The organism is Nostocoides sp. F2B08 (assembly GCF_009184895.1).
GTDB lineage: Bacteria > Actinomycetota > Actinomycetes > Actinomycetales > Dermatophilaceae > F2B08.
The window spans coordinates 284,563-396,074 of sequence record NZ_WESE01000004.1; the positions used below are offsets into that span (position 1 = coordinate 284,563).

106 protein-coding genes and 1 tRNA gene (2 of these 107 only partly in view) are annotated in these 111,512 nt (G+C 70.8%); 48 read left to right on the plus strand and 59 right to left on the minus strand.

The annotated features are described in order from the left end of the window. Positions 1-630 carry the start of an AI-2E family transporter gene (locus GA707_RS11190; protein ID WP_152178512.1) on the minus strand. The gene continues 687 nt to the left of window position 1, outside the view, so 630 of the gene's 1,317 nt are visible here — the first part of the coding sequence; its start codon is at positions 628-630; its stop codon lies beyond the left edge, outside the window. Between the two features lie 177 nt (positions 631-807). Between GA707_RS11190 and GA707_RS21800 the strand changes: the two genes are divergently transcribed. Continuing rightward, a complete protein-coding gene (locus GA707_RS21800; RefSeq protein ID WP_152178513.1) occupies positions 808-2,163 on the plus strand; it encodes a DUF4389 domain-containing protein in 1,356 nt (451 codons plus the stop codon). Positions 2,164-2,220: 57 nt separating this feature from the next. Here GA707_RS21800 and GA707_RS11200 read toward each other — a convergent pair whose 3' ends face one another. Then, positions 2,221-3,657, minus strand: coding sequence for a glycoside-pentoside-hexuronide (GPH):cation symporter (locus tag GA707_RS11200; protein ID WP_152178514.1), 1,437 nt, complete (start codon positions 3,655-3,657; stop codon positions 2,221-2,223). A gap of 229 nt (positions 3,658-3,886) precedes the next feature. Between GA707_RS11200 and GA707_RS11205 the strand changes: the two genes are divergently transcribed. Next, positions 3,887-5,395, plus strand: a complete 1,509-nt coding sequence (locus tag GA707_RS11205) for a M28 family metallopeptidase (protein ID WP_152178515.1) — start codon at positions 3,887-3,889, stop codon at positions 5,393-5,395. A 92-nt stretch (positions 5,396-5,487) separates the two neighbouring features. Continuing rightward, the gene (locus GA707_RS11210) at positions 5,488-6,114 is read left to right on the plus strand and encodes a class I SAM-dependent methyltransferase (RefSeq protein WP_152178516.1); all 627 of its coding nucleotides are present in this window, start codon (positions 5,488-5,490) and stop codon (positions 6,112-6,114) included. 119 nt (positions 6,115-6,233) lie between these two features. On the opposite strand, the gene GA707_RS20845 is transcribed toward GA707_RS11210, so the two are convergent. After that, positions 6,234-6,410, minus strand: coding sequence for a hypothetical protein (locus GA707_RS20845; RefSeq protein WP_193315292.1), 177 nt, complete (start codon positions 6,408-6,410; stop codon positions 6,234-6,236). A gap of 167 nt (positions 6,411-6,577) precedes the next feature. Here GA707_RS20845 and trxA point away from each other — a divergent pair, with 167 nt between their 5' ends. After that, positions 6,578-6,940, plus strand: a complete 363-nt coding sequence (gene trxA / locus GA707_RS11215; RefSeq protein ID WP_152178517.1) for a thioredoxin — start codon at positions 6,578-6,580, stop codon at positions 6,938-6,940. A gap of 214 nt (positions 6,941-7,154) precedes the next feature. On the opposite strand, the gene GA707_RS11220 is transcribed toward trxA, so the two are convergent. The 4 genes from GA707_RS11220 to GA707_RS11235 form a co-directional block, all read right to left on the minus strand. Continuing rightward, entirely contained in the window at positions 7,155-7,718 is a 564-nt protein-coding gene (locus tag GA707_RS11220; protein ID WP_152178518.1) for a DoxX family protein, read from the minus strand. 218 nt (positions 7,719-7,936) lie between these two features. Beyond that, positions 7,937-8,842 carry a DUF2510 domain-containing protein gene (locus GA707_RS21635; RefSeq protein WP_193315293.1) on the minus strand — a complete coding sequence of 302 codons (906 nt, stop codon included), beginning with the start codon at positions 8,840-8,842 and terminating at the stop codon, positions 7,937-7,939. Between the two features lie 4 nt (positions 8,843-8,846). Then, entirely contained in the window at positions 8,847-9,911 is a 1,065-nt protein-coding gene (locus GA707_RS11230) for a DUF808 domain-containing protein (RefSeq protein ID WP_152178520.1), read from the minus strand. Further along, positions 9,908-10,333, minus strand: coding sequence for a hypothetical protein (locus GA707_RS11235; RefSeq protein WP_152178521.1), 426 nt, complete (start codon positions 10,331-10,333; stop codon positions 9,908-9,910). The genes GA707_RS11230 and GA707_RS11235 overlap by 4 nt, the downstream gene beginning before the upstream one ends. Positions 10,334-10,483: 150 nt before the next feature. On the opposite strand from GA707_RS11235, the gene GA707_RS11240 reads away from it, so the two are divergent. Beyond that, positions 10,484-11,683, plus strand: coding sequence for an ATP-binding protein (locus GA707_RS11240; RefSeq protein WP_152178522.1), 1,200 nt, complete (start codon positions 10,484-10,486; stop codon positions 11,681-11,683). Here GA707_RS11240 and GA707_RS21285 read toward each other — a convergent pair. Continuing rightward, entirely contained in the window at positions 11,680-12,384 is a 705-nt protein-coding gene (locus GA707_RS21285; RefSeq protein WP_226963725.1) for a helix-turn-helix domain-containing protein, read from the minus strand. The two genes, GA707_RS11240 and GA707_RS21285, sit on opposite strands and share 4 nt — an antisense overlap. 80 nt (positions 12,385-12,464) lie before the next feature. On the opposite strand from GA707_RS21285, the gene GA707_RS11250 reads away from it, so the two are divergent. Then, entirely contained in the window at positions 12,465-13,823 is a 1,359-nt protein-coding gene (locus GA707_RS11250; RefSeq protein WP_152178523.1) for an MFS transporter, read from the plus strand. A 39-nt stretch (positions 13,824-13,862) separates the two neighbouring features. Here GA707_RS11250 and GA707_RS11255 read toward each other — a convergent pair whose 3' ends face one another. Beyond that, on the minus strand, positions 13,863-15,254 hold the full coding sequence (locus GA707_RS11255) for a glutamate decarboxylase (protein ID WP_152178524.1): 1,392 nt from the start codon (positions 15,252-15,254) through the stop codon (positions 13,863-13,865). A 45-nt stretch (positions 15,255-15,299) separates the two neighbouring features. Next, the gene (locus GA707_RS21290) at positions 15,300-15,647 is read right to left on the minus strand and encodes a hypothetical protein (protein ID WP_226963726.1); all 348 of its coding nucleotides are present in this window, start codon (positions 15,645-15,647) and stop codon (positions 15,300-15,302) included. 212 nt (positions 15,648-15,859) lie between these two features. On the opposite strand from GA707_RS21290, the gene GA707_RS21295 reads away from it, so the two are divergent. Next, entirely contained in the window at positions 15,860-16,048 is a 189-nt protein-coding gene (locus GA707_RS21295; protein ID WP_226963727.1) for a hypothetical protein, read from the plus strand. Positions 16,049-16,132: 84 nt separating this feature from the next. On the opposite strand, the gene GA707_RS11265 is transcribed toward GA707_RS21295, so the two are convergent. Next, positions 16,133-17,491, minus strand: a complete 1,359-nt coding sequence (locus GA707_RS11265; protein ID WP_226963728.1) for a chloride channel protein — start codon at positions 17,489-17,491, stop codon at positions 16,133-16,135. A gap of 216 nt (positions 17,492-17,707) precedes the next feature. Between GA707_RS11265 and GA707_RS11270 the strand changes: the two genes are divergently transcribed. Next, on the plus strand, positions 17,708-18,874 hold the full coding sequence (locus tag GA707_RS11270) for a sialidase family protein (protein ID WP_152178526.1): 1,167 nt from the start codon (positions 17,708-17,710) through the stop codon (positions 18,872-18,874). Between the two features lie 12 nt (positions 18,875-18,886). Here GA707_RS11270 and GA707_RS20850 read toward each other — a convergent pair whose 3' ends face one another. From GA707_RS20850 to GA707_RS11285, 3 genes are all read right to left on the minus strand, one after another. Further along, positions 18,887-19,363 carry a hypothetical protein gene (locus GA707_RS20850; RefSeq protein ID WP_193315294.1) on the minus strand — a complete coding sequence of 159 codons (477 nt, stop codon included), beginning with the start codon at positions 19,361-19,363 and terminating at the stop codon, positions 18,887-18,889. Positions 19,364-19,416: 53 nt separating this feature from the next. Next, positions 19,417-19,746: a hypothetical protein gene (locus GA707_RS11280; protein WP_152178527.1), complete on the minus strand. Its 330-nt coding sequence runs from the start codon at positions 19,744-19,746 to the stop codon at positions 19,417-19,419. A 216-nt stretch (positions 19,747-19,962) separates the two neighbouring features. Then, complete coding sequence (locus GA707_RS11285; RefSeq protein ID WP_152178528.1) at positions 19,963-20,997, minus strand: TerC/Alx family metal homeostasis membrane protein; 1,035 nt, start codon at positions 20,995-20,997, stop codon at positions 19,963-19,965. Between the two features lie 534 nt (positions 20,998-21,531). Here GA707_RS11285 and GA707_RS11290 point away from each other — a divergent pair. After that, complete coding sequence (locus tag GA707_RS11290; protein WP_152178529.1) at positions 21,532-22,392, plus strand: SDR family oxidoreductase; 861 nt, start codon at positions 21,532-21,534, stop codon at positions 22,390-22,392. Positions 22,393-22,668: 276 nt separating this feature from the next. After that, positions 22,669-23,247 carry a protein-L-isoaspartate O-methyltransferase gene (locus GA707_RS11295; protein ID WP_152178530.1) on the plus strand — a complete coding sequence of 193 codons (579 nt, stop codon included), beginning with the start codon at positions 22,669-22,671 and terminating at the stop codon, positions 23,245-23,247. A gap of 145 nt (positions 23,248-23,392) precedes the next feature. Here the strand turns inward: GA707_RS11295 and GA707_RS11300 are convergent, their stop codons facing one another. Further along, on the minus strand, positions 23,393-23,974 hold the full coding sequence (locus tag GA707_RS11300) for a TetR/AcrR family transcriptional regulator (RefSeq protein ID WP_152178531.1): 582 nt from the start codon (positions 23,972-23,974) through the stop codon (positions 23,393-23,395). 101 nt (positions 23,975-24,075) lie between these two features. On the opposite strand from GA707_RS11300, the gene GA707_RS11305 reads away from it, so the two are divergent. Further along, on the plus strand, positions 24,076-25,254 hold the full coding sequence (locus GA707_RS11305) for an acyl-CoA dehydrogenase family protein (RefSeq protein WP_152178532.1): 1,179 nt from the start codon (positions 24,076-24,078) through the stop codon (positions 25,252-25,254). Positions 25,255-25,343: 89 nt separating this feature from the next. Here GA707_RS11305 and GA707_RS11310 read toward each other — a convergent pair whose 3' ends face one another. Next, positions 25,344-27,578 (minus strand): 3-hydroxyacyl-CoA dehydrogenase NAD-binding domain-containing protein, encoded by a 2,235-nt coding sequence (locus tag GA707_RS11310; RefSeq protein WP_152178533.1) that lies wholly within the window; start codon positions 27,576-27,578, stop codon positions 25,344-25,346. Positions 27,579-27,607: 29 nt separating this feature from the next. Continuing rightward, complete coding sequence (locus GA707_RS11315; protein ID WP_152178534.1) at positions 27,608-28,819, minus strand: acetyl-CoA C-acetyltransferase; 1,212 nt, start codon at positions 28,817-28,819, stop codon at positions 27,608-27,610. A 123-nt stretch (positions 28,820-28,942) separates the two neighbouring features. Between GA707_RS11315 and GA707_RS11320 the strand changes: the two genes are divergently transcribed. After that, positions 28,943-30,568 (plus strand): acyl-CoA dehydrogenase family protein, encoded by a 1,626-nt coding sequence (locus GA707_RS11320; protein WP_226963729.1) that lies wholly within the window; start codon positions 28,943-28,945, stop codon positions 30,566-30,568. 103 nt (positions 30,569-30,671) lie between these two features. Then, positions 30,672-31,394 carry a DNA alkylation repair protein gene (locus GA707_RS11325; protein ID WP_152178536.1) on the plus strand — a complete coding sequence of 241 codons (723 nt, stop codon included), beginning with the start codon at positions 30,672-30,674 and terminating at the stop codon, positions 31,392-31,394. On the opposite strand, the gene GA707_RS11330 is transcribed toward GA707_RS11325, so the two are convergent. Next, the gene (locus tag GA707_RS11330) at positions 31,381-32,025 is read right to left on the minus strand and encodes a hypothetical protein (RefSeq protein WP_152178537.1); all 645 of its coding nucleotides are present in this window, start codon (positions 32,023-32,025) and stop codon (positions 31,381-31,383) included. The genes GA707_RS11325 and GA707_RS11330 overlap by 14 nt on opposite strands. 63 nt (positions 32,026-32,088) lie before the next feature. On the opposite strand from GA707_RS11330, the gene GA707_RS11335 reads away from it, so the two are divergent. Continuing rightward, on the plus strand, positions 32,089-32,292 hold the full coding sequence (locus GA707_RS11335) for a hypothetical protein (RefSeq protein ID WP_152178538.1): 204 nt from the start codon (positions 32,089-32,091) through the stop codon (positions 32,290-32,292). A gap of 226 nt (positions 32,293-32,518) precedes the next feature. Here GA707_RS11335 and GA707_RS11340 read toward each other — a convergent pair whose 3' ends face one another. Both GA707_RS11340 and GA707_RS11345 read right to left on the minus strand, forming a co-directional pair. Beyond that, positions 32,519-33,292 (minus strand): hypothetical protein, encoded by a 774-nt coding sequence (locus tag GA707_RS11340; protein WP_152178539.1) that lies wholly within the window; start codon positions 33,290-33,292, stop codon positions 32,519-32,521. A 202-nt stretch (positions 33,293-33,494) separates the two neighbouring features. Next, on the minus strand, positions 33,495-36,170 hold the full coding sequence (locus GA707_RS11345) for an HAD-IC family P-type ATPase (RefSeq protein ID WP_226963730.1): 2,676 nt from the start codon (positions 36,168-36,170) through the stop codon (positions 33,495-33,497). Positions 36,171-36,288: 118 nt separating this feature from the next. Between GA707_RS11345 and GA707_RS11350 the strand changes: the two genes are divergently transcribed. From GA707_RS11350 to GA707_RS11370, 5 genes are read left to right on the plus strand one after another with little or no spacing between them, the layout of a single operon-like run. Beyond that, positions 36,289-37,167, plus strand: coding sequence for an alpha/beta hydrolase (locus tag GA707_RS11350; RefSeq protein WP_152178540.1), 879 nt, complete (start codon positions 36,289-36,291; stop codon positions 37,165-37,167). 39 nt (positions 37,168-37,206) lie between these two features. After that, complete coding sequence (locus tag GA707_RS11355; RefSeq protein ID WP_152178541.1) at positions 37,207-38,424, plus strand: acetyl-CoA carboxylase biotin carboxylase subunit family protein; 1,218 nt, start codon at positions 37,207-37,209, stop codon at positions 38,422-38,424. A gap of 38 nt (positions 38,425-38,462) precedes the next feature. Beyond that, entirely contained in the window at positions 38,463-39,431 is a 969-nt protein-coding gene (locus GA707_RS11360) for a Type 1 glutamine amidotransferase-like domain-containing protein (RefSeq protein WP_152178542.1), read from the plus strand. Then, positions 39,428-40,570 carry an alpha/beta hydrolase-fold protein gene (locus GA707_RS11365; RefSeq protein ID WP_152178543.1) on the plus strand — a complete coding sequence of 381 codons (1,143 nt, stop codon included), beginning with the start codon at positions 39,428-39,430 and terminating at the stop codon, positions 40,568-40,570. The genes GA707_RS11360 and GA707_RS11365 overlap by 4 nt, the downstream gene beginning before the upstream one ends. Positions 40,571-40,588: 18 nt before the next feature. Next, positions 40,589-41,950 carry a dipeptidase gene (locus GA707_RS11370; protein WP_152178544.1) on the plus strand — a complete coding sequence of 454 codons (1,362 nt, stop codon included), beginning with the start codon at positions 40,589-40,591 and terminating at the stop codon, positions 41,948-41,950. Between the two features lie 109 nt (positions 41,951-42,059). On the opposite strand, the gene GA707_RS11375 is transcribed toward GA707_RS11370, so the two are convergent. Both GA707_RS11375 and GA707_RS20855 read right to left on the minus strand, forming a co-directional pair. Beyond that, entirely contained in the window at positions 42,060-43,115 is a 1,056-nt protein-coding gene (locus GA707_RS11375; protein ID WP_152178545.1) for an aminotransferase class V-fold PLP-dependent enzyme, read from the minus strand. A 92-nt stretch (positions 43,116-43,207) separates the two neighbouring features. Then, the gene (locus GA707_RS20855) at positions 43,208-43,378 is read right to left on the minus strand and encodes a hypothetical protein (RefSeq protein WP_193315295.1); all 171 of its coding nucleotides are present in this window, start codon (positions 43,376-43,378) and stop codon (positions 43,208-43,210) included. Between the two features lie 123 nt (positions 43,379-43,501). On the opposite strand from GA707_RS20855, the gene GA707_RS11380 reads away from it, so the two are divergent. Next, the gene (locus GA707_RS11380) at positions 43,502-44,455 is read left to right on the plus strand and encodes a LysR family transcriptional regulator (RefSeq protein ID WP_152178546.1); all 954 of its coding nucleotides are present in this window, start codon (positions 43,502-43,504) and stop codon (positions 44,453-44,455) included. A gap of 24 nt (positions 44,456-44,479) precedes the next feature. Here GA707_RS11380 and GA707_RS11385 read toward each other — a convergent pair whose 3' ends face one another. The 5 genes from GA707_RS11385 to GA707_RS11405 all read right to left on the minus strand — a co-directional run bounded on the left by GA707_RS11385 (position 44,480) and on the right by GA707_RS11405 (position 49,295). Beyond that, entirely contained in the window at positions 44,480-45,928 is a 1,449-nt protein-coding gene (locus GA707_RS11385; RefSeq protein ID WP_152178547.1) for a serine/threonine-protein kinase, read from the minus strand. After that, positions 45,925-46,257, minus strand: coding sequence for a rhodanese-like domain-containing protein (locus GA707_RS11390; RefSeq protein ID WP_226963731.1), 333 nt, complete (start codon positions 46,255-46,257; stop codon positions 45,925-45,927). Before GA707_RS11390 ends, GA707_RS11385 begins: the two co-directional genes overlap by 4 nt. A gap of 31 nt (positions 46,258-46,288) precedes the next feature. Then, positions 46,289-47,149, minus strand: coding sequence for an Fpg/Nei family DNA glycosylase (locus GA707_RS11395; protein ID WP_152178549.1), 861 nt, complete (start codon positions 47,147-47,149; stop codon positions 46,289-46,291). 172 nt (positions 47,150-47,321) lie between these two features. Next, positions 47,322-48,491, minus strand: a complete 1,170-nt coding sequence (locus GA707_RS11400) for an App1 family protein (RefSeq protein WP_152178550.1) — start codon at positions 48,489-48,491, stop codon at positions 47,322-47,324. Positions 48,492-48,509: 18 nt separating this feature from the next. After that, positions 48,510-49,295 (minus strand): GAF and ANTAR domain-containing protein, encoded by a 786-nt coding sequence (locus tag GA707_RS11405; RefSeq protein ID WP_152178551.1) that lies wholly within the window; start codon positions 49,293-49,295, stop codon positions 48,510-48,512. A gap of 264 nt (positions 49,296-49,559) precedes the next feature. Between GA707_RS11405 and GA707_RS11410 the strand changes: the two genes are divergently transcribed. Next, on the plus strand, positions 49,560-51,377 hold the full coding sequence (locus GA707_RS11410) for an alpha-amylase family glycosyl hydrolase (RefSeq protein ID WP_226963732.1): 1,818 nt from the start codon (positions 49,560-49,562) through the stop codon (positions 51,375-51,377). Positions 51,378-51,445: 68 nt separating this feature from the next. Here the strand turns inward: GA707_RS11410 and GA707_RS11415 are convergent, their stop codons facing one another. The 4 genes from GA707_RS11415 to GA707_RS11430 form a co-directional block, all read right to left on the minus strand. Beyond that, a complete protein-coding gene (locus GA707_RS11415; protein WP_152178552.1) occupies positions 51,446-53,470 on the minus strand; it encodes a glycosyl hydrolase in 2,025 nt (674 codons plus the stop codon). Continuing rightward, a complete protein-coding gene (locus GA707_RS11420; RefSeq protein ID WP_152178553.1) occupies positions 53,467-54,198 on the minus strand; it encodes an HlyD family efflux transporter periplasmic adaptor subunit in 732 nt (243 codons plus the stop codon). The genes GA707_RS11415 and GA707_RS11420 overlap by 4 nt, the downstream gene beginning before the upstream one ends. Positions 54,199-54,223: 25 nt before the next feature. Further along, a complete protein-coding gene (locus GA707_RS11425; protein WP_152178554.1) occupies positions 54,224-54,622 on the minus strand; it encodes a hypothetical protein in 399 nt (132 codons plus the stop codon). Between the two features lie 96 nt (positions 54,623-54,718). Further along, on the minus strand, positions 54,719-56,158 hold the full coding sequence (locus GA707_RS11430) for a glycosyltransferase (protein WP_152178555.1): 1,440 nt from the start codon (positions 56,156-56,158) through the stop codon (positions 54,719-54,721). A gap of 214 nt (positions 56,159-56,372) precedes the next feature. Here GA707_RS11430 and GA707_RS11435 point away from each other — a divergent pair, with 214 nt between their 5' ends. Further along, complete coding sequence (locus GA707_RS11435; RefSeq protein WP_152178556.1) at positions 56,373-56,843, plus strand: hypothetical protein; 471 nt, start codon at positions 56,373-56,375, stop codon at positions 56,841-56,843. Positions 56,844-56,939: 96 nt separating this feature from the next. Here the strand turns inward: GA707_RS11435 and GA707_RS11440 are convergent, their stop codons facing one another. Continuing rightward, a complete protein-coding gene (locus GA707_RS11440) occupies positions 56,940-58,616 on the minus strand; it encodes an AarF/ABC1/UbiB kinase family protein (RefSeq protein ID WP_226963733.1) in 1,677 nt (558 codons plus the stop codon). Positions 58,617-58,704: 88 nt separating this feature from the next. Here GA707_RS11440 and GA707_RS11445 point away from each other — a divergent pair, with 88 nt between their 5' ends. After that, positions 58,705-59,907: an aminomethyltransferase family protein gene (locus tag GA707_RS11445; protein ID WP_152178557.1), complete on the plus strand. Its 1,203-nt coding sequence runs from the start codon at positions 58,705-58,707 to the stop codon at positions 59,905-59,907. Further along, on the plus strand, positions 59,904-61,541 hold the full coding sequence (locus GA707_RS11450) for an NAD(P)/FAD-dependent oxidoreductase (protein ID WP_193315296.1): 1,638 nt from the start codon (positions 59,904-59,906) through the stop codon (positions 61,539-61,541). The genes GA707_RS11445 and GA707_RS11450 overlap by 4 nt, the downstream gene beginning before the upstream one ends. A gap of 136 nt (positions 61,542-61,677) precedes the next feature. On the opposite strand, the gene GA707_RS11455 is transcribed toward GA707_RS11450, so the two are convergent. The 3 genes from GA707_RS11455 to GA707_RS11465 form a co-directional block, all read right to left on the minus strand. Next, the gene (locus GA707_RS11455; protein WP_193315297.1) at positions 61,678-62,493 is read right to left on the minus strand and encodes an alpha/beta fold hydrolase; all 816 of its coding nucleotides are present in this window, start codon (positions 62,491-62,493) and stop codon (positions 61,678-61,680) included. 255 nt (positions 62,494-62,748) lie between these two features. Then, complete coding sequence (locus tag GA707_RS11460; RefSeq protein ID WP_152178560.1) at positions 62,749-64,104, minus strand: acyl-CoA desaturase; 1,356 nt, start codon at positions 64,102-64,104, stop codon at positions 62,749-62,751. An 82-nt stretch (positions 64,105-64,186) separates the two neighbouring features. Next, a complete protein-coding gene (locus GA707_RS11465) occupies positions 64,187-65,314 on the minus strand; it encodes a ferredoxin reductase (RefSeq protein WP_226963734.1) in 1,128 nt (375 codons plus the stop codon). A gap of 210 nt (positions 65,315-65,524) precedes the next feature. On the opposite strand from GA707_RS11465, the gene GA707_RS11470 reads away from it, so the two are divergent. Next, positions 65,525-66,391 carry a dimethylarginine dimethylaminohydrolase family protein gene (locus tag GA707_RS11470; RefSeq protein ID WP_152178561.1) on the plus strand — a complete coding sequence of 289 codons (867 nt, stop codon included), beginning with the start codon at positions 65,525-65,527 and terminating at the stop codon, positions 66,389-66,391. A 28-nt stretch (positions 66,392-66,419) separates the two neighbouring features. Here GA707_RS11470 and GA707_RS11475 read toward each other — a convergent pair whose 3' ends face one another. From GA707_RS11475 to GA707_RS11485, 3 genes are read right to left on the minus strand one after another with little or no spacing between them, the layout of a single operon-like run. Next, positions 66,420-67,724 (minus strand): ArgE/DapE family deacylase, encoded by a 1,305-nt coding sequence (locus GA707_RS11475; protein WP_152178562.1) that lies wholly within the window; start codon positions 67,722-67,724, stop codon positions 66,420-66,422. A 9-nt stretch (positions 67,725-67,733) separates the two neighbouring features. Continuing rightward, positions 67,734-68,387: a CE1759 family FMN reductase gene (locus tag GA707_RS11480; protein WP_152178563.1), complete on the minus strand. Its 654-nt coding sequence runs from the start codon at positions 68,385-68,387 to the stop codon at positions 67,734-67,736. Continuing rightward, positions 68,384-69,493, minus strand: coding sequence for an LLM class flavin-dependent oxidoreductase (locus GA707_RS11485; protein WP_152178780.1), 1,110 nt, complete (start codon positions 69,491-69,493; stop codon positions 68,384-68,386). The genes GA707_RS11480 and GA707_RS11485 overlap by 4 nt, the downstream gene beginning before the upstream one ends. 358 nt (positions 69,494-69,851) lie before the next feature. Between GA707_RS11485 and GA707_RS20860 the strand changes: the two genes are divergently transcribed. The 5 genes from GA707_RS20860 (at position 69,852) to GA707_RS11510 (ending at position 75,203) form a co-directional block, all read left to right on the plus strand. After that, positions 69,852-70,280, plus strand: a complete 429-nt coding sequence (locus GA707_RS20860; protein WP_193315298.1) for a tetratricopeptide repeat protein — start codon at positions 69,852-69,854, stop codon at positions 70,278-70,280. Between the two features lie 58 nt (positions 70,281-70,338). Further along, positions 70,339-71,574 carry an NAD(P)/FAD-dependent oxidoreductase gene (locus tag GA707_RS11495; RefSeq protein ID WP_152178564.1) on the plus strand — a complete coding sequence of 412 codons (1,236 nt, stop codon included), beginning with the start codon at positions 70,339-70,341 and terminating at the stop codon, positions 71,572-71,574. A gap of 228 nt (positions 71,575-71,802) precedes the next feature. Further along, on the plus strand, positions 71,803-73,458 hold the full coding sequence (murJ, locus tag GA707_RS11500; protein WP_152178565.1) for a murein biosynthesis integral membrane protein MurJ: 1,656 nt from the start codon (positions 71,803-71,805) through the stop codon (positions 73,456-73,458). A 107-nt stretch (positions 73,459-73,565) separates the two neighbouring features. Continuing rightward, positions 73,566-74,006 carry a hypothetical protein gene (locus GA707_RS11505; RefSeq protein ID WP_152178566.1) on the plus strand — a complete coding sequence of 147 codons (441 nt, stop codon included), beginning with the start codon at positions 73,566-73,568 and terminating at the stop codon, positions 74,004-74,006. Positions 74,007-74,009: 3 nt separating this feature from the next. Beyond that, a complete protein-coding gene (locus GA707_RS11510; RefSeq protein WP_152178567.1) occupies positions 74,010-75,203 on the plus strand; it encodes a sensor histidine kinase in 1,194 nt (397 codons plus the stop codon). Between the two features lie 141 nt (positions 75,204-75,344). Here GA707_RS11510 and GA707_RS11515 read toward each other — a convergent pair whose 3' ends face one another. Continuing rightward, entirely contained in the window at positions 75,345-75,665 is a 321-nt protein-coding gene (locus tag GA707_RS11515; RefSeq protein WP_152178568.1) for a thiamine-binding protein, read from the minus strand. Positions 75,666-76,076: 411 nt separating this feature from the next. Between GA707_RS11515 and GA707_RS11520 the strand changes: the two genes are divergently transcribed. Continuing rightward, on the plus strand, positions 76,077-76,793 hold the full coding sequence (locus GA707_RS11520; protein ID WP_152178569.1) for a M50 family metallopeptidase: 717 nt from the start codon (positions 76,077-76,079) through the stop codon (positions 76,791-76,793). A 71-nt stretch (positions 76,794-76,864) separates the two neighbouring features. After that, positions 76,865-78,607, plus strand: a complete 1,743-nt coding sequence (locus GA707_RS11525; protein ID WP_152178570.1) for an NAD-dependent malic enzyme — start codon at positions 76,865-76,867, stop codon at positions 78,605-78,607. A gap of 99 nt (positions 78,608-78,706) precedes the next feature. Here GA707_RS11525 and GA707_RS11530 read toward each other — a convergent pair whose 3' ends face one another. Both GA707_RS11530 and GA707_RS11535 read right to left on the minus strand, forming a co-directional pair. After that, complete coding sequence (locus GA707_RS11530) at positions 78,707-80,491, minus strand: LVIVD repeat-containing protein (protein WP_226963735.1); 1,785 nt, start codon at positions 80,489-80,491, stop codon at positions 78,707-78,709. A gap of 308 nt (positions 80,492-80,799) precedes the next feature. After that, positions 80,800-82,638 carry a hypothetical protein gene (locus tag GA707_RS11535; RefSeq protein WP_152178571.1) on the minus strand — a complete coding sequence of 613 codons (1,839 nt, stop codon included), beginning with the start codon at positions 82,636-82,638 and terminating at the stop codon, positions 80,800-80,802. A gap of 243 nt (positions 82,639-82,881) precedes the next feature. Here GA707_RS11535 and GA707_RS11540 point away from each other — a divergent pair, with 243 nt between their 5' ends. Beyond that, positions 82,882-83,556 carry a DUF305 domain-containing protein gene (locus tag GA707_RS11540; protein WP_152178572.1) on the plus strand — a complete coding sequence of 225 codons (675 nt, stop codon included), beginning with the start codon at positions 82,882-82,884 and terminating at the stop codon, positions 83,554-83,556. 3 nt (positions 83,557-83,559) lie between these two features. Here GA707_RS11540 and mmuM read toward each other — a convergent pair whose 3' ends face one another. From mmuM to GA707_RS11555, 3 genes are all read right to left on the minus strand, one after another. After that, positions 83,560-84,528, minus strand: a complete 969-nt coding sequence (gene mmuM, locus GA707_RS11545) for a homocysteine S-methyltransferase (RefSeq protein WP_226963736.1) — start codon at positions 84,526-84,528, stop codon at positions 83,560-83,562. Between the two features lie 283 nt (positions 84,529-84,811). After that, complete coding sequence (locus tag GA707_RS11550) at positions 84,812-85,726, minus strand: ABC transporter permease (RefSeq protein WP_152178573.1); 915 nt, start codon at positions 85,724-85,726, stop codon at positions 84,812-84,814. Continuing rightward, positions 85,723-88,614 (minus strand): alpha/beta fold hydrolase, encoded by a 2,892-nt coding sequence (locus GA707_RS11555; protein ID WP_152178574.1) that lies wholly within the window; start codon positions 88,612-88,614, stop codon positions 85,723-85,725. The genes GA707_RS11550 and GA707_RS11555 overlap by 4 nt, the downstream gene beginning before the upstream one ends. 160 nt (positions 88,615-88,774) lie before the next feature. On the opposite strand from GA707_RS11555, the gene GA707_RS11560 reads away from it, so the two are divergent. Further along, positions 88,775-88,857, plus strand: a tRNA-Leu gene (locus tag GA707_RS11560). A gap of 57 nt (positions 88,858-88,914) precedes the next feature. Here GA707_RS11560 and GA707_RS11565 read toward each other — a convergent pair. Next, positions 88,915-89,379, minus strand: a complete 465-nt coding sequence (locus GA707_RS11565) for a MarR family winged helix-turn-helix transcriptional regulator (RefSeq protein ID WP_152178575.1) — start codon at positions 89,377-89,379, stop codon at positions 88,915-88,917. A gap of 37 nt (positions 89,380-89,416) precedes the next feature. On the opposite strand from GA707_RS11565, the gene GA707_RS11570 reads away from it, so the two are divergent. Then, positions 89,417-90,721: a glycosyltransferase gene (locus tag GA707_RS11570; protein WP_152178576.1), complete on the plus strand. Its 1,305-nt coding sequence runs from the start codon at positions 89,417-89,419 to the stop codon at positions 90,719-90,721. Positions 90,722-90,809: 88 nt separating this feature from the next. Continuing rightward, entirely contained in the window at positions 90,810-91,472 is a 663-nt protein-coding gene (locus GA707_RS11575; RefSeq protein ID WP_152178577.1) for a DUF1707 domain-containing protein, read from the plus strand. Positions 91,473-91,637: 165 nt separating this feature from the next. On the opposite strand, the gene GA707_RS11580 is transcribed toward GA707_RS11575, so the two are convergent. Beyond that, the gene (locus GA707_RS11580; RefSeq protein WP_152178578.1) at positions 91,638-92,522 is read right to left on the minus strand and encodes a fructose bisphosphate aldolase; all 885 of its coding nucleotides are present in this window, start codon (positions 92,520-92,522) and stop codon (positions 91,638-91,640) included. A gap of 170 nt (positions 92,523-92,692) precedes the next feature. Here GA707_RS11580 and GA707_RS11585 point away from each other — a divergent pair, with 170 nt between their 5' ends. Then, the gene (locus GA707_RS11585; RefSeq protein ID WP_152178579.1) at positions 92,693-93,004 is read left to right on the plus strand and encodes a DUF1905 domain-containing protein; all 312 of its coding nucleotides are present in this window, start codon (positions 92,693-92,695) and stop codon (positions 93,002-93,004) included. Positions 93,005-93,093: 89 nt separating this feature from the next. Beyond that, complete coding sequence (locus GA707_RS11590) at positions 93,094-93,525, plus strand: VOC family protein (protein WP_152178580.1); 432 nt, start codon at positions 93,094-93,096, stop codon at positions 93,523-93,525. Between the two features lie 26 nt (positions 93,526-93,551). Here GA707_RS11590 and GA707_RS11595 read toward each other — a convergent pair whose 3' ends face one another. From GA707_RS11595 to GA707_RS11605, 3 genes are read right to left on the minus strand one after another with little or no spacing between them, the layout of a single operon-like run. Further along, positions 93,552-93,896 (minus strand): HNH endonuclease, encoded by a 345-nt coding sequence (locus GA707_RS11595; RefSeq protein ID WP_152178581.1) that lies wholly within the window; start codon positions 93,894-93,896, stop codon positions 93,552-93,554. 48 nt (positions 93,897-93,944) lie between these two features. Further along, a complete protein-coding gene (locus tag GA707_RS11600; RefSeq protein WP_152178582.1) occupies positions 93,945-94,367 on the minus strand; it encodes a glutaredoxin domain-containing protein in 423 nt (140 codons plus the stop codon). Positions 94,368-94,372: 5 nt separating this feature from the next. Beyond that, positions 94,373-96,991, minus strand: coding sequence for a non-ribosomal peptide synthetase (locus GA707_RS11605; RefSeq protein WP_152178583.1), 2,619 nt, complete (start codon positions 96,989-96,991; stop codon positions 94,373-94,375). 173 nt (positions 96,992-97,164) lie between these two features. Between GA707_RS11605 and GA707_RS11610 the strand changes: the two genes are divergently transcribed. Both GA707_RS11610 and GA707_RS11615 read left to right on the plus strand, forming a co-directional pair. After that, on the plus strand, positions 97,165-97,737 hold the full coding sequence (locus GA707_RS11610) for a hypothetical protein (protein ID WP_152178584.1): 573 nt from the start codon (positions 97,165-97,167) through the stop codon (positions 97,735-97,737). Next, positions 97,734-98,612 carry a thermonuclease family protein gene (locus GA707_RS11615; RefSeq protein ID WP_226963737.1) on the plus strand — a complete coding sequence of 293 codons (879 nt, stop codon included), beginning with the start codon at positions 97,734-97,736 and terminating at the stop codon, positions 98,610-98,612. The genes GA707_RS11610 and GA707_RS11615 overlap by 4 nt, the downstream gene beginning before the upstream one ends. A 45-nt stretch (positions 98,613-98,657) precedes the next feature. Here GA707_RS11615 and GA707_RS11620 read toward each other — a convergent pair whose 3' ends face one another. From GA707_RS11620 to GA707_RS11645, 6 genes are all read right to left on the minus strand, one after another. Continuing rightward, positions 98,658-99,017, minus strand: a complete 360-nt coding sequence (locus GA707_RS11620; RefSeq protein ID WP_152178585.1) for a nitroreductase/quinone reductase family protein — start codon at positions 99,015-99,017, stop codon at positions 98,658-98,660. Between the two features lie 44 nt (positions 99,018-99,061). Then, a complete protein-coding gene (locus GA707_RS11625) occupies positions 99,062-99,853 on the minus strand; it encodes an ABC transporter permease subunit (protein WP_152178586.1) in 792 nt (263 codons plus the stop codon). Beyond that, positions 99,850-100,782, minus strand: coding sequence for an ABC transporter ATP-binding protein (locus GA707_RS11630; protein WP_152178587.1), 933 nt, complete (start codon positions 100,780-100,782; stop codon positions 99,850-99,852). The genes GA707_RS11625 and GA707_RS11630 overlap by 4 nt, the downstream gene beginning before the upstream one ends. After that, a complete protein-coding gene (locus GA707_RS11635; RefSeq protein ID WP_193315299.1) occupies positions 100,779-101,429 on the minus strand; it encodes a TetR/AcrR family transcriptional regulator in 651 nt (216 codons plus the stop codon). Before GA707_RS11635 ends, GA707_RS11630 begins: the two co-directional genes overlap by 4 nt. Positions 101,430-101,505: 76 nt before the next feature. Further along, positions 101,506-102,006: a DUF427 domain-containing protein gene (locus GA707_RS11640; RefSeq protein ID WP_152178589.1), complete on the minus strand. Its 501-nt coding sequence runs from the start codon at positions 102,004-102,006 to the stop codon at positions 101,506-101,508. A 66-nt stretch (positions 102,007-102,072) separates the two neighbouring features. After that, a complete protein-coding gene (locus GA707_RS11645) occupies positions 102,073-103,443 on the minus strand; it encodes a hypothetical protein (protein ID WP_152178590.1) in 1,371 nt (456 codons plus the stop codon). 178 nt (positions 103,444-103,621) lie between these two features. Here GA707_RS11645 and GA707_RS11650 point away from each other — a divergent pair, with 178 nt between their 5' ends. From GA707_RS11650 to GA707_RS20870, 3 genes are read left to right on the plus strand one after another with little or no spacing between them, the layout of a single operon-like run. Beyond that, positions 103,622-104,017, plus strand: coding sequence for a helix-turn-helix transcriptional regulator (locus tag GA707_RS11650; protein ID WP_152178591.1), 396 nt, complete (start codon positions 103,622-103,624; stop codon positions 104,015-104,017). Further along, complete coding sequence (locus tag GA707_RS20865; RefSeq protein WP_193315300.1) at positions 104,014-104,499, plus strand: SRPBCC family protein; 486 nt, start codon at positions 104,014-104,016, stop codon at positions 104,497-104,499. Before GA707_RS11650 ends, GA707_RS20865 begins: the two co-directional genes overlap by 4 nt. After that, positions 104,496-105,074 (plus strand): TIGR03086 family metal-binding protein, encoded by a 579-nt coding sequence (locus tag GA707_RS20870; protein ID WP_193315301.1) that lies wholly within the window; start codon positions 104,496-104,498, stop codon positions 105,072-105,074. Before GA707_RS20865 ends, GA707_RS20870 begins: the two co-directional genes overlap by 4 nt. A gap of 60 nt (positions 105,075-105,134) precedes the next feature. Here GA707_RS20870 and GA707_RS11660 read toward each other — a convergent pair whose 3' ends face one another. Continuing rightward, entirely contained in the window at positions 105,135-105,542 is a 408-nt protein-coding gene (locus GA707_RS11660; RefSeq protein ID WP_152178592.1) for a hypothetical protein, read from the minus strand. 67 nt (positions 105,543-105,609) lie between these two features. Further along, positions 105,610-106,224, minus strand: coding sequence for a maleylpyruvate isomerase family mycothiol-dependent enzyme (locus GA707_RS11665; RefSeq protein WP_152178593.1), 615 nt, complete (start codon positions 106,222-106,224; stop codon positions 105,610-105,612). Between the two features lie 46 nt (positions 106,225-106,270). On the opposite strand from GA707_RS11665, the gene GA707_RS11670 reads away from it, so the two are divergent. Then, complete coding sequence (locus tag GA707_RS11670; protein WP_226963738.1) at positions 106,271-106,726, plus strand: MarR family winged helix-turn-helix transcriptional regulator; 456 nt, start codon at positions 106,271-106,273, stop codon at positions 106,724-106,726. A 119-nt stretch (positions 106,727-106,845) separates the two neighbouring features. Further along, complete coding sequence (locus tag GA707_RS11675) at positions 106,846-107,727, plus strand: DUF2804 domain-containing protein (RefSeq protein ID WP_255425079.1); 882 nt, start codon at positions 106,846-106,848, stop codon at positions 107,725-107,727. An 89-nt stretch (positions 107,728-107,816) separates the two neighbouring features. On the opposite strand, the gene GA707_RS11680 is transcribed toward GA707_RS11675, so the two are convergent. Next, positions 107,817-108,329 (minus strand): nitroreductase family deazaflavin-dependent oxidoreductase, encoded by a 513-nt coding sequence (locus GA707_RS11680; protein ID WP_152178594.1) that lies wholly within the window; start codon positions 108,327-108,329, stop codon positions 107,817-107,819. 85 nt (positions 108,330-108,414) lie between these two features. Here GA707_RS11680 and GA707_RS11685 point away from each other — a divergent pair, with 85 nt between their 5' ends. After that, positions 108,415-109,410, plus strand: coding sequence for a ketopantoate reductase family protein (locus GA707_RS11685; protein ID WP_152178595.1), 996 nt, complete (start codon positions 108,415-108,417; stop codon positions 109,408-109,410). 55 nt (positions 109,411-109,465) lie between these two features. After that, positions 109,466-110,008, plus strand: coding sequence for a DUF5655 domain-containing protein (locus GA707_RS11690; RefSeq protein WP_152178596.1), 543 nt, complete (start codon positions 109,466-109,468; stop codon positions 110,006-110,008). On the opposite strand, the gene GA707_RS11695 is transcribed toward GA707_RS11690, so the two are convergent. Beyond that, entirely contained in the window at positions 109,993-110,847 is an 855-nt protein-coding gene (locus GA707_RS11695) for an AraC family transcriptional regulator (protein ID WP_193315302.1), read from the minus strand. The genes GA707_RS11690 and GA707_RS11695 overlap by 16 nt on opposite strands. Before the next feature lie 124 nt (positions 110,848-110,971). Between GA707_RS11695 and GA707_RS11700 the strand changes: the two genes are divergently transcribed. Beyond that, positions 110,972-111,512, plus strand: the 5' portion of a protein-coding gene (locus GA707_RS11700; protein WP_152178598.1) for a phage tail sheath subtilisin-like domain-containing protein. Its footprint extends 953 nt past the window's final position; the window shows 541 of its 1,494 coding nt (coding positions 1-541); its start codon is at positions 110,972-110,974; the stop codon falls past the right edge of the window.

Below are 111,512 nucleotides of genomic sequence, written 5' to 3' on the forward strand. Positions count from 1 at the left end.
GGTGCTGAACGCGCGATCGACGCGATCCTCGAGGGCGCTGGGCAGTAGCGAGATGAACCACAGCCAGATCCGGCGGCCGTCGGCGAGGAAGAAGAAGGCGGTCACCAGAGCCAGACCGGCGGCGACGGTGAAGGTGCCGATGCGCGAGCCGGCCGCGAGTGCGCCGGTGACGATGGAGCCGGAGTTGCCCATGACCCAGTCCTGCGCCTGCTGGAAGTAGTCGCTCAGACCCACCTCGCCCGCGTCGAGGGGGCCGTCGCGCAACCACTCCTGAATGGCCTCGAGGGCGGCGAACACGCTCTCGCGCAGCTCGGCGAAGCCTGAGACGAGCTGCGCGCCGGTGACGTACATGAGCCCGATGAGCCCGCCGAGGAAGGTCACCATCGCCAGACCCGCCGCGGCGTAGTCCTGCGGGATCACTCGGGTGAAGGCTCGTTTCAGCGGCAGCAGCAGTCCCGCGAGCAGGACCGCGAAGGCGATGCCTGTGATCGCCGGGCTCACCGGGTTGAGGATGCGCAGGAGCAGATAGCCGGCGATGCTCAGCACGATGAAGCACAGACCGACCAGCGCGGACACGAGGAGGCCGAAGGGAACCGCCGAGACGACCTGGCGTCCGGAGTGATCACTCATGTCCCCCACCCTAAGCGGGCGAGGTGTGCGCCCGGCCGCTCCGCCAGCCGCTCGGGCGGTGTGACCCAGGTCGTGGTCTGCGGGGCTCCTGCCGGACTACCGTGGAAGACGCGCCTGAGCGCCAGGTCGCCGGCAGGAGCCCGACCGCGCGGCGCACACGACAAGAAGGTGATCGCGATGACCGCTGTCGTCGCCCCCGAGCCGACCCGCGCATACCCGGTTCGTCTCACCGCCACCCCCGAGCCGGACGGTCCGTCGCGCGGACTCTGGCTCGTCAAGTGGCTGCTCGTCATCCCCCACGCCATCGTGCTCGCGTTCCTCTGGCTCGCGTTCGGCGTGCTCACGGTCGTCGCGTTCGTCGCGATCCTCGTGACCGGACGCTACCCGCGGGCGATCTTCGACTTCACGGTCGGTGTCCTGCGCTGGAGCTGGCGGGTCAGCTACTACGCCTACGGCAACCTGGGCACGGACCGCTATCCGCCGTTCTCGCTCCGTTCGGACCCCGACTATCCCGCGGATCTGCACGTGGAGTACCCGGAGCGGCTCTCGCGCGGCCTGGTCCTCGTCAAGAGCTGGCTGCTCGCCATCCCGCACTACCTCATCCTCGGCGCCCTCACGAACACCGGCGCCGTCCAGGCCGTCGACGCCGACGGGACGTGGGTATGGCGCGCACCGGGCCTGTTCGCCGTGCTCGCTGTGATCGCCGGTGTCGCGCTGCTGTTCACCGGCCGGCTGCCACAGGGACTCTACGACCTGCTCCTCGGCCTGAACCGCTGGGCCCTGCGGGTCACCGGGTACGCCGCTTTGATGACCGACGCCTACCCGCCGTTCCGCCTCGACCAGGGCGGGCCGGACGGTCCGGCCGCACCACCCCCGCCCACCCCCGCCGGGTCGAGGTGGACAGCGGGTCCGGTCCTCTCGGTGATCGCGGGCGCGGTCGCGCTCGCCGTCGGCCTCGGGATGGCGACCGGAGCGGCTGCGATGCTCGCCGCCCGGGAGGACGGCTTCGTCACCACCCCCACGATGTCCGTCGAGACGGAGGGGTATGCGGTGGTCACCGACGTCCTGCGCCTCGAGGGCGTCGGGCTCGACGAGGGACTCGGCCAGGTGCGGCTGCGCGCCGAGGCCGACGACGGGCGGGAGATCTTCCTCGGCATCGGCGCGGATGACGACGTGCGCGCCTACCTCGCCGGCGTCGAGCGGAGCGTGGTGCGCGGGCCGTGGCTGCCGGAACGCAGCCTCCCCGGCGGGCCTCCGGCGAGCGCTCCGGAGGACGCGACGTGGCTCGCGAGCTCCTCGGGTCCGGGACGGCAGGAGCTCGTCCTCGAGCCGCAGGAGGGGTCGTGGCTCATCGTCGTCATGCCGACCGACCTCAGCACCGGGCTGGCGGCCGAGGTCGACGCCGGAGCGGAGTTCCCCTGGCTCGAACCTGCGGCGGGTGTCCTGCTCGCACTCGGACTCGGGCTGCTCCTCGTCGGCGCCGGCGTCATCGCGCTCGGTGTCCGCGCTGCGAGTGTCCGGGCCGCCGGCTGACGTTGCTCGGGCCGGCTGACACGTCCGACTCCGACGCCCGACGACAGCAGCGCCCGACTACAGCAGCGCCCGGCGGCCGTCCGCGTCGAGGTCGCCGCGTTCCTCGAGCTCGGCGACGATCCGGGCGTGCAGCGTCTCGTCGATGACGTACTTGCGCCGCCAGACGACGTAGCCGATGGCCACGAGGATCGCCGGCAGGATGACCATCGCCAGGCGCAGGGTCAGCTGGCCCTGGTCGGTCATGTCGGCCTTGGACTCCGCCTCGTTCATGCCCGAGACGATCGCCACGACCCCGACGATCGCGGTGTTGGTCGCGCCGGAGACCTTGTTGATGAACGGCTGCAGCGCGAAGGTCACCGCTCCGTTGCGCTGCCCGAGCCGCCACTGGCCGTACTCGATCGTGTCGGCCTGGAACACGAGCATGAGCAGCATGATCACCGACGCGAGGAAGAACATCACGACGGCGATGGCGCCGAGGACGAGCAGGTTGAGCGGCGCGAGCGCGAAGGCGATGAAGGAGACGACGATGACGACGGTCGCGCCGCGGTACAGCCGGCGTCGTCCGAAGCGGCGCACGAGCGCGGGGAAGGACGCCTGACCGAGCACCTGCCCGATGCCGACGAAGATCACGAACACCGAGAACACCGTCTCGTCCCCGTAGGCGTACTTGAAGAAGTAGAGACCGAACGCTCCGGGCAGGCCGTAGCCGACCATGAAGAGCAGGTATGCGGTGGCCGCCCAGATCAGCTGGTCGTTGCGGAACAGCGCGCGGGCCAGCTCCGGGAGTCCGGTGTGCGCGCCCTCGAGGTCGACGTCGGTGCGCTCGCGGACGCCGAAGATCGTGATGCCCATCGTCAGGACCATGGCGAGGGAGCACCCGATGGCCACGAGCTGCCAGGCCCGCTCGGTGCCCCCGACCGACGCGGCGATGCCGGCGGCCACGACCGGGACCCCCGCGACGACGGTGAACTGCCCGAGGCTGGCGAAGACCTTGGCCGTCGCCGCGTTGCGCTCCCGGTCCTGCGGGTTGAGTGAGAGCGCCGGCAGCAGACCCCAGTAGGAGATGTCGTGCGCAGCCCAGCCGATCCCCCACAGCAGGTTGAGCAGGCTGAAGACGACGACGAACTGCGTTCCCGTCAGGCCGAAGTCGGTGAAGAGCAGGATCGTGAAGACCCCCGACACGAGCCCGCCGAGGGCCATCCACGGCTTGAACTGGCCCCACCGGGTCCGCGTCGAGTCGACGAGGGCGCCGATGACCGGGTCGAGGACCGCGTCGACCAGCCGGACCGTCAGGAGCAGCCCGGTGATCCATGCGAGCGTCCGGTTGTCGACGTCGACGACGTCGGTCAGGTAGAAGATCAGGAAGAACGCGACGAGCGTGTAGGTCATGTCCCGGCCGAGCGTCCCCACCCCGTAGAGCAACCGGTTGCGGCGGCTGGTCTGAGGTCGGACGACGTCGGGGACGTGAGCGGCTGCCGCGGTCGGCTCTGACATCTGCGCGGGTCTTTCGGGAGCGGGTATGCGCGGGTCGCCCCCGCGGCTGGCTGCAGTCTGGCACGGGCGGGCCGGAGCGCGGGGCCGGTTCGCGCATCTCGGATCGGGATCGATGCCCGACCCTCGCGGGCGCCCTCCGGGAACAGCATCGGTCGACAGATGTGATCCAGGTCACTAGATTCGACCCGGACGCATCCCGCGCCCGCTCCACCCACTGAAGGAGTACGTCATGGGGATTCGTCGACTTCGGCCGATTGCGGCACTCGCCGCGACGGCCGGCCTCGTCGCCACCGGCGGTATCGCCGCCTCGACCGCCCTCGCCGCACCACCGTCCTGCGACACGAGAGTGAACAACACGATCGCCAAGCTGCTCGACTGCGTCGAGCTCGAGGGGGTCCGCGAGCACCAGGCCGCGTTCCAGGAGATCGCGGACGCCAACAACGGCATCAGAGTGTCGGGCACAGCCGGCTACGACGAGTCGGTCGACTACGTCGTCGAGCGGCTGGACGCGGCGGGGTGGAACACCACGGTCCAGCCGTTCGACTTCCAGACCTTCATCGAGCTCTCGCCGGCTGTCGTCGAGCGAACGGCCCCTCCCCCGGCCGGACCGGTCGCCGCCACCGCGATGGAGTACTCCGGCAGCGGGGACGTCACCGCGCCAGTGACCTCGCTGCCCGCACCTCCGGTCGACGCGACCCCGGGCTGCGAGGCCGCCGACTTCGCCGGCTTCCCCGCGGGCAACATCGCGCTCATCTCCCGCGGCGCATGCGCATTTGCGCTCAAGGCGACCAACGCGGCCGCCGCCGGCGCAGTCGCTGTGATCATCTACAACAACATCCCTGGAGCGCTCAGCGGCACCCTCGGCAACACCTTCACTCTCGATGTCCCTGTCGTGCAGACCACGCAGTCGATCGGGCAGGAGCTCGCCGCCACACCGGGTCTCACCATGCGCGTGAGGACCGACACCTTCCGTGGCATCGCGACGACGTACAACGTGCTCGCCGAGCTACCCGGCAAGAACACGAACAACGTCGTCATGTCCGGCGCACACCTCGACTCCGTCAACGAGGGCCCCGGGATCAACGACAACGGCAGCGGGTCGGCCGCTCTGATCGAGATCGCCGAGCAGATGGGCAAGGTCAGGCCGCAGAACACCGTGCGGTTCGCGTGGTGGGGCGCCGAGGAGTCCGGTCTCGTCGGGTCCACGTACTACGTCAACAACCTTCCTCAGGCCGAGCTCGACAAGATCGCGGTCTACCTCAACTACGACATGATCGGTTCGCCCAACCACGTGTTCTTCATCTACGACGGCGACGACTCCGACGCGGTCGGCGCGGGTCCGGGACCGGAGGGTTCGGCCCAGATCGAGAAGACCTACGAGGCGTTCTTCACGATGCGCGGTGAGCCGTACAAGGGCACCGACTTCTCCGGCCGCTCCGACTACGGTCCCTTCATCGCGGTCGGCATCCCGTCCGGTGGGCTCTTCACCGGCGCCGAGGGCATCAAGACGCCACAGGAAGCGGCCATCTGGGGCGGCACCGCGGGTGAGCAGTACGACCCCTGCTACCACCTCGCGTGCGACACGTTCGCCAACAACAACAACCACGCGTTGGACGTCAACAGCGACGCGGCCGCCTACGCTGCGCTGCAGTACGCGATGAGCACGAAGCTCATCAACGGCGAGAAGGCCAAGGGCAACTTCCGGCCGCACCCGCACGACCACGAGATGGCGAGCTGACCCCACAACTCTCCACATCGACCGCAGCGCCGGGGCCGCCATCGGCTCCGGCGCTGCAGCATTCCGACGGCGCAGCGGGCAGACTATGACCCGTGGGTTTACGCAGCTGGTGGGAGCATCAGGTCCTCCCGCGGATGGTGGACGTCGCGCTGAGCGAGGCGACCTCGCGGCGGTGGCGGGAGATGGTGGCCGGTCGCGCCGAGGGACGGGTCCTCGAGGTGGGCTTCGGGTCGGGGCACAACCTCGAGCACTACCCGCAGGCTGTGACCGAGGTCCTCGCGGTCGAGCCGATCGACCTGGCCTGGCAGCGCGCCGTCCGGCGGGTCGAGGCCTTCGACCGACCGGTGCGCCGGGTCGGCCTCGACGGAGCCGAGCTCCCCGTTGAGAGCGGTTCGGTCGACACGGTCGTGTCGACGTGGACGATGTGCACGATCCCGCACATCGAGGCGGCGGTGCGCGAGATGCACCGGGTGCTCCGGCCGGACGGCAAGGTGCTCTACGTCGAGCACGTCCTCTCACCGCACGACCGGGCTGGGTCGATCCAGCGTGGCGTCCAGCCCGTGTGGGGCGCGGTCGCCGGCGGCTGCCACCTGGACCGCGACATCGACGCGCTGCTCGAGGCAGGCGGCTTCACGATCACCCCCCTGACGCCGCGACCGGGGTCGGATCGGTTCGAGCTCGTGCCGTTCATCGCCGGCGAGGCGACGCCGGTCGGTTGAGCAGCGGTGGGCCGTGGCCGCCGTTATCGGACCGGACGACCCGGACATAGCCGTGCCCGATCCCGGGAGAGGTGGGATCGGGCACAGCGATTCGGGAGCGCACCCGTGGGTGCGGAGGGTCAGCGGCCGAAGAGCCTGCCCAGGAAGCCGCCGCTGGTCTGGTCGGCGGGGGCGTTCGCGTGTCGGCCGTCGCACCACTGGCCTGCGGGGACGGTGGCCTTGACCTGGCTGACGTGGCTGCCGCAGCCGGCCCAGGTGGTCTTTCCGCAGCTCCGGCACTTCGCGGGTCGGCACATGGTGGGGGTCCTCCTCGGAGGTCGGGATCGATGTCGTGACCCACTATATACCCCCCAGGGTATGTTGGAATAGTCGTCTCCTCGACCCTGTTGCACGAAGGACATCAGCGCGCTCCGCCAGATGGTGTGGCGCTACCGATCCCCCCGACCCCCGAGGAGTTCTTCGTATGGCCACCATGAACCTGACCATGACCGAGTTCGAGCAGACCGTGAAGCAGGACGGCATCGTGCTCGTCGACTTCTGGGCCGAGTGGTGCGGCCCGTGCCGCAACTTCGCACCCGTCTTCGAGAAGGCGAGCGAGGAGCACTCCGACATCACCTTCGCCAAAGTCGACACCGAGGCCGAGCGCGACCTCGCCGGCGCGCTGCAGATCACCTCGATCCCGACCCTTATGGCCTTCCGGGACGGCGTTCTCGTCTTCAACCAGCCGGGCGCCCTGCCGTCGTCGGCGCTGGAGCAGGTCATCGAGGCCGTCGAGGGTCTCGACATGAACGAGGTCCGCGAGCAGATCGCCGCCCAGAGCAGCTGACCCGCGAGGCCGGCGGCCGCAGATCTTCGCGCCCCGCCGCAGATCCGCCCGGCCGCCGCAGCAATTGCTCCGCCACGCGCCCCCACGTCCGTCACGTGGGCGTGCCTCCGCCCAGCGGGCGCAACTGCAGCACAACTCGGATGGGAAGTAGACGAACGAAGCCCCCGGCCGTCCGGCCGGGGGCTTCGTCGGGTGTCTGGTGGGACTGTGCGGTCTACCGCAGGATGCCGTTGCCGACCTTGCCGGCCCACCACTTGCCGAGGCCCCAGGTGTCGCCCGCCAGCCCGTAGGCCGCGATCAGCAGGACGGTCGCCTCGATCCAGTGCGAGTCGGTGATCGGGTTCGTGACCATGACATCGGCCGGCTGCCCGAGCGGGAACTGGGCGAGGTACATGAGGAACATGAGGATGGTCCCACCCCAGGCAGCGAGCTTGAGGCCCGCTCCGGCCAGCATCGCGAGCCCGATGGCGAAGAGGCCGGCCATGAAGAGCCAGTCCGCCCAGACCCCTGTGATGGAGGCGAAGAAGTCGGCGAACGGACCGGTCTGGTTGCCCATGAAGCCCTGGGCGGGCGTGCCGCCGTTGATCCACGCACGCTCGCTCGGCGTGGCGAAGCCGAAGCCGAAGAGCTTGTCGAGGAAGGGCCACATGAAGGTCCATCCGATGAGGATGCGTCCGAATGCCAGCAGCTTGCGCAACACCGGCGACGTGACGATGTCCTCCTGGTAGATGACGTCCCCAGTGGTGGGGTTGGTGTGGTGCTGTGTCGCAGTGCTCATCGCGCCTGTCCTTCCGTGTGCCCCGGGGGGGTCTCCCCGCTTGCACTACATACTGTAGTAGTAGAAGGTTTGACGACGCTACGTCGACAGCCGTGATGTGGCCGAAGAGACAGCGTGAGGTGAGGCTTCACTCACTGCGTCACTGCGTCTGCGCGTCTCCGCAGCACAGCATCTCCGCATCACCGGAAAAGCACGATGCGGCGGGGCGACCGCTCGAGTCAGCCGCTTCCGACGCCGGACGCCTCGATCCTGTCGATGCCGTCGGTGAACCCGCGGACCGGCACGCAGGCGACGTCGACCGTCTCGCCGACGGGCTCGAGCGGGACGCTGCACGTCGTGCGGGTGACGTCCGTGTCTCCCTCGAAGAAGACGAGGTCGAAGATGAGCGGCACGGTGCTGCCCTCGGTCGGGACGGCCTGCATGACGACGGACGCGAAGCCGAGCGTGACATCCTCGACGGTCCAGCCGGACTGGATCGTCGCCGGGCCGAGGGTGAACTCCTCACCGAGACCCGCCTCGGCCGTGGCACCCTGCCCGGGAAGACTGGGCAGGTCCGTCGGCAGCCCGGTGGGCAGCTCGGTCGGCAGGTCGGTCGGGAGGCCGGTCGGCAGCTCGGTCGGGAGCTCCGTCGGCACCTCGGTCGGGAGCTCCGTCGGCACCTCGGTCGGGACGCTGGTGCTGATGGACTCGCTCACCGCGTCGTTCGCGGCGCGGAACAACCACACCCCGACCGCGACGAGGATCGCCGCGAGGAGCGCGACGACGAGCAGGGCGATGAGGCAGCCCTTGCCCCACCCGCTCCCGCGCGGCTTGTCCGAGAGCGGACCGCCCTCGCCGTATCCCGGCTGACCGTATCCCGGTTGGCCGTAACCCGGCTGACCCGGACCCGGCTGACCGTATGCGCCGGACGGGGGCGACGCATACCCACCCGGACCCTGGCCCGCCTGCGCGGGGGTGCCGTATGCGCCGGTCCCGGCCGCGGGCATGTCACGGGTCTCGTCGAGCGGGATCTGCTCGGTCGGCGCACTGCCCGGGGTGCGGAACTCGTCCGTCCACCGCTCGCCGTCCCAATACCGCTCACGGCCGTCCGGCTGCAGGTGCCATCCGGGAGGGGCGCTGCTCATCGGGTCACTCCTTGGTCTGGGTGGACTCTGTGGTCGGGGTGGCGTGGGTGGACTCGGCGGCGCTCGGGGTGGATCCAGTGGTGCCATCGGCGGGCCCGGCGGCCTCATCGGCGTGCGGCGTCCCGTCGTGTCCGGACTTCTTGCCGAACGGCAGCACGTGCAGCACGCCGACGACGATGCAGCCGACGATGAGGCCGAGGATGGCCGAGGCGATCGTGTTGATGAGCCAGGCGAGGAAGCCACCGACGCCGGCGACACCGGCAACGCCCTCCTCGAGGCCGTGGACGAGGTCGTACAGACCGTGCCAGCCGAGCTCGTCGACACCGACGAGCAGGATGTGGCCACCGACCCAGAGCATCGCGACGATGCCGACGGTGCTCAGGACCGAGAGGAGCTTCGGCATGCCCTTGACCAGGGCGTGCCCCACCCGCTGGCTCGTGCCCGAGCTGCGCTGGGTGAGGCTCAGACCGATGTCGTCCATCTTGACGATCAGACCGACGACACCGTAGACGAGGGCCGTGATGGCGATCGCGACGACGACCATGATGACCGTCCGCTGCACGAGCGGCTCGTTCGCGACCTCGTTGAGCGCGATGACCATGATCTCCGCGGAGAGGATGAAGTCGGTCCGGACCGCGCCGGAGACCATCTTCTTCTCCTGCTCCGGACCCTGCTCGATGACCGGGACGTCCTGCTCGACGTGGTGCTGGATGACGCCGAGCTTCTCGAGGATCTTCTCGGCGCCCTCGTAGCAGAGATAGGTGCCGCCGATCATGAGTATCGGCGTGAGAGCCCACGGGGCGAACACGCTCAGGATGAGGGCGACCGGCACGATGATGAGGAGCTTGTTGCGCAGCGAGCCGATCGCGATCTTCCGGATGATCGGCAGCTCGCGCTCCGGCTTGAACCCGGTGACGTAGCGCGGCGTGACGGCCGTGTCGTCGACGACGACCCCGGCCGCCTTCGCGCTGGCCCGCCCCGCGGCCGCGCTGACGTCGTCGACCGAGGCCGCGGCCAGCTTGGCGAGTGCGGCGATGTCGTCGAGGAGGGCGGCCAGTCCGCCGCTCATGCGCGAGGCTCCGGGGTCACGGGTGCAGGATACGCCCGCACGTCCTCGGGGAGGGTGTGCCGATACGTCCAGGACGTGAGCGAGGTCGTCAAACCGACGATGAGGATCCCCCAGAAGATGTGCCAGGCGCGGATCTCGAGCTCGCCGAGGGTGAACTGCACCGTGATGGCGACGGCCGAGGCGACCGCCAGGCCGACGTTGACCGGCCCTGCCGAGCGGCGCAGGGCGAGATAGGCGATCGCCGACGCGATCGCCACGACGAGCGTGATCCAGGCCCCGACCTGGTGCTGGCGCAGGTAGTCGCCGGCGCCCCCGAGCATCGCCGAGGCCCAGCCCGCCTGCGCGATGACGGCGCTGAGCAGGACCGTGGCGACGCTGCGCAGGATGATCAGGTGCGGGTGGGGCATGGGCGGCGTCCGCATGACGCAACTCTGACAGAGCCACCCCCGCTTCGCACCCCTCCCACCCCCTCGACCCGCGACCGAGTTGCGCGGACAGGTGGCGGCGACACGCGCATACCGGCTTATTGGGATGTATGCGGTGGAGACTAGAGAGTCCTATAACCTCCGATCGTGGATCCGATCCGTAACCCCTACGCACCTGGCGCCGGCCAGCGTCCCCCCGAGCTCGCGGGTCGCGACGAGCAGCTGGACGCCTTCGACGTCGTCCTCGAACGGGTCGCGCGGGGACGTCCCGAGCGCTCGGTCGTGCTCACCGGCCTGCGGGGAGTCGGCAAGACCGTTCTGTTGGGCGCGCTGCGCTCGGCCGCGGTGCGCGCGGGATGGGGCACCGGAAAGCTCGAGGCGCGACCCGACCAGTCCCTGCGCCGGCCGCTCGCCTCCGCGCTGCACCAGGCGATCCGCGAGCTCGGACCGGCAGGAGGCGCCGGCGAGCACTCGCTCGGCGTGGTCAAGTCGTTCGTCCAGCGCGACGCCGGGGCGGGTGCGAAGCTGAGGGACCGGTGGAGCCCCGGCATCGACGTGCCGGCCGTTCCCGGCCGCGCCGACTCCGGCGACATCGAGATCGACCTCGTCGAGCTGCTCTCCGATGTCGGCGGCATGGCCGGCGACACCGGCCGCGGGATCGCGGTCTTCATCGACGAGATGCAGGACCTCGGACCCTCCGACGTCTCCGCCCTGTGCGCCGCGGTGCACGAGATCTCCCAGTCGCGGCTGCCGTTCATCGTCGTCGGAGCCGGACTGCCGCACTTGCCGGCGGTGCTGTCGGCGTCGAAGTCCTACAGCGAGAGGCTCTTCCGCTACGCCCGCATCGACCGGCTGGACCGGAGCGCCGCCGACCGGGCGCTCGTGGCCCCTGCCGAGGACGAGGGCGCGACGTACACCCCCGAGGCACTCGAGGTGATGTATGCGCTCACCGACGGCTACCCCTACTTCATCCAGGCGTACGGCAAGGCCGCCTGGGACCTGGCGCCGCAGTCACCGATCGGGGTCGACGACGTGCGGGTCGGCGCTGCCGAGGCCGAGGCCGAGCTCGCGGTCGGCTTCTTCGGGTCGCGCTTCGAGCGGGCGACCCCCGGCGAGCGGGAGTACCTGCGGGCGATGGCCGATGTGGCCGCCGCCGGGGGCTTGGACGGCTCCGACCCCGAGTCCGTCCCGACCGCCGAGGTCGCGGCCCAGCTCGGCCGCAAGCCGCAGTCCCTCTCCCCCGCTCGCGATGCGCTGCTGAAGAAGGGCCTGATCTACTCCGGCGAGCGCGGCCGGATCGCGTTCACGGTTCCGCACTTCGGCGCGTACCTGCGCGAGCACGCCTAGGGGACCGGATCGGGCGCCGGCGACTCCCCCGGTCGTGGGAGCGAGTCGTCGGCGAGGATGCCCACCATGCGCCACAGCCGGCGTGACTCCTCCGTCGGCCGTTGCGAGCGCTCGATCGCCTCCCGCATCAGCTCCCCCAAGCGGTCGGACAGCCAGCGCACGTCCTCCTCGGTCAGCTCCAGCAGCCCGGTCTGGATCGTCGCGCGCGGCCGCTTCTCCCGGCCGCTGCTCCAGTCGGGGACCCACGCCGTGACCCGCGCGATGACGTCATGGAGGTCCAGCGCTTCCTGGTCCATGAAGGCGCGCAGCACCAGCTCGTCCTCGGGCTCGACGGGCTCTGCGGGGGTGGGGACCACATAGCCGCTGCCGGCCGCCATCCACACGCGGTCCCGCCGGTCGCGAGCGTGCTCGGGCGCCTCGACGATGAGACCGGCGCGGGCAAGCTGACGCAGGTGGAAGCTCACCGAGTTGGCCGGCGCGTCGACGAGCTCGGCGAGGTCCGCCGCCCTCCTGGGGACGTCCTCGTGCATGAGCTCGAGGATCCGCCTTCGCAACGGATGGGACATGGCCTTGAGCATCGGGGACGAGAGCCGCACGTTGCGGGACTGTGGCCGGTCGTCGGTGCTCGCGTCCTGGGGCGCGCCCCCGCCGGGCGTTCCACCGGTCACCGGGGCCTCATTCTCGGTGTCGGGAGCCGTCATGACGGACAGCATACTTCTCCGCAAGGTAAATTGCGCAATATCTATTGCGCAATATCTATTGCGGGTCTAGTGTCGCTGCCATGACCACGCCGAAGTCCGTCACGCTCGCCGCTCCCGGCGCGCCGATCACCGCCGAGGCACCCGCGCGCCCCCCGGCGGATACGACCACCCAGCCGGCTGTGGATACGGGCACCCACACCGAGCACGACACCCGGACTTCGGGCTCGCTGTGGCGCTCACGGTCCTACTGGGTCTGGCTCGTCAGTGACACCGCACAGGCCGTGGGCTCCACGCTCCAGTTCTTCCTCATCCCCCTTCTCGTCGTCCTGGTCAGCGGGGACGCCGCGCTCGCCGGGACGGTCGCGGCCGTCGGTTTCGCCGGACGGATCGCCACCACCCTCGTCGGCGGGGTCCTGGCCGACCGACACGACCTGCGACGGCTGATGGTGCTCAGCGGTCTCTCCGCGGCGGTGGTCGTGGGCGGGATCCTCGCAGTCATCGAGCTCGAGGTGGGGCTGGTCGCGCTCGCGGCGCTGAACCTCCTCGCGGGTGTGCGCGCCGGTCTGCTGGGCGGGGCTTCCAACGCGGCCCTCAAGCAGGTGGTCCGCCCCGAGGTGCTTCCGACGGCGTCGGCGGCCAACCAGGCCCGTGACGCCGCGGTCTCGATGGGCGGTGCACCGCTCGGCGGGGCGCTGCTCGGCATCGGTGCGGTGCCGGCACTCGTGGTGACGGCTGTCGCCTATCTCGTGAGCGCGGTGAGCGCCCTTGTGCTGAAGGGCGACTTCCGGCCGTTCCTTTCCGAGGAGTCCAGCTCGATCCGGGGCGAGATCGGCGCGGGGCTGCGGTGGCTGTGGGCACGGGCCGAGCTGCGCCGGGTGATGGCGGTCGCGCTCCTGCTCAACCTCGGGCTCAACGGCGCGGTCACCACCCTGCTCTACCACCTGGCCACGACCGGCGAGTCACCCGCCCGGATCGGGCTGGTCTCCACCGCGCTGGGTCTGGGTATGCTGCTCGGCGCGGCGGTCGCGGGACCGGTGGTCCAGCGCGTCCCGTCCGGGTGGGTCGCCATGGTCGGCCTCTCGCTCGCCGGTCTGTCGATGCTCGCGCTGCCCTTCGCACCGGGCTTCTGGTCGACGCTGGCGATCCTGACCCTCGGCATCCTGGGAGCCCCGGCGGCCAATGCGGCGATCATCGGCTACCTCATGCACCAGACGCCCCGGGCCGTCCTCGGGCGCGTCATGAGTGCGGTCGAGCTCGCCGCGGCCGGAGCCATGCCACTGGCGCCACTCCTGGCGGGCTGGGGTCTGGCCGCCTTCGGCCTGCGGCCCACCCTGCTCGCCTGTGCCCTCATCTGCGTGGTGGCTGTCGGCGCCATCCTCACCAGCCGTCCCCTGCGCAGCCTCCCCCGCCCGGAGGCATGGGCGCCGGCTGCGGAGTGACCGTGGCGGTCGCCCGGGCCCCCCACCGGTGTGCGGGTGTCAGTGCCCCGGACCAGTGACCACCTTGCGGCGTTCGGATTCGTGTGCGCCTCCCTTGCGCGACAGGGTCGTGCACGCCTCCTCGATGTCGCGGGCGAGGGTGTCGACGTGCTCCCGGCTCATCGTCTCCTTGACCAGGGCGCGCATGATTGTCACGTCCTGGGCGTTGGGAGGCAGGGTGTACGCGGGCACCATCCAGCCGCGTTCCGCCGACAGCTGCCAGGCGATGTCGAACTCGTCGAAGGACCCACGCTCGGCCAACCGGAAGGCCACGAGGGGAAGCTGCTCCTCGTCCCGGCCGATCACCTCGAACCGACCCATGGCCTCGAGTTTGTCGCCGAGGACCCGGGCGTTCTGCTGCATGTTGCGCATGATGTACGCGTAGCCCGCGCGGCCGTAGCGGACGAGGTTGTAGTACTGCGCGATGACCATCGCCGAGCCCGTCGAGAAGTTCAGGGTGAACGTCGCGTCCGTCTTGCCCAGGTAGTTCTCCTCGAAGACCAGGTCCGGCGCGAGGTCGGCGGTCTCGCGGAAGATCAGCCAGCCGATGCCGGGGTAGACCAGTCCGAACTTGTGTCCCGACACGTTGATCGAACGAACCTGCTCGAGGCGGAAGTCCCACGGCGAGTCCGGGTAGAGGAAGGGCCAGACGAACCCCCCGCTGGCGCCGTCGACGTGCAGAGGAACGTCGAGCCCGCGCTCCTGCTTGATCCGCACCAGCAGGTCGTTGATCCCGACGATGTCGTCCTTGTGACCGGTGAACGTCGTCCCGAGCACTGCGGCGACACCGATCGTGTTCTCGTCGATGTGCGGCTCGACGTCATCGGGGCCGATCGTGTATTTGCCCGGTGCCAGTGGCACGATTCGGGGCTCGACGTCGAAGTAGCGGCAGAACTTCTCCCAGACGACGTGCACATCCCCGCCGAAGACGAGATTGGGGTTGGTGGTCGCCGCACCCTCCGCCCCCCGCCGCGTGCGCCAGTTCCACTTCAGCGACAGCGCGCCGAGCATGATGGCCTCGGAGGAACCCTGGGTGCGCGCTCCGGTCGTCGACCCGGGAGCGTGGAACAGGTCGGCCAGCATCCGGATGCAGCGCTGCTCGATCTCGGCCGTCCGGGGGTACTCGGCGTGGTCGATGAAGTTGCGGTGCAGGTTGGCCGCGATGAGGCGCTGCGCCTCCGGCTCCATCCACGTCGTGACGAACGTGGCCAGGTTGCGAGCCGGATCCCCCTCCAGGGCCAGGTCCTCGGCGACGAGGCGCATCGCGTCGACCGCGGTCATGCCCGATGCCGGGAACTCCCGACTCGGCACCTCCGCTGTGGCGAACCTGTTGCCGAACAGGGCGGCATCGGCCTCGTACTGCGGGGAGTCGTTCTGCGAAGCGGTGGACATGTGCGTTCTCCTTCGTGACTGGGTAAGAATGACTGTCCCCGACGGTTACGGGGACCGGTCGCTGTGGGTGGCCGGCTTCGATCCGACCGCCTGTCGCCAGGCGGGGAACATCAGGGCCGCTCCGACGAGGAAACACACCGCTCCGAGCAGGGTCCCGGCAACCGCGACGCGGGTGTTCACCACCTGGTTCGAGTCGGGGAGGACATAGCTCGAGAGGGCCGAGGCCATGAACAGCACCGAACCGAGCATGTTCAGCCACGCGATGCGCCATGGAAGGCTGCTCCACCGAACCTGGCCGAGACGGCCATCGGACACGGCACGCACCGCGAGAGCACTCGACACGAGAAACAGCACCGAGCCGAAGAAGTCCGGTCGCCACACGTAACGGTCCACCTCGGCGGCGGTCGCGTTGTGGGTGAGCGGGGCCGGCAGTGCTGACGTTGAAGAACAGCGTTCCGGGGAACTGTGTCGCGGCGGCGAGCCAGTTCAGGTCACGCGGCCGCCAACCCCAGAGCGCCAGATGCACGGGCACGTGCTGGGAGCTGTCGTCGACAGTCGTGGCAGCGGGCGTCTGCGCCTGGACGAGTTGGACGAGGGAGGCTGCGGTGAACAGCACCGAGCCCACGACGTACGTCGCCCCGTCCACCGGACCGCCGACGGCGTTGACGAAGGCCGGCACCGACCCCAGGACGAAGCAGGCCGAGCCGAGAACGAACAGCACGGCGATCCCGGCGTTGAGTCGGGCGGGACGCACGGACATCGGACCTCCTCGCGGGCTGCTCTCCCACTCTTGATCGTCGACGCGTGAGCGCGGCTCCCCCGACGAGGGTGATTAGCCGACCCCTATCGGAATGGCGCGACCATGAGGCGGTCGCCGCTCACTCCCTGTCGGCGGGGTGTTCCGGCTCGGCCTCGTCGCTGCGGTCGACCGGTCCGGGGGTCGGCATGGCGGAGGTGACGACGAACGCCACGACGACGGCGATGACCACCTGCGGGGTGACCTGCAGCCCGTCCACACCCATGAGGAGGGTCGCGAGCAACACGGAGGTGAGCGGCAACCGCAGCATCGCGCAGCTCATCGCCCCGATGCCCATTCCGATCGCCGGCGCCAGGTCCATGCCCGGGAGACCGCTGAGCCCGATCCCGAGCACTGCGCCGACGAACATCGCAGGGAAGACCGGGCCACCGCGGAAGGCGCTCAGCGAAAGAGCGTAGGCGAGCGTCTTGAACAGCCCGAGCACCATCAGGACACCGAGGGAGTAGGTGCCCGCATTCGAAACGAGCTCGGGGAGTGCGTCCTGACCGGAGAAGAGGACGTCTGTGAACGCGTTTCCGGTGATGATCTGATAGGCCATCGCGCACCCGCCGATCAGCAGGCCGAGGCCCACCGTGACCGGCACCCGGCCACGGTGGACCAGGGGTCGCAGGCTCACCGCGCCCCAGCGAATGGCCCACCCGAGCAGAGCGGCCACGACACCGACAGGGACTGCCCAGAGCATCGTGGCGATCGTGGGTGACTCGGCGGGGGGTACCGTCGTCAGGGCAAGAGAGAACGTGCCGAGCCCGGTCCACGAGTCGAGGCCGACGAAGACCAGCGCGCCCACTCCGGAGGCCAGCAGGCCCGGAAGGGCGACGAGGGTGAGCGTGGTACCGGCGATGCCCGCCGCCTCCATGATGAGGAAGGCGCCCAGGAGAGGCGACCCCAGCAGGGTGCTCACCGCCGCGAAGCTGCCGGCTGAACCCATGACGGTGGCAGCCATGGGTGGTGCGTCCTTCTTCGCCAGGCGCACGGTGAGGGCGGCCAGCCCACCCCCGATGGCGATCAGCGGCGCCTCCGGGCCGAGCACGGCGCCCAGACTCAGACTGGTGAACGCCGCGAGCACGATGCCGATCAGGTCGCGGCCGGCCGCCGGACCTCCCCCCGTCGTGAAGCCGGGGGCCGGTGAGTGGCCGCCGGTGCCCGGAAGGTAGCGGATGGTCAGCGCGGTGAGCAGGCCGCAGAGGGCGAGCCACGGCACCGGCCACCATGCCGGAGCGGACCCGAACAGATCAGCGGGCAGATCCTCGAAGAGGAATCGCTGGAGGACCGACACGAGTGCAAGGAACCCGTAGGCGACCGCGGAGACGGGAGCACCGATCAGCGCAGCGAGCACGAGCAACGAGAGATAACCCCGCGAGCGGAGCAGCGAGGCCGGGTCGGGCGCGCCTGTGGGAGCGGGGACGGTGGGGCCGGTCACGGATCTGCCTCCTGGGGGGCCTGCGTCCCGCATGCGTGGGACCGGCCCCAACCTAGCGCCGCCGGGTCCGCTCGCATGCGGGTTCGGCGCACTCGGGCATTGGTAGAGGGGTCGCCGGGGCGAGGCGGCATTCCTGTTGCCGCTGTCGGACCGGCTCGCCACACTGGTCGATGCGCCGTCGTCATGGCGGAGGCACTGCGGCCGAGGAGGCGTTCGATGTCCGACGTGTTGGTGAGCCTGCTGGTGGGAACGACGAAGGGTGCCTTCGTCATCGAGGGGGACGCCGAACGTTCCAGATGGACGGTCCGCGGCCCGTTCTGCGACGGGTGGCCGATCAACCACGCCGTCGGCGACCCGGCGACCGGGACGATGTGGGCGGCCGGCGGCGGAGACTGGAGCGGCGCCGGGGTGTGGCGCTCCACGGACGGCGGCCGCTCCTGGACGCTGTCCCGACTGACCCGGGGACAGATGGACCAGTGGGCCGCGGAGGATCCCGAGTTCGCGGCCATGATCGGCTGGTCCGACGATCCCCTCCCCTTCGGGGACGAGTTCTCGCAGATCTGGTCACTGGCGCGCATCGGGGACCGGCTATACGCCGGGACCAAGCCGGCGAACCTCATCGTCAGCGAGGACGAGGGCGAGAGCTGGTCGCCCGTCAAGGGCCTGACCGCGCACCCGTCGGCGGAGGAGTGGTCCCCCGGCGCGGCGGGCCTCGTCCTGCACACGATTCTCGCCGACCCTCGCAATCCCGACCGGATCTGGATCGGCATCTCCGCCGCCGGGGTGTTCTTCACCGAGGACGCCGGAGCGACGTGGGAGCGACGCAACGACCTCGCGGATCCGAGCGACAGCGGAGTCGGAGACCACCCCGCAGCCGCCTCCGACGGCCACATGGGGTTCTGTGTCCACCATGTCGAGCGAGCACCGGGAGATGTCGACCTCCTCTACCAACAGAACCACCACGGCGTCTGGCGCTCCGACGACGGAGGCCGGGGCTGGCGCAACATCACGAACGGTCTGCCGTCGACATTCGGTTTCCCCCTCGCGGTGCATCCGCGCGACCCGCGAACGATCTGGACGTTGCCGTTGAACGGCGACATGGAAGGCCGCTATCCGCCGGAGGCCGCGGCCGCGGTCTGGCGCTCCCGCGACGGCGGCTCGACCTGGGAGGCGCAGCGGGCGGGGCTGCCGCAGCAGTCCTGTTACTTCACCGTCCTGCGCCAGGCGATGAGCGGGGACCACTGCGACCCTGCTGGCCTGTACTTCGGGACCAACACCGGATCCGTGTTCGCCAGTCGGGACGAAGGTCAGACCTGGGAGGAGATCGCGCGTCACCTGCCCACCGTGCTCGCCGTCGAAGTGCTGGAGACGGCAGGAGACTGACGGCGTCGACTGTCAGGGCCGGCCTCGGCGGGCGAGAGCGGCTCCCGTCCACTCCTCGTCTCCGCTCACGTCGGCGAGGACCTCGAGCCACTCCGGCGTGGGGATCGGCTCGGCCGCGCCGGCGTCGATCTCGGCGACGAGCGAGCCGTCCTCGTGCTCGTCGACCGCGACCGTGAGGCCGTCGCGCTCGACGATATGGCGGGTCTTGCGGAGGAGCCGGGAGGGAAGGCCGACCAGCAACGACCACTCGGCATCATCGAGGTAGACGTTGGTGCAGGCCACCTCCGCCGGCCCGTCCGAGAGGCGGACCTTCTGCCCGAGCTTGCGCACCACCCCACCGTCCGCAGTGCGCGCCTCCCGCAGCCGCAGCCGCGTTCCGGTGAGATAGCGGTCGACGATCACGACCCGGTCGACGACACCGTCCGGAATGACACGCACGAGGAAGCGGCGCTCCCGCTCGACCACCGCATACTTCAGCGAAACCGGCACGACGGAGGGGGCAGACGCTCGCCGGCCGGACTCGCGCGGACCGGGCCGGCCGCTCAGGCCGGCGCCTCGGGGTCCGGCGGGGTGGGCTGCGGGTGGGTGACGTGGAGGGCGAAACGGCCGCCGAGCAGACCGCCCCCGGGCACCACCCCCTCCTCGAAGCGGTCGGCGCTCACCTCGACGATGTCGTGGTCATAGGCGTGGAACCGGGCCGGCGCCGTCTGGTCCCACCCGTGACCGAGGACGATGATGCTCCACCCCGGCCCGACCTCGACATCCGTCACGGCACCTCTGGTGCGGCCCAGCTCCTCGCCGTTGACGATGATCGGCTGGTTGGCGAGCTCGGCGGCGTGCAGCCCCAGGTCCACCCGCACGATCGCGGTCATGATCCGTCTCCTCTCCTCGGCCGGTCGGGTTCGAGATCCACCGTCGAGAACCACCGGGGCGTCTCTGTCCGTCACCTCCGAGGCTAGCCAACCCCGGCGATGCGTGGGAGGGCTGCAGTGCGTGGGTTCCACCACGTCAGCGGGGACCGCCCTGCGTCCGCGCTCCCGAACGCTGTCACATCCGGAGTCCGTCGGCTGCACCCGGCTCCGGGCGCGTCAGTCGCGAGAGGCCGGCATCTCGGGCCGGGTGAGACGACGGGCATCCCTGCGTCGCGCATACAGGCTGGTGGCGGTCACCGTGAGGAGCACGCCGACGACGAAGATCAATGAGGGCAGGGTCGGTACTTCGGGGACCTGCGGCCAGATGCCGTGTGCCCAGTGCAGGACGAGCTTGACGCCGATGAAGGCGAGGATGACCGCCAGGCCGTAGCCGAGGTGCGCCAGCGAGGCGAGCGCGCCGGCGACGACGAAGTAGAGCGCCCTCAGGCCGAGCAGGGCGAAGGCGTTGGTGACGAAGACGAGGTAAGGGTCGGCGGTGATGCCGTACACCGCCGGAACGGAGTCGATCGCGAACACGACGTCGGTGGTGAGGATCGCGACGATGACGAGGGCCATCGGGGTGATCGCGCGGCGACCGTCGACCTTCACCGACAGCTTCGTGCCGTGGTACTGACTCTCGACCGGCCAGACGCGGCGCATCAGCTTGACGACGCGCATCTCGCCGATGTCGATCTCTTTCTGCTCCTGGTCGGAGGCGTCGCGGAAGACCTTGACGGCGGTGACCAGGAGGACGGCCCCGAAGAGGAGGAAGGCCCACGAGAACGACGCGATGAGCTGGGCGCCGAGGGCGATGAAGATCGCCCGCAGGACGAGGGCACCGGCGATGCCGATGAGCAGGACACGCTGCTGGTACTCCGGCGGTACCGCGAAAGCGGTCAGCAGGAGGAGGAAGACGAACAGGTTGTCGACCGAGAGCGACTTCTCGACGATGTAGCCGGTGTAGTACTGCAGGCCGGTCTCACCACCGTGCTCGAGCCACACCCACACACCGAAGGTCAGCGGGAGGGCGATGTAGAAGATCGACCACCCGATGGCTTCCTTCATCACGACCTTGTGCGGCCGGCGGGTGATGAGGAAGTCGAGGACGAAGAGGGCGACGATGGCGCCGATGGTGACGGCCCACAGGGTGGGATCGGCGATGGTGTCGAGCGGCGTTCCGGATCCGGGCGCGCCCTCAGCCGTGACGAACATGCAGGTTCTCCTCAGGCGTTGGTCGTGCCGAGGTCTCCTTCATCGCGGCCGGACCACGACCCCGGAACGAGGTCGCGCTGGGGCGACCGGGCTTGTCCGAACCGGGCGAGGAAGTACTCCCCTCAACCCGTCGATGATAGGACCGGGTCAGGGTTGCGGCAATTTCTCCGTCCACAGCTCCCCGGTGCGGATGGGCTGCTCCGTGCTCCCCGATCCGGTCACCTCCCGCCGGCGACTCCTGCGCGGTGGACTCCCCTGCGACGCCGTCGATGGTCGTGACGAGCCACCTGCGGCCGGGCCCGAGACCGTGGTCGACGCCCCACAGCACCGCCTGCGAAGGCGGACGTCGGACGTGATCGAGACCCTGTCTTCGGGCCCACGACAGCGACGGGTCGGCCGACGATTCGGGGCGCCGGTGGGGATGAGCGGTTGCCTGACCTGCACGAATGCGGGTAAGACTGATCCGGAGACAGCAGGCGCGGCACACCCCGGAGGGTGTAGACAGGTGTCCTGCGAGCCGATGAGGTGGAGGACATGAGCAGACCGACCCTGACCGACATCCCGCCCCAGACCCAGCAGCACCCGGGCACCATCACCGACCTCGAGCCGGCAGCGGACCACGGTGAGAGGACGTGGACTGCGCGCGAGCGTCTCACCGGGAAGCGGGTCCTCATCACCGGCGGCGACTCGGGCATCGGGCGCGCCACCGCGATCACGATGTCGAGGGAGGGAGCGGAGGTCGCGATCAGCTATCTGCCGGAGGAGCAGCGCGACGCCGAGGACACGAAGACGACGATCGAGAGCGCCGGCGGCGTCTGCCACCTGTTGCCGGCCGATCTGACGACCATCGAATCCAACCAGGATGTGGCCCGCGCCGCGGTGGAGGCGCTCGGCGGACTCGATGTCCTCGTCTGCAACGCGGCCTTCCAGATGACCTACGGCAAGCTCGAGGACTTCCCGGCCGAGCAGATCCAGCACACCTACACCGTCAACGTGTTCTCGCCGTTCTGGCTCGCGCAAGCGCTCGCCGGCGAGCTCGAGGACGGCGGGTGCATCATCATCACGACGTCGATCCAGGCCTATAACCCGTCCGAGGAGCTGCTCGACTACGCCTCGACCAAGGCCGCGCTGAACAACCTCGTCGTCAACCTCGCGAGTGAGCTCGGCCCGCGCGGCATCCGCGTCAACGCCGTCGCGCCGGGGCCTATTTGGACACCGCTCATCCCGTCGACGATGCCCGAGGAGAAGGTGTCCGGCTTCGGCTCCGACACCCCGCTCGGCCGGGCGGGTCACCCCGTCGAGGTGGCCGCCGCCTACGTCTTCCTCGCCTCGGACGAGGCGTCCTACGTCTCAGGGACCGTGCTCGGCGTGACCGGCGGCAAGCCCGTGTTCTGAGTCGTCCGTGAGCGGGAGGGTCGGATCTCGCTCACGTCGATCCAGCGCCGTCCCCGACGGCACCGGATCCCACTGACCGCCCGACCGCCCCGCCCCTCGACACGGGCGACGCCAGGGAGCGTCCGTGACGACGGGCGGGGCGGCGGGCACCAGCCGCGAGCCGCGAGCTTGCATCCGAGCCGCGAGCCGGCTTCCGAGCTACGGCCATATCCGTCGAACGGCCCGACGTTGGCCCGTCCCGCAGTGCCATCGACCCGGGAGTCCTACGCTGCAGACATGACACGGGAGCCGAGGCTTCCCACCGTCGCCGAGGCGATGCGGCTCGCTCCGCGCGCCGACTACCTGCCGCGTGGGGCCCGGCACGCGGCCCGACTCGACATGCCGTTGTCCATCGGCGACGGGGTCACGAACTCCCAGCCCTCGACGGTGCGGACCATGATCGAGCTGCTCGACGTCCGCCCCGGCCATAGGGTGCTCGACGTCGGCAGCGGCTCCGGCTGGACGACGGGCATCCTCGCCCACCTCGTCGGACCGACGGGCTCGGTGCTCGGCGTCGAGCTCATCGCCCGGCTGGTCCTCGCGAGCGACGAGGTGCTGCGGGCCGCGGGGCTGACGCAGGCAGCCGTCGCCCAGGCCGATCCCGACGTCCTCGGTGCGCCCGAAGAGGGCCCGTACGACCGCATACTCGTCTCGGCGGAGGCGACCGAGGTCCCGGGCGAGCTCGTCGACCAGCTCGTCGACGGCGGCGTCATGGTCGCGGTCGTGCGCGACCGGCTCGTGAAGGTGACGCGACGGGGCGACGACGTCGAGGTGGTGCCGGCGCCCGGGCGCTACCGGTTCGTACCGCTCCGCTGAGCCGGCGGGGTGGTGCTCGCGCCAACTTGCCCACGCAACCTCGTGGTTCACCATGGTCAGTAACCGTGGTGAACGCTGCGTTTCCCGGTTGGGGAGAGAAACGTGAGCCCGCGCTCCGCCCGCCCGCTGGGCGCCCCAGGCGCGCTCAGGCGTCCTTGAGGGTGACCCGCACCTCGGGGGTCGGCGGGGCCCCGCCGGCCTGCTCCCATGCGCGCTCGAGTGCCGGTCCGATGAGCATCCGGCCGAGCTGGGCGACGATGGTCCGCACCGCCTGGACGTGGGCCGGGACGTCCGACGGCAGGGTGCCGGCGCGGCGCAGTTCCCTCGTCTGCTCGATGGTCAGGTCGATGAGCGCCCGCGCGAGGTGATCGTCGTGCGGTGAGGGGCTGAGCAGCTCGCGGCGCACGAAGTCGCCGACCGCGGGGTTGTCCGCGAGCATCCGCTCGACACTCGCGGTCCGCGCAGCGGCCACGGTCCGTGGAGCGCCCGACGTCGGCACCTGCTCGAGGGCAGTGCGAAACATCTCGACGACGTGGTCCTGCACGGCGCGGTAGAGCCCGGCCCGCGACCCGAAGTGGTGCGTCACCAGGCCCGGCGTGCCGCCCGCCTCTCGCGCCACCGCCCGCAGGCTCACCGCCTCCGCCCCGTGCGCGGCATAGAGCCGCAGCGCCGCCTCGCGGATCCGGGCCCGGCCGGTCAGGTCCGACGGCGCGGTAGTGGTCGTCATGCGTCGGAGACTACCGCCAGCGCGCACACACGTGTCCGACGAACTGAACAGACACGCAGGTTCCTATATGCATGTATAGCATGCGTCGATACGCTCGCCTCATGCAGATGCTCACGCCCCAGCCGTATGCGTCGCCCTGGTTGAGCGGTGACGTCGCCGAGGTCGCGAAGTTGGCCCGGCACTTCTTCGACACCGAGGTCGTGCCGCATCTCGAGCGCTTCGACGCGCAGCACCAGGTCGACGTCGAGACGTGGCTGGCCGCGGGCCGGGCAGGGTTGCTGTGCATCGGCGGCTCGGAGGAGTACGGCGGGGGTGGTGGCACGTTCGCGCACGAGGCGGCCGTCATGTGGGAGCAGGCGCGGTCGGGTGACGACTCGTTCGGCCACACGGTGCACTCGGGCATCGTCGCGCCCTACCTCGAGGTATTCGGGACCCCCGACCAGAAGCAGCGCTGGCTGCCGCGGATGGCGAGCGGCGCGCTCGTCGGCGCCATCGCGATGACCGAGCCCGGCGCCGGCTCGGACCTGCAGCGCATCCGGACCACGGCACGGCGCGACGGCGACCACTACGTCATCACGGGGTCCAAGACCTTCATCACCAATGCCTCGCATGCAGGGATCGTCATCGTCGTCTGCCGCACCGGTGGCGAAGGAGCGCAGGGGATCTCGCTCATCGTCGTCGAGACGACCGACCCCGAGACCGGCGAGCCGACACCCGGCTTCGAGCGCGGCCGCGTTCTCGACAAGATCGGCATGCACGGTCAGGACACCCGCGAGCTGCACTTCACCGACGTCCGCGTGCCCGTCGGCGACCTGCTCGGCCCCGAGGAGGGCCAGGGGTTCTACCAGCTGATGAGCCAGCTGCCGCAGGAGCGCCTGGCGATCGCGGTCGGAGCCGTCGCGGCGGCGGAATACGCGGTGGAGCTGGCCACCGCATACAGCAAGGACCGGGAGGCCTTCGGTCGCCGCGTGGTCGACTTCCAGGCGACCCGCTTCACCCTCGCCGAGGTCTCGACCGAGGTGCTGGCGGCACGCACCTTCCTCGACCACTGCATGGCGCTGCACCTCGAAGGCCGGCTCGACCCGGTGACGGCCTCCCGGGCGAAGTACTGGACGACCGACCTGCAGTGCTCGGTCGTCGACCGGTGCCTGCAGCTGTTCGGCGGCTACGGCTACATGCGCGAGTACCCGATCGCCCGGCTGTACGCCGCCGCGCGGGTGCAGCGGATCTACGGCGGCACGAACGAGATCATGAAGGAGCTCATCGGCCGCTCGCTCTGAGCGGTGGCCGCGGCCGGGGCGGTGTTCGACGGAACGGTGCGAGATCTCGCACCGAACTGGTAGCTACGCACCAAACGGCGGGTGGGGGCTCAGGTGAGGGAATTGTCCGCCGCCGCCTTCGCGCGCAGCCAGTCGGTGGGCCGGAACCGCTCGCCGTATGCGTCGGCCAGCTCGTCCGCACGCGCCACGAAGCCGACGAGACCGTTCCCGTGGTCCGCTGACGCGTAGTTCGTCATGAACGTCGCCGGCCCTCCCGTATGCGGTGGGAAACCGATCCCGAAGATCCCGCCGATGTTGGCCGACTCGGTGTCGCGCAGGACGCCCTCCTCGAAGCATCGGGCCGTGTCGAGCGCCATCGCGAAGAGGTAGCGGTCCTGGAGGTCGCGCATCGGGACTGCGTCGGTGCGCCCTTCCGCCCCGCGACCCGCCCCGGTGCCGCGGGCGAAGTGCTCGCGCAGCCCCGGCCAGAGCACCTTGGCCCGATCCTGCGGGTAGTCGTAGAACCCGGCCCCGGCGGCGCGGCCCTTGCGCCCGAACTCCTCCACCATCCGGTCGATGAGTCGCTCACCCGGGCGGACGTCGCGCGTGCGACCCTCCGCGGCCGCCGCCTTGTCCGCCTCGGCCCGGATGTGCTGGGTGAGCGTCAGCGAGACCTCGTCGGTCATCGCGAGCGGCGGCGCGGGGAAGCCGGCCATCGTCGCGGCCCGCTCGACCGTCTGCGGGTCGACACCCTCGGCGAGCAGGTCGGCCCCCTCGGCGATGAGCCGACCGAAGACCCGGCTCGTGAAGAACCCGCGGCCGTCGCCGACGACGATCGGGATCTTGCGGATCTGCTGGACGATGTCGACCGCGCGGGCCGTGGTCTCGTCGCTGGTGTGCTCGCCGCGGATGATCTCGACGAGCTGCATCTTGTCGACCGGGCTGAAGAAATGCAGCCCGATGAAGTCCTGCGGTCGTGAGACGAAGGTCTGCAGGCTCGTGATCGGCAGCGTCGAGGTGTTCGAGCACAGGAGCGTCTCCGGCCCGACCACGCTCTCGATCTCGGCGAACACCTGCTTCTTGAGCTCGAAGTCCTCGAACACCGCCTCGATGACGACGTCGACGCCGGCGAGGTCGGCCATGTCGGCGGTCGGGTGGATCCGGGCGAGCACCTCGTCGGCGGCCGACTGCGCCATCCGACCCTGCTCGACCGCCCGAGCCAGGAGCCGCTCGCCGTGCGCCTTTCCCTTCTCGGCGCCCTCGAGCGTGATGTCGCGCAGGGTCACGTCGATGCCGGAGCGGGCACAGGCATAGGCGATCCCGGCACCCATCATCCCGGCGCCGACCATGCCGACCCGCCCCACGCGGCGCTGCTCGAAGGGCTGCCCATCGGCTCCCGCGGGCCGCAGTCGACCGGAGTTGATCGCCTGCAGGTCGAAGAAGAACGCCTGGATCATCGCCGTGCTCACCGGCCCGGTCGCCAGCGTCGTCAGGTAGCGGCTCTCGATCCGGCTCGCCGTGTCGAAGTCGACCTGCGCGCCCTCGACGGCCGCCGACAGGATCGCCCGCGGCGCGGGCATCGGCGCCCCCTTGAGCTGCTTGCGCAGGGTGGCCGGGAACGCCGGCAGGTTCGCCGCGAAGGACGGGCTGCTCGGCGTGCCACCCGGGATCTTGTAGCCGGGACGGTCCCACGGCTTGGTCGCCGCGCTCTCGTCATCCGCGTGCGCGAGGATCCACGCCCGCGCTGCGGGCACGAGGTCATCACGGGTCGCCACGAGCTCGTCGACCATGCCCTTGTCGTATGCGTCGGCCGGCGTGCGCTGCTGACCCTGCAGCAACCAGGACATCAGGGCCTCGGTGATGCCGAGCATCCGCACCGACCGGGTCACCCCACCCCCTCCGGGAAGCAGGCCTAGCGTGACCTCGGGGAAGCCGAGCTTGACCTTGGGGTCGTCGACGACGATGCGGTGATGGCACGCCAGGGCGAGCTCGAAGCCTCCGCCGAGCGCGGCGCCGTTCACGCACGCGACGACCGGTCGGCCCAGCCGCTCCAGCCGGCGCAGGGTCGCCTTCATGGCCTCGACCCCGGCGAAGAACTCATCGGCGTGCTCCGGGCTCGCCGCCTGGAGGTCGGTGAGGTTGCCGCCGGCGAAGAAGGTCTTCTTGGCCGAGGTGAGCACGACGCCGGCGATCTCGTCGCGCTCGGCCTCGAGCCGTTCGACGGTCTGCGCGAAGGAGCGGATGAACAGGTCGTTCATCGTGTTCGCCCCGGCGGTGGGGTCGTCCATCGTCAGCGTGACGATCCCCTCGTCGTCGCGCTCGTAGCCGATCATGTTCTCGCTCATGGGTGTTTCCGCTCTCTGGATTCCGCGCGTCAGATGCGCTCGACGATGGTGGCGATGCCCATGCCGCCGCCGATGCACAGCGTCGCGATGCCGGTCGTGAGGTCGCGCCGCTCGAGCTCGTCGACGAGGGTTCCGAGGATGACCGCGCCGGTCGCGCCGAGCGGGTGTCCCATCGCGATCGCGCCGCCGTTCACATTGGTCTGCTCCTCGCTCCAGCCCATCTCCGACATGAGCTTCAGCGGCACCGCGGCGAAGGCCTCGTTGATCTCGACGAGGTCGATGTCAGCGGCCTGCATCCCGGCCACGGCGAGCGCCTTGCGGCACGCCGGCGCCGGCCCGGTGAGCATGATCGTCGGCTCGGACCCGACGACCGCGGCCGAGACGACCCGAGCCCGTGGGGTGAGACCCAGCTCGGCACCGACCGACTCGCTGCCGACCACGACGAGCCCGGCACCGTCGACGATCCCCGAGGAGTTGCCCGCGTGGTGGACGTGCCGGATCTCGTCGACCCAGTGGTACTTCTCGAGCGCCACGTGGTCGAAGCCGCCCATGTCACCGATCGCCGCGAACGACGGCTTGAGCGCCCGCAGCGACTCCAGCGAGGCGTCCGGGCGGACCGTCTCGTCGCGGTCGAGGACGACCAGTCCGTTCTGGTCGCGCACGGGCACGACCGAGCGTCCGAACCAGCCGGCCTCCCACGCGGCCGCGGCACGACGCTGACTCTCCACCGCATACCGGTCGACGTCCTCGCGGGAGTAGCCCTCGACCGTCGCGATGAGGTCCGCACTGATCCCCTGCGGGACGAAGTCGGTCGCGAGCGCGGTCGCCGGGTCCATCGCCCAGGCGCCGCCGTCGCTGCCCATCGGCACGCGCGACATGGACTCGACGCCGCCGGCGACGATGAGGTGCTCCCAGCCGGAGCGCACCCGCGCAGCGGCCTGGTTCACCGATTCGAGCCCGGACCCGCAGAATCGGTCGAGCTGCACCCCTGCGACCGGCTCCGGCCAGCCCGCCTTGAGCGCAGCGATCCGCGGGAGCACCGACCCCTGGTCCCCGATCGGCGAGACGATGCCCATGACGATGTCGTCGACCCGCTCGGTCAGGCCGGGGTTGCGCTCGGCGAGCGCGCCCAGCAGTCCGACGGTGAGGTCGATCGGCTTGACCTCGTGCAGCGCGCCGGTCGCCTTGCCGCGCCCGCGCGGCGTGCGCACGGCGTCGTAGATGATCGCCTGTCCAGTCATGCGGTCTCACTCCCGTGGTCTTCGGGCTCGCCCAAGCGATTCCCGGTATGCGGCGCGCACCTGCCGCCGCACTCCTATCCTGAACATATGTATAGCAGCGGTGACGACCGTCCAGCCGAGGGTGTGACGCACACCGTCTTCAACCAGCCGCCACCGCGGGTGGACGTCGACGAGTACGGCACGAACCCGGCCCTGCGGGAGGCCGTGCACGCGTTCGGGGCGGGCTGGGCCGAGGAGGCATTGCGGGCCACCGGCCGGCTCGTCGGCCAGGATGACTTCCAGCGCGATGCCGAGCTCGCGCACACCTCCCCACCCCGGCTGCACACCCACGACCGCTACGGCCATCGGGTGGACGAGGTCGAGTTCCACCCCGGCTACCACCGGATCATGGGCGCTGCCGTCGGGGCCGGGGCACACACGGGCGCCTGGGCCGAGCCGGGCCCCGGTGCGAACGTCGCGAGGGCCGCGCAGTTCCACCTCTTCGCCCAGGTCGAGCCGGGGCACGCCTGCCCGGTCTCGATGACGCACGCGGTCGTTCCGTCGCTCATGACGACGCCCGCGCTCGCGGAGCAGTGGCTGCCGCGGGTGTACTCACGTGCCTACGACCCCGAGCTGCGCGACCCGGCGACGAAGGACAGCGCGATCTTCGGCATGGCGATGACCGAGAAGCAGGGCGGCTCCGACGTGCGGGCCAACACGACCCGGGCGGTCCCTGCGGGCTCGCACGGCGAGGGCACGTATGCGCTCACCGGCCACAAGTGGTTCTGCTCGGCCCCGCAGTCCGATGCGTTCCTCGTGATCGCCCAGACGGAGCTGGGAGAAGACCGGCAGGGCCTCTCGTGCTTCCTCGTGCCGCGCGTGCTGCCCGGCGGCGAGCGCAACCCGTTCGCGATCCAACGGCTCAAGGACAAGCTCGGCAACCGGTCCAACGCCTCGGGTGAGATCGAGCTGAACACGACGGTCGGGTGGCTCGTCGGCGAGGAGGGCCGCGGCGTCCGGACGATCGTCGAGATGGTCAATCGGACCCGGCTCGACTGCGTCATCGGCACCGCGGCGGGAATGCGCCAGTCGGTGGCCGAGGCGGTCTGGCATGCGCGGCACCGGTCGGCGTTCGGGGCCCGGCTCGTCGACCAGCCGGCGATGACGGCGGTGCTGGCGGACCTCCAGCTCGAGGCCGAGGCCGCGACCTGGACGATGATGCGGCTCGCCGGAGCCCTGGACGCGACCGACGCCCAGGCCGCGGCGTTCTCGCGGCTGGCGACGCCGGTGGCGAAGTACTGGGTGTGCAAGCGCGGCCCCGAGCACGCGTACGAGGCGCTCGAGTGCCTCGGCGGCAACGGCTATACGGAGGCCTTCCCGCTCGCGCGCCGGTACCGCGAGCAGCCGGTGCTCGCCGTCTGGGAGGGCTCGGGCAACGTCATCGCGCTCGACGTCCTGCGGGCGATGGCGACCGCGCCGGAGTCGGTCGAGGCGTTCCTCGCCGAGCTCGAGCCGGCCCGCGGGCACTCGGCACTGTTCGACTCGGCGCTGGACCGGTGCCTGGCCCTGATGACGAAGGCCGAGCCACGCACGGCCCGGCAGGTCGTGGAGGCGATGGCCCTCGCACTGCAGGCGGCCGTACTCGTCCGCTATGCGCCGGGGTTCGTCGCGGACGCGTTCGTCCAGACGCGGCTCGGGGCGGACCGGAGCCTCGTCTACGGCGCGCTGCCGACCGGCGTCGACGTCGGCGCGCTCGTCGACCGCGCCTGAGTCGCCCTCAACGCCTCCGGCCCGGTTGTGTCATGGAGACACGCCGGTGATCCAGCCGAGACGTCGGCGTGTCTCCATGACACAACCCGGGGATAGTGGCCTCATGACGAACGCGTCCTCCCGCTTACCGTCGAGCCACCCTCACGACGAGCTCGTCGAGGCGATCCGAGACGCCCTCGCCGCGCACGCCGACCCCGAGCGGGCGGTGGGACAACAGCGCTACATGAAGTCGAGCCTCCCCTACCTCGGGCTGACCAGCCCGACTCTGCGACAGGCGCTGCGACCGGTGCTGGCGAGCAGCGCATACCGGATCGCGGAGCGGGGGCGGTGGGAGGCGACCGTGCGCGCCCTCTGGGACGAGGCGACCCACCGCGAGCACTGGTATGCGGCGCTCGCCCTCCTCGGACACCGCGCCTATCGCGGGTGGCGGGACCCGGCGACGCTTCCCCTCGTCGAGCACCTCGTGCGAACCGGGAGGTGGTGGGACGTCGTCGACGACCTCGCGACCCACCGCGTGCGCGAGCTGCTGCTCGACCGGCCGGACGAGATCGCGCCGGTGCTGCGGGAGTGGGCGCACGAGGAGGACCTGTGGATCCGGCGCACCGCGATCCTCGCCCAGGTGGGCGCCAAGGATCGGACCGATCGCGCACTGCTCACCGACGTCATCGAGCCGAGCATTGCCGACCCGGACTTCTTCGCGCGCAAGGCGATCGGGTGGGCGCTGCGGGACTACGCGCGCACGGACCCGGACTGGGTGCGGGAGTTCGTCGCCGCCCGCCCGCGGCTGTCACCGCTGTCACGGCGCGAGGCGCTCAAGCATCTGTGAGCGACGCTCCCTCCCGGGCGACCTCGACCTCGGCTCCGTAGCTCCAGCCCGGCCGCAGCGGGAGGGAGTCGCCGCTCCAGAACCGACCGGGGTCGTACCACTCGGGCGGCACGTCGGCGCTGAGGATCCCCATCTCGGTGAGCGTGGTGCCGACGACCTCGGCGCAGAACGCGTCCTGGGGTCGAACCCGCTCGCGACGCCGCCGGGAGGCGTGGGCGTCGCGACCGGCGAGCCAGCGGGCGGCGAGTCGCACGTAGGACGGGAAGCTCGTGCCGTCGAGCCGGGCGATGGCCAGCATCATCCGGTCCTCCTCCGGGAGACCGACCTCCGGGGTGAGCTGACGCAGGTACGCCCGTTGGCCGTACCGGTCCTGCCACCGCTGCACCGCCTCCTTCAGGTCGTGCAGCTGCGTGCCGCGGTGGTGCCGCCCGGCCCAGTAGTCGTACATCGAGCGGCCGATCTCCGCGTGCCAGAGCAACGGCGGGAGGTCGTCGAGGGCGACCGTCATGCCGACGTGGTTGACCGGGCTGTTCGTCGCCGCGTGCATGACCTTGTTGACCACCGTGCGGCCACGGAAGATCCAAAGGTCGCCGGTGCGCGCCGCAGCCAGGCCCTCCTCGAGGCTGATCATGGGCGACAGTGTTGCAGGACCCGCTGGGGCGGGCAGCCGGTCGCCCCGTGCCATCCTGGCTCCATGGCCTCGCGCGACAGGTGGCTCAAGCTCCTCGGACTCGGGGCGGTCGTCGGGGTGGCCGCCGGTGGGGCCCTGGCCGCGCGGGCCCGGCGCCCGCAGCGGGACTACGCGCGCTGGCAGGTCACCGAGCACCTGCACCGCCGGCACACCGACGCTCGCCGTCGGGTCGAGGACGCCGAGGCCGGGGTCTGGGGCTCGGAGTAGCGCCACCAGCCCATCCCGCCGCCCTGCCGCTGTCGGCGTGTTTGGTGCGTTGCGCTGAGTTCGGCGCGCTGTAGCGCACCGAACTCACCGCACCTGCCCAAACGCGCAAGAACGCGCCACCCCCGGACCTACCCAACGGCGGAGGGCCGGGAGCTCGTGGCTCCCGGCCCTCCGGTGCGGCTCCGCAGTCGCCGCGTTTCGTGCTGTGCCGGTGTGGCTGGCGGTGTCAGTGGCTGCCGACGAGCTCGCGCTCGGGGGAGGCCACAGGCGAGGCGGTGTCCTCGACCTTGCCACCGGTGCGGCCGGCGGCGGAGGTCCAGACCAGGCCCGCACCGAGGAGGAGGTTGACGGCGCCGAGGCCGGCGAGAAGCGCGACCATGCCGAGCGCGATCTTCAGGGCGGAGGCGGTGACGGTGCCGACACCGAGCTCACCGACGAGACCGTGGACGGTTCCGGTCCAGACTTCACTGCGGGCGACGGCGTCGGCCGGGTTGGTGCGGTCGAAGTCGGCCCAGTACTTGAAGTCGACCGGGTACTCGATGGTCCAACCCTCGGCCGGGAAGGGCTGCGGGACGGCGAGCGTCTCGTCGCCGACGGTGATCTCGGTGACCGGGTTGCCCTCGGCGTCGACGAGCTGGTCTTCCATGAGGGTGATCTCGGTGGAGCCGCTGATGCTGTGGTAGACGATGGTGGCCATCTGGTACATGTACTCGCTCGCCGTGTTCACGAGCGGGTCGGAGGCGTCCATCTCGCGCTCGGAGACCGGGTAGCCCCACTCGTCCGTGAGCATCGCCATGATCTTGTCGGCCTCTTCGGTCTGGCCGCGGTCGGTGAGCTGGCCCTCTTCGTTGTAGGAGAGCTCGACGTTCTGAACCTCGCTGAAGCTCTGAAGGGAGTTCTTGCCGTCGTTGTAGATGCTGAAGGCAACGCCCGATCCGACGAAGAAGACGAGTCCGAAAGCCATGAGCATGTAGCCGACGAGACGAAGTCGCTGTGCCATTGTGAAAACCTCCTCCGGGTCTGTGTGCGCCCGGGTGATCCGGAGCCCGGCATCGTGGCGGGTGTCGGGCGGATGTCCTTGGTGTGTTCATCCGTCGACGACGTTACTACTACTACTTGTCGTACTACAACTCGTAGTAGTGGAATCCGCAACTTTGGGACACAGGTCACACGGCGCTCGGTCTGATCCGCGAGTGGGGCTCTCACCAGCCACGACGTCGAGTGAAGGCCTTCTCGAGCTCGACGAGCACGAATACGCCCGCGCCGACTCCGACGGCGACCGCCCAGTGCCGCGCTGCGAGGGGGGCCGCGTCGAAGAAGACCTCCATCGGGGGCGCGTAGACGAAGACCAGCTGCAGGACCACCAGCACGAGGATGCTCAGCCAGGCCACCGGGTTGGTGGTGAACAGCTCGCGCCGCAGGCTCCCGGCCGAGACGAAGCGCATGTTGAGCAGATAGAACGCCTGGGCCACGACCAGAGTGGTCAACGCGGCCGTCCGGGCGACCTCGACCTCGGCCCCCGCCGCCATCTCCATGGCGAAGACCGCGTAGGTCACAGCACCGATCACCGGGGATACGTACAGGATTCGGACCAACGACGCACGGTCGAGCAGCGGCTCGTCGGCGTCCCGCGGCGGCCGGTCCATCACCCCCGGCTCGGAGGGCTCGAAAGCCAGTGCGAGAGCCAGGGTGACCGCTACCACCAGGTTGACCCACAGCACCTGCAGTGGGGTCAACGGCAGAACCGCACCCGCGAGCACCGCGCCGAGAATCACGAGGCCCTGCGCCCCATTGGTCGGCAGGACGAACGTCACCGACTTGCGCAGGTTGTCGTAGATCGTCCGCCCCTGCTTGACCGCACGGCCGATCGAGGCGAAACTGTCGTCGGCCAGGACGATCTCGGCGGCCTCCTTCGTCGCCTCGGTCCCTTTGATACCCATGGCGACGCCCACATCGGCCCGCTTGAGCGACGGTGCGTCGTTGACGCCGTCACCGGTCATCGCGACGACCTCGCCACGTGCCTGCAGCTCCGTGACGATCCGGAGCTTGTGCTGCGGCGCGGTCCGGGCGAAGACGTCGGTGCGGGAGACGATCTCACCGAGCTGGTCGTCGTCCGTACGGTCGAGCTCACTGCCGGTGACGACATGATCGGCCCGGATCCCCATCCTTTCGGCGATCGCCCGTGCCGTGCCGGCGTGGTCGCCGGTGATCATGACCACCCGGATGCCGGCGTCCTGACACTCGGCGATCGCGGCCACCGCCTCGGGTCGCGGGGGATCGAGCAACCCCAGGAGTCCGACGAGAGTGAAGCCGCCGGCCTCAACTGTCGCCCGGTCCACGCCGGTCGAGCCATCCGCCGAGCGCACCGCTGCGGCGAGGACGCGCAGCCCGCGCCCACTCAGCTCGGCCATTCGCCGCTCCCACACCTCCCGCTCGAGGGGCCGCCGGGCGACACCCTCGTCCACGCAGAGGTGCAGCACCCGGTCCGGCGCTCCCTTCAGGTGGAGCCACCGGGACCCGTCGATCTCGTCGAGGGTCGCCATCACCTTGGCATCGGAGTCGAACGGCAGCTCGGCGACCCGCTCGCCGCGGCCGGCGTCGTAGCCGGCCTTGCGGGCGAAGGCCAGGAGTCCGCCCTCGGTGGGCTCGCCGACCAGCTGCCAGCGGTCCCCCGTCGACCGGAGGCGGGCGTCGTTGCAGCGGCCGGCGACGGTCGCGAGCGCGAGCAGGTCGGGCGAGGCGTCCGGCTCCGGCGCACCGTCGAGCGGCACCACCCGTCCGGTCGGCGAGTATCCGACGCCCTCGACCCGGTAGGCACCGCTCGAGGTCAGCACGTGCTGGACCGTCATCTCGTTCTGGGTCAGGGTCCCGGTCTTGTCCGAGCAGATCACGGTGACCGACCCGAGGGTCTCGACCGCGTCGAGCCGGCGGGTGATCGCGTTGCGACGGGCCATCAGCTGCACCCCTCGCGCGAGGGTGATGGTGAGGATCGCCGGCAGACCCTCCGGGATCGCGGCGACCGCGAAGCCGATGGCTGCCAGCGTGATGTCCCCGAGCGAGAAGTCCCGCACCAGCCAACCCACCAGGAAGAGGACGGCCGCGGCTGCGACGATGCCGCTGCTGAGGAGGGATCCGAAGCGGTTCATCTGCCGGGTCAACGGCGTCGCGATCCGCTGCACGTCGGCGATCATCGTGCTGATCCGGCCGATCTCGGTGGACGGCCCGGTGGCCGTCACGACACCCACCCCGGTGCCGGCGGTGACCAGGGTGCCGGAGTAGGCCATCGACGAGCGGTCCCCGAGCTCTCGTCCCGCGTCCACCGCCGCCGGGGACTTGCGCGAGGGCTCCGACTCGCCCGTGAGCGCCGCCTCCTCGATGGCCAGGTTGGTCGCGTCGAGGAGGCGCACGTCGGCGGGCACCCGGTCCCCTGCGGCCAGGCGGACGATGTCACCCGGCACGAGGTCGTCGGCCGGCAACTGTCGCCAGTCCCCGTCCCGGCGGACGTGCGCCCGCGTGGAGAGCATCGAGCGCAGACTCTGGAGAGCGTGCTCGGCCTGCCCCTCCTGGATGAAGCCGATGAGGGCGTTGAGGATGACGACCGCCAGGATCACGCCGGTGTCGATCCACTCGCCGAGGAGGGTCGTCACGACGGCGGCCGCGAGCAGGACGTAGATCAGTGCGTCGTGGAAGTGCCGGGCGAACCGCACGACCGGATGGTCCCGCTCCGGCTCGGGCAGCCTGTTCGGGCCGTGCTCGGCGAGGCGACGCTCGGCCTCGTGGCCGGACAGTCCCACTCGCTCGACGTCGAGGAGGGTGAGCATCGTCTCCCCGGAGGCGGCATGCGGCTCGTGCATGGCGCGGACGCTCGACGAGGTCACCCCTCCACGATACGAACCCCTTGCCCGGCCGCGCGCGTGAGGTGGCTCATTCCTCGAGCGGACGGGACAGCCGTCCCAACGCTCCCACGTCCCGATGCCCGCGTGGGATGCTGCGGTCATGAGCCACACACCAGGGACCTTCACCTCACCCGTCGACGGACTCGAGCTCACGAGCTACACGTGGGGCGCCGACGTCGACAGCCCACGCGGGATCGTCCAGATCGCGCACGGGCTGGCCGAGCACTCGGGCCGGTATGCGCGGGTCGCCCACGCGCTGAACGACGCCGGATACGTCGTGTCGGCGGTCGACCACCGCGGTCACGGCTCGTCGATCGCGCAGGTCGCGGGCGACTTCGGCGCCGCCGGGTGGGACGGCCTGGTCGACGACCTCGTCGCGTACGGTGCAGCGCTTAGGGAGCAGCATCCGGGCCTGCCGTTGTTCCTCGTCGCGCACTCGATGGGGTCCTTCGCCGCACAGTCGGCCCTGCTGGAGCATTCGGAGCAGTATGCCGGTGTCGTCCTGTCCGGGTCCACCGCCGTCGACGTGCTCGCGGCGAGCCTCGCCGAGGCTCCGGAGGACGGACCTGCCGGCCTCGAGGCGTTCAACGCCGGCTTCGAGCACCGCACCGGGTACGAGTGGCTCTCCCGCGACGAGGCCGAGGTCGACCTCTACGTCGCCGACCCGCTGTGCGGGTTCGACACGCCACCGGAGACCCTGCCGGCCCTGTTCTCCCATGTCGGCCGGGTCTCGGATCCCGCTGCACTGCAGGGGATCCGGCCGGACCTCCCGATCCTCATCGTGTCCGGCGACGCCGACCCGCTCGCCGGCGGTGGGCAGCTCGTGGAGCTGCTCGGCTCGCGCTACCGGGAGGCCGGGGTCCGTGACGTCACGGTGCGGCTGCACCCGCAGGCGAGGCACGAGGTCTTCAACGAGACCAACCGGGCCGAGGTCATCGGCGAGGTCGTCGACTGGGTGCGCGCGCATACCCCCGACTGACCGGCGCTCGGGAGCGCTCGCGGCGCTAGGCTCGATAAGGTGAACATCGTCTTCGTCGAGCCGTCGTTCCCGCGCAACCAACGGCGCTTCGTGCACGCGCTTCGCGAGGTGGGCGCCAACGTCATCGGCGTCGGCGAGACGCCTGAGGACTGGCTCGAGCACGAGGTGCGCGACGCGCTCGTCGCCTACTACAAGGTCGACAACGTCACCGACGTCCACCAGCTCGAGGCCGCCGTGAAATGGGCGCAGTCGATCGCGTGGGTGGACGCCCTGGAGTCCACCGTCGAGAGCCACCAGCTCGCCGCGGCGCACGTCCGCGAGGCGCGCGGGATCCCCGGCACGTCGGTGCGCACGACCTGGCTGTGCCGCGACAAGCCGTCGATGAAGGAGGTCCTGCGGGCCGCCGGCATCCCGACCGCCGCGAGCACTGCGGCCGACACGGCCGACCAGGTGCGCGACTTCGCCAAGGAGGTCGGCTACCCGCTCATCCTCAAGCCGCGCGCCGGCGCGGGCGCCCAGGGCACCGTCAAGGTCACGAGCGACGGCGAGCTGGAGACCGCCCTGGTCGGCTTCGGCGACACGCCGAGCATCGCCGTCGAGGAGTTCGTCGACGGCCACGAGGGCTTCTACGACACGATCACGGTCGACGGCGCAACGACCCACGACTGGATCACGCACTACTACCCCAACGTGCTCGAGGCGATGCGGCACCGCTGGATCTCCCCGCAGTTCGTCACGACGAACCGGATCAACGACTCCGCCATGTACGCCGAGGTCCGCGAGCTCGGCCAGCGGGTGGGCGAGGTCCTCGGCATCGGCACCTCGGCGACCCACATGGAGTGGTTCTACGGCGACAAGGGCCTGCGGTTCTCCGAGATCGGCTGCCGTCCGCCGGGAGTCGGGTGCTGGGACCTGTACTCCGCCGCCAACGACGTCGACGTCTACCGCGAGTGGGCGCACGCGGTCGTGCACGGGCGCGTCGACCATCCGCTCTCCCGCGCCTACTCCGCCGGCATCGTCGCGCTGCGACCCGACCACGACGGCCACATCCACGGGTACTCCGGCGTCGACGAGGTCGCCGGCCGCTACGGCGAGTGGATCATCGACACGCACCTTCCCGGCGCCGGCACACCGACCCAGGCGGTTGAGGCCGGCTACATGGCCAACGCCTACGTCCGGATGAAGCACCCGGACTACGACACCCTGCGGGCGATGCTCGACGACGTCGGCCGGACCGTCCACGTCCACGCGGGCTGAGTCCGGCGCTCCCCGACGACGCCTCGACCCGGCCACCCATGACGACCGTTCTGCTCGGACCGCAGCGCTTCCGCATGACGGCGGGGACGGTGGCGCGCGGCCTGGCCCCGGAGGGCACGGTGGCGACCGTGACCGCCGGCTGGCGGGACCGCGAGAAGGACGACGCCGAGCTCGACCAGGTCCTCGGCGGACGCAGCCGCAACCTGCACCTGTTCACCCGGTTGGGGCACGTCGTCCGGCACGACCGCACGTTCGCGACCGCGGCGAGCGCCTACAACCGGGCCGTCGACGAGGCGAGCGAGCTCTACACCCTCCGGCTCCAGCATGCGCTCGACGCGGTGTATGCGATCTCGCGACGCAGCGTCCGGGACGACCTCGTCGACTCATCCCTGCGCGCCGGCCTACAGTCTGTTCGCGACATCGACGCCTGGTTCCTCTGGGTGCTCACCGAGCTCGAGGGTGAGCTGCGCGCGGACGGGGGGGTCGACACCTCCGACGTCATCGCGCAGCATCGCGCCGAGGTGGCCGAGATCATCGGCGGCGCAAGCCTCCTCGCGATCGCCGGCGGACACGTCGCCTACCTGTCCCGGTGCCTGCGTCTCTTCGCCGTCGAGCCGCCGGACCACCTGCCGATCATCGGCTGGTCGGCGGGTGCGATGGTCCTGACCGATCTCATCGTGCTCTACAACGACAAGGGTCCCGAAGGGGTGCGGCCCTCCGAGGTGTGGGACCGCGGACTCGGGCGCGTCCACGGCATCGTGGCCATGCCGCACGCCCGGCGGCGGCTCCAGCTCGACGACACGGACCGCAACACCGTGCTCGCCCACCGCTACGCGCCGGCCCGCGTCGTCCTGCTCGACGACGGCGGCAGGGTCGTCATCGGCGACGACGGCGAGCTGCCACCCGACGCGCGCGTGATCACCGCCGAGGGTCGGGTGAGCACCGTGGCCGAGGGTGCCGGCGCGGTCCCGAACGGCGGTCCGATCGGTCGGGGTGGTGGCGGATGAGGCGGCTCGCCATCAACCGGCTGCTCGAGCGGCCCGTCGACCAGGCCCGTGCAGAGCGGTTCGTCGCCAAGCACGGCTCGCCCATCGTGGAGGGTCCGCGCGCCACGTTCCTCTGGGTCGGCGAGGCCGACGAGGTCCTCGTCCGTCACCGGGTCCAGGGACTGCCGGACCCGCTCTCGATGAGGCGAGTGCCGCATACCTCTCTCTGGTACGTCTCCATCGACATGCCGCCGGAGTCGAGGGTGGAGTACCAGTTCGAGATCATCCGAGGCGAGCAGCGCGAGTCGCACGTCAACGACCCGCTCAACCCACGGCTGGCGCACGGGCCGTTCGGGGCCAGCTCGGTCTGCGCCGCCACGGGGTACGTCGTGCCGGAGTGGACCCTCCCCGACCCGGAGGCCCGCTCCGGGGAGCTCGTCGACGAGACCCTGCAGTCCAAGGCACTGCGCCGGCAGGTCAGGTTCAAGGTCTACGTCCCGGCCCGGTTCGTACCGCTCGTGCACCACCCGCTGCTCGTCGTCCACGACGGCGACGACTATCTGCAGTACGCCTCGATGAAGACCGTCCTCGACAACCTCATCCACCGCGGCGAGATCGCCGACCTCGTCGTCGCCTTCATCCCGCCGGGGAACCGGTTGGTCGAATACGCCAACCACGCCCCGCACGCCCGGTTCGTCGCCCGTGAGCTCGTGCCTTACCTCTCCGACCGCTATCCCCTGCTCGGGGGTCCGGGTGGGCGCACCCTCATGGGCTCGAGCTTCGGCGGCATCGCGTCGTTCTCGACCGCGGTGCGCTATCCCGAGCTCTTCGGGTCCCTGCTGCTGCAGTCGGCGTCCCTCGTGTTCACCGACATCGCCTTCGACCACGGCGGTGGCGCGGTGTTCGACCCGGTCGTGAAGTTCGTCAACTCCTACCGGGCCAAACCGCGGCGGGTGACCGACCGGATCTACCAGTCGTGCGGGATGTACGAGCCGCTCATCACGCCGAACCGCTCGATGGCGAACGTCTTCGCGGACGCCGGGATGGACGTCCGCTACCGCGAGGCGCGCGACGGCCACAACTGGGAGAACTGGCGGGACCGGCTACGCGAGGCGCTGACCTGGCTCTATCCCGGCGACCAGCGGTTCGTCTACGAGTGAGCGGACTGGGGTAGGCGCATGACAGAGCACCTGGCGGCCGCCGTCGCCGACCACATGGCGCGGGCACGGGCCGATCTGGAGGCGCTCGTCGCATTCCGGTCGGTCGCGGACGAGCGGATCGTCCCGCGAGAGGAGTGCCACGCCGCGGCCGATGCGGTGACCGGGCTGTTCCGCGAGGTCGGCCTCGACGTCGAGCAGGTGGAGACGTCCGACGGGAGCAGGGCCGTGCTCGGCACCTCGCCCGCACCGCCGGGTGCGCCGACGGTGCTGCTGTACTCGCACTACGACGTGCAGCCGCCCGGCGACCTCGCCGAGTGGGACGGCTCACCGTGGGAGCTGGTCGAGCGGAGCGGTCGCTGGTATGCGCGCGGCGCCGCCGACTGCAAGGGCAACCTCGTCATGCTGCTGACCGCGTTGCGGGCGCTGCCGCGCCCGTGGCCGGTCGGGGTGCGGATGGTGTGCGACGGGTCCGAGGAGATGTCGACCGGTGGCATCGAGCGGCTCGTGCAGGACCGGCCGGAGCTGTTCTCGGCCGACCTCATGCTCATCGCCGACTCCGGCAACATCGAGCAAGGTGTGCCGACCGCGACGGTGTCGCTGCGCGGCACGGGCAGCGTGGTCGTCACGGTGCGGACCCTCGACGGGCCCGTGCACTCCGGGATGTTCGGCGGGGCGGCGCCGGATGCGCTGGCCGCGCTGGTCCACGTGCTCGCGACGCTGCGGGACGAGCACGGTGACACGACGGTGGACGGGCTGGGCTCGGATGGAACGTGGGCCGGGGCGGACTATCCGGTCGACCGGTTCCGGCGTGACGCCGGAGTGCTCGATGGCGCGCCGGTGCTGGGGTCCGGGTCGGTCGCAGACACGCTGTGGGCGCGGCCGGCGGCGACGATCCTCGCCATCGACGCGCCCCGGGTCGCCGAGGCCACCGCGGCGGTGCAGGGAACGGCGCGGGCGATGGTCAACCTGCGTGTCCCGCCGGGACAGGACGCCGCGGAGGCGCAGCGACTGCTCGTCGAGCACCTCGAGGCCGCCGCTCCTTGGGGTGTGGAGGTCGAGGTCGAGCCGCGGACGCTCGGGCAGCCGTTCGCCGCGCGCACCGATGGGCCGGCCTTCGCCGCGCTGGCAGTGGCGATGGAGTCGGCGTTCGGGCAGCCGTTGACAACGGTCGGGCAGGGCGGCGCCATCCCGCTGTGCAGCCGGTTGCACGAGGCACATCCGGACGCGGAGATCCTGCTCTTCGGCGTCGAGGAGCCGGCCTGCCGGATCCACTCGCCCGGCGAGTCGGTGGACCCGCGCGAGATCGAGCGCACCGCATACGGACTGGCACTGCTGCTGGACTCTCTCGGCCACCCCCACCCACACCCGGGAGCAATCTAGCTATATGCAGGTTTCTCCCGGGCCGGACCTATGGATAACGCCGACGTGGTGCCAGGCGGGGGCACAACGCCGCGTCCGGCACCACACCCCCGCGCCCGGCGTCGCGCGCTCAGGCGTGGACGTGGCCGCGGAGCAGGCGCCCGATCTCCTCGGACTCTGCGACGGTGTTGTTGACGTGGAACGACAGGCGCAGCCGGCCGGCGCGCACACTCGCGGTGGCGCCGGCGTCCGCGAGCAGTCGACCCACCGCATCGTCCGCGACGAGTGAGACGATCGCGCTCGGACTCGGCTCGATCCCAGCAGCCCGCGCGAACGCCGACTGGGCCTCGAGCGCGTGCCGGTGCAGCGCATCGACGCCGACCTCGGTGAGGAACCGCATCGACGCATGGGTCCCCACCCAGGCGAACCACGCCGGCGAGACGTCGAAGCGCCGGGCGTCGTCCGCGAGTCGCAGAGGCAGCCCGTAGATCGACTCCCACGGCCGTCGGCCGGCGTACCAGCCGGCCTGGCCCGGCGTGATGGCGGGCATTCGGTCCTCGCGCACCGTGAGGAACGCCGTGCCGCGTGGGGAGAGCAGCCACTTGTATGCCCCGCACACCGTGTAGGCGAAGCGTCCCGCGTCCACAGGCAGCCAGCCCGCGGCCTGGGTGAGGTCGACGAGGACGTCGACACTGTGTTCGTCGGCCGCCGTCGCGATCGCGTCGAGGTCGGCGACCCGACCGTCGGAGGACTGCACCGCGGAGACGACGACGAGGTCGAGGCCCGGATGCATTGCGTCGGCCAGGGCCTCGAGCGGTGCCTCGGTGACCGTGATGCCCCTCTCCGCCTGCGCCGCGAACGGAAAGGTCACACTGGTGAACTCCCCTGCCGCCGTCAGGATCTGCGAGCCGTCCGGGATCGAGGCGGCAACCAGCCCGACGAGCGGGCTCACCTGGTGACCGATGGCGACGGTGGCGGGATGGACGCCGGTGAGCGCCGCATACAGGTCCCTCGTCTCGGCGATGACCGGGTCGAACGCGATGGCGTCCAGCAGCCCCCTGCGCCAGTCCTCGAGCACCGCGTCCATCGCCTCGACCGTCAACCGCGGCGGCAGCCCGGAGGTCGCGGTCGCGAAGTACGGGCCGTCCGGGGCGAAGTGGGCGGCCCAGGGCCAGTCGGAAGGCATGGACCGACCCTAATCAATCGACCCTAGACGCACGAGTGGTGCCGGGCAGGGGCTGCACGCCCCGCCCGGCACCACGCGAGCATCGACCTCGATCAGGCAGCGAGGACGAGGTTGCCTCGGGCGTCCATGTGGCAGGTCTGCGGGGCGCCGCACCAGCACTCGTAGGTGAGCTCGAGGTCCTCGCCGGTGTTCTTCAGGCCGAGGATCTGGCTGGGGAAGATGAGCATGCGCTTGCCGCACTCGGTGCACTCGCGAGCGAACATCGGGGGTCCTCCTCTTCAGGGATGTGGATGGTGGTGTGACGCCGTTGTCCTACTGACGAGTATCGCCCGGTTCTACCTATAGCGCTAGCACCCTCTTTCCTCTCTCACCCATAGGCTTGTCCTATGGCTACGCTTCACCAGCTGCGGTGCTTCATCTCCGTCTTCGAGCACGGGTCCTTCACCGCGGCCGCCGAGGACCTCGGCTACGCCCAGCCGTCCATCTCCGAGCAGGTGCGCGCGCTCGAACGGTCCTACGGCGTCGAGCTGTTCACACGGGTCGGGCGTGGGGTCACGCCGACTCCCGCCGGTGAGACCCTGCGCCCTCTGGCGGAGCTGACGGTCGGCGCGGCCGAGCAGGCCGACCGCGCGGTCCGCTCGGTGCGCACGCTGGAGTCGGGCACGGTCCGGTTCGGGGTGTTCGGCACGGCCCGGCTCTACATGGGCGCCCAGCTCGTCGCCGACATGCTGGAGCGCCATCCGGGTGTCCGGGTCGAGCTCATCGGGCAGAACTCGACCGAGGTCGAGGACCACCTGCGCCGCGGCTACATCGAGGCCGCCATGATCGGCGTCGACCAGCTCGGCACCGAGGGCCTGCACGTCGTGCCCGTGGCGCGCGAGGAGCTCGTCTACCTGTCGATGGACCCGGCACGCACGGCGCGGCCCGTGTCGGCGCTCGATCTCGACCGCGCTCCGCTCGTCATGCCGGAGACGACCTGGCGCGCCACCGACCCCATCCGGGCCCAGCTCCGGCGGATGGTTCGAGAGGCCGGCGTGAACCCGGAGACACGGATCGAGGTCGAGGACGTCGAGACGGCTGTCGAGCTCGTCGGACGGGGCCTCGCCGACACCATCGTCGGCAAGGGCGTCGTCACCGAGGTCGTCGACCGGCTCGCCCCGGGCGCGCACTGGGTCGGGCTCGAACCGCGGCAGTACGGCACGCTCGCGATCGTGCACCGGGCCGGCGCGACCCTCTCCCCCGCCGCCCAGGTCATGGTGCACCTCGCGACGCGTCGGATCCAGGAGGTGCTCGAACCGATCCGGCCGACCGACCGCCGTGGACGGGCCCGCAGGCGTTGAGCCACCGTTCGTGAACCGCTCAGGTCAGAGCAGGGCGATGACTCCCTCGACACCGTCGACGACCGAAGTGTGCTCGGACTCGGTCAGGCTGCCCTCGTCGAGCAACCGGTCTGCCGCGGTGACGATCTCGTCCAACTGGGCCGCCGCATTCGGGCTCTGCAGGCCGTTCGACGCGGGCTGCCAGAGCTGATCGAGCTCGGCACGAGCATCCTCGTCGGCGACCGCGGCGATGGCCGCGCCCACGGAGGCCACCGCCTCGTCGAGGGCCGCCTGGCCGTCGGGCGTCTCCGGCGGCGCGTCGGTGGGTGTCGCGGGCTCCGTCGTAGGCTCCAGGGTGGGCGTGACGGTCACCGTGGAGGTCACGACACTCGTCGTCGGCGACGCGCCCGTCGTCACGGTCTGGGTCGCGGTCGGTGTCGGCTCGGTCGTGTCGTCCGGTGACAGCAGCTGCCACGCGAACACCCCGGCGACGGCCAGCAGCGCGGCGGCGACGACCCACCACAGCCCCCGCCCGCCACGACCATCGGTCTCGGGTGCGGGCGAGGCGGGAGGCACCGTGTAGCGCTCGGTCGCGGAGGTGACCCGGGTGGGAACCGCACCCGCCGCCACGGCCTGCGTCTCCTCGGGCTCCGGGCTCAGCTCGCCACCTTCGAGCACCCGGGCCACCTCGGCCGCGGTCGGCCGCCGGGCCGGGTCCTTGGCGAGCATCCGGTCGAGGAGCGCGACGAGCCGCGGCGGCGCGTCGTCACGCAGGTTCCCGAGGGAGGGAGGCGGGTCGTCGATGTGGGCGCGCATGAGCGCCAGCGCGTTCGAGGACCCGAACGGCGGTGAGCCGCTCGCCAGGGCGATGAGCAGGGCCCCGAGGGAGTACACGTCGCTCGCCGGACCGACCGGGCGGCCCATGGCCTGCTCCGGAGACATGTATGCGGCGGTCCCGATCGTCGTCTGCGGTGCGGTGAGGGTCGTGGTCGCCTCCTGCTCCAGACGCGCGATGCCGAAGTCGACGATCGTCGGCACGCCGCGGCTCACCACGACGTTGCCGGGCTTGATGTCGCGGTGCACGACGCCCGTCGCGTGGGCCGCGGCGAGTCCGCGGGCGACGCCTGCGCCGATGCGCTCGACCTCACCGAGCGAGAGGGACCGCCCCGAGGCGATGAGGTCGGCACAGCTCGGCCCGTCGAGCAGCTCCATGACGAGATAGGCGGTGCGGCCGTCACCCGCCTCGTCGGTGCCCGCGTCGTAGACGCTGACGACATTGGGGTGGGAGAGGCCGGCCATCGCGACGGCCTCGCGCTGGAAGCGGGCGCGTGTGGCGGCGTCGACATGGCTGTCGAGGCGGACCCGCTTGAGGGCGACGTCCCGCTGCAGAGTGACGTCGCGGGCGCGCCAGACCTCACCCATCGCACCGACGCCCACCCGGTCCTCGAGGCGGTAGCGCCCCGCGACCAGGTCGACGTCCGGTGGCTGGCTCACCTGACGGAGGGCTCCTGGCCGTCCTCGCTCACCATCGGCTTGCCGGCCGACTGCCACGCGAGCATGCCGCCCTCGGCGTTGACGGCGTCGAAGCCCTGCGCGACGAGCCACTCGACCGCGCGTCCGCTGCGGTTGCCGCTGCGGCACATGATCGGCAGCGTGCCGTCGACCTCGGGCAGCTCGCCCACGCGGGCGGGCAGCTCGGCCAGGGGGATGTGGATCGCGCCGGTGGCGTGCCCGCGGTCCCACTCGTCCTGCTCGCGCACGTCGACCATCACGGCGTCATCGGCCAGTCCGGTCGCGGGGGTGCCGGGGGGCTCTGGGTTCATGAACGACATGGGTCAATGACAGCACAGATCGTCACTTGAGGAACTTCGAGGTCCGGCGGTCGGCCAGCGGTTTGCCGCCCGTCTGGCAGGTCGCGCAGTACTGCAGGGACGAGTCCGCGAACGACACCTCCCGCACGACGCCCCCGCACTCGGGGCAGGTCTCGCCGGTCCGACCGTGCACGCGCATCCCGGCCCGCTTGGCGTCCTTGAGCTCGGCCGCCGGCTTCCCGCTCGCCGCCCGGACCGCAGCGGCCAGTGTGCCCTGGACCGCCGCATACAGGCGGGTGAGGTCGTCGTCGGAGAGCCGAGCGGCGATCGCGAACGGGGAGAGCTTGGCCACGTGCAGGATCTCGTCGGAGTACGCGTTGCCGATGCCCGCGATGATCGACTGGTCGCGGAGCACGCCCTTGACCTGCGCGTTCCGCGAGCGGAGGATCTCCGCGAAGACCTCCTCGCTGAAGTCGTCCGCGAGCGGGTCCGGGCCGAGGCTGGCGACGCCTGGCACCTGCTGCGGGTCGGCCGTGATGTATGCGGCCAGCCGCTTCTTCGTGCCGGCCTCGGTGAGGTCGAAGCCGGCGCCGTCGCTCAGGCGCACCCGCAGGGCGATCGGTGACTTGCCGGGCCGCAGCCGGGTGGTGGGCACCTCGTCGTACCACCGCAGCCAGCCGGCTCGGGCCAGGTGGAAGACCAGGTGCGTCCCGCCGCAGTCGAGGTCGATGAACTTGCCGTGCCGGGTGACCGACTCGACGGGCGCCCCGATCAGCGCCTCGGGTGGCGGGTTGAACGTCTTGAGCACCGTGATCGACCCGAGCTCGACCCCGGTGACCGCCTCGCCGACGGCGCGCTCGGTCAGGAAGTCGACCAACGCCTGGACCTCGGGCAGCTCGGGCATGACCCCATCTTGCCCCGAGCCGCGCCGTCAGGTGTGGTGGGCGGACAACCGATGAGGCGCCGTGGTTGCAGTCACCGGCCGCAGCAATTGTCGCGGCCGGTGACGGCATCTGCAGCCGGTGACGGCATCCGCGGCCGGAGACCGCGCACCGGCTGACCGGGGAGGTGCCGGCTCAGTGGTCGTCGCCCACCGGGTGCGGCGTCTCGACGAACCAGTCGGTGTCGCGGTATCGGGCCCACGGGTCGACATCAGCGCCGAGGGCCGCACGCAGCTGGACCGCGAGCTCCCACCCGTCGGGTGCCTCGACGACCGGCGTCTCGGGCAGCCCTCGGGCGGCGGCGGCCGAGGCAGCCGTCAGGGCGCGCGGCCCGTGGGTGACGACCTTCTCCCCCAGGCCCATCTCGCGCAGCGCGATCGCCCGGACGAGCTCGGGGTGGTGCTCGGCGAAGTCGCGGTACAGGATCGGGTCCTTCTGGCCGGTGTCGCCGACGAGGATCCACCGGATGTGGGGCAGCTCGCGGGCGATGCGCCGCAGCTGGGCGCGCTTGTGGGCCGGTCCGGACCTGAACCACCCCGTGTTCGTCGGACCCCAGTCGGTCAGCAGCATCGGCCCGGGAGGGAACCCGTGGTGGGTGATGAAGCGCATGAGGTGCGGGGCGGTGTTCCACGCGCCGGTGGACACGTAGATCACCGGCACCTCGGCGCCCATCTCCTCGCGCTCGATACTCGTCGGCACCTCGTGCTCGCGGATGAACGAGCGGTAGAGCTCGGCCATCCCGGGCACCGGCCGGCGCTCGGCCGCCTCGCGGACGAAGGTGTTCCAGAACGCGACGAGCGGCCGCGGCAGGTTGGTCGTCAGGATCGTGTCGTCGACGTCGCTGATGATCCCGAAGCGTTGGGTCGAGGCGATGACGTGGACCGGCGCCTCGACCGACACCGCCCGCGGCGACTCGAGGACGACGTGGTGCCACCCGGGGAGCAGTCCGTGCCCGCGGATCGTCAGGTCGACGAGTCCGGAGCGGTCGGTGCGGGTGGTCACCTCGCGGTCCGAGAAGCGCACGGTGACGGGGACGTCGGCGGCCGGAGCCGTGACGAAGGCCCGCCAACCGCGCGTCTCCTCGTCGGCGTGCCGCAGCTCGTCGTCGGTCGCCTCGATGTCGGCCGCCGCGGTCTGGTCCGGGGTGCGACTGAACAGCACGCGCGCGAGCACCCGGAGGAAGCCCGCGGACCCGTAGCCGGTGTAGGCGATGATCTTGTGCTGCCAGCCGCGCTCGGTCAGCTCGTCGGCGATCCGACTCTTGATCGCGTCCTCGATGACGGCTGCGCGGTGCGGTCGAGCCATGGTCCGAAGCCTAGAGGTTCAGCTCGGCCCCTGCTCCGGCTCGAGGTGGCTGTAGGTTCCGGTGACGATCCGCTGGGCGAGGTCGCGCACCTTGATGTTGCGGTTCTGGCTGTGGCTGCGGATGATCTCGAAGGCCTGCTGCTCGGTGATGCCGCGCAGCCCCATGAGCACACCCTTGGCCTGCTCGATGACGGCGCGGCTGCCCATCGCCTGCTCGAGCTGGGCTGCGAGGGTGCGCGCTCCGATGATCTCCTGCGCCGCGGCGATGGTGTCGGCGCACCGCTGGGCCGCCATCCGGACCACGGTCGTGTCCAGCTCGTCGAAGGCGCCGGCGACCCGCGCATACAGGTTGAGCGCCCCGAGGGCCTCGCTGTCGGCGACGAGGGGGACCGCGAGGAGCGACCGGTAGCCGTGCTCGAGCGCCTGGGCGGTGAACGCCGGCCAGCGGTCGAGGGCCTCACCGAGCGTGGCGCGGTTCTCGCGCTGGTTGCGGTAGGCGTCCAGGCAGGGCCCGTCGCCCACGGCGTACTGGATGCCGTCGACCTCGAGGGTGCGGGCCGTCGTGTACGCCGCCGTCCGCGGGATGGAGTCGACCAGGAGCGTGATGCCGACCTCGTCGCAGGAGTCGACGGCCTCCTGGACCGCGTGCACGACCGTGCTGAGGTAGCTCTCGAGCTCGTCGGCATCTCGGACCACGCCCGCGAGACGCTCCATCAGCGCCGCCCCCGCCGGTTCGGCGGAGGTGCGCGTCGCACCGGTCGGATCTGAGGCGAGGTCGGGCCTGGTGATGACGTCTTCGGACATGAGAGGGACCTTCGGGCAGCCGTGCGGCGCACGGTCGAACTGGCAGGGGAGGGCGTCTCCGAGACCCCCTCGGTCGGCAAGATACACCTGCACCAGGCGGATCGGGGAGGTCGATACCGCTGTATGCGGTCGTCTAGTGACCAGACTAGAAAGGCGTAGCGACGGGTCGAGAGGGATCGGGCCAGGTCACGCCGTCGCACCGGGGATCGTCCGAACGACGACGAGAGGTCACGGGACGCACTCGCACGACCAGATAATGAGCCGGTGACCGACTCCCACGCCATCGCCCCAACCGAGCGCCCCGGGATGGGGGCCGTCCCGTACGACGGCGGCACCTCCTTCCGCGTCTGGGCCCCGCACGCGTCCGGCGTCTACGTGACCGGAGACTTCAACGACTGGAACGGACGCGCCCACGGGCTCGGCCGGGAGGACGGCGGGTACTGGTCGATCGAGGTGCCCGGCGCCCACCACGGCCAGCAGTACCAGTTCGTCATCACCCGGGACGGTGCAGACGACCTCTGGCGGATCGACCCGTATGCGCGCATGGTCACCAACTCGGTCGGCAACGCCGTCATCTACGACCACGGCTCGTTCGACTGGTCCGGCGACGACTTCGACACCCCGGTGTGGGACGACCTCGTGATCTACGAGCTCCATGTCGGGACCTTCGCCGCAGAGGGTCACGAGCGCGGCACCTTCGAGCGGACCCGACACCGCCTGGGCTACCTGCGCGACCTCGGCGTCTCGGCGATCCACGTCATGCCGCCCTTCGAGTTCGCCGGCGACCAGTCATGGGGGTACAACCCGGCGCACGTCTTCTCCGTCGAGTCGGCCTACGGGACCCCCGACCAGTTCAAGCACCTCGTCAAGGAGGCCCACCAGCACGGCATCGCCGTCATCCTCGACATCGTCCTGAACCACCTCGGCCCGTCCGACCTCGCGGTCTGGCAGTTCGACGGGTGGTCGGAGAACGACAAGGGCGGGATCTACTTCTACAACGACCACCGGTCCAACACGCCGTGGGGGGACACCCGCCCGGACTACGGGCGGCCGGAGGTCCGGGCCTTCCTGCGCGACTGCGCCCTCGAGTGGCTCGAGCAGTACCACGTCGACGGCCTGCGGTTCGACGCGGTCAACTACATCCGCACCGTCGACGGGATCACCCACGACGAGGGCAACCAGATCCGCGAGGGCTGGGAGTTTCTTCAGTGGCTGAGCGACGAGATCGACGCGCGGCAGCCGTGGAAGTTCACGATCGCCGAGGACCTGCAGCGGCTCTCGGCCATCGTCCAGCCGACGTCCGAGGGCGGTGCGGGCTTCTCGGCGCAGTGGGACGCCGACTTCGTCCACACCGTGCGAGCCGGGATCATCGAGCCCGACGACGCTGCGCGGCACGTCGACGGCATCGCCTCGGCCGTGCACGGGCCGCTCGACGTGGCGTGGACGAGCCGGGTGCTCTACACCGAGAGCCACGACGAGATCGCCAACGGCAAGGCCCGGGTGCCCGAGTCGATCCACCCAGGGGATGCCGACTCGTGGTGGGCCAAGAAGCGCTCGGCGATCGGCTCGGCGCTGGTCATGACGTCGCCCGGGGTGCCGATGATCTTCCAGGGCCAGGAGATGCTCGAGGACTCGTACTTCCGCGACGACGAGTGGCTCGACTGGTCCAAGGTCGACGCCAACACCGGCATCGTGGCGCTGCACCGCCACCTGATCAGCCTGCGCCGCAACCGCGAGGGCCGCACCGCCGGCCTGCGCGGTCCCGGGCTGACGATGCTGCGGGTCGACGACGAGCGCAAGATCCTCGTCTTCCACCGTTATCGCCACAGCGGTCCGGGGGACGACGTCGTCGTCGCGGTCAACCTCACCGACCAGCCCGTGGCGGAGTACGCGGTGGGCCTGCCGGCACCGGGTCCGTGGGCGGTCGAGCTGAACTCGGACGCCGAGATGTACTCACCCGACTTCGGCAGTCACGAGGTCTGGGACGTCACGGCGGACGGCCCGGAGATGGACGGCTGCGAGCAGTCGGGCGTGCTGACCCTCGGCCCCTACAGCGTCGTCATCTTCTCCCGCGCCGGATGACGAGCCGTCTCTGAGGCGGCTCGCCACCCGAGGCGCGTCAACCCGAGCGGGTCCTACCCTTCGGGCTCTCAGCCCTCCCGGCTGAGGACGAGCGCGGTGGCGTAGGACAGCGACGTCCCTCCGTCGACGTCGTCCGGGCCGTATGCGGCGAGCGCCTCGGCCGCTCCCTGCGGGTCGACGAGCGCGCGAGCGAGCACGACGTAGTCGGCCAACGGTGCGCCAGGGCCCTGGGCGGGCACGGCGTCGCTGAGGGCCTGCACGGCCTCCGGACGCTCGGCGAGGTAGTCGAGCTGGGTCGGGTTCATCGGGATGAGCTGGATGCCCACGATGGCCGACGGCTCGGCGCTGAAGAACGTCGCGAAGTCCCGCTTGCCCTGCCAGTTCAGGCTGACGACCGGCTGGCCGAAGGCCTCGTCGACCTCCGGGTCGATCCAGTAGTCCAGCGCGCTGGTCGTCTCCTGCGAGAGCAGCCAGGCGGCGTGATCGGCGAGTGCCTCGTCGCCGGTGGCTCGCGCCCACAGGGACAGTCCCACCCACGCGTTGACCGCCTCGGACGAGGACTCCTGGTTGTTGCCGTCGGCGAACGGCGCCGGGCCGCTGGCCCACGAGTGGCCGCGCCACTCGTCGAAGACGCGGTGCTGCGGGAAGACGCCGACCGCCTCGGGTGAGCCGAAGTCGAGCGCGGCCAGGTCGGCGACGGCGCGCCACCGGTCCACCAGCTCGGGTTCGGCGGACGCGAGGACGCCCGCCGCATACAGCATGTGGCCGTAGTGGAAGTGGTGGTCGTTGAACTCGTCGGACCCGTAGGCGGGCGTCTGCCCGACGAGGCCGCCGAGGCGGTCGTCGTACGTGAAGCAACGCTCGCTGCGGCCGGTGCAGCCCTCGGCGTCGAACCACAGGTCGAGCTGCTCGGCGAGCGGGTCGCGGACCTGCTCGGCCAGGTCGTCCCGCCCCAGTCCGCTGGCGAGGAGGAACAGGTTGGCCGCCCGCTGCAGCTGCTTGCCACCGTGGTAGCTGTCCGGGGCGTCGAAGCGCATCGACGCGACGTCCGTCTCGAGGAGCGTCTCCACCTCGGAGCGTTCACCGTCGTCGAGGCCGTCCAGGTCGAGCTCGGTCACCGGTTCCTGCAGGGGCGCGGAGGTGGTCACCTGCGTGCCCGCGACGAGCGGAACGTCACCGAGAACCGTCTCGTATGCGCCGCTCAGCTGCTCCGAACCGGTCACCTCCTTGCGGGGCGCGACAGCGAGGACCGTGTCGGCGTCGCCGGCGGTCCGGTACGTGAGGGTCGTCGTCGCGACGTCGTCGCCGACGTCCGGCGTGACCTCGGTCGACTCCAGGACGACGGCGCCCGAACGCAGCAGGTCGAGCTCGCCCGGGGTCGCACCGGCGGGCTCGGCGTACACGTGCACACTCGAGCCGGCCTCGAGCGTGAGGGCCCCTTCCTCGACGGCGGCTCCGGCTCCGGGCACGATGCGGTAGGTCGTCTCGGCGACGGTGAGGCTCAGACCCTCCGGGCCGGTCTCGGCGCCGTCGGGCAGGCCGACCCGCTGCTCGCTCGCGGCGACGTACTGCGCATAGGGCCAGCCCTCGGCCAGGGTGAGCTCCCCGACGGCCTCGCCGTCACGGCTGTAGTCGAACCGGGCCGAGACCGCGTCCAAACGGCCCAGCTCGTAGTCGTCGGCCGGCAGGTCCAGCGCGACATGGTCGGGGTGTGGCGCCATGACGACGTCGGCGTCGGTCACCGGATCGGGCAGGCCGAGCGTGACCGCGTCAGCGGCCAGGCGGGCGCTGAGGACGCCGGTGAAGATGGGGCGGTCCTCGGGCGCGAAGACCGCCGGAGAGACCCACGAGTTCGTCGGCGGGTTGACGCCGTCGGTCACCGCGATGCGTCCCGAGTACGGACCGGTGACGGTCGGGATCCCGGCCAGGTCACGCTCGGTCCGCTCCGCGCGCGCAGGGTCGGAGGTCGTGGTCTCCGGGCCCGCGCTGTCCGAGCCTGTGGAGTCGGAGTCGCCGGCGGGTGAACCGCACGCGGAGAGCAGGATGGCACTCCCGGCGAGGACGCCGGTCGAGGCGAGCAGGCCGCGCCTCATGCGCGGTACTCCCTCGGGGTGAGCAGGTCGCTGAGGCGCTCTGCGGCCCACGAGCCCATCCCGCCGTCGTCCTCGAGCTGCAGGGTCGCGGTCACGGGAGCGCCGCTGGCGAGACCGGTCGTCTCGACGTCGGCGTCGACGCGGGACCGGATGACGGCGGTCGTGCCGGCGTCGGTCTCCTCGAACGCCAGCTCGTAGACCTCGGCGGCGACGGTGCTGCCGGCCGGGAGGGTGACCTGGACCGGCGTGTCCATCGAGAGCCGCGCATACCGGTCCGCGGTCATCGGGACGCTGGCGCGGACCCGCAGGCTGTCGTCCAGCGTGATCGTCGTGATCTCGGAGTTCGCCGGGACGAAGGAGCCGACGCCGTAGGGCAGCGCACCGACGGTGCCGTCGGCCGTCGCGACGAAGATCATCGTGTCGTCCTCGGCGACGGTGTAGCCGACGCCCTCCTCGTTGAAGGAGACCGTCTCGCGGGCCTGCTGGAGGGTCGGCGACTGGAGGCGGAAGAGCTCGTCACCTGCCTCGACGTGCTCGCCGGTGCGAACGGCGACCTCCTCGATGACGCCCGAGAAGGCGGTGCCGACGACGGCCGTGTCGGACTCGATGACGGCGGAGGTCGCCTCCAGCGCGTGCGCTCGCTCGTAGGCGTGGATGAGGCCGAAGCCGGCGATGCCGGTGACCAGGACGGCTCCGACGACGAAGGTCAGAAGGGTTCGGAAGTTCATGGCAGGGGTCCTTGGGGGTTGTGGTTCAGCGGGTGGAGCCGGAGGCGACCAGGTCGGCGAGTCGGTTGCGGCGTCGGTGGCGCCGGGCGGCTCGGGAGTCGGGGGCGGGCGCCGCCGTAGCACTCGGATGCGCAGGTGCGCGCTGCGGGTGGGGCTCCTGTGCGGGGTCGGTCCTCCGCACGGAGTCGGTCGGGTGCGCCGTTGCGGGCTCGGGCGTCGGGTCGGCTTCTGGCTCGGCAACCTCGGGCGTGTGGCGGCGCAGCCGCACCGCCTCCTGGACGGCCAGACCGAGGAAGATCGTCAGCACGATTGTGTTGACGATGTTCCAGCCGAGCGCGATCGAGAACGTCGCCGTCCACTCGGAGACCCAGACGCCGACCACGCTCGTGACGAGCAGGAACACCCACATGAGGGCCTGCGGCACGATGAAGTTGAAGGGTGAGCGGGCCCGGCCGGCACTGCCGGTGACGTGCCACGCGCGGTCCCGGCCGAAGAGGGCGTTGACGAAGGCGCGGATGTACTACGGGAAGGACGCGGTCGCCAGGACCAGCGTCTCCCAACGGAAGGAGCCGATCGTGTAGACGGCGACGAGGATCTGCATGAGGTAGAAGCCCGAGTAGTACAGCGCCCACTGCCACAGCGGCAGGCTGGGGTTGATGGGCGTCAGGCCGAGGTAGATCTGCAGCGCCGGGAGGATGAGGAGGAAGAACGTCACCAGGCCACCGGTGTAGAAGACCGAGGTGGCGAAGTACTGGAGTCGCTGGTCGACGGTGAGCTTGCGGTCCCGCAGCGGGTTGTTGCGGAAGAACACCTCGAAGGCGCCGGTGGCCCAGCGAACCTGCTGCTTGGTGTAGGCCTCGATGGTCTCCGGCGTGTCGCCGATGGCCAGGATGGTCGGGATGTAGACCGACTGCCAGCCCTCCTGGTGCAGCCGGATCGAGGTCCAGATGTCCTCGGACTTCGACATGTCGTAGATCCCGCCGATCTCCTCGACCGCGCTGCGCCGGAAGGCCACGTTCGTGCCCACGCAGAACGCCGAGTTGAAGCGGTTCTTGCCGGGCTGGATCAGCGAGTAGAAGACCGTCTGCATGAAGCCGGCCCCGCGGGAGATGAAGTTGTCGACGTTGCCGTAGACCTGTGGGGTCTGGACGAACGCGACCGAGTCCTTGGCGAAGAACGGCAGGGTCTCGACGAGGAAGTCCGGGCTGGGGACGAAGTCGGCGTCGAGGATGACGAAGAACTCCCCGGTCGTGTGGCGCAGGGCGTGGTTGATGTTGCCCGCCTTCGCGCCCTTGTTGCCCGGCCGGGTGAGGTAGTGCACGCCCTCCTCGGCCGCCAGCCGCTCAACCTCGGCCGAGTGGCCGTCGTCGAGCACCCACACCTCGTGCCGGCCGCGGATCTCCGCTGCGGCGCGCACCGTGCGGCGGATCGTCTCGACGGGCTCGCCGTAGGTCGTGATGAACACGTCGACGGTGACCGGGCGACCGTCCAGCTGCATGCGATCCTCGAGGGCCAGGGGCCGGTCGAGGTCGAAGGACGTGGGCAGGAAGAGGTCGCGCTGCGCGGCGTGGAAGGCGAAGTCACGCGGGTCGTGGGTGCTCGACAGCTGGGTCCAGAGCGAGACGAGGACGAGGAACATCATGATGCCCTCGCTGACGATGACGATGAGCCACGGGAGCAGGTCGCCCACGTTGTCGGGCCTGGCCAGGAAGGACAGGTAGAGCAGGACGCCGAGCGTCGCGAGGAGGACGAGCATCGTCAGCGACGGCGACTGCAGGTCGCGGTGCACGACGCCGAGTCCGGAGACCTGCTCGCGCCAGCGACGGGCGCTCTCGGTCTCGGGCTCGGGATGGTTCAGCCGCTCCGCGAGCCAGTCGTCGTCGTGACGACCGGGCTGGGGCTCCCGATCGGTGGATGCTGCGGCAGGGGTTCGGGTAGGGGCAGGGTGAGGTCGGGACAAGAGTCCCCTCCTAGGGTGCAGAACGATGACCGGGGCGACAACGCAAGGCGTCGGTGCCCTTCGGTGATGGTGCTGACCCCCCTGGTCAGGTGAATCTTCCACCCTGGACCCTCAAGACGGGTCGAGTCAAACCGAGTCAGGTGTCGGTTCGGGCCCGAGGCGCATCTGACGTCGGTGGATGGCGCAGTCCGGCCCGACCTGCGACGCTGGTCACATGACCTCCAGTGACGCGGCCGTCCGGGACGGCGCGACAGAGCCACAACCACTTCGCAGGATCCGACTCGTGCTCGCCCTGCTGGCCTCGGCGACCGCTGTCGGCGGCCTGGTCGAGCTGGCGATGCTCCGCCACTGGGACGCGCCCATCCAGCTCCTGCCTTGGATGGTGCTCGTCGTCGTCGCCGTCGTCGGCGTCCTCACCGCGCGCGGTGGCTCGACCCGACTGGCCCAGGCGACCGGGCTCGCGGCACTCCTCACCGGCGGCATCGGCGTCCTGGTCCACCTCCTCGAGAACCTCGACTACGGGGACGACCTCGCACAGTACGCCCAGACCTGGGAGGCCATGCCGTTCCTCGAGCGACTCTGGCTCGTGCTCAACGGCACCGTCACGTATGCCCCGACGCTGGCGCCCGGAATGGTCGCCCTCTCCGGCGTGATCCTGTTCATCTCGGTGCTCGACCGCCGCTGACGGGCCACCCCTCCCCCCCTGGTCGGTGTTTGGTCCGTTGCACTGCGTTCGGGCCGCTACATCGCACCGAACTCAGCGCAACGGACCAAACGCGACTCAGCCGGGCGGGGTGGAACTGTGCTGCGCCGTGCGCGCCACCTTGCGGTCGGTGAGCACGATGTGGATCCCGAGCCCAGTGCCGGCGACGACCGCGAAGGTGAAGAACAGCATCGCGATGGCCGGGAAGCCGAGGATGCGGGAGTCGGTCTCCACCCGCATCATCATCGCCGCCCCGATGATCGTCGCCGCGATGATCAGGCCCAGGGTGAGCCGGTTGGCGATCCGCTGGAGGACGAGGTGCAGCCGGTGCTCGTCGATGGCCTCGACATGAAGCGTGAACTCGCCCTGGGCGAGGGAGTCGAGGATCCGGTTGGCCCGTTTCGGCAGCTGGGAGGTGAACTCCTTTGCCTCGATGGCCGCGGTGAGCAGCCCTCCGGGCGAGGTCTTCAGCGAGCTGGCGAAGATCTCGCTGACGTTGTCGCGGATCGCCTCGGCAGGCGCGAAGTCCGGGTCGAGGTGCGCAGTGGCCTGGTCGAGGTTGAGCAGCGCCTTGCCGATCATCGACATCTCGGCGGGCGGTCGTAGGCCGTGCTCACCGGAGAGCCGGGACAGCTCGACGAGCACCGTGCCCGCCTCCATGTCGGCGCCGCTCGCCACGGCCTCGCTGACCAGGTGCGCGACGTCGTCCCGGAACGCGGCGGCGTCGTAGCCGTCCACCGGGTGGCCCAGGTCCGCCAGGATCCGGGCCGCCTCCTCACCGTCACCGTCGCTGATCACGAGCAGGAGCTTGATGACCTGCTCCTGGATCCGGGCGGGAACCGTCGCGACCATGCCGAGGTCGAGCAGCGCCAGCCGGCCGTCGTCGGTCACGAGCAGGTTGCCGGGGTGCGGGTCGGCGTGCAGGATCCCGTCGTCGAGGATCATCCGCAGATAGCAGCGGAACAGCTGCTCGACGATGGGCCGGGTGTCGAGCTCCATGAGGGCGAGCGGACCGAGGTCGGTCACCTTGCGGCCGTCGATACGCTCCATGGTCAGCACCCGGCTCGTGGTCAGCTGGAGCACCGGCTCGGGCACGACGAGCCGGTCGTAGTCCTTGGTGAGCTCGATGAAGCGCAACAGGTTCTTCGCCTCGCGTCGGTAGTCGAGCTCACCGACGAGGGACCGGCGGAACTGGGCGAGCAGTTGCGCCAGGCCGTACTGCCGCCCGACGCTCGTGCGCTTGTCGGCGGTGTCCGCGATGGTCCCGAGCACCTCCATGTCGCCGCGCACCGTCTCGCGCACGTCGGGCCGCTGCACCTTGACGACGACGTCGCGCCCGGTGCGGGTCACCGCCCGGTGCACCTGTCCCAGCGAGGCCGCCGCGAGCGGCTCCTCGTCGAACTCCGCGAAGAAGTCGCGGATCCGCCCGTCGAGCTCGCCCTCGACGATCGCCCGCACCTCCTCGAAGGGGAACGGCTGCACCGTGTCCTGCAGCCGGGTGAGCGCCTCGGTGTATGCGGCGGGCAGCAGGTCGAACCGCGTCGAGAGGAGCTGGCCCAGCTTGATGTACGTCGGACCCATGGCCTCGAGGTCGCTGGCGAACTGCTCGGCGGTCCCTGGCCCGTCGGATCCGTCGGCGGCCGCGTCACCGACGGCGAACTCATCGGTCTGCGCGCCGGAGACCAGGTCGGATCGGCCATAGCGGAGGAGCAGACGGACGAGGTCTGCGTATCGACTGCGGGTAGCGGTACTCACCCACCCATCATTGCCGAAAGCCGGCCGTCCCCCAGACTCACGGGCCCGACGCCGGCTCCGCGACCGCGCTGCCATATGCTGCTCTGCCATGGTGGCGACGACGCCCTTCCACGATCGGCTCAGCGAGCTCAACGACCAGCGGCTCTACACGCACTGGCAGGGCCACCTCTCAGCACTGCGCTACACGCACGCACCGAAACACGAGTACTTCGCCGTCCGGCACGGGGTCGGCGTCTTCGACACCTCGCCGCTCTACAAGTACCGGATCACCGGACCGGACGCCGAGCGTTTCCTCTCCGGCGTCCTCGTGCGCGACGTGAGCGATCTGCGGGAGGGGCGCGCCGCATACACCCTCTGGTGTGACGACCGCGGGTTCGTCATGGAGGACGGCGTGCTCTTCCGGCACGGTGCGGAGGACCTGGTCCTCACCTCCGCTCGGCCGGCGCTGGCATGGCTCACCGCGCACCGCGGCCCGCTCAAGGTCGGCCTCGAGGACGAGACCGACGCGTACGGGATCCTCGCCGTCCAAGGACCTCGTTCGGTGCGGGTCCTCGGCGCCCTGACCGCCGCTGCCGACCACCTCCGGCGGTTCGACCTCGCCCCCACGACCATCGCCGGTGCGGAGGTGACGGTGTCGCGGACGGGCTTCACGGGAGACCTCGGCTACGAGCTGACCGTGCCTCGCCGGAACTGCCTCGACGTCCTCGATGCGATCCTCGAGGCCGGCCGCGATCACCAGCTGCGGCCGTTCGGCGAAGAGGCGCTCGACATGCTCCGCATCGAGGCGGGCCTGCCGCTCGTCGATGTCGAGTGGACCGACTCGACCCTCGCGTGGAGCGACGAGCAGCGGGTCACGCCGACCGAGCTCGGCATGGGGTGGATGCTGCGCGGGGTCCGCGAAGGCCGGCGCTTCGTCGGGAGCGACGCGATCCGGCGCGAGCTCGAGACGGGGTCGAGCCGGTGGGCCACGACGGGCATCGTCGTCGACTGGCGCGCCTGGGACCGGCTGCACCGCGACGCCGGGCTGCTACCGACCAAGGACGAGCACCCGCTCGGCTGGGAGTCGTGGCTGCGCGACGACTCGGGGGAGCAGGTCGGCTACGCGACGAGCGTCATGTACTCCCCGGTCCTGCAGCGGCACATCGGGATCGCCCGGGTCAGACCCCGTCTCGCCGAGCCCGGCACCGGGCTGCACCTGGAGACCACGGTCCTGCATCGCACGGCGACGGTCGCCTGCCAGACCGTGCCGCTCCCCCACTTCGCCCCGCAGAGAAGGAGCGCAATGCCGTGAGCGAGACGCCTGTGAGTGAGACAGCAGTGAACGAGAACCAGAGCCGCGACCTCGCCTCCGAGCACTGGGACGCGATCGTCGTCGGCGGCGGTCACAACGGCCTGACCGCCGCCGCATATCTGGCGAAGTCCGGTATGCGCACGCTCGTCCTCGAGCAGCGTCACCTGGTCGGTGGTGCGGCGATCACCGAGGAACTGCGGCCCGGGTTCTCGTTCACGACCTTCTCGTACGCCCTCAGCCTCCTCCGGCCGGAGATCATCCACGAGCTGGATCTCGTCGAGCACGGCTTCATGCCGCTGATGATGCCGTCGTCGTTCCACCCCACCGGGGACGGTGACTACCTGCTGTTCGGCGACGACACCGACCAGAACGTCCAGATGATCCGCCGGCACTCACGCCACGACGCCGACGCCTACCTGCGGTTCAACCACGACGTCGACGAGGTCGTCCAGGCGGTGCAGCCGCTCTTCGACAACGCCCCGCCCGACCTCTGGGGCACCGACCCGCAGGACGAGGCCGACGTGGCGTGGCTGCTGGGGCACCTCCGCGGGATCGACAAGCGGGTCATGCACAACGCGGTGCGGCTCCTCACGGGAAGCGCGGCCGACTTCGTCGAGGACTACTTCGAGCACCCGGCCATCGCGGGCTACCACATCTCCTCGGGCGTCATCGGGTCCAAGGTCGGGCCGATGTCGCCCGGCTCTGGCCTCGTCATGCTGTTCCACAAGATGGGTGAACACGACGGCCACCTCGGCTCCTGGGCCTTCCACCGCGGCGGCAACGGCGGGTTCACCCAGGTGCTCGCCCGGGCCGCCCAGGCGTTCGGCGCAACGATCCGGCTCGAGTCGCCGGTCGAGGCCGTCCTGACGCGCGACGGCCGGACGACCGGGGTCGCGCTGCAGGACGGGACGGAGTTCTCGGCGCCGGTCGTCGTCTCGGCGCTGGACGCGCGCCGCACATTCACCCAGCTCGTCGACCCGCGCGAACTGCCCGACGACCTCGTCGACGCCGTGCGCCGGACGAAGTACCGCGGCGTCTCGAGCAAGGTGAACTTCGCGCTGGACACGCTGCCGACCTTCCCGGCGCTGCCGGACAGCGTCGACCACTTCGGCGGCTTCATCAACATCGGCCCGACCATCGAGTACGTCGAGCGGGCCTTCGACGCGAGCAAGTACGGCTGGTACAGCGAGCGACCCTACATCGACGCCGCGATCCAGTCCGTCGTCGACCCCGACATGGCTCCGCCCGGCAAGCACGTCATGTCGTGCTTCGTGCAGTACGCGCCATACGAGCTCCGCGGGAGTGACTGGGAGAGCGAACGCGAGAGGTTCGGCGACACCGCGCAGGCCGTGCTCGAGGAGCACTTCCCCGGCTTCGGCGACCTCGTCCTCCAGCGCGAGGTGGTCACGCCCGTCGACATCGAGACCCACACCGGCCTGACGGAGGGCAACATCTTCGCGGGCGAGTTCCTCGCGCCCCAGATGTACTTCTTCCGCCCGGCCCCGGGCTGGAGCCGCTACGCGACGCCCATCGACGGCTACTACCAGTGCGGGTCGGGCACGCATCCCGGTGGCTGCGTGATGGGGAGCCCGGCACGCCTGGCCGTCCAGCGGATACTCAACGACCGTCGCTGAGGCGACCCGCGCCAGGGCCACCGCTCCGCGAGCTCGCTCCCGATCTGCACCCCTGCACCCGAACTGCGACCTGACGCCTGCAGTTGCAGGGGCCAGGTCGCAGTTCGGGTGCCTGTGATGACGATGTGGAGTGCACCTACTGCCCTTCATCGGAGATGAGGAATCGGAGGACGACCTGCGCGAACTCCTCCGGGATCAACTGGTCGGCCACGTGTTGCTGGCCGGGCAACATGATCACCTGTGCATGCGCAACGCCGTCGGCCACCGTGCGTATCGCCTCCTGCAAGAACGCCGGGCTGTCCCCTCCTCCGATCAGCAGCGTCGGACACCGAATGGCGGTCAGCTCGATGTCGTCGATGAGTAGTGGGACGCTCTCCTCGCGCGGCAGCGTCGGAGCCGAAGCCACCCTCGCCGGCCACGTCGGCTGCGCCCGCAGCGCGCTGATCTCCTCCTGCGGCATGTGCAGGACCTCGCGCAGCATCAGCTCCGCGACCTCTTCGTTGCGGCCGGCGTCGGCTGCGGTTTTCATCCGAGCCACCAGCTCGGCCGGCTGCCCGGCCGGCACGATCGCGGGCTCATAGGCGACCACCCGCCGCACGTGCGCAGAACGAGCCGTCGCCCGCAGCACGAGGTACCCGCCCAGAGAGTGCCCGAGGACGTCGACCGGGCTGTCGGCCCGGTCGGCCACCGTGTCGATCACGGCGACGACGTCCTCGACCTCGCGGTCCACGGACCAGTGCGGGCCGTCGGAGCTGCCGCCGCGGCCGCGACGATCCATCGCGTACACCGTGCGATGCCGGGCGAGAGCGTCGGTGATCCGCCAACGGGTGTGATCCGACATCGACCCGTGCACAAGGAGCAGAGGCGGTCCCGAGCCGCTGTTCCAGACCGCGATCCTCGCGCCGTCGGGGGACTCGACGGAGAACGACTCCAAACCTGGGGACTGGCTCATCACGACCTCGCACCTGCCAACCCTCCCCATCGTCCCACCACGCCCCCGGCTCGTCCAGAAGCCGGGCAGGGCTCGGCCCGACCGTCGCTGAGGCGCCCCCTCTCGCTCGTGGCTGCCGATCCGCGAGGTAGCCCGACTTCTGCCCCCCCACCCCCGAACTGCGACCTCACCCTTGCAGTTGCAGGGGTCAGATCGCAGTTCGGGTGTGTGGGCTGCGGTGGTGGGGGCTGAACCGCTCTTCGGGGACCCGGCTGGTCAGCGGGGACGGCCGCCGAGCGACTTCTTGCGCAGCGCGCGGGCGGCGGCCAGCTTGACGGTGTCGCGGCGGCGCCGGCCCTCGACCTTGTTCGGCAGCGAGAGCTGGACGACCTTCTTGTAGACGCTGAAGACCTGCTTCGGCAGCGAGCCGGTGACGTACTTGAGCTCGTAGCGCTCCATGAGGTCACGGATCCGCGGGGAGATCTCGGCGTAACGGTTGCTCGGCATGTCGGGGTACAGGTGGTGCTCGATCTGGTGGCTGAGGTTGCCGGTCATGATGTGCATGAACTTCGACCCCGAGATGTTGCCCGATCCGAGCATCTGGCGCAGGTACCACTCGCCACGGGTCTCGCCCTCGATCGAGGTCTTCTCGAACGTCTCGATGCCCTCGGGGAAGTGCCCGCAGATGATGACGGTGTTGGTCCAGATGTTGCGGGCCAGGTTGGCGACGATGTTCGCGGTGAGCGTGGACTTCGTCCCGCCGAAGGGGGCCGCGAGCACCGGGTGGACGAGGTAGTCCTTGGTCGCCTGCTGCTTGATCTTGCCGAGGACCTCGGAGGCCTGGGCGCGGAACTCGGCCTTCTCCTCCTCGGTCATCCGCTTGCGCTTGGCGAGATAGCCGCCGAGCTCGAGGTCGTATGCGGCGATCGAGTACTCGAACATCGCCGCGTTGGCGACGTGCCAGATGGGCTGACCGAGGCAGAACAGCGTCCAGCGCTGGTCCTCGTCGACGCGGATGATGCCGTATCCGAGGTCGTTGTCGCGGCCGAGGACGTTGGTGAAGGTGTGGTGCAGCTCGTTGTGGCTGTGCTTCCACTGGCTCGCGGGCGAGACGTTGTCCCACTCCCAGGCCTGGCTGTGGATCTTCGGGTCACGCATCCAGTCCCACTGGCCGTGCATGACGTTGTGGCCGATCTCCATGTTCTCGAGGATCTTCGCGATCGACAGGCCCGCGGTCCCGATCCACCAGAACGGCTTGACGCCCTTGACCTTGACGCCGGAGAACAGCAGCGTCGCGCGGCTGCCCATCTCGAGGTAGCGCTGGGTCTTGATGACCTTGCGGATGTAGGCGGCGTCGCGCTCGCCGCGGCTGTCCATGACCTCCTGGCGCAGCGCGTCGAGCTCGCGGCCGATCTCCTCGACCTGCTCGGGCGTGAGGTGCGCCATGGGGTTGGGCTTGCCGGAGCGCTTGGGCTTGAACTCGCGGGTCGGGTCGGACTCGGGGCGCAGCCGGGAGTTGACGTTCGGCTTGGCGACGTCCGTGCCGGTGGCCTCGGTGCTGGTGGTCGTGGTGCTGGTGGTCGTGGTGCTGGTGGTCGGCTCGGTCAGGGTGCGCTCGGGGGCGAGAGTCATGAGATGGCTCCTTCGCTGGGGTGCGGAAAGTGTGTGGGTGGCGGGAGGTCGGGTGTCGACCCGAGTGGCAGGTCGGGGACGGTCAGAGCTCGAGGTCGCACTCGCCGGCGACCGCGTTGATGCACGTCTGGATGGGCAGGTCGTCGCCGGGTTCGGCGGTCGTCACCTCGCCGGTGCGCAGGTCACGGACCGCGCCCTGACGCATCGTCACGACGCAGCCCATGCAGATGCCCATGCGGCAGCCGCTGGGCATGAGGACGCCGGCATCCTCGCCGGCGTCGAGGATCGGGGTGCCGCCGTCGGACGAGACGCTGCGGTCGGTGGACAGGAAGGTGATCCGGCCGCCCTCGCCGGGCTCGATGACCGTGGGCCGGAAGCGCTCGACGGTGAGCCGGTCGGCGATCCCGTGCGCCGCCCAGAAGGCCTCGGCGGCGTCGAGGAGGCCGGTCGGACCGCATACCCAGGTCTGTCGGTCCCGCCAGTCGGGGACGAGCGTGTCCAGGTCGGCCAGGTCGAGCATGCCGTGCTCGTCGTCGTGGCGCTGGAGGTATGCGGTGCGCCCCTGATCGCCGAAGCCGCGCAGCTCCTCGGCGCAGATGACGTCGGCCGCGGTCGGTGCGCAGTGGACGTGGGCGACGTCGGGAAGGTCGGTTCGGCTGCGGAGCATCCCGATCACGGGGGTGATGCCGCTGCCGGCGGTGATGAAGAGGGTCCTGGCGGGCGGGGCGGCGGGGATCGTGAAGTCGCCGGTCGCCTGGTCGAGCATGACGAGGGTGCCGGGCTCGGTGCGGCGGACGAGATGGTTGCTCACCTTGCCGTCCGGGATCGCCTTGACGGTGATCTCGATCGTGCCGTCGGGGGTATGCGGTGGCGAGGTCACCGAGTACGCGCGCCAGTGGCGGACGCCGTCGATGTCGACGCCGACCCGGATGTACTGGCCGGGGATGTGGCCGCGCCAGCCGCGTCCGGGCTGGATCGTGATCGTCGCGGCGTCGGGGGTCTCGGGCGTCACGGCGAGTATGCGTCCGCGCAGGTCAGCGCCCTCACGGAGGGGGTTGAAGAGGTCGAGGTAGTCGGAGGGGACGAGCGGTGTCGCGAGGATCTCCGCGACCCGCCAGAGGCTGGAGCGCAGGGATCCGGCGACGGGCGCGGCGACCGATGAGGAGGGCCGCCTGCGCACCGCGTGGGGTCTGGCAGGAGAAATCGTCACGCTCCCCAGACTAACCTACGTTTGCGTAGGTTACGACTCCGTAGGTTTGCTGAGTTCGGATCGCGCGTTTCTCTCCCCAACCGGGAAACGCAACGTTCACCACGGCTCCTAACCATGGTGAACCGAGAGTTCGCCAGGTGAAGTTGCGCCGCCTCCTCGACCCCGGAGCCGGGTCCGGTCAAGGCCGGGCCCGAGTGCCAGACTCTGCGCATGACCGCGAACCCCGCCGGCTTCGGCGTCCGTTCCATGTATGCGCGCCTCGCCCGGGTCGCCGTCCGCACCCCGAGCGTCGCAGGGGACTTCGCCGCCGCCGGGTGGCGAGCGGCCCCCGACCCCGGCCGGATCCGCGACCAGCACGCCGCATTCGTGCACACCCTGCTCGACCTCGGCACGGATGTCGTCGTGCTGGGCGAGACCCCGGGTCAGGTCGACTCCGTCTATGCGTACGACGCCGCGTTCGTCACCGGCCGCGGCGCGATCGTGCTCAACCCCGCCAAACCCGCGCGGCAGGGCGAGGCCGCGATCATGGAGCGCAGCCTCGACGCACTCGGCGTGCCGGTCATCGGCCGACTGGCGAACGACGCAACGGCGGACGGCGGCGACCTCATGTGGCTCGACGACTCGACCCTCGCCATGGGGCGCGGATTCCGGACCAACGCCGCCGCGCATACCCTCATGCGCAGTCTGCTCGCGGAGGAGGGTGTGGACACCGTCTCGTTCGACATGCCCTACGGCCGCGGGCCAGACCACTGCCTGCACCTCATGTCGTCGCTGTCGCTCGTCGGTCCACAGGTGGCGGTCGTGTTCCCCCCGCAGCTGCCGATCGCGCTGCACGAGTGGCTCGTCGAGCGCGACTACACCCTGGTCGACGTCACTGAGGCCGAGTACGACCTGCAGGGCTGCAACGTCCTCGCGACCGGGCCGAACCAGGCGGTGATCTTCAGCGGTGTCCCGCATGTGGTCGGGGCGCTGGAGGCTGCGGGCGTCGAGGTGCACGAGGTCGACGGTGACCAGTTCGTCCTCGGCGACGGCGGGCCGACGTGCCTGACCCGTCCCCTCCTGCGCGTCACCGAGTGACGGCCCCCGCGCGCGCCCCCCAGCACTCTCAGTCGCAGACGCGCCGCACCGTGAGCGCCGCGAGCGCCCGGGTCACCTCGAGCAGCTCGGCGATGTCGACCTGCTCGCGCGGGGCGTGCGCCATGCGGACGTCACCGGGGCCGTAGTGGAGCGTCGGGATGCCCCCGACCCCCGCATACAGGCGCAGGTCGGACCCGTAGGGCGCCGCCCCGAGGTCCGGCCGCCGCCCCGTCACCGCGTGCACGGCATCGACGACCTCGCCGACGAACGCGTGCTCCCGGTCGATCCCGCCCGGCGCGAACTGTCCGCCGGTCCAGGAGACCTCGGCCGGGTGGTCGCGCAGCCAGGGGTCGACCGAGCAGGCGTATGCGACGCTCGCCTCGAGCTCCCGCCTCGCCTCCGCGAGGTCCTCCCCGAGCCGGACGCCGTAGCGGCCTTCGGCGACGAGGAGGTCGGGGACCGAGCTGGACCAGTCGCCGGAGCGGATCCGACCGACGGAGAGGGCGTAGGGCAGAGCGGTGCCGTCGAAGAGCGGGTCGGGGTCGGCGTTGCGGCGGCGCTCGAGGTCCCGGAGGACGGCGTGGATGGGCAGGAAGGCCTCGAACGCCGAGACCCCGGACAGCCGCGCGGAGCCGTGGGCGGCCCGACCCGTCACCCGGATCTCGAAGGTCAGCGCGCCGGCGTTGGCGACGACGACCCGACCGCTCGTCGGCTCGGTGATGACGGCCACCTCGCCGGTGTGACCGCGTCTGAGGGTGGCGAAGGCGCCGAGTCCGCCGTCCTCCTCGCTGATGACGTGGTGGAGGGCGAGGGGGCGGCGCAGGGCGGCGCCCGAGCGGACGACGGCGCGCAGGACGGCGAGGTTGGCGGCGACGCCGGCCTTCATGTCGCAAGCGCCGCGGCCGTGGACGGCGCCGCCGCGGATGGCGCCGCTCCACGGGTCCCGGTGGGGCCAGCGGTCCAGATCGCCGGTCGGGACGACGTCGCTGTGGCCCTGGAGCACGAGCGCCGGGATCTCGCCGGCCTGCCGCGGACCGACCACGCCGACCACGCCCCAGCCCTCGGTGCGGGGCGCCTCGGTGCCGGGGTGGTCGGGGTCGGCGGCGAGCGCGTCGAGGTCGATGCGCCACACGTCGACCTCGCAGCCGAGTTCGGTCAGCTCACGAGCGATGGAGTGCTGGAGCTCGGACTCGGCGTCGGTGCCCGTGACGCTCGGGGTGCGGATGAGGTCGACGAGACTCTGGACCGTCTCCTGCTCGTCGATCGTGTCGAGCACGCGGCGCTGGGTGTCGGTCAGGTCCGACGGGTCGATGCGCTCGGGCACGCTCAGCATGAGCGGAGTCTAGGTGGGGCGCGAGGTCCGGGCGAGTAGCTCGGCGAACGGGGTCGGGTCGGCGACCTCGTCGCGCGCCGGTGCGACGACGGGGCCGCCGCCCACCAGTGCCGCGAGCTCGCCCACGGCGCGCTCGATGCGGGCTCCCAATGCCGCAGCGCCGGGACCGCCGAGGTCGCCGGTGGCGGCGAAGACACCCGTCGGCACCCCGACCGCGCCGAGGTGGGCGACGAGGGGGCGCAGCGCATACTCGATGGCGAGCGAGTGCCGCTCGGTGCCGCCCGTTGCGGCGAGCAGCACCGGCGTGCCGCGCAGCCGACCCTCCTCGATGAGGTCGACGAACGACTTGAACAGCCCGCTGAACGACGCCTGGTACACCGGCGTCACGAGCACGAGCGCGTCCGCCGCGGCGACGTCTTCGACGGCCGCCGCGAGCTCACCGGTCGGGAAGCCCGTGAGCAGGGCATCGACGATCGCGTGCGCGTGCTCACGCACCTCGACATCGCGGACGACGACCTCGTATGCGTCGCTCGCCTCTCCCGAGGCGGCCAGCGCACGGCCGGCCGCCTCGGAGAGCTCGGTGGCCAGCATCCGCGTCGTCGACGGGACCCGCAGGCCGGCGCTGACGACGGTGAGCCGCCGGGTGGGCTTGGTGGCCGTCACGCGGCACCGACCTCCGCCGGCTCAGGGGCGGCCTCGCGCGCGGCGAGCCTGGCGGCGTGGGTGGGGGCGTCGGGCACGTGCGCGGGACGGCCGACGGCCATCTCACGGCGGAGCACCGGCACGACCTCCTCGCCGAGCAGGTCGATCTGCTCGAGCACGGTCTTGAGCGGCAGGCCGGCGTGGTCGATGAGGAACAGCTGGCGCTGGTAGTCACCGACGTAGTCGCGGAACGAGAGGGTGCGCTCGATGACCTGCTCGGGGGTGCCGACGGTCAGCGGCGTCTCGCGCATGAACGACTCGAGCGAAGGTCCGCCGCCGTAGACGGGGGCCTCGTCGAAGTACGGCCGGAACGCGCGGATCGCCTCCTGGCTCGTGCGGGCCATGAAGACCTGCCCACCGAGGCCGACGATGGCCTGGTCGGCGCTGCCGTGTCCGTAGTGCTCGAAGCGGCGGCGGTACAGGTCGACCATCCGCTGGGTGTGCTCCTTCGGCCAGAAGATGTGGTTCGCGAAGAACCCGTCGCCGTAGTACGCGGCCTGTTCGGCGATCTCCGGCGTGCGGATCGAGCCGTGCCAGACGAACGGCGCCAACCCGTCGAGCGGGCGCGGCGTCGCCGTGAAGCCGTGCAGCGGCGTGCGGTGCTTGCCCTGCCAGACGACGTTCTCCTCGCGCCACAGCCGGTGCAGCAGCGCGTAGTTCTCGATCGCGAGCTCGAGACCGGCGCGGATGTCCTTGCCGAACCACGGGTAGACCGGGCCGGTGTTGCCGCGGCCGAGCATGAGGTCCATCCGGCCGTCGGCCAGGTGCTGGACGTAGGAGTAGTCCTCCGCCATCCGCACGGGGTCGTTCGTCGTGATGAGCGCGGTGGCCGTGGAGAGGACGAGCCGCTCGGTCTGCGCCGCGAGGTGCGCCATGAGGACGGCCGGGTTCGCCGGAGCGGCGAAGGGCGGGTTGTGGTGCTCGCCGACCGCCACGACGTCGAGGCCGACCTCCTCCGCCTTGCGGGCGATGGCGACCATCGCCTTGATCCGCTCGTTCTCGGTCGGGGTGCGGCCGGTGATCGGGTCGGGGGTCACGTCGCCGACGGTGAAGATGCCGAACTGCATCATGTGGGAACTCCTCCTCAAGGCACGTCATAAGTAGTTGACATGTCAACATCTTGCCACGCCCCCGTATTCCCGCCACACGTCGCACCCCTCCCTGGAGTCGCCACTTCTTCCCAATAGGACCGAATCGGCGAGCGGTCCGTCACCTGCACGCCCCGATTCGACTCGCCACTTCTTCCCAATAGGACCGAAACGGCGAGCGCTGCGCCGGGCGCACTCGGGTACTCGGATCCCCCTCCCCCACGCCCCGGACCATCCGCGCCAGCGGGCCCCGCCCGCCCCGCGACCGCTCGCCGTTTCGGTCCTATGTGGGAGAAGTGGTGGAAGAAATCGGCAACGCCCGCACGTTAGGAGGGCTATGGACGCCTTCGACCGCTACCGCTATGCCCAGCGCCTCTTCCGTGAGCGCCGCTACACAGCGGCGGCCCGCGAGCTCGAGCACCTCATCATGGACAAGGTTGCCGCCGTGCAGCACGGCGCCGAGCGCACCGAGTCGTACACCCTCGGCGACGCCCCCCTCCTGCTGGCCCGCTCCTACTACCACTCGGCCCAGCTCGGCCGGGCCGAGAACGCCGCCCGCTCCCTCGTCGAGGCCGACCCGACGGATGTGTATGCGGTTCTCCTCCTGGCCCGTACCCTCCAGCGCCGCGGTCGGTACGCCGAGGCGGCCACCTGGCTGCGCCGTCTGGACGGGATGGGCTACGACACGTGGGCCGAGGAGTTCTCGCCCGTCGCCTCGGAGGAGCCGGTCATGCCGCCGCGACCGACGCATACCCACGCCGCCTGAGCCCGAGCGTGCGCGATGCTAGCGTCGCCCGAAAGCCGACGACCGAGAGGACCGCGACATGAGCACACCACGGGACATCGTCATCATCGGAGGGGGCCTCGCCGGCGCCAAGACCGCGGAGGCGCTACGCAGCCACGGCTACCCGGGCACGATCACCCTGCTGGCGGGTGAGCCGCACCTGCCCTATGAGCGGCCGCCGATGTCGAAGGGCTACTTGGCCGACGACGACGGTTTCGAGGGTGCGCTCGTGCACCCCGCCGAGTGGTACGACGAGCAGCGGATCGACCTGCGCACCGGCACCCGCGCCACGGCGGTCGACGCCGACGCGCACGAGGTGAGCCTCGACGACGGCACCACCCTGGGCTACGGCACCCTCGTGCTCGCGACCGGCTCGACCCCACGCGCTCTCCCGCTCGACGGCGCCGACGCGCAGGGCGTCCTCACGCTGCGCACCCGCGAGGACTCCGACGCGATCAAGGCCACCTTCGGCGAGGGAAAACGCCTCGTCATCATCGGCGGCGGCTGGATCGGCCTCGAGGTCGCGGCCTCGGCCCGGCGCGCGAACACCGAGGTCACGATCATCGAGGCGTCCGAGCTTCCCCTGCTCGGCGTCCTCGGCCCCGAGATGGCGCAGGTGTTCGCCGACCTGCACACCGAGAACGGCGTCGACCTGCGACTGAACGCCTCCGTCGAGGCGGTCACGACAGACGACGGTCGCGCCACCGGCGTCCGACTCGAGGGCGGTGAGACGATCCCGGCCGACGCCGTGGTCGTCGGCATCGGCGTCACCCCCGACACCTCGCTCGCGGAGGCGTGCGGCCTGGCCGTCGACGACGGCGTGCTCGTCGACGCCTCGCTCCGCACGAGCAACCCGGACATCTTCGCCGTCGGCGACATCGCGCACCACGACCACCCGGTTCTCGGCCGCCGGATCCGGGTCGAGCACTGGGCGACCGCGCTCAACCAGCCCGAGTCGGTCGCCAAGGCCCTCATGGGCGAGGACGACTGCGAGTACGCTGAGCTCCCCTACTTCTTCAGCGACCAGTACGACCTGGGCATGGAGTACATCGGCCACGCCCCGAAGGGCTCGTATGACAAGGTCGTCATCCGCGGCGACAAGGAAACCCGCGAGTTCGTTGCCTTCTGGCTCGACGCCGACAACCGCATCCTGGCCGCGATGAACGTCAACGTCTGGGACGTCGTCGACGAGGTCAAGCCGATCATCGCGGCCGGCACCCCGGTCGACCCGGACCGGCTCGCAGACCCGACCGTCGCATACGCCGACCTCGCCTGACCGCTCGCCGTTTCGGTCCAATAGGACCGAAGTGGCACGCCTGACCGCTCGCCGTTCCGGTCCAATAGGACCGATGTGCCTCGCCCGACCGCTCGCCGTTTCGGTCCAATAGGACCGATGTGGCACGCCCGACCGCTCGCCGTTTCGGTCCAATAGGACCGATGTGGCACCGCGCCCGCGGGCGGCAGCGGCGCGGCTCGGGCCGACCGTCGTGCCAGACTCTCCCGCGTGAGTGACAGCAGCGAGCCGGCAGCGAGGCGCCCCGGCGGCAGCCTCGGTCGGGCCGCAGCGATCATGGCGAGCGGGACGATGGTCTCGCGCGTCCTCGGCCTGGTCCGGATGGTGCTGCTGCTCGGCGTCATCGGCACCGCGCTCGCCGGCGACGCGTTCCAGGTCGCCAACACCCTGCCGAACCAGATCTACATCCTGCTCGCCGGCGGTGTCCTCAACGCGATCCTCGTCCCGCAGATCGTCAAGGCGAGCAAGGCCGCCGACGGCGGGACGGACTTCATCAACCGGCTGCTGACGCTGTGCTTCCTCCTGCTCGCGGTCTCGACGCTCGCGATGACCGCAGCCGCGCCGTATCTCGTGCGGATCTTCGCCTCCCCGACCTGGCCGCCGGAGGCGTTCGCCCTCGCCAACGCTTTCGCGTTCATCGCGATGCCGCAGATCTTCTTCTACGGCATGTACACGATCCTGGGGCAGGTCCTCAACGCCAACGGCCGCTTCGGCGCCTACATGTGGGCGCCCGCGCTGGCCAACGTCGTCGCCATCGGCGGGCTCCTCGCGTTCATGTGGCTCGGCTACCCGCTCGAGGCCGACGTCCCGCTCTGGGACCAGCCGATGATCTGGCTGCTCGCGGGCAGCGCGACCGCCTCGATCCTGGTTCAGTCGCTCGTGCTGCTCATCCCGCTGCGGCGGATGGGCTTCACCTACCGGCCGACGTTCGGCTTCCGGGGCGTCGGACTCGGCTCGGCCTCCGTCGTCGCGTTCTGGACCTTCGCCGCCATCGTCCTCTCGCAGGGGCGGTTCGCGGTCGTCTCGCAGGTACTGACCGAAGCCACCCGGCGCGCGACCGAGGTGGGCCTGAGCGGGGCGGGGCGCACCGCATACGACACGGCGTTCCTGCTGTTCATGCTGCCCCATTCACTGATCACCGTCAGCCTCGCGACGGCGATCTTCACCCGCGTCTCGCACGCCGTCCAGGACCACGACACCGAGGCCGTCAAGGCCGACCTGCGTCGGGGCCTGCGGATGCCGGCGGTGTTCCTCATCCCGATCAGCATCGGCGCGGTCGTCCTCGTCCCCTTCGTCGTCCGCACCATGCTCGTCGGCACCAGCCCCGAGGACGCAGAGGCGATCTCGCGCATCACGATCGCCCTCCTGCTGGGGTCGCTGCCCATGAGCTGGCAGTTCATCCAGACCCGCTTCTTCTACGCCTACGAGGACGCCAAGACCCCGTTCTACCTCCAGATCGTCGTCTCGGTGATCTCGTCGGCCGTGGCGCTGTTCGCCCTCCTCTTCGCGCCGCTGCAGATCGCGGTCATCGTCGCGCTCGGCCAGGTGCTCGCGAACATCGGCTCCTCGATCGGCGGCTTCTGGCTGCTGCGCCGCCGGCTCGGACCGCTGCACCTGTCCGGGGTGGTCCGCCAGAACGTCCGGCTCGCCCTCGCCTCCCTGGTCGGCACCCTCCTCGTCTGGGCACTGACGTTCGTCCTCCCCGGCACCGAGGAGATGGGCTGGCTCGGTCGCGGCGTCGTCACCGCGGTGCTGTGCGGGGTGTTCGGCGTCGTCACCCTCGCCCTGGCCCGCGCGCTGCGCGTGCCGGAGGTCGACGACCTCCTCGGTCCGGTCCTCCGCCGGCTCCCGGGGGCGCGGGGCTGACCCTGCGACCGGAGCAGTATGCGCTGCTCGCCTCCTCCCGCGACGCATCCCGTCCGGTGGTCGGTGGGTCGTTGCGCGCGAACTGAATTGACGGGAGTCTTGGTCGCATGCAGACGGCCCCCGCGACCCGCGTCGACATCTACGCCGCCCACGACGACGACTCCCCCCTCGGCGCGTGGCTCGGCTGCGGGTCGCTCATCGCCGCGCGACTGGTCGTCCCACACATGCGACTGCCGGAGCGGACGGGCCTCGCGGTCCTGTGCGCCATCACCGCCGACGGCACCGGCGACGCGATCCACGGCGTGACGCTCGAGTCGGCCGACGGTGTCTCCGCGACGGCGATCGCGCTCGACCGGGCCTGTCTGCACCCGGTGCAGCGCACCCCTCCCGCGCCGGATCTCGAGGCGGACGAGTCGCTCGCCGAATGGCTCGACGCAGTGGCCCGGGCGAGCGCCTGCACCCACCGCGCGCCGGGCGGCGTCGAGGCCCCGCCGCCGGTCGAGAAGGCATGGTGGTGCCGCGTCTGGCCCACCGCCCCCGGCTGCTGACCCGTGCCGTCGTTCTGGGCGAGCCGGGGCGAGCGAGGTGCGCCGCGCATACTCCTCGACCGTCCGAGTGGCCGACTCGCGATCGCCGTCTCCGTGGCGGTCCTCGCCTATGTCGCCGAGCTGACCCTCTCCGGGCTGAACGGTCAGACCCGCCTCGGGCCGGTGATTCCGCCGTGGGGCGTCGCCCTGCTGGCGTTGCCTCTCTTCGTCGCACTGCTGTGGCGGCGCGACCGGCCGTGGACGGTCTTCCTCATCGGCATCGTCCAGGCGACCTTCATCGCCGGGCTCATCCCGACCTACCAGCCGTTCGCCGGCAACCTCGTGGCGCTCTATGCCTTGGCGCGTCACCGCCCCCGTCGGGACACGCTGTGGGGCCTGGCTCTCCTCGCGATCCCGTGGACCGTCATCACGGTCGTCAACGTCTCCGGCTTCGAGGGCAACGGTCCCGCCCAGGTGGTCGGCGCCATGGCGATCTACTGGGGCGCGTCGCTCGCCATGGTCGCGATGGGCAAGAGCCAGCGCAGGGCGCGTGAGGTCTATGCCCTGCGCAGCCGCGCGCGGGAGGCGGAGCTGGCGATGCAGATGCAGCGGGAGCGGCTGGTTCTCGCCCACGAGCTGCACGACCGGGTCGCCAACTCCGTCGCCGCCGTGCTCGTCGGGCTCGACGGGATGAAGCGCGACGTCGACGCGCTGCCGGCGCCGATGGCCCGGACGATCGAGCTGACCGACCTCTCGGCGCGGCAGGCGATGCGGGAGATCCGCGACGTGCTCGGGGTGCTGCGCGCAGCGGACCGGCCGGGGCTGGGCGTCAGGGATGACGACGACTTCGAAACCGTGCTGCGCGACCTGCAGACCGATGGCCTGACCGGCGTGACCGCCGACGTCCGCAGCATCGGCGACCCGGCCACGCTGTCCCGGCCGGTGGACGCGTGCGCCGCCCGCTGTGTGCGAGAGGCGGTCACGAACGCCTTGAAGTACGGCGTCGAGCTCGTCGAGGTCGAGATCGACTGGCGCCCCGACCCGTTCGTCATCCGGGTGCGCAACGCCAACGGCCCTCGTGATCTCGTCGACCCGTCGATGAGCGGTGGGCTCGGGCTCGGCGGCATCATCACGAAGGTGGCCGAGGTGGGGGGCGCCGTGCGGCTCGAGAGCGAGTCGGACGTCTTCACGCTCGAGCTGCGGCTGCCACGAAGCTGAGTCGGAACGTCCTCCGCGCGGCCGTTCCTCCGCGAATCACCGTGACCTCCGTCGATCGCCGGACATTGCGGTCGCGCCACGGAACCAGGCTCGCAAGGCGGAGCAACGGTCGCGCGACGGATGAGAGGTCGCGCCGCCGCGTCAGTCGGGCTCGTCGCCCACCTCGGCGATCGCGGCCTCGAGGCGCTCGACCTTGCCGTCGAGCTCGCCGGTGTAGCCCGGCCGGATGTCGGCCTTGAGGACGAGCGAGACCCGGGGTGACGATGCGGCGAGCACCTCGCAGCACTCCCGGACGACGGCCATGCACTCGTCCCAGTCGCCCTCGATCGTCGTGAACATCGCGTCGGTGCGGTGCGGCAGACCCGAACGGCGGACGACCGCGATGGCGCGGGCGACGGCGGCGGAGACGGAGCCGGTGTCATCGGCGGCGGCGGACGGGGCGACGGAGAACGCGACGAGCATGACTCCACCGTATGCCGTGGTCGCCCCGACCGACCGTCAGGCCCGATCGACACCGGCCCCGGCGTTCCTCTCACCTCCTTCGATCTTCCACACATAGTTGTCGAATAATGAGAAGACCCACCACATGAGGTCGCATGTCACTCAGCCGCCTGCTCACGGTGCCGATGATCCACGGCGAGTCACCCGCCGAGTTCCACTCCGAGTCCGGGTATGCGGTGGCCATCGGCGGCGGCCCCCTCACCACCGACGGGTGGCGGCGGATGGGCGCCTGGCAGCGCGAGTGGGTGGCGCTCGGCCGACCCGAGGTGCCGGTCGTGCGCGACGGGACCGACGCATACAGCGGGGTTCGAGGCGCTCGACCACCTCGCCTCGCTGTTGGCCCACAGGCGGACGGGTTAGCCTGCCTCCGCCATGGAATGGACGACCGAGCTCGCCGACCGCATCACGCCGGTCGCCTCCGCCGTGCCCCTCGAGGGGCGGCCGCTGCTCCTCACCGTCGCGCTCGCTGCCGTCGCGGTCGTCGTCGACCCGCTGTGGCGCCTGCTCCGTATCGCGATCACCCTCGTCCACGAGCTCGGGCACGCCTTCGTCGGCATCCTCGTCGGACGGCGGTTCACCGGGTTCGTCGTCCGCGGTGACATGTCCGGGCACGCGGTGACCGTCGGTCCGGCTCGCGGAGCCGGGCGGGTGGCGACGACGTGGGCCGGCTACCCGGTCCCCGCGCTCGCGGGAGCCGCGATGATCGCGCTCGCCGAGACCGGGTGGGCCGCACCGCTGCTCACCGCGGTCCTCGTGATGCTGCTCGTGGCTCTCGCGCGCATACGGTCTGTGCTGACCCTCGTCGTGATGGCGGTCGCTCTCGTGGGGGTGGGGGCGTTGTGGTGGTGGGGCGACGACGTGGTCCAGGCGCATCTGCTCGTGGGCGCGGGCATCGTCCTCGTCGTCGGCGCCTGGCGCCACCTCGGGGCGGTGCTGGCGGCCGGCGGGCGGGACCGCACCAGCGACCCCGCGGTCCTGGCCCAGCTCACCGGCGTTCCCCGGATGCTGTGGATCCTCAGCTTCGTCGTCGTCATGGCGGGAGCAACTCTCGCGGCGGGCCGAATCATCGCCGCCGGGCTCTCGCTCTGATCGGAGGCTCGGCCGATGTTCGACAGGCCACGACGTGTGTCGGCGCTCACACCTTTGGAAGACTGACCCCCATGCACTCACACGTCGCGGGCGACCCGAGCAAGCGGGACTTCGAGCAGGAGAGCACCCGCGCCGGAGCACCGATGCGGGTCCGGGCCCGCGGCCGTGCGGTTCTGTCCAACCCGATGACCAACCGCGGCACCGCGTTCACGCTCGAGCAGCGTCGCGCTCTCGGCCTCGTCGGGCTGACCCCGACCGGCGTGACGACGCTGGAGAACCAGACCAAGCGAACCTACGAGCAGTTCCGGCGCGCCTCGACGCCACTCGCCAAGTACCTCCATCTCGCCCAGCTCCGCGACCGCAACGAGGTGCTGTTCTACCGGGTGCTCACCGACCACCTCGAGGAGATGCTGCCCATCATCTACACGCCCACCATCGGTGAGGCGATCGAGCGGTTCAGCCACGAGTACAACCGCCCGCGCGGGGTGTTCCTCTCCATCGACCACCCCGAGATGGTCGAGGAGTCGCTGCTCAATTACGGCCTCGGCCCGGACGAGGTCGACCTCATCGTCGTCACCGACTCCGAAGGCATCCTCGGCATCGGCGACCAGGGCATCGGCGGAATCCAGATCGCCATCGGCAAGCTCAGTGTCTACACGGCCGCCGCCGGCATCCATCCGCGCCGGGTCATCCCCGTCGTCCTCGACGTCGGCACCGACAACCTCGGGCTGCTCAGCTCCGACCTCTATCTCGGCGAGCGCCATGCCCGGGTTCGCGGGGAGCGCTACGACGAGTTCCTCGAGCACTTCGTCACGACCGTCGATCGCCTGTTCCCGACCGCGATGCTGCACTGGGAGGACTTCGGCGCCGCCAATGCGCACCGGCTCCTGACGCGCTACCGCGACGAGTACTGCACCTTCAACGACGACATCCAGGGCACAGCCGCCGTCGTGCTCGCTGCGCTGCTCGCGGCCGTCGACATCACCGGGATGGACCTCTGCGACCACCGAATCGTCATCTACGGTGCCGGCACAGCGGGTCTTGGCATCGCCGGCCTGGTCCGCGACACGATGCTGCGCAGCGGTCGGGCCGACCGCACCGAGCAGGTGTACGACAGGTTCTGGCCGATCGGGATCAACGGGCTCTATCTCGAGGACCAGCCCGAGCTGCTCGACTTCCAGGTGCCGTGGGCCAGGTCCCGGGAAGACGTCGCGGACTGGGACGTTGCCGACCCCGACCGGGTCACGCTGCAGGACGTCATCCGCAACGTGCGCCCGACCATTCTGCTCGGCACGTCGACCCGGGGTGGAGCCTTCACCGAGGAGATCGTCCGGGAGATGGCCGAGCACTGCGAACGGCCGATCATCTTCCCGCTCTCGAACCCGACGAGTCGCGCCGAGGCGACCCCGGCGAACGTCATCACGTGGACCGACGGCAAGGCACTCGTCGCGACCGGAAGCCCGTTCGACCACGTCGACCACAAGGGCGTCCGCTACCACATCGCCCAGTCGAACAACGCTCTGATCTTCCCGGGGCTAGGTCTTGGTGTGGCTGCGTGCCAGGCGTCGCGGGTGACCGAGGCGATGATCGCCGCGGCCGCGAACGCACTGGCCGGACTCGTCAACGCCTGGCGGCCCGGTGCGTCACTGCTGCCGGGGATGAACGACCTGCGCCGTGTCTCCGCCACGGTCGCGCTCGCGGTCGCGGCCCAGGCCGAGAAGGACGGCGTCGCCCGCCGCCCGCTCACGAACCCGATCGACGAGGTCTACGGGCGGATGTGGCAGCCCACGTATGCGCCGATCGAGCCGATCTGACCACCCACCCCACTGCGGGATAGGTCGACGCCCGGCGATCACATCGGATCGCCGGGCGTCGCCGGTGTCAGCGCTGTCGTCGTGTCAGCGAGGGGGTGATCAGCCGTTGGCCAGATCGTTGAGCGCGTTCACCAGATCCGAACCCGGGAGTCCGGACTTCTTCGCGGCGTTGTCGAGCTGAGCCTTGACGGCTCGCTGAGAAGCGTTTCCCGCGTCGAGCTTCTCGGCTTGGGCGATGTGCTTGTCGACCTCGCGCAGCGCCTTGCCCGCAAGTTCGCCGGCGCGCACCGCCTGGTCGCGGTAGGCCTTGACGACGGCGAAGCTCGCTGCCAGCTCGACACGCGGCTGCGCCTGCGCGTTGAACTCGTCGACCTGCCACTCCTGAGCCGCCGCGATCTCGTTTGCCGACAGCTGGTCGCTCTCGGTGAGCGCGAAGGTGTCGAAGCCGCGGGCGATCTCGGTGCCGAAGATGGCGCCGTTGTACCAGTACGTCGACCACAGACCGCCGAGGTTGAGGTTGTTCGGGCTGGTCGGCGTCGCGATCGGGCCGCGGTCGAAGAACGCGATCTCGGTCGGGTTGGCGGTGTCGGTGAAGTCGATGACCGACGTGCCTCCCTGGTACCACGCCTGGACCATGATGTCTCGGCCCGGAACCGGCACGAGCGAGCCGTTGTGCGCGACGCAGTTCTCCTGGGTGGTCTGCGGTGCCGGCAGCTTGTAGTAGCTGGCGAACTCGAGCTTGCCGTCGACGATGTCGAACAGGGCGTTGGCGCCCCACTCCGGCTTGTCGGTTGCGCGGCACCGCGGGCTGGTGCCGCCGCCCCACTCGTCGGTGAAGATCACCTTGGTGCCGTCGTTGTTGAACGTCGCCGAGTGCCAGTACGAGAAGTTCGGGTCCGCGACCGCGTCGGTCCGGACCGGGTTAGCGGGGTCGGAGATGTCGAGGAGGATGCCGTTGCCCTGGCAGGCGCCGGCGGCCAGGCCGATCTCCGGGTATGCGGTGATGTCATGGCAGGTGTTCGTGTTCGGCAGCGGGCTGTAGGGAGTGCCTGACGGGTGAAGCGGCTGCGTCGGGCCGTTCTGAAGACCGTTCACGGCCCCCGTCTCCGGGTCCGTGAAGATCCGCGGCTGGCTGACGATCGAGGCAGTCTGCGGCGCGGCCAGCGGCACCTTGATGACGTCGATCCGCCACTGCGTCGGGTTCTCGGTCGTCGGGCCGCCGGTGCTGCAACCGGCCAGCTCGGCTGCCGACCGGATGGACGAGGTCCCGGAGTTGTAGATGTAGATGTTGTCCGGGTCGTCCGGGTCCTCGACGACGGTATGCGTGTGCGAGCCGCGGCAGGTCTGGACGCCGGGCAGCTGCACCGGGTTGTCGAGGTCGCTGATGTCGAAGATGCGGACGCCGCGGAATCGCTCGGGGTTGACCGCGCCCGGGGCGCCCTGGGTGCCGCAGTCGACTCGACCGCGGGTCTCCTCGACGGAGATGAAGAGCAGGTTGCCGAACACCGACGGGTCGCCCTGGCCGCCCGGGCAGACGAACGAGGACCGGAGCGTGGGCTCGGCCGGGTCCGAGATGTCGTAGACCTGGAATCCGTTGTAGCTCCCGACGATGGCGTGGTCACCGGTGAACGCCACGTCGGTGTTGGCGAAGCCGATCCCGCTGAAGCCGTCGACGGGCGAGTCGAAGGCGCCCGCCCGAGGCGTGGTCGAGAGCAGCTCCATGTTGCTGGCCGCGATGCCAGGGTCGAGGTACCCCGGCGCGAGCCCGACGCGAGGGTCGTCCGCAGCCGTGGCGGTCGTGCCGACGAGGGTCAGCCCGAGGGTGGCCGCTCCGACGGCGGCCAGCCCGCGCATACCCATGCGCGAGCCACGTGATGAGGTCATCTCAGCTCCTTTGATGAGAGTCCCCTGGGGGCGCTGGGTGGGAGCGCCCCCAGGGGTTTGCCTGATGAGGGCGAACCGCCGAGCAGGGCCCACGCAGGGGGTGTGGGCCCTGACCCTCTCGGTGGCGGTAGGACCGACTGTAGCGGGACGAATCTGCCGACGGTGGATCAGCGTCGCTTCGATTTCCGTCGTCTTGAGACTGCTGCAGAAGTGGATCCGTTGCGACGGAGGACAGCACCCGGCGATCGCAGATCGCCGGGTGCTGTCCGTCTCAGCGCTCGTTCAGCGCTCTTTCAGGCCGCGGTCTGTCAGCGCACGCTCTCCCAAAGAGCCTGAGCGGAGTCGACCACGGCGGCGTTGTCGCCGGCCTTGCGGATGGCGTTGTCGAACTGGGCCTGGACCGCGCGCTTGTTGGCCTTGCCCTTGTCCAGCAGCTTCTCCGCCGTGGCGAGGTGCTCACGCACCTCCTCCAGCGCGTCGCCGGTCAGGGTGCCGGCGCGCTCGGCCTGGTCCACGTGGGACCGGACGACATTGAAGCTCGGCGCGTGGTCGTACCGGGCCTGACCCTGGACGTTGATCTCGTCGAACTGGATCTCCTGGGCGGCGGCGATCTCGTTCGCGCTCATCTGGTCACTGGCGGTCAGCGCGAAGGTGTCGAAGCCGCGACCGATCTCCGAGCCGTACATGTTGCCGTTGAACCAGTAGGTGGACCAGTGGCCACTGGTCTGCAGCGCGGCGGGGTTCTGCGGTCCTCGGTCGAAGAACGCGATCTCAGTGGGGTTCTCCGTGTCGGTGAAGTCGAAGACCGACGTGCCACCCTGGTACCACGCCTGGACCATGACGTCGCGACCCGGGACCGGGATGAGAGAGCCGTTGTGGGCGACACAGTTCTCCTGGTTGGTCTGCGGGACGGGAAGCTTGTAGTAGCTCGCGAACTCCATCTTCTTGCCGTCAGGCGTGTCGACGATGTCGAAGAGGGCGTTGGCGCCCCAGTTGACCGGGTCCGTTGGCCGGCAGCGAGCACCGGTGCCGCCGCCCCACTCGTCGGTGAAGATCACCTTGGTGCCGTCGTTGTTGAACGTGGCCGAGTGCCAGTACGCGAAGTTGTAGTCCTCGACGGCGTCGATCCGCTTGGGGTTGGCCGGGTCGGAGATGTCGATGAGCAGGCCCCAGCCCTGGCAGGCGCCGGCGGCGAGACCGATCTCCGGGTAGAGGGTGATGTCGTGGCAGCGGCTGGCCTGGGACCGGGACTGGGCACCGGGGGCGCGGCCGGACTCCTCGTCGTAGGCCGGCTGGCGGCCCGAGCCGGGCAGCCCGTTGAGCGCGCCGCTGGCGAAGTCGCCCTCACAGCTGTTGTCGCCGCAGACCGAGAAGATCCGGGCGTTGTTGACGACGCTCGCGGTCTCCGGCGCGTCGAGGGGGACCTCGATGACCTGGATCGCGAAGTTCGTCGTCGTCGGGTCGGTCAGGCTGCTGTTGCCGTTGCAGCCGGGCAGCTCGGCCGCCGAGCGGATCCCGGCCGTGCCGGAGTTGTAGATGAAGATCGACTCGGGGTCGTCACCGGGAGGCACGAGCAGGCTGTGGGTGTGCGAGCCGGCGCAGGTCTGCACGCCGGGGAGCTGGCGGATGTCGTCCAGGTCGCTGATGTCGAAGATGCGGACACCGCGGAAGCGCTCGGGGTTGACCGAGCCGGAGGCACCCTGGGTGCCGCAGTCGATCCGACCGCGCGACTCCTCGACGGACATGAAGAGCAGGTCACCGTAGATGGACAGGTCCCCCTGACCACCGGGGCACACGAACGCCTTCTCCAGGACGGGCGCCGCCGGGTCGGAGATGTCGTAGATCGTGAAGCCGTTGAAGTTGCCCACGAACGCGAGGTTGTCCTTGAACGCCGGGTCGGAGTTGGCGAAGGACAGGCTGCCCAGGTTCGAGGGGTTGAAGAACCCCTCTGGCTTGGGCAGGTTGGCGAGCAGCTCCATGTTGCTGCTCGCGCTCTGGGCGTCGAGGAGACCGCCTCCGAGTCCGATCCGGGGGTCCGCCTCGTCGGCCGCGGTAGCGGTCGCTCCCACGAGAGTCAGTCCGAGTGTGACCGCCCCGACGGCGGCCAGCCCGCGCATACCAGCGCGCAGGCGTGACGATCTGGTCATGCCAGCTCCTGTCGTTTGTGTCCTCCGGGGGCGCAGGGTGGAGCGCCCCCGGAGGGTGGTGCCTGATGATGTGTACCGCCGGCCGTCGACCCGCAGGGGGCACGTTTCGCCAGCCGATGAGGTGGCGGTGCCGGAAATCTACAACGGACGGAATACGAAAGGTAGGGTTAGGTCCTCATCAGTTTTCGAACCTGCCCAAGCGTGCAACTGGCGCTTTCCGGTGGCAGGCCCGTGGAGGTACTCGTGCAGGGACTCAGTCTGTGCATGGCCGCCGGCGTGATCGCGGCGTTCGCCCTGGTCGGATGCTCGTCCGGGTCTGACGACTCGACACAGCGCGCGGTGTCGACGGCACCCGTGGTCCAGCTCGGCGCACCGGGAGAGTCGAACACGACCCTCGGCCCCGACGACATCGCCGCCATCGAGGCGCCAGGACACGTCGAGGCCGACGTGACCTTCGTGCGCAACATGCTCTACCACCACGACCAGGCGATGACCATGACGGCGATGGTCGACGAGCGGACCACGTCCCGCGACATTCGGCTGCTGTCGGGGCGTATGGCGGCGACCCAGGAAGGCGAGATCGAGCAGCTCGAGAACTGGCTCGCCGCCCGCAACGAGACCGTGCGAGATCCCGCGGCCGGCGATCACGGGCACGCGGACATGGACGGCATGCAGGGCATGCTCACCGACGAGGAGCTGGCTCGGCTCGAGGCCGCGGAGGGCGGCGAGTTCGACCGGCTCTTCCTCGAGCTGATGATCAAACATCACGAGGGTGCGATCGCCATGGTCTACGACCTGTACGGCTCGGGTGGCGGTCAGGAGTCCGAGGTCGACTCCATCGCGCGGCACGTCGACTCGGACCAGAGCATCGAGATCGGCCGCATGCAGCGCATGCTCGCCGCGCTGGGCGAGGGCTGAGCCTCAGCCGAAGGGACCGACCTCGGCCCGAGCCCGCACCGGACGCGAGCGCACCCAGCGAGGTGCCGACTTCTGCAGGCACGCCGAGAGCGTCGCGATGTCGGCGGGACTCACCCCGCAGCAGCCGCCGATCGCCTTCGCTCCCGCGCGCCGCCACATGCCCATCATCGGCAGGGTGAAGGTCGGCTCGCCGACCCAGGTCCGGCTCCGCGGGTCCCAGGTCCGCCCCGAGTTCGGGTATGCGACGAGCGGCTTGTCGGTCACGCGCCGGGCGACCTCGAGGCCGGGGAGCACGTCCTCGGGCGAGCAGCAGTTGACGCCGACCGCGATGATCTCGTCGACCTCGGCGGCCATGGCGAAGGCCTCCTCGAGCGACTCGTCCGCGCAGGTCCGGCCGCCCTTCGTCGACAGACTCAGCCAGGCCGCATGGCCCGTGCCGGAGATCTCCGCGCAGAGCGCCTCGACCTCGGCCAGGCAGGGGATCGTCTCGATCGCGAAGAGGTCGGACCCGGTTGTCGCGAGCACCTCGAGGCGGGGACGGTGGAACTGCCGCAGCTCGGCAGCGGTGAGGCCGTAGTCGCCGCGGTACTCGGACCCGTCGGCCAGCGCCGCGCCGTAGGGCCCGACGGATGCGGCGACCAGTCCGTCCTCGGGTCGGACCTCGTCGCGCGCAGCCATGGCGAGGCTCACCGAGCGCCGGATCAGAGTGGCGGCCTTCTCGCGACTCAGGCCGGCGCGCTCGAAGCCCTCGAACGAGGCTTGGTACGACGCGGTGATCGCAACGTGGGCACCAGCCTCGAAGAACGCCTTGTGCGCGGCGGTGATCGCCTCTGGTTCATCGGCGAGCAGTCGAGCCGACCACAAGGCCCCGGACAGGTCGTAGCCCTGGGCCTCGAGCTCGGTCGCGAGGCCGCCGTCGAGCACGGTGATCGAACGCGAGAAGCGCTCGGCCAGGTCGTTCAGGTCATCCACCCCTCCACGGTAGACGCGTCCAGCGGCGATCCGACAGCGGCCCAGCCGTTCGGTGGATGAGTTCGAAAGTGCTCGACCCGCGACGCGGGTCGTCCGGAGAGTCCACCCCGCCCGGCCCCCGCCACTTCCTGTCAATAGGACCGAAACGGCGAACGGTCCATCCGTCCGCCCAATCCACCCCGTCCGCCACTTCCTGTCAATTGGACCGAAACGGCGAGCGGTCCGGCACCTCAACCGGGTCCGGCCGGGTCAGATCCCGCTGATGGACGGTGGTGGCGAAGACTCAGCTGAGGATGTCCTTGCGGCGGAAGACCCTGTAGCCGAGCACGACGAAGATCGTGAAGTAGAGCAGCGACCAGAGCAGCCCGCGTTGCATGCCGGTCCAGTCGGGGTCGGTCGTCGTGAGCAGCTCGAGCCACTCGCGCCCGTAGTGTCCGGGCAGCGCCTTCCGCCAGTCGCCGAGGGCGTCGATCGAGTCGAGGATCCCGGCGACGATGTAGACCATCAGCGCCGCACCGACGGCCGCGAGTGGGGTGTCGGTGCGCACTCCGACCAGGAACGCGATGCCGGCGATCGGCAGGGTCGCGACGAAGACGTAGCCGATCGCGATCGCGATCCTGGACCAGAACGTCGCCGAGTCCAGCTCACCGCCGCCCGGGATCTGGTAGTCCGACATCCCGTAGACGAAGCCGCCCAACAGCAGAGACCACAGCGGCAGGAGGATGGTCGCGACGGCGAGCGCGGAGAGCCCGACGAGGAGCTTGCTCGTGAGGAGGCGGGCGCGCCTGACCGGCGCGGTCAGCAGGTAGCGCAGCGAGGACCACGACGCCTCAGCGGGAACGGGGTCGCCGACGAGCAGGGCCGCGACGATGTAGAGCAGCAGCTCTCCCGAGACGAGCAGCACGAAGACCGAGAAGTTCGGGCCGCCGGAGGTCGCGATGTCGACGAACCGGGTGCCCTGCTCCCCGCGCGATGGTCCATCGTCGAGCGCGAAGGCGGCGATGAAGATCACCGGCAGGACGACGAGGATGCCGAAGATCCACTGGGTGCGGCGGCGGGTCAGCTGCCGCGCCCACTCGGCCGCATACGACAGGGCACCGTGCCGATGCTCCTGCTGCCCGCTCGGCTCGCGAGCAGAGGCCGCGGGTGCACCCTCGGCGGGCACCCGGTCGCCGGACGTCTCGGTGAGGTCGCTCATCGCGCGCGCACCTGCCTCAGTCGCTCGATCATGGACTGCCCCGCTCCCGGGGCGGACGCGTCGGCCCCCTGGGCACCGGCGATGACGCCGAGGAAGACCTCCTCGAGGTGGCGACGGCTGCCGACGGCGAGGACGTCGAGGTCGGCGTCCAGGGCGGCCCGGACGACCTCGGCACGCGGCCGGTGGGCGACGATCGTCACCTTGGCCACGTCACCCTCGTCGATGACCTCCACCTCACGGACACCAGGAGTACGGCGCAGCGCCTCCAGCGCCTCCTTCGACGGCGCCTCGGGCACGTCGATGACCGTCGTGTCCTCGCTCGCGACGAGGTCGTCGACCCGCCCAGCCGTGATGACGCGCCCCGCGTGCATGACGACGACGTGGCTGCACGTCATCTCGACCTCGCTGAGCAGGTGCGAGGAGACGACCACCGTGCGGCCGGTCGCGGCATACGCCTGCAGGATCGGGCGCATGGCGGCGATCTGCGGCGGGTCGAGGCCGTTGGTCGGCTCGTCGAGGAACAGCACGTCGGGCTTGCCGAGCATCGCCTGGGCGATGCCGAGCCGCTGCTTCATGCCGTGCGAGTACGTGCGCACCGGCCGGTCGAGTGCGCCGCCGAGGGCCGCGACGTCGAGCACCTCGGCGAAGCCGGCCTCCTCGCTCGGGCGACCCGTGGCCCGCCAGTACGCCTCGAGGTTCTGCCGGCCCGTCAGGTGCGGCAGGAATCCGGGGCCCTCGACGAGCGCGCCGACCTGGCCGAGAACGGCCGCGCCGGGCGTGATCCGGTGACCGAGCACGTAGACCGCGCCGGAGTCGGGAGAGATGAGCCCGAGCATCATCCGCATGGTCGTCGTCTTGCCGGCACCGTTGGGGCCGAGCAGGCCGACGACCTGGCCACGCTCGGCGCGCCAGCTGACGTCGTCGACGGCGCGGTGTCCGTCACCATAGGTCTTGACGAGGTGGTCGACGACGAGCGGCACGTCGGCCAGGTCCTCACGCCACGGCGCCCGCGAGCTCTGGTACCGCCGGTAGCCGGCCGCCGCGGCGACGGCGAGCAGCAGGGCCAGCAGCACTCCCCCCACGAGCAGCGACTCGGTGTCGGGACCGTCCGCGCCGGCGGCCACGACCGGCTCACCCTCGGCGACCGGGAGCTCCAGACTCGCCGCCGCGAGGTCGACGAGGTCGACCCGGACGTCCCTCGGGCCGGCGAACGCGTTGTCCGTCGTCGTGAGCAGGACCCGCCAGCGGCTGCCCTCCTCCATGACGTAGGTCGCGGGCGGCAGCACGACGGTGACCTCCTGCTCCTCTCCGGGAGCGCCGGTCAGCCGCACGGGCGAGACGAGCGTCCGGGGCTGGCTTGCCGTGCTGCCCTGGACCTGCCAGAGCGAGGCGAAGAGCACCTGCTCCTCACCGGACGAGGTGACGCTCAGCCGCAGGCGCGGTGACCCGACGGCCACCAGCCGCTCCTCGGTCACGACCGTGTCGAACGCGCCGGAACTCCCGGGGAGCGCCGCGAGAGGATACGTCGGCAGGCTCCCGAGGCCGGAGAGCCCACCGAGTCCGGGCAGCGACGTCATCGACGCCGGTTGTCCGCCGGGCGGGGTGACCAGCCGCAGCTCGGGGTTGGTGCGGCGGAAGTCGAGGGTGACCCTCTCGCTCGGGTCGGCTCCGCGCAGACCGGGGTATGCGTCGAGCCGCTCGAGCGGGGCCGTCGCCTGACGCCGGGCGAGCGGGAGGGCGTAGGTGAACGCGTCGACGGGCAGTGGCCGGGTCGCCGCCTCCTCGACCGGGAGCTCGGGGTCGAGGTAGGTGTCCATCCAGGCTCGGCTCGCATCCTCGTCGTCGGCGGCCGTCGTCGACACGCCGTCGTGGCCGCCGTCCGTCCACCGGATCGCGAGTGGCGCGCCGGTCTCGGCGATGAGGCGGGCGTTGGCGTCGGACTGGTCGAGCCCGAAGAGCGAGTCGTTCATGCCCTGGATGAGCAGCGTCGGCGGCATGCGATCGCCGATCACCTCGGCGGGAGAGTTGGCGCGCAGCCGCTCGAGCAGCTCCGGTGTCGGCTCGCCGGTCTCTGCGGCCTGGGTGAGCCCTTCGCAGAGCTCGGCCTCGAACCGCCCGCACAGCGGGTCGCCGCCCTCGACCGGTCCCCCTGCGAGCGCGGTGCCGAAGAACCGCGAACCCCAGAGCTGCTTGAAGACCCCCGGGATGTCGGTCGGCTCGAGCGCGGCGGGGGTGGGTCCGGCTGCGGCGGCGGTCGCGCTCTGGGTGAACAGTGACTGGGCGAGGTCGTTCCACGTGATGAGGGCGACGGTGGCGTCGATCCGCTCGTCGAGCGCGCTGCCCATGAGGGCGGCGGCCCCACCGTAGGACCCGCCTGCGATCCCCACCCGCGGGTCGCCCGCCGTGTCGAGGACGACGTCGTCGCGCTCGGCGAGGTGGTCGACGAGGGTGGATACGTCGGCGACCTCGAGGCCCGGGTCCATGAGGTGGATCCGGCCGCCGGAGTCCCCGAATCCCCGCGCGGTGTAGGCCAGCACGACGTACCCGGACCCGGCATACTCCTGGGCCTGGGTGCGCAGGCTCTCCTTGGAGCCGCCGAACCCGTGGGCCAGGATGAGCGCGGGGTGCGGTCCGTCGGAGTTGTGCGGGAGGTAGAGGTCGGTGTCCAGCTCGACGGGGGTGCCGTCCGGCTCCGCAACGGTGGGTATGCGCTCGGTCACCGGTTCGATGTCCGGCACCGTGGTCTCGTCGGCCGGGGTCGACGTGACCGGTGCGAAGTCCTCCGGCGAGGGCTCGGCGGAGGCGAGCGGCGCATACGAGAGGAGCAGGGCCAGCGCGGAGATCGCCGCAGCCCACAGGGCCCGTCGGGGATGGCGGGCGCGGGACATGCCCTCAATCCTCGCCCACTGCGCGCTGGCTCCGTGCGCCGACCGGAATCCGGCGGTGGCAGGGTGACGCAGAGAACATCCGGCGTTTGGTGCTCCCGGCCGGCGTGAGGCACACTAGGGACGCTTCCGGGACACCCCTGCATCGTTCCGGAGGCACCACGCGCAAGTGGCGGAACGGCAGACGCGCTGTCTTCAGGTGGCAGTGTCCTTATGGGCGTGGGGGTTCAAATCCCCCCTTGCGCACTCGCTCCGAACGCGCCGACCCCGAGGGTCGGCGCGTTCTGCGTTGCAGGTCGGGCCTCAGCCTCCCGCGGAGACCAGATCACGGAGCAGCCGGTTGAGCAACCCGACGGTCTGGCGCTGTTCGTCCTCGGTCAGCGCCGCCATCCACTCGGCCACGATCGCGTGGTCGCCGAGATCACGGGTCTCGAAGACCTCGCCGACCCGCGGCGTCGCAGTCAGCCGTCGGACGCGACCGTCCGCGGCGTCGGCGACGACCTCGAGCATCCCCTTGCGCTCCAGCACCGCGACGATCTGTCGCACGTTCTGGTGTGACGTGCCGAGAGAGCGGGCGGCGTCGCCCAGCGTCGGCGGGTCGGCGCTGTGCGCGACGAACGTCAGGACGCCCGCTTGCTGCGTGGTCAGGTCGACCGCGGCGAGCCGCTGGTCCATTCGGGTGCGCAGGTGGGTCGCGAGGGTCAGGACGAGGCGGAAGAGCTGCACTGCGGGCTCCGAGCCGAGAGAGGGGTTGACCGATGACGTCATAGGTAATATCTTACCTAAATCCTGAGGAGGTGTCGCGATGATCCTGTTCCTGCCGAACTGTTCCTTCCTCTCCGAGGTCTCGCGGGCTCTGGAGATCGCGGCGGCGTTGCGCGCTCGCGGTGTCGAGGTGGCGTTCGGGAGTCGCGGCGGCAGATACGGTCACCTCATCGAGTCCGCGGGCCTGAGCGTCGCTCCCCTCGAGCCGGCGGTCACGCCGCAGACCGAGGCGGACTTCCTCGCCGCGATCCTCTCCATGGGCCCCCGCTCCAGTCGCGACTTCTATCGCGACGACGAGCTCCGCGCGGCCGTGGACGCCGAGGTCGACCTGATCCGGCGGGTCGGTGCGGATCTCGTCGTCACGGGCTTCACCTTGTCGGCCTACCTGTCCACCCGGCTGGCCGGGGTGCCGTTGGCGACCGACCACGGCGGGTCCTTCGTTCCTCCGGTGCTGGCGCACATGCTCTGCCCGGTCGCCGTGAACCCGCCGGACCCGAGCCTCGCGAAGCTCCCGCACCGGGTCCAGCGCTGGATGGCCAACCGCGCGCCGGGCTTCATCCACGGGCCGGTGGACCAGCTCAACCGACACGCGCGGGAGCGCGGAGTCGAGCCCCTGCCGAGCATGCTCGGGCTGCTCTGCGGCGACCTCACGCTCGTCACCGAACTCCCCGATGTCCTGGGACTCGCGGCCGACGACCTCGAGTCATGGCGACCCCGGTGGCCGCTGCGGGTTCGCAGGGGCACGACGTTCCGCTACACGGGACCGCTCTACGCGCGGCTCGACCTGCCCGTCCCACAGGACGTCGAGGCCTTCCTGCAGACCGACGCACCCGTTGTCTATGTCGCGCTGACGTCGGTGAGCGAAGCCCTCCTGCGGCGCGTCGTGGCGAGCGCTCAGCGCACGGGCCACCGTGTCCTCGTCGCGGGCGGGGAGGGGCTCGTGGACGACCTCGCCGACGACCGCACGCTCGTGACCGGCACCCTGCCCAGTCACGAGGTGATGCCGCGGGTGGCGGCGGCGGTGATCATGGGGGGCCAGGGCAGCACCCAGACGGCGATGGCATCGGGCACGCCGTTCGTCGGGCTTCCGTACCACGGCGAGCAGGAGCTGAACATCGCCGTCGCGGAGCGACTCGGGGCGGCGGTGCGGATGTCTCCGGAGGCGGCGGGCTCGACGGAGCTCACCGAGGCGATCGCCCGGCTGGCCTCCGATCCTGCCTTCGCAGTCGCCGCGAGTGAGGTCTCGAGACGGTATGCGGGGGTCGACGGCGGCGCGCTGGCCGCCGACGCCATCGTCGACTACCTGAGCACCGGGCGCCCCCATCGGTCACCTGTGAGCGCCTGAAGGTCCTGGCCTTCGAACGCCACACCCGAGCGGAGGGGCAACTCCACCATCTCCAAGGGCCAGCCACCGCCCACGTATCCTCGCGGGTATGAGTCTGGACGACCCGGCCCGCCCGCTCGAGGACGCCGACCGCCGAGCCGCGATCTCGAGGCTGCGGCGTGCCGCCGAGGACGGCCGGCTCGATCCGCACGACCTCGACGAGCGGGTGGCGCGCGTGAACCGGGCCCGGCTCGTCGGCGAGCTGAACCAGGCCTTCGCGGGGATTCCGCCCGAGCCGAACCGAAGCCCGACCGTCTGGCCGACCGGCCAGGCCGCGCACCCGCCGACCGGTCCCGTCGTCCAGACGCCGTCGCTTCCAGTGCCCGCGGGGTACAGCCCCGACGACCGGCTGTCACTCTCGGCGGCGATGTCGGACGAGAAGCGCCGCGGGCGGTGGACGCTGCCGCCGTACATCCGCGCCCACGCCGGGCTCTCGAACGTCAAGCTCGACTGTCGCCACGCCGAGGCCGCGGCCCCGGTCATCGACGTCGAGGTGGGCATCGGGCTGGGCAACGTCGTGCTCGTGCTGCCCCCGGGGTGGGCAGTCAACGCCGATCGCCTCGGCAAGGGCATCGGCACGGTCAAGCTGCGCGTTCCGAACGTCGCGGCCCCCGGCTGCCCGACGATCGTGCTGCACGGCCAGCTCGGGGCCGGGACCCTCGTGGCGCGCGAGGAGAACTGGGTCGAGCGGCGCTTCCGCAAGGGCGGCTGAGCCGGTCCGGTAGGGTCCGGCAGTCCCGGCGGCTCGTGGGGTGTCGCTCTCGTTCTCGTTGTCGTTCTGCGAGAGCCGGTTGTGTCGTGGAGACACGCTGATACACCGGGCCGGCCATCGGCGTGTCTCCATGACACAACCTGGCGCAGACGGGCAATCCAGGCCTCAGGTCGCCGAGGCCTCGGCGATGCTCCTGATCGACGCGTCGAGCATGGCGTCGAACTCCTCGTCCGACTGCTGTGCGCTCAGCCCCTCGGTCAGTGCCCGCGAGAAGCTCGCCACGACACCGTGGTTGCGCGCCAGCCGGGCGTTGGCCTCCTCGCGGCTGTAGCCGCCGGAGAGGAACACCACCCGCACGACGTTCGGGTGCGCGACGAGGTCCGCGTAGAAGTCGTCCTCCTCGGGAGGGGTGAGCTTGAACATCACGAGGTCGTCCGGACCCAGGGTGTCCAGGCCCGCGTGCAAGGCCTCCTTGAGCTCGACCTCGGCCTCGCGCTTCTGCGGGCTGTGGATGTCGATCTCCGGCTCGATGATCGGCACGAGGCCGGAGGCGATGATCCGCCGGGCCACCTCGAACTGCTGGGCCGCCACCGCGGCGACTCCCGCCCCCGGCAGCAGGATCACCGAGCGCATCTTCGTGCCGAAGATGTGCTTGTCCACCGCGCGGGCGAGTAGGGCGTCGAGGTCGGGCATCGGCTTCATCAGCCGGGCGCCGTGCTCCTCGTCCTGGAGTCCCTTGTCCACCTTGAGGATCGGCACGATGCCCTTGACGTCCCAGAGGTAGTCGGCGGTCGGACGCCCCTCGACCTCGCGGTCCATCGTCATCTCGAAGAGGATCGCCGCGAGGATCCGCTCACTCGTGAAGACCGGAGACGTCATGATCCGCGTGCGCATCTCGTGCACGAGGTCGAACATCTCCGCCTCGGAGGCCCACGAGTCCTCGGGAACCCCGTAGAGCCGCAGCGCCTTGGGGGTGCTGCCGCCGCTCTGGTCGAGGGCCGCGACGAAGCCGGCCCCCCTCCTCATCCGTTCCAGCTGCTCGCTGTTCATCTCATCACTCCTCATCTCGAGGCTACGCCTGCCGGGCTACGGGTCGGAGCGCTCGGTGAGGGGATTCACGCAGCTGAGTCCGCATGACCCGATCGTTGGACGCCGGTGGGGATCGGCGGCGGAGGGGCGCAGCCCGTTGCCCTGTCGGCCGGCCCGGCTACCGTCCTGTCATGGACAGCGCTGTACCCCACAGGTGGGAGGTCGCCGCCACGGTGTGGCAGTGGCAGGGCGGCAACTGGTTCTTCCTCACGGTCCCGCACGACGTCAGCGACGAGATCGCCGAGGTCACCGAGGGTCGCTCGGGCGGCTTCGGGTCGGTGCGGGTCGAGGTCACCTGCGGGGCGACGACCTGGTTCACCTCGCTGTTCCCGAGTACGGAGGCGCAGGCCTACGTGCTCCCCCTCAAGAAGGCCGTCCGCACCTCCGAGGGCCTCGACGCCGGGGAGACCGCCCACGTCGCGCTGCGACTGGTGCACCAGTGAGGGCACGTGAGGACATGGCCGCTGGAGGGCGGGGCATTGACGCGAGGGCCCGCAGAGGGGACCGTGGACCGATCGACGAAGGAGTCCCGATGAGCGACCACACACCCACCGATCCCGCTCAAGACGACAAGGGTGCGCTGCCCGGCACCCTCGACCTCGGCGCGTTCTCGGTGTCCCTGGCCGTCGCCGACCTCACGGCGTCGCGCGAGTTCTACGAGCGACTGGGCTTCGTCGTCACCGGCGGGGGGACGGAGGAGAACTTCCTCATCCTCAAGAACGCCGAGACGACCATCGGCCTGTTCCACGGCATGTTCGACGCCAACATCCTGACCTTCAGCCCGGGCCTGGCGCCCACGATGGAGCAGCTCGACGAGTTCACCGACGTCCGTCGGATCCAGGAGCATCTCGACCGGGAGGGCGTCGAGCTCACCCAGCGCGTCGATCCGGAGACGAGCGGCCCGGGGCACATCACCCTGACCGATCCGGACGGCAACCAGATCCTCATCGACCAGTTCTTCTGAGGCGCAGGCTCACCCGAGGCGCATGGTCACTCGCTCGTGAGCTCGGCCTGGATGCGAGCCAGGGTGGAGAGGAACAGTCCCTCGTCGAGCCGCTTGCGTCGCAGCCACCCCGTGACCTCGGCGTTGCACTTGCTCATGTTGCACGACCCGCACGCGGGCACGACGTTGGCGACCGTGTAGCGACCACCGCGCGAGATCGGGAGGACACAGTCGCGCTGCAGCGGCCGGTCGGTCGCGCCGCAGTACGCGCATCCGCCCCAGGCCGCGACCAGGGCCGCCCACTGCGCGTCGGTCAGGTCGTTCTCGACCCGAGCGAGCCGACGACTTCGACGCCGCGCGGCACGTTGGGCGCGGGTGCGGGTGGCTGCCATGAGCCGACGGTAGCGACCGGTTCGTGTGCCGCCGTGGACCCACACCGGTCAGCGGGTCAGCCGCTCCAGGACGAGGGTCGGGTCGGGGTTGGTCATCGGCTCACTGTCGATCACAACGGTGGGGACGGTTTCGTTGCCGTCGTTGACACTGCGCACGTATGCGGCGGCCGCCTCGTCCTGCCAGATGTTCACCCACGTGGCCTTCCGTCCCGACCGGCCGAGCCGGCCGCGCAGCCGTGCGCAGAACACACACCCCGGACGCCAGTAGACGACGACCTGCCGCTCCTCGGCCGGGCGCGCGACGACGTCCTCGTGCCGGGCCGTGCGCCCGCCCTGCAGCGGGCTGAGCCACCACGCCAGCGCCAGACCGAGCGCTCCGTAGCCGATCGCCGCGATCCAGTCCGAGGTGACCACGGCCTCGACGACCACCGCCGCCGTGACGGCGAGGATGACGATCCAGAGCCAGCGCATACCGATCAGGGTAGGCGAGCGCGGAACCGCAGGCCGTGCTGCGCCCCTATCCGGGAGCGGACCATCGACCACGAGCGAGTGAGTGGCCCGGTCCACAGCCACCAGTACGCGACGCCGAGGGCGAGAGAGCCGGCGAACGCGAGCAGCGGCCACTCCCAGAGCAGCTCGAGCGCCTGCCAGTGGATGACGTAGACGTAGAGCGAGGCCGCGGCCAACACCTTGAGGGCCGGCACGAGAACGGCCGGCACCCGCGAGCGCGGCACCCAGAGCAGCACGAGCACGACCGCCAGGGTCAGGCCGTCGCGCTTCGGGTTGCCGGAGAACTCGCCGATCATCCACCACGCGGCCACCGAGGCCACCAGCCGCTGCGGCACGGAGCGTGCCCGGGCGAGCGCCCAGCCGAGGAGGACGAGGTGGAGGACGACGAGGGCCGAGCCGTGCATCCGCGGGACCGGCAGCCCGGGCCAGTTCGCGGTGAAGACCCAGTATGCGGTGCTCGCCAAGGCCAGCGGCCACAGGAACGGGAGGCGCCCGTCGACTCGCGCCAGCAGCCGCGACCGGGTCAGCGCCGCCACGACCAGCAAGGCGACCACGAGGGCCTCGATGAACCAGAACCGCCACGGCGGTCCCAGAGCCGCCTCGCCGAGGACCCAGTTCAGCAGGACGAGGTTGCGCGGCTCGTACCGGTCGAACAGAAGATGCATGACGACGATCACCGCGAGCGTCGGAGCCGCAATCCGCCCGACCGCGGCGAGTATGCGCCGGGAACGTTCTCGTGGTTCGTCCCCGGAGAGCTGGAACCGGGCCAGTTGGTAGCCGGCGATGACGAGCAGTGCGTTCGCCGTGCCCTGCAGGGTCACGACACCGGCGTGGGTGCCGACGATGAGCAGGATCGCCACCGCCCGCAGCCAGATGCTCGTCTCGATCGTCGGCCAGCGCAGCCACCGGTGGAGTCGGTGCGGCGGCGTCGCGGGCTCGTCGGCGGCTGTCGCGAGGTCCGATGCGGTGCGACCGGTGAGGTCCGCGAGCGCGGCCACCGTCATCAGGTGCCAGTCCTCGGGAAGTCGGCCGAGCACCTCCTCGAGCCGGACCGACGCCTCGACATAGGACAGCGAGTCGCCACCCAGCTCGACGAAGGTCGCGTCCGGGCCGACATCGACGGCGAGCACGTCGGCATAGACGGCAGCCACGGCGTCGATGCCCGAGGAGTCGATGCCAGAGGAACCTCCGGCAGCGACCGATCCCCGGAGTGCTGTCCCGTCCGCCAGCGCGAGGACGGCGGCGTAGTCCGGCTTGCCGTTGGACAGTAGGAGCGGCTCGTCGACGGCCACGACCCGCACCGCGTCACGCGGGATCCGGCACCGGCGGACGACGGCTCGGCGGACCGACTCGAGTGCCGGAGCCGCGACCGGCCCGGGCACGGCGATGCCGATGAGCCCGTCCCGGCCCGCGACGCGCACGCCGGGGGTGTCCTGCGCCAGTCGCTGCTCGAGGGCGTCGAGGTCGACGCGGTGGCCGAGGACCTTGACGAACCGCGCCCTCCGGCCGGTGATCCGCAGCAGCCCCTCCTCGGTCAGCTCGCCGAGGTCGCCGGTGCGCAGCTCGGCCACCGACCGGCCGAGCGCGAGATCGGCGGTCTCGCGCGCATACCCGAGCATGACGTTCGGCCCGCGGAAGACGACCTCGCCGTCCTCGATGAGGATCTCGCCGCCGGGCACCGCCCGGCCGACCGTGTCCGGATGGGTGAGCGCGAGGTCCGGCGGCAGGGTGGTCATCCGCGCGGTCGCCTCGGCCTGGCCGTACATGACGACGAGGTCGAAGCCGCGCCGGCGACCGAGCTCGGCGAACCGGCGGACCCGGTCCGGGTCCATCCGGCCGCCCGCCTGGGTGAGGACCCGCAGCCGTGCTGGTAGCTCACGCTCGGCGAACCCGCTGCGTTCGAGCAGCTCGAAGGTGTGCGGGACGCCCGGGATGGTCGTGACGCCGGCGGCCTCGGCCGCGGCCCAGAAGCACGGGTCGACGACCGAGGCGCCGGTCAGCAGGACCGACGCACCGACGGTCAGGTGCGTCGTGAGCACCGACAGTCCGTAGCAGTAGGTGAGCGGGAGCGTCAGGGCAGCGCAGTCGTCCGGGCGGATGGCCAGGGCGGTCGAGATCTGCCGCGCGTTCGCCGCGAGGTTGTCGGTCGAGAGCCGGACCAGCTTGGGCGATCCGGTCGAGCCGCTCGTGCTGAGCAGCAGCGCAAGATCCGGGTGGAGGTCATACCCCGGCTCGGTGCGCCGCAACTCCACCCCGGCGGCGTCGAGCACGATGTCCGGGTCGTATGCGCGACGCACCTCCGCGGCCGCGTCACCGCTGGGGGTGAGCAGGACGACGTGCCCGGCGGCCTGTGCCGCCAGCAGGGCGACGACCGTGTCGACGTCGGCGGTGCTGCCGCCGACGACCTGGACCAGGCGCCGGGGACCGGCCAGGTCCCGGGCGCGCGTCTCGACCCTGTCACGGAGCTCGGTGTAGGTCACGATGCCACCCGGCGCGTGCAGGGCGACGCGGTCGCCGAAACGGCTCAGCGCCGCCACCCAGGGCAGCCTGGTGGGGAGGGCGACGGCGGGCTCGCTCAACGACACGCGGGACAGTAAATAAGGTTTGCCTTACCTAACGCAAGCCTCCGGTGAGCTGCCGGGGTCCTCGTGGTGGGCCGTCTCAACCGTTGCTGATCGGCGGGACCCGTCGCCGCGCCTGTCGAGCGCGCCTGTCGAGCGCGCCTCCCCAGAGCGACGGCGACGACTACGCTCGAGATATGCCGCTCGACCCGGGCAGCCGTCTCGACTCGGTCCCGTCACCCTCACTGCGGTCGGTGACCGTTGCCGCGGGTGCGGCGTTCGTCGCGATGACCGTGCCCATGCAGCTGTGGGAGCGGAGGATGCGCGCGACCGGTGGGCCGGGCATCGTCCGGCTGCAGTTCGCGGGCGAGCCGTCCACCGCATACTCGCTCCTGGACAGATGGGGGCCCGCGGGGCGGAGGGCTGCCCGGCAGCAGACCTGGGCCGACTTCGCGTACCTGAAGACCTACGCCTACGCGGGGGTATGCGGTGCCGAGCTGCTCCGTCGCCGCACCTCTCCCGGGACCCGCTGGGACCGGTCCGGTCGAGTGGTGCGCTGGCTGCCGGTGATCGCGGCGACCTTCGACGCGGCCGAGAACGTCCTTCTGCTGCGGACGCTGGCCGCGTCGGAGCGCGGTGAGCCGTTGGACGCGGCTGCTTTGCGGGTCACCCGGGCGGCTGCCGGGACGAAGTTCACCCTGCTCCTCGGGAGCATCTGCTGGGCCGTGGGGGCGGCCACGATCGGCACCCGGTCGAACCGGGGCCGATGACGCGGATCTCGCCCGGCCGCCTCGTCGGCCTCGTCGTCGCGGTGCTGCTCGGTGTGCTGGTGTACCGCGCGCTCGGCGTGGGTCAGGCCGAGCCCTCTCCGGTGCCCCCAACGGAGGTGACGGCGGAGGTCGCGTCCACCGCGACACCGGCGCCCGTCGAGTCGGGTGCGGCCGGAGCGGACGCCACAGCCGGCCCGACGGCGGAGGCGACGACCGGGAGCGGGACACCGCCTGTCGAGCCGGCCGACCCACAGGCCGGGGGAATCGTCGTCCCGGTGGTCGGTGTCGTCGACGGCGACACCCTGCGGGTCCGGGTGGACGGTGTCACCGAGCGGCTTCGGGTCATCGGGCTCGACGCCCCCGAGCTCTCCGGCGGCGAGTGCCTCGCGCAGGAGGCCGCGAGCAGGATGCAGAGCCTCGTGCAGAGTCGCGACGTCCGCATCGTCGCCGACCCGAGTCAGGACGACCGCGACGTCTACGACCGGCTGCTGCGCCACGTGTGGACCCTCGACGGCCGCAGCGTCGCACGCGAGCTGATCGCCGAGGGCCTGGCGCGGGAGTACACCTATGCCGCGCCCTACGACGGCGTCGCCGAGCACCGGGCCGCGGAGACCGAGGCGATCGAGGCCGGCCGTGGCATCTGGGGTCCGGCGTGCTCATCCCCTGCCCAGGCGCCGGTGGCACCTGTGGCACCGGTGGTGCCCCAGGGGCAGTGCGACATCAAGGGGAACATCAACCGCGAGGGCGAGCGGATCTATCACGTGCCCGGACAGCGCTACTACGACGACACCGTGATCAGCGAGGAACGCGGTGAACGCTGGTTCTGCACAGAAGACGAGGCGCGCGAGGCCGGTTGGCGCAAGGCGAAGGTCTAGGACACCGGATCGATGGCCTCCTCCGTGAGGCCGGCCCGCTACCCGTCAGGACGCCGTGAGGACGACCATCGGCGACCGCTCCACCCAGTCGTCGATGGAGTACGGCTGCTCGGCGTACCAGGGCTGTAGGCGCCACGCCTCCTCGGCGATCCGGCGTCGTGCAACCGGATCGGTCACCTCCTCCGCCGTCACCGCGTGGTCAGCCGACGGCTCGCGCAGGTGGAGGACCGCCCTCGGGTGGTGGCGCAGGTTGGCCAGCCAGTGCCTGGCTCCAGGCGTCCCGGTCAGGACGAGCCGGTCATCGATGACGACGTACCAGATCTCGACCCGATGGGTCCGGCCGCTCCGGCGACCCACGGTGCTGACGTCGCACGTGCCCGTCGGTGGGATCGCGTCGACGTCCATCCCCCGCAGGCTAGGCCACGCAGCTCCCGCAACGGACCTCTCGATCACACCCCGAGGTCCCGCCGCGGGAAGGTCACCAGGCCGGCGACGAACGCCGCCGTCGCCAGGACGACGAGCAGCCCGAGGCCGCCCCAGTCGAACCCGTCAGCGAGCGGGGTGTTGCCGTAGGCCCAGTTGAACGGCGAGAACCGCTCGATCCCCTCGAGGACGGTCGGCCCGAGGTTGTGGGCGAAGTACCCGAGGACGGCGACGACGATGGTGACCCCTAGCGCGATCGCGGGGCGTCCGGTCGCGGCCCCGACGGCCAGGGCGATGAGCGCGTGGACGAGGCCGAGGAGCGTCAACGCGCTGACACCCGCCAGGATGTTGCCGACCGGCAGGTCGAGACCGGCCGGGCCGTTGATGAGCGCGACGACCGCACCGACGACCAGGCCGAGGGCGACGACGAACGCGGTGACCCCGAGGGCCCTCCCGACGTAGACCTCGCGGCGGTCGACCGCGGCGGTCACCTCGGTCTCGAGTGAGCCGGTCTGCTCGTCGCCGGCGATGGCCCGCGTGCCACGGGTCATCCCGGCGATGAGGATGAGGATGAGACCGAGCAGGTTGAAGATCGTGCCCTGGGCGTAGCCGGCGGGGCTGGCGATGTCGTCGAAGCCGAACGCCGACATCATCTCGGGCGGGAAGGCCTCCATGTACTGGTCGAGCAGCTCCCGGTCCAGCGCGACGGTCGTGTAGAAGGAGAGGTACATCGTGCTGACCGCGGCGAGCCCGATCGACCAGCCGAGCAGCCCTGCGCGGTGGGTGCGCAGCCACCGCGACGTGATGCGGGCGATCATGACAGGCTCCCTTCGAGAGTGTCGGCGGCTTCCGGTCGGCTCTCAGTTCCGCGGTACAGCTGGAGGACGGCGTCCTCGAGGTCGGGCGGTTCGGCGCGCAGATGCGAGACGGTATGCGCGGCAAGGGTCTTCAGCAGAGCATCCGGCGATCCGGTGTGGTCCAGGACGACGGACCCGTCGACCTGGCGCACCTTGTTGACACCCGGCACTCGGGCCAGCGCGTCGAGGTCGACCACGTCCTCGAACCGGACGGTGAACTGGGAGCCGATGCTGCCGCGCAGCTCCTCGAGCGGCGCCTCGGCGATCATCTGCCCCTCGCGGATGACGCCGACGCGCTCGGCGACCTGCTCGAGCTCGGACATGACGTGCGAGGAGAGGAACACGGTCTGCCCGCGACCCACCGCCTCGCGCACCATGGCGTGGAACTCCTGCTGGACGAGCGGGTCCAGGCCGCCGGTCGGCTCGTCGAGGATGAGCAGCTCCGGCTGGTGGGCGAACGCACGCGCGAGACCGACCTTCTGCTTGTTTCCGCGGCTCAGGTCGCCGATCCGTCGCGACGGGTCGAGCCCGAGGCGCTCGGCGTAGGGCTTCCAGGCACCTGGCCGGGCGCGGTGGATCCGAGCCTGATGGTCCAACCACGAGCTGACGTCGCTGCGCTCCTCCATGGCCAGCTCGCCCGGCAGATAGCCGATGCGGGCGCGCAGGTCGGCCCCTCCGGCGCGGGGGTCGGTGCCCAGCACCCGGGCCGTGCCGCCGGACGGGCGGAGCACGTCGAGGAGGATGCGCATCGTCGTCGTCTTGCCGGCGCCGTTGGGGCCGATGAAGCCGTAGACCTCGCCGGCACGCACCTGCAGGCTCACGCCGCGCAGCGCCTCCTGCCGGCCGTAGCTCTTGCGCAGGTCCTCGAGCACGATGGGGTTCTCGGTCATCTCACTGTTCCTTCTCTGCTCTTCGTGTCAGCAGGTGGCGCGCCCTGGACCGAGACCTCGGTCGTGAACAGGCCGTCGGTGAAGATCGCCATGGCCAGGCGTTGGTATGCGGTGGCCGCGGGGTCGGCCATGATGTCGTCGCCGCCGAGGTAGCCGGCGAGCAGCCCCTGGGTGCCGAGCACGCCGAACCCGAAGGAGGCGAGCAGCGCCCCGGCCTGATCGACGTCGACGTCGTCACGGACCCGACCCACTGCCTGCAGCTCGCGCAGCACCCGCGCCGACTCGGCCTGCCACCGCTCGAACCAGTGCCGGCTCGTCTCACCCCCGTCGGTGACCGCCCGAACCACGTAGGCGAGGGCGTCGTCGATCTCGGGGTGCCGGTCTCGGTAGTGCGCGATCGAGGGCATCGAGCCACTGAGCAGCATGCGGCCCTTGTCGTCGGTGTAGCCGAGCACGCGGGCGTCGCACGCCTCGCGCAGGCCCTCCTTGGAGCCGTAGTGGTGCAGCACGAGCGCGGGCGAGACCCCGGCCAGCTGGGCGATCGCACGGATCGACCCGGCGGCGTAGCCGTGCTCGGCGAAGACGGCCAGGCCGGCGCGCAGGATCCGCTCCGGAGTGGAGATGCCCGGCTGGTCGACTGAACGCACGTTCAGCAGTGTACTGAACGATCGTTCAGAGCGCCATCCCCTTTCGCTGTGGGGTGGGCCATAGCGGCTTACGCGGCTACCAGCCGAGGGTGCCGGGAGCTCCCTTGAAGGGTCCGGTGACCTTCGAGGTGATCCAGCCGCCGTAGAAGCCGCCCTCCTGCGGAACGACCTCCTCGCCGTCGACCGTGCACCGGTCCATCAGCCCCGGCATGACCGCGACGTGGCCCAGGAGCACCGCATACCGACCGCGTGCGTCCGGGTAGTGCCACGCCGCCCGCTCCGCCGTCCGGCCGCCCGCGACCACGTCGAAGTAGCTCGCCACGCCCTTGAACTCGCAGAACGTCGTGCCGCGCACGGGCACGAGCGCGCCGTCCTCGAAAGCGGACTGCGGCAGGTAGTACGTCGGCGGGTGGCTCGTCTCGAGCACCTGCACCGCCTCGTCGCACGCGGCGATGTGCTCACCGCCGAACCAGATCTCGACACGCTCGTGCACCGTCCGCACAGCAGGGGGCCGCGGGTAGTCCCACACCGACTCGACACCTGGAGTCGCCTGATCGCCGATGGGCTCGTCGTCCATGCCTGCACGGTATGCGCGTGCGCGCCTACCGAGCGGATCCGTCCGCGTGCAGCCGGTTGCCCGTCGTCAGGAACGTGGGGCGCCGGCCGTCGCGAGGCCGGCTCCCACGGGCATCCTGAGCTCGCTGCGCCGACGGGGAACCAGGACGCCGTCACGTGGAGTCGTCGAGTCCAGCGGGTCCAGACAGGACATGATGCCGGCCACGACGTCGTCGGTCAGCTCGGGATGAACCCGCTGCGCCCGGTGCACGATTCCGCGGAAGTCGAGATCGCTGTTCCGCAGATCCGAGTTCGCCCCGGGCCTGCCGGCATGGCTGTTGAGGACGTCCAGGACCTGACGGAAGGTCAGTCCGCATCGCACGGACCGGGTGGGCCCGTGGATCGTCCCGCTCGGCCCGGCGAGCGCGCCGGCGGTCTCGGGCTCGAGCGGGTCGACCGTCGGGCACGTGAGGAGGGTGAGGAACGAGCGCCATCCCCGCTCGGTGAACGCCACGGTGTCGAGATGCCGGTCCGTCGACCCCAGCGCCTGCACCAGGAACGCGCGCGAGTGCGGGACGCCGGGTTCGGAGTCGGAGTTGTCCTCGAGGAAGCTGCTCAGCCCACCGTTGGAGAGACGTCGAAGCAGCTCGTAGGCCGCCCAGTCGGCGAACGCCTCGTGGAACGGCATGACCGTCGTCGCCTCCCGCGCTGCGGGCGCCGCCGCCCCATGCCTGGCGAGCTGCCAGGCCAGCCCGTCCTCGCCCCGGGTCCGGTCGTAGGCCCACTGGTGCATCAGCTCGTGCAGGATGGTCCGCGAGTGCAACTCGTCACCCGCGATGTAGACGGTCCCGTTGCGCGGGTTCGAGTACGACCCGCTCGCCGGCGAACCGTTGCCGACACCCATCGGGTACTTCACGACCTGCTTGCGGTCGAGCCCGAACCGCGAACCCATCGAGTCGAGGCCGTCGAGCGCCAGGCCGACCAGGGTCCAGAGATCCGCGAGCTCGCGAAGCCGCCGTGGCCCGACGAGCAGCGTTCCGAGGTCGTGGCACCCGGCCCGCCGACTCTCCGTGGCGGCGACGCGGTCGTCGTGGATGACGAACCAGTCCTTGTCGGTGACGTCGATGGCGACGTCGACGGGGAACCCGTCACCCCCGAGGCTCACGCCGGCCCGACCGCCCTCCTTGATCCGCAACCGGTCGTCGTCGAAAAGGACCTGGATGCGGAGCTGCCGACGATCGCCTCCCCTGGTCTCGGCGACGGTGAACCGGCCCCGGCCGTCCGTCACCACCGTGCCCCAGGAAGTCCACGGCCCCCAGCCGAACGGGATCTTCGAGCGTGCCTGCACCCTGACCTTGATCCCGCGCAGGGCACTCCTCGCACCCCGGATCCAGGCAAGCTCCGGCAGCACGTGCTCGACCTGGACGGACCCTGTCACCGTCCACATGACCTGTGCCATGGCTGTCTTCCCCACTGCTCGGTTGCGGTGCGGGCGACGCGCGTGGCGCGCGTCTGTAGGGAGGAGCAGGCTGACCGGCCACTGATACACGGCTCATCCGATCAGATGATCAACCGAGCGGTTGACAATCTGCCCGACCACCGCATACCGTTTATCAACCGACTAGTTGAGGACAGAGATGAGCGATCGACTCGACACAGATCCACTCGACACCGTCTTTGCGGCACTGGCGGACCCGACCCGGCGCGACCTCGTCGCCCGGCTCGCCGCGAGCGACGCGACGGTCGGCGAGCTGGCCGAGCCGTACGACATGAGCCTGCAGGCGGTGTCCAAGCACGTCGCCGTCCTCGAACGCGCCGGACTGGTCACCAAGGTCAAGGACGGCCAGCGGCGCACGGTCCGGCTCGAGGCGCAGGTGTTCGACCTCATGACGAAGTGGATCGAGCGCTACCGCCGCGAGGCCGAGGCCCGCTACCAGCGGCTCGACGCCGTCCTCGCCGAGCTGGCCGAGGATCAGGACACCGACCCGACAACCCGCACCACCCCATCCGAGAACGAGGAGAGAGCATCATGACGACCACCATCCGCGAGGCGGCGATCGAGGCCGACCAGACCGTGCCCGCCGTCCACATCACCCGCGACTTCCACGCCACCCCGGCGCAGCTGTTCCGGGCCCACACCGAGCCGGAGCTCTTCGCCCGGTGGATCGGCCCGGACCGGATGGACACCGAGATCCTCGCCTGGGACGCGCGCAACGGCGGCGAGTGGCGATACGTCGCCCGCCGCGACGGCGAGGAGTATGCGTTCCGCGGCTGCTTCCACACCGTCCGGGAGGACCGCCTGGTCCAGACCTTCACCTTCGAGGGCTGGCCGGACGGGGTGGCGCTGGAGACGTTGCGGTTCGAGGACCTCGGTGACGGGCGCACGCGTCTGCACGCGACGTCCCTGTGCGACTCCTTCGAGGACCGCGACGCGATGCTCTCATCCGGTATGGACGTCGGTGTCAACGAGGGCTACGCCAAGCTCGACCGGCTCATCGCCGAGGGTGCGCTGTGAGCGAGACGCCCGCAGACCGGTTTCGCCGCGTGGCAGCCGGGTTCAGCGCGGCCGTGGCCGGCACGAGTGACTGGGACGCGCCGACCCCCGTGCCGGACTGGGTCGCCCGCGACGTCGTCGCCCACCTGCTCGGCTGGTTCCCACCGTTCCTGCGCGACGGGTCGGGGATCGAGCTGCCGCCCGGGCCCTCGGTCGCCGACGACCCCGCCGGAGCGTGGGAGCACCACACGACCGCGCTGCAGGCGGTGCTCGACGACCCGGCGACCGCCGACCGCGTGTTCGCCCACGTGCACATGCCCGAGATGCCGGTGCCGGACGCCGTCGACCGCTTCTATACGACGGACGTGCTCATGCACACGTGGGACCTCGCCCGAGCCTCCGGGCTCGACGACGGGCTCGACCCCGACGAGTGCGAAGCCGTGCTGGGCGGGATGCTGCCGATGGACGAGGTGCTGCGGAACTCGGGGCACTACGGGCCGAAGCAGCCCGTCGCCGACGACGCGAGCCCCGTGCTGCGGCTCATGGCGTTCGTGGGTCGCGACCCGCACTGGCAGCCGGTGGGATCTCGACGCTGACGCCTCGCAGAACGAGTGACTGGAACGGTGCCATGACACCGTTCCAGTCACTCGTTCTATTCAGAGGCTTGCGGTGAAGACGTCCAGCGGGCTGATGCCCAACGCCATGAGCTGGACACCGCCGGCGATGAGGAGGGCGAGTCCGGCTGAGACCAGCCCGGTCACCCAGGGGGGCCGCGCCCTCGCGACGGTTCGGGCAGCGATGGGGGCAACGACGATCGTGGCGACGACATTGGCCACGATGGCGCGGACGAGGGCCGTGCTGTAGCCGTCGAGGATCGGCACCCCACCAGGCTCCGACTCGGGGACCAACGAGCCAACGAGGCCCACACCGATCGCCACGAGCACGTCCATCGTGACAAGCAACCACGCCAGCGCAACGAGCCCGACCGACGTCAGCGCCGCGAACAGCACCGCCCAGCCGACCACGCTCCACGGCCCGCCCGCCCTGCCCACCCCGTCGGTCACTCGTCCAGCATGGACGACCCGCGCGTCACGACGCCTGGGCATCGGTACTCAACGTCGGGCGCAATGCCTATTCGGTACGCGCCGGCACGCCGGTTCCGGTGAGCCGCTCCCACCGCGGCTGACGGCCCGTGCAGAGCATGAACAGCTCCTCCATCGGACCCTCGATCACGTCGCCGCGGCCGCGTGCCCAGTCGGTATCGCTCGCGACGAGCCGCAGGTCACGGAGGCGGCGGCCAGCCATCCGGAGCAGGCGAGCGCGGTCGCCGGCGACCGCCGCGGCCTCGGGAGGCATCGGGTGCTCGATGCCGAGCGGGCGCACGATGTCCTGGGTGTGTGCGAGGACGTCGAGCAACGGCTCGACGTGCGTCGTCATGGCCGGTGCGCGGCGCATCCCCGCGTACTGGTCGTACTGACTCAGGATCTCCTCGGATGACGCCTGACCCCGCCGGACCGCGTCCCGGAAGATCAGGCCGTGGTAGCCGTGCCGCATGCCGGGCAGCATCCGCAGGGTGGCTCCCACGGTGGCCTGCGGCGAGGAGATGACGTGTGCAGCGACGTCGCGCACCCGCCAGCCCGGGCACAGGGACGGCGTCTCCCACTGATCGGGGGTGAGGGTGCGCAGGATGCCGGCCAGCGCATACCTCTGCTCGACCGTGTGGTCCCAGATGCTGTTCCTGTCCATCGCTCACTCCGTCCTGCTCCTCAAATAGTCAGATAAACTGACCATCGTGTCAAGAGCCACCGAACCGTCCGCTGAACGACTGCACCCGGCCCTCCTCATGTTCATCGCCGGACGGCACCTCGAGCGTCGCGTGGTCGAGGCGGTCCACTCGGCCGGACACGATGACATCACCCTGGCCATGGCGCGGCTCGCCGCCCGGATCCACGAGAACGGCTCGCGGTTGACCGACCTCGCCGACGCCGCGGGCGTGACGAAGCAGACCGCCTACGTCCTCGTCGAGCAGCTCGTCACCGGTGGCTACGTCGAGCGCACCCCTGACCCCAGCGACGGCCGGGCCCGGCTCATCCGGCCCGCGCCCCGGGGCCGCCGCGTGCAGCGCATCGCCCGGCGCGTCGAGGCCGACGTGCTGCGCGAGTGGGAAGAGCACCTCGGGTCGCGTGACCTGGAGCGCCTGACCGACGCGCTCACCCGGCTGCGGGAGATCACCGACACCGCGCCATGATGGGCGCGTGCCCGTCGAACGCGAGATCACCGCACCCGTCTCCCTGACTCTGCCGAACGGCCGCCTGAACCCCGACGCCGTCGGCTGGACGCGCACCCCCCCTGCACGACACCGACGGAATCGGGCGCGGCCGGGTCGGGTTCGGGCGCAACAAGCGCTGGGAGTACTGGGCGGTCACGACCCCCACGCACGGGGCCGCTCTCGTCGTCTCCGACATCTCGTATGCGGCGGTCCCCTCGGTCTTCGTCCTCGACCGCCGCTCGGGTGAGCAGATCGCCGTCGACGGCATCTCCCCGCTGGCCCGAGGCACGGCCCTCCCCGGCACCCTGGACTCGGGGCCTTCCCGTGCCCACACGAAGACCCTCGACATCCGGATCGACCCGAGGCCCGACGGCACGCGGCTGCGTGCCGTCACCGACCGGGTGGACCTCGACGTGACCGCCCTCCTCCCCGAGGGCCACGAGCGGCTCGGCGTCGTCGTGCCGTGGAGCGAGCGGCTCTTCCAGTACACCGTCAAGGACCCGGCCCGCCCGGCGGTGGGCCGACTGACCGTGGACGGCACCGCATACGAGATCGGCGGGCCGGATGCGTGGGCGACCCTCGACCACGGCCGCGGCCGCTGGCCGTACTCGATCGCATGGAACTGGGGTGCCGGCTCGGGCACCGTCGACGGGCGGACCGTCGGCCTTCAGGTCGGCGGGCGCTGGACCGACGGCACCGGCTCGACCGAGAACGCGATCGTCGTCGACGGCCGGTTGACCAAGGTCGGCGACGAGCTGCGGTGGGACTACGCGCCCGGGGGCTGGATGCGGCCGTGGCGGGTCAGCGGCGGGCCCGTCGACCTGATCTTCGAGCCCGAGCACGTGCGCCGCTCGGTCACCCGGCTCGGGGTTCTCGCCTCGCGGACGCACCAGTGCTTCGGCAGGTGGCGCGGTCGGGTCGGCGAGCAGTCCGTCGACGGCCTGTTCGGCTGGGCCGAGGACGTCCACCAGCGCTGGTAGGGCTGCTCCGCAGACTCGCTCCTCGCGCCCTCGCCGTCGTGTGGCGCCGGACGCGGACTGCACGCCGCCCCTGGCACCACGGTGCCGGCTCAGGCGGCGGGCTCGAGGACGAACACCCGGATCCGACGGCCGTGGATACGCTGCGGGTACAGGGCATAGCCGCGATAGACGCGCTCCGCCCGCGCGAAGATGACCGTCCGTTCCGCGTCCGTCGCCGGACGCGCGACCACCTCGAGAGACCGCTCCTTGAACGAGACCGTCGCGGTCGGCTCGGCCTCGAGGTTGTACACCCAACCAGGTGTCGCCCGCTGCCCGAAGTTCGTGCCGATGACCGCCAGGTCGTCATCGTGCGGAAGGGCGACGAGGTGTGACAGGCGCGGCGTGCCGGTGCGGCGGCCGGTCGTCGTGAGCGCGAGGATCGGCAGTGCGGCGAGGACACCGGGCAGGGTGCGTCCAGTGCGGGCCTCGAGCCAGGCGTCGAGTCCGGGCAGGACCCGCGCCGCGACCCAGGCGCCGGGTCGGCTCGACACCACCGCGTGCAACCCACGCTGGACCGTGCCCGCCTCGGGCACCTCGTAGTCGAGATCGCTCGCCAGACCCATCCGTCGAGTATGCACGGTTCACCACTCGTTGCGCGCTGCGGAACGACCCTGTCTGCGCGGGTCACCGGCCCCTAGAGTGCCCGCCATGACAATGCCCGGCGTCGCAGAGCCGCACGCGCCGATCGAGGTCGTCGTCGTCATCGGAGCCGGGGCGATGGGCGCGATGTACGCCGACCACTTCGCGCGAGCGGGGACACGGACGCTGCTGCTGGCGCACGGTGAGCGCGCCGAGCGGCTGCGGCGGAACCCGTTGCTCGTCAACGGCCGTCGGCTCGGGGCGGAGGTGGTCGACCCGCTCGACGACGTGGCGACCGAAGATGACGTGCCGACCGCTGACCTCGTCATCGTCGCCGTCAAGCACCACCGCCTCGCAGAAGCGGCGGCGCTGCTCCGGTCCGTCGTCACGCCGACGACGACCGTCCTGTCCATCCTCAACGGCCTCGACAGCGAGGACGTCATCCGGGCCGCCGTTCCCGAGCTCACGCCCGAGCAGGTGCCGCTCTGCATCGCGCTCGCGATGGACGCCGAGCGCGAGGATCACCGGGTGCGGTTCACTCAGAGCGGTCGGCTCGTGTTCGGGCCGGCGGGCCCGGTCGACACCCACGGCGCCGCCCCCGCGGACTCGCCACGCCTGCGCGCGGTGCAGGACGCCCTGACCCGGGCCGGCCTGGCCTGGGAGACCCCGCCCGACATGCGCCACCGGATGTGGTGGAAGTTCATGGTCAACGTCGGCGTCAACCAGGCGTCGGCCGTGCTTCGCGCACCGTACGGCGCCTTCCAGCACGCCGGCCCGGCCCGCGACCTCATGATGGCGCTCATCGAGGAGGTCCGGGCCGTCGCTGGCGCAGAGGGCGTCGACCTCGACGACTCCGACCTCGAGCAGTGGGACCGGGTCCTCGCGGGCCAGCCGGTCGACGGCATGACGTCGATGCACCAGGACGTGCTCGCGGGCCGAGAGACCGAGGTCGGGATCTTCGCCGGACGGGTGGTGGCGCTGGGAGGCGAGCACCGCATACCGACTCCGCACAACCAGACCATGCTCTGGATCCTCGAGGCGCTCACCGACCTGCGGAACGGCTGAGGCGCAGCACAGTTCGTACAATCCGAGAGCAGCCGGCCGGGGCTAGCGTCCCGGCATGGACTCCCAGACCCAGACGATGATCGACAACCTCCCCGCGCGCACGGGCCGCTCACTGCAGGAGTGGTATGCGGTGCTCACCTCCGCCGACCCCGGCACCCACGGCACGGGGCTGAAGCTGCTCAAGACCGAGCACGGCGTGAGCCACGGCTACGCGAACCTCATCATGACCATGTACCGCTCTCGGGACTCGGCTCCGAGCTCGGACGAGGAGCTCGTCGACGCGCAGTACTCGGGAGCCAAGGCCGCGCTGCGACCCGTCTGCGATCGGCTCGTCGCCGCGGCCCGGGAGCTCGGCGACGACGTCGAGGTGGCGCCGAAGAAGACCGGCGTCTCGCTGCGCCGCTCGAGACAGTTCGCGCTCGTCGAGGTGCCGAGCGCGCGGCGGGTGCGGCTCGGGCTGAACCTGCGCGGTGAGCCGGGCACCGAGCGGCTGCGCGAGGCGGGCGGGATGTGCACGCACACCGTCGACGTCGCAGGATTGGACGAGGTCGACGACGAGCTGCTCGGGTGGCTGCGGGCGGCCTACGAGGGGGCCTGAGGTTCGCCGGCCGCCGTGGTCGGCACCTGGTCGAGGGGCACGAAGTGCGCGGCCATCGGCCCGTGCTCGGCGACGAGCCGGTAGTACTCCGTCGGAGTCCATCCGCTGAACCGCCGGAAGGCCCGGATGACATGCGGCTGGTCGTAGTACCCGGCGGCGACCGCGAGAGCGGCCCAGTCGGGCGCTCCGCCGGACTCGTGCACCGCGCTGACGAAGCGGTGGAAGCGCACCACCTGGGCATGCTGCTTGGGAGTCACGCCGGTGACGCCGCGGAACCGCGCGATGAAGGCCGCGGGCGAGCTGCCCACCGCCTCGGCGACGGCGGTGACGGTTGTCTCCGGATCTTGCCCGAGCAGGCTCAGGCCGCTGGCGACCAGCTCGTCGACCGGCTCGGCAGTGCGTGCTAGAGCCTCGAGGACGTCGAGCGCCGGGGCCGGGTCGGCGACGTCTGCGACGGCGCCCAGTCGCTCGACGACCTCGTCGATGCCGGTCAGCAGAGCGCGGGCGTCCTGGACCCGCCCAGCGGCGCTGACGCCGGCACCGGGAGCGAGGGCGTGCAGGCCGGCGGGCGCCAGCTCGAGACCGACGTGTCGGATCTGCGGGGGTGACTCGATGACGAGGTAGTCGGACTGCAGGCCGGAGACGAACGCGTCCGCCACCACCGTGGCCGTGCCGTCGGAACGGAACAGCCGGTACGGGTCGGAGAGGTTGACGATGAGGTGCGCGAAGGGCAGCGGGAGGATCTTCTCGTAGGCGCCGAGCGGCTCGGTCTCGAGGAACCACACCCGGGAGGCGACCGTGGCGACACGGCCGGTCAGGAAGCGCTCCTCGAAGATCACCATTCCACGGTAGGACGGACGAGGCAGCGCGGGTGCCCGGACACCGAATCCGGAGCGAGGTCGTTGACCGCCGGCACCGACCGCGACAGGCTGGGCACACCACGTCGAGAGGTGAGCAGCCTTCATGTCCACCAGCACGCCCGGTGTCTACGTCCAGGAGGTCCCGTCGGGGGGCCGCGCCGTCGAGCCGAGCGCGACGTCGGTCACGGCGTTCGTCGGCCGGGCGCGCCGCGGTCCGGTCGACCGGGCGGTGCCGGTGCGCAGCGTGGCAGAGTTCGAGCGCACCTTCGGCGGGCTGTGGGAGGGCTCCGGACTGGGGTATGCGGTCCGCGCCTTCTTCGCCAACGGCGGCACCGATGCTGTGGTCGTCCGGGTCGACGACGGCGGCGTGACCGCCGAGGTCGACCTCGGCGGCGGTCTCGTGGTGGAGGCGATCGGGCCGGGCGAGTGGGCGAGCTCGATGGTCGTCGGGGTGTCGCATCCGTCCGCCGCGGAGGCTGCTGCCGCCGCGCAGGCCCAGGGCGTCGGGGACCCCGACGCCGTGTTCACCTTCTGGGTGGAGCTCGACGGGCGGACCGAGGTCTTCGCCCACGTCACCTCTGTCAACGGGCCGCGGCGAGTGGACACGGTGCTCGAGTCATCCGCACTCGTGCGCGCCCGTGCGG

Excerpts from the sequence above, each read along its gene's own strand:
- GA707_RS11590 (WP_152178580.1), top strand. The coding sequence starts at position 93,094 with ATGAGCGACCACACACCCACCGATCCCGCTCAAGACGACAAGGGTGCG.
- GA707_RS11365 (WP_152178543.1), top strand. The coding sequence starts at position 39,428 with ATGAGGCGGCTCGCCATCAACCGGCTGCTCGAGCGGCCCGTCGACCAG.
- GA707_RS11300 (WP_152178531.1), bottom strand. The coding sequence starts at position 23,974 with ATGACGACCACTACCGCGCCGTCGGACCTGACCGGCCGGGCCCGGATC.
- GA707_RS11400 (WP_152178550.1), bottom strand. The coding sequence starts at position 48,491 with ATGGCTCGACCGCACCGCGCAGCCGTCATCGAGGACGCGATCAAGAGT.
- GA707_RS11205 (WP_152178515.1), top strand. The coding sequence starts at position 3,887 with ATGGGGATTCGTCGACTTCGGCCGATTGCGGCACTCGCCGCGACGGCC.
- GA707_RS21635 (WP_193315293.1), bottom strand. The coding sequence starts at position 8,842 with ATGAGCAGCGCCCCTCCCGGATGGCACCTGCAGCCGGACGGCCGTGAG.
- GA707_RS11470 (WP_152178561.1), top strand. The coding sequence starts at position 65,525 with ATGACCGCGAACCCCGCCGGCTTCGGCGTCCGTTCCATGTATGCGCGC.
- GA707_RS21285 (WP_226963725.1), bottom strand. The coding sequence starts at position 12,384 with ATGACGGCTCCCGACACCGAGAATGAGGCCCCGGTGACCGGTGGAACG.
- GA707_RS11395 (WP_152178549.1), bottom strand. The coding sequence starts at position 47,149 with ATGCCCGAGCTGCCCGAGGTCCAGGCGTTGGTCGACTTCCTGACCGAG.
- GA707_RS11460 (WP_152178560.1), bottom strand. The coding sequence starts at position 64,104 with ATGACTCTCGCCCCCGAGCGCACCCTGACCGAGCCGACCACCAGCACC.
- GA707_RS20865 (WP_193315300.1), top strand. The coding sequence starts at position 104,014 with ATGACGACCACCATCCGCGAGGCGGCGATCGAGGCCGACCAGACCGTG.
- GA707_RS11380 (WP_152178546.1), top strand. The coding sequence starts at position 43,502 with ATGGCTACGCTTCACCAGCTGCGGTGCTTCATCTCCGTCTTCGAGCAC.
- GA707_RS11270 (WP_152178526.1), top strand. The coding sequence starts at position 17,708 with ATGTCCGACGTGTTGGTGAGCCTGCTGGTGGGAACGACGAAGGGTGCC.
- GA707_RS11255 (WP_152178524.1), bottom strand. The coding sequence starts at position 15,254 with ATGTCCACCGCTTCGCAGAACGACTCCCCGCAGTACGAGGCCGATGCC.
- GA707_RS11570 (WP_152178576.1), top strand. The coding sequence starts at position 89,417 with ATGATCCTGTTCCTGCCGAACTGTTCCTTCCTCTCCGAGGTCTCGCGG.
- GA707_RS11360 (WP_152178542.1), top strand. The coding sequence starts at position 38,463 with ATGACGACCGTTCTGCTCGGACCGCAGCGCTTCCGCATGACGGCGGGG.
- GA707_RS20845 (WP_193315292.1), bottom strand. The coding sequence starts at position 6,410 with ATGTGCCGACCCGCGAAGTGCCGGAGCTGCGGAAAGACCACCTGGGCC.
- GA707_RS11585 (WP_152178579.1), top strand. The coding sequence starts at position 92,693 with ATGGACAGCGCTGTACCCCACAGGTGGGAGGTCGCCGCCACGGTGTGG.
- GA707_RS11340 (WP_152178539.1), bottom strand. The coding sequence starts at position 33,292 with ATGGCACAGCGACTTCGTCTCGTCGGCTACATGCTCATGGCTTTCGGA.
- GA707_RS20860 (WP_193315298.1), top strand. The coding sequence starts at position 69,852 with ATGGACGCCTTCGACCGCTACCGCTATGCCCAGCGCCTCTTCCGTGAG.
- GA707_RS11515 (WP_152178568.1), bottom strand. The coding sequence starts at position 75,665 with ATGCTCGTCGCGTTCTCCGTCGCCCCGTCCGCCGCCGCCGATGACACC.
- GA707_RS11230 (WP_152178520.1), bottom strand. The coding sequence starts at position 9,911 with ATGAGCGGCGGACTGGCCGCCCTCCTCGACGACATCGCCGCACTCGCC.
- GA707_RS11600 (WP_152178582.1), bottom strand. The coding sequence starts at position 94,367 with ATGCGCTGGCTCTGGATCGTCATCCTCGCCGTCACGGCGGCGGTGGTC.
- GA707_RS11315 (WP_152178534.1), bottom strand. The coding sequence starts at position 28,819 with ATGACTGGACAGGCGATCATCTACGACGCCGTGCGCACGCCGCGCGGG.
- GA707_RS11615 (WP_226963737.1), top strand. The coding sequence starts at position 97,734 with ATGACGCGGATCTCGCCCGGCCGCCTCGTCGGCCTCGTCGTCGCGGTG.
- GA707_RS11610 (WP_152178584.1), top strand. The coding sequence starts at position 97,165 with ATGCCGCTCGACCCGGGCAGCCGTCTCGACTCGGTCCCGTCACCCTCA.
- GA707_RS11420 (WP_152178553.1), bottom strand. The coding sequence starts at position 54,198 with ATGAACTTCCGAACCCTTCTGACCTTCGTCGTCGGAGCCGTCCTGGTC.
- GA707_RS11630 (WP_152178587.1), bottom strand. The coding sequence starts at position 100,782 with ATGACCGAGAACCCCATCGTGCTCGAGGACCTGCGCAAGAGCTACGGC.
- GA707_RS11475 (WP_152178562.1), bottom strand. The coding sequence starts at position 67,724 with ATGCTGAGCGTGCCCGAGCGCATCGACCCGTCGGACCTGACCGACACC.
- GA707_RS11200 (WP_152178514.1), bottom strand. The coding sequence starts at position 3,657 with ATGTCAGAGCCGACCGCGGCAGCCGCTCACGTCCCCGACGTCGTCCGA.
- GA707_RS11550 (WP_152178573.1), bottom strand. The coding sequence starts at position 85,726 with ATGAGCGACCTCACCGAGACGTCCGGCGACCGGGTGCCCGCCGAGGGT.
- GA707_RS11285 (WP_152178528.1), bottom strand. The coding sequence starts at position 20,997 with ATGTTCGTCACGGCTGAGGGCGCGCCCGGATCCGGAACGCCGCTCGAC.
- GA707_RS11580 (WP_152178578.1), bottom strand. The coding sequence starts at position 92,522 with ATGAACAGCGAGCAGCTGGAACGGATGAGGAGGGGGGCCGGCTTCGTC.
- GA707_RS11680 (WP_152178594.1), bottom strand. The coding sequence starts at position 108,329 with ATGGGTCTGGCGAGCGATCTCGACTACGAGGTGCCCGAGGCGGGCACG.
- GA707_RS11350 (WP_152178540.1), top strand. The coding sequence starts at position 36,289 with ATGAGCCACACACCAGGGACCTTCACCTCACCCGTCGACGGACTCGAG.
- GA707_RS11595 (WP_152178581.1), bottom strand. The coding sequence starts at position 93,896 with ATGGCAGCCACCCGCACCCGCGCCCAACGTGCCGCGCGGCGTCGAAGT.
- GA707_RS11455 (WP_193315297.1), bottom strand. The coding sequence starts at position 62,493 with ATGAGCCAGTCCCCAGGTTTGGAGTCGTTCTCCGTCGAGTCCCCCGAC.
- GA707_RS11235 (WP_152178521.1), bottom strand. The coding sequence starts at position 10,333 with ATGCGGACGCCGCCCATGCCCCACCCGCACCTGATCATCCTGCGCAGC.
- GA707_RS11575 (WP_152178577.1), top strand. The coding sequence starts at position 90,810 with ATGAGTCTGGACGACCCGGCCCGCCCGCTCGAGGACGCCGACCGCCGA.
- GA707_RS11330 (WP_152178537.1), bottom strand. The coding sequence starts at position 32,025 with ATGATCAGCCTCGAGGAGGGCCTGGCTGCGGCGCGCACCGGCGACCTT.
- GA707_RS11390 (WP_226963731.1), bottom strand. The coding sequence starts at position 46,257 with ATGAACCCAGAGCCCCCCGGCACCCCCGCGACCGGACTGGCCGATGAC.
- GA707_RS11335 (WP_152178538.1), top strand. The coding sequence starts at position 32,089 with ATGGCCTCGCGCGACAGGTGGCTCAAGCTCCTCGGACTCGGGGCGGTC.
- GA707_RS11370 (WP_152178544.1), top strand. The coding sequence starts at position 40,589 with ATGACAGAGCACCTGGCGGCCGCCGTCGCCGACCACATGGCGCGGGCA.
- GA707_RS11250 (WP_152178523.1), top strand. The coding sequence starts at position 12,465 with ATGACCACGCCGAAGTCCGTCACGCTCGCCGCTCCCGGCGCGCCGATC.
- GA707_RS11690 (WP_152178596.1), top strand. The coding sequence starts at position 109,466 with ATGGACTCCCAGACCCAGACGATGATCGACAACCTCCCCGCGCGCACG.
- GA707_RS11310 (WP_152178533.1), bottom strand. The coding sequence starts at position 27,578 with ATGAGCGAGAACATGATCGGCTACGAGCGCGACGACGAGGGGATCGTC.
- GA707_RS21800 (WP_152178513.1), top strand. The coding sequence starts at position 808 with ATGACCGCTGTCGTCGCCCCCGAGCCGACCCGCGCATACCCGGTTCGT.
- GA707_RS11435 (WP_152178556.1), top strand. The coding sequence starts at position 56,373 with ATGACCTCCAGTGACGCGGCCGTCCGGGACGGCGCGACAGAGCCACAA.
- GA707_RS11650 (WP_152178591.1), top strand. The coding sequence starts at position 103,622 with ATGAGCGATCGACTCGACACAGATCCACTCGACACCGTCTTTGCGGCA.
- GA707_RS20855 (WP_193315295.1), bottom strand. The coding sequence starts at position 43,378 with ATGTTCGCTCGCGAGTGCACCGAGTGCGGCAAGCGCATGCTCATCTTC.
- GA707_RS11295 (WP_152178530.1), top strand. The coding sequence starts at position 22,669 with ATGACACGGGAGCCGAGGCTTCCCACCGTCGCCGAGGCGATGCGGCTC.
- GA707_RS11555 (WP_152178574.1), bottom strand. The coding sequence starts at position 88,614 with ATGTCCCGCGCCCGCCATCCCCGACGGGCCCTGTGGGCTGCGGCGATC.
- GA707_RS11520 (WP_152178569.1), top strand. The coding sequence starts at position 76,077 with ATGGAATGGACGACCGAGCTCGCCGACCGCATCACGCCGGTCGCCTCC.
- GA707_RS11485 (WP_152178780.1), bottom strand. The coding sequence starts at position 69,493 with ATGCAGTTCGGCATCTTCACCGTCGGCGACGTGACCCCCGACCCGATC.
- GA707_RS11625 (WP_152178586.1), bottom strand. The coding sequence starts at position 99,853 with ATGATCGCCCGCATCACGTCGCGGTGGCTGCGCACCCACCGCGCAGGG.
- GA707_RS11325 (WP_152178536.1), top strand. The coding sequence starts at position 30,672 with ATGACGAACGCGTCCTCCCGCTTACCGTCGAGCCACCCTCACGACGAG.
- GA707_RS11645 (WP_152178590.1), bottom strand. The coding sequence starts at position 103,443 with ATGGCACAGGTCATGTGGACGGTGACAGGGTCCGTCCAGGTCGAGCAC.
- GA707_RS11290 (WP_152178529.1), top strand. The coding sequence starts at position 21,532 with ATGAGCAGACCGACCCTGACCGACATCCCGCCCCAGACCCAGCAGCAC.
- trxA (WP_152178517.1), top strand. The coding sequence starts at position 6,578 with ATGGCCACCATGAACCTGACCATGACCGAGTTCGAGCAGACCGTGAAG.
- GA707_RS11535 (WP_152178571.1), bottom strand. The coding sequence starts at position 82,638 with ATGACCAGATCGTCACGCCTGCGCGCTGGTATGCGCGGGCTGGCCGCC.
- GA707_RS11640 (WP_152178589.1), bottom strand. The coding sequence starts at position 102,006 with ATGGACGACGAGCCCATCGGCGATCAGGCGACTCCAGGTGTCGAGTCG.
- GA707_RS11405 (WP_152178551.1), bottom strand. The coding sequence starts at position 49,295 with ATGTCCGAAGACGTCATCACCAGGCCCGACCTCGCCTCAGATCCGACC.
- GA707_RS11305 (WP_152178532.1), top strand. The coding sequence starts at position 24,076 with ATGCAGATGCTCACGCCCCAGCCGTATGCGTCGCCCTGGTTGAGCGGT.
- GA707_RS11415 (WP_152178552.1), bottom strand. The coding sequence starts at position 53,470 with ATGAGGCGCGGCCTGCTCGCCTCGACCGGCGTCCTCGCCGGGAGTGCC.
- GA707_RS11375 (WP_152178545.1), bottom strand. The coding sequence starts at position 43,115 with ATGCCTTCCGACTGGCCCTGGGCCGCCCACTTCGCCCCGGACGGCCCG.
- GA707_RS11445 (WP_152178557.1), top strand. The coding sequence starts at position 58,705 with ATGGTGGCGACGACGCCCTTCCACGATCGGCTCAGCGAGCTCAACGAC.
- GA707_RS11495 (WP_152178564.1), top strand. The coding sequence starts at position 70,339 with ATGAGCACACCACGGGACATCGTCATCATCGGAGGGGGCCTCGCCGGC.
- GA707_RS11220 (WP_152178518.1), bottom strand. The coding sequence starts at position 7,718 with ATGAGCACTGCGACACAGCACCACACCAACCCCACCACTGGGGACGTC.
- GA707_RS11665 (WP_152178593.1), bottom strand. The coding sequence starts at position 106,224 with ATGGACAGGAACAGCATCTGGGACCACACGGTCGAGCAGAGGTATGCG.
- GA707_RS11530 (WP_226963735.1), bottom strand. The coding sequence starts at position 80,491 with ATGACCTCATCACGTGGCTCGCGCATGGGTATGCGCGGGCTGGCCGCC.
- GA707_RS11525 (WP_152178570.1), top strand. The coding sequence starts at position 76,865 with ATGCACTCACACGTCGCGGGCGACCCGAGCAAGCGGGACTTCGAGCAG.
- GA707_RS11505 (WP_152178566.1), top strand. The coding sequence starts at position 73,566 with ATGCAGACGGCCCCCGCGACCCGCGTCGACATCTACGCCGCCCACGAC.
- GA707_RS11565 (WP_152178575.1), bottom strand. The coding sequence starts at position 89,379 with ATGACGTCATCGGTCAACCCCTCTCTCGGCTCGGAGCCCGCAGTGCAG.
- GA707_RS11280 (WP_152178527.1), bottom strand. The coding sequence starts at position 19,746 with ATGACCGCGATCGTGCGGGTGGACCTGGGGCTGCACGCCGCCGAGCTC.
- GA707_RS11685 (WP_152178595.1), top strand. The coding sequence starts at position 108,415 with ATGACAATGCCCGGCGTCGCAGAGCCGCACGCGCCGATCGAGGTCGTC.
- GA707_RS11620 (WP_152178585.1), bottom strand. The coding sequence starts at position 99,017 with ATGGACGTCGACGCGATCCCACCGACGGGCACGTGCGACGTCAGCACC.